The 114,508-nt window shown below is 60.1% G+C and carries 105 protein-coding genes, 1 tRNA gene and 1 pseudogene (2 of these 107 cut by a window edge); 61 read left to right on the top strand and 46 right to left on the bottom strand.

All coding sequences use genetic code 11. The features are described 5' to 3' along the window. Positions 1-534: the start of a fumarate hydratase gene (locus WHX55_RS25025; RefSeq protein ID WP_150754473.1), read on the bottom strand. The gene continues 990 nt to the left of window position 1, outside the view; the window shows 534 of its 1,524 coding nt (coding positions 1-534); its start codon is at positions 532-534; the stop codon falls past the left edge of the window. A 391-nt stretch (positions 535-925) separates the two neighbouring features. On the opposite strand from WHX55_RS25025, the gene WHX55_RS25020 reads away from it, so the two are divergent. From WHX55_RS25020 to WHX55_RS25010, 3 genes are read left to right on the top strand one after another with little or no spacing between them, the layout of a single operon-like run. Then, positions 926-2,032, top strand: a complete 1,107-nt coding sequence (locus tag WHX55_RS25020) for a GGDEF domain-containing protein (protein ID WP_353741520.1) — start codon at positions 926-928, stop codon at positions 2,030-2,032. Beyond that, positions 2,025-2,960: an iron-sulfur-binding ferredoxin reductase gene (locus tag WHX55_RS25015; protein ID WP_353741519.1), complete on the top strand. Its 936-nt coding sequence runs from the start codon at positions 2,025-2,027 to the stop codon at positions 2,958-2,960. Before WHX55_RS25020 ends, WHX55_RS25015 begins: the two co-directional genes overlap by 8 nt. 29 nt (positions 2,961-2,989) lie before the next feature. Then, positions 2,990-3,739: an enoyl-CoA hydratase-related protein gene (locus WHX55_RS25010; protein WP_353741518.1), complete on the top strand. Its 750-nt coding sequence runs from the start codon at positions 2,990-2,992 to the stop codon at positions 3,737-3,739. 209 nt (positions 3,740-3,948) lie between these two features. On the opposite strand, the gene pyk is transcribed toward WHX55_RS25010, so the two are convergent. Continuing rightward, positions 3,949-5,400 carry a pyruvate kinase gene (pyk, locus tag WHX55_RS25005; RefSeq protein ID WP_150726740.1) on the bottom strand — a complete coding sequence of 484 codons (1,452 nt, stop codon included), beginning with the start codon at positions 5,398-5,400 and terminating at the stop codon, positions 3,949-3,951. Positions 5,401-5,731: 331 nt separating this feature from the next. On the opposite strand from pyk, the gene WHX55_RS25000 reads away from it, so the two are divergent. Both WHX55_RS25000 and WHX55_RS24995 read left to right on the top strand, forming a co-directional pair. Further along, positions 5,732-6,115, top strand: coding sequence for a tetratricopeptide repeat protein (locus WHX55_RS25000; RefSeq protein WP_150757931.1), 384 nt, complete (start codon positions 5,732-5,734; stop codon positions 6,113-6,115). Positions 6,116-6,350: 235 nt separating this feature from the next. Continuing rightward, positions 6,351-6,710, top strand: a complete 360-nt coding sequence (locus WHX55_RS24995) for a PilZ domain-containing protein (protein WP_353741517.1) — start codon at positions 6,351-6,353, stop codon at positions 6,708-6,710. 37 nt (positions 6,711-6,747) lie between these two features. On the opposite strand, the gene WHX55_RS24990 is transcribed toward WHX55_RS24995, so the two are convergent. From WHX55_RS24990 to WHX55_RS24965, 6 genes are read right to left on the bottom strand one after another with little or no spacing between them, the layout of a single operon-like run. Continuing rightward, complete coding sequence (locus WHX55_RS24990; RefSeq protein ID WP_353741516.1) at positions 6,748-8,076, bottom strand: DUF58 domain-containing protein; 1,329 nt, start codon at positions 8,074-8,076, stop codon at positions 6,748-6,750. After that, positions 8,073-9,074, bottom strand: a complete 1,002-nt coding sequence (locus WHX55_RS24985) for a MoxR family ATPase (protein ID WP_151213907.1) — start codon at positions 9,072-9,074, stop codon at positions 8,073-8,075. The genes WHX55_RS24990 and WHX55_RS24985 overlap by 4 nt, the downstream gene beginning before the upstream one ends. Continuing rightward, a complete protein-coding gene (locus WHX55_RS24980; protein ID WP_151213908.1) occupies positions 9,071-10,234 on the bottom strand; it encodes a DUF4350 domain-containing protein in 1,164 nt (387 codons plus the stop codon). The genes WHX55_RS24985 and WHX55_RS24980 overlap by 4 nt, the downstream gene beginning before the upstream one ends. Then, complete coding sequence (locus tag WHX55_RS24975) at positions 10,231-11,775, bottom strand: DUF4129 domain-containing protein (protein WP_353741515.1); 1,545 nt, start codon at positions 11,773-11,775, stop codon at positions 10,231-10,233. Before WHX55_RS24975 ends, WHX55_RS24980 begins: the two co-directional genes overlap by 4 nt. Next, positions 11,762-12,739, bottom strand: a complete 978-nt coding sequence (locus WHX55_RS24970; RefSeq protein WP_223445912.1) for a stage II sporulation protein M — start codon at positions 12,737-12,739, stop codon at positions 11,762-11,764. The genes WHX55_RS24975 and WHX55_RS24970 overlap by 14 nt, the downstream gene beginning before the upstream one ends. Further along, positions 12,736-13,461, bottom strand: a complete 726-nt coding sequence (locus WHX55_RS24965; RefSeq protein WP_150757925.1) for an RDD family protein — start codon at positions 13,459-13,461, stop codon at positions 12,736-12,738. Before WHX55_RS24965 ends, WHX55_RS24970 begins: the two co-directional genes overlap by 4 nt. A gap of 200 nt (positions 13,462-13,661) precedes the next feature. On the opposite strand from WHX55_RS24965, the gene sbcB reads away from it, so the two are divergent. Then, positions 13,662-15,092 (top strand): exodeoxyribonuclease I, encoded by a 1,431-nt coding sequence (gene sbcB, locus WHX55_RS24960; protein ID WP_150726728.1) that lies wholly within the window; start codon positions 13,662-13,664, stop codon positions 15,090-15,092. 99 nt (positions 15,093-15,191) lie between these two features. Here the strand turns inward: sbcB and mvaT are convergent, their stop codons facing one another. Then, positions 15,192-15,569, bottom strand: coding sequence for a histone-like nucleoid-structuring protein MvaT (mvaT, locus tag WHX55_RS24955; protein ID WP_007933316.1), 378 nt, complete (start codon positions 15,567-15,569; stop codon positions 15,192-15,194). A 324-nt stretch (positions 15,570-15,893) separates the two neighbouring features. Between mvaT and purU the strand changes: the two genes are divergently transcribed. Further along, entirely contained in the window at positions 15,894-16,742 is an 849-nt protein-coding gene (gene purU, locus WHX55_RS24950) for a formyltetrahydrofolate deformylase (RefSeq protein WP_007993692.1), read from the top strand. A 242-nt stretch (positions 16,743-16,984) separates the two neighbouring features. Here the strand turns inward: purU and WHX55_RS24945 are convergent, their stop codons facing one another. The 3 genes from WHX55_RS24945 to WHX55_RS24935 form a co-directional block, all read right to left on the bottom strand. After that, the gene (locus WHX55_RS24945) at positions 16,985-17,761 is read right to left on the bottom strand and encodes a polysaccharide deacetylase family protein (RefSeq protein ID WP_151213912.1); all 777 of its coding nucleotides are present in this window, start codon (positions 17,759-17,761) and stop codon (positions 16,985-16,987) included. Next, on the bottom strand, positions 17,754-18,866 hold the full coding sequence (locus WHX55_RS24940) for a glycosyltransferase family 1 protein (protein ID WP_151213913.1): 1,113 nt from the start codon (positions 18,864-18,866) through the stop codon (positions 17,754-17,756). Before WHX55_RS24940 ends, WHX55_RS24945 begins: the two co-directional genes overlap by 8 nt. 225 nt (positions 18,867-19,091) lie before the next feature. Continuing rightward, complete coding sequence (locus WHX55_RS24935; protein ID WP_150754460.1) at positions 19,092-20,981, bottom strand: methyl-accepting chemotaxis protein; 1,890 nt, start codon at positions 20,979-20,981, stop codon at positions 19,092-19,094. Positions 20,982-21,169: 188 nt separating this feature from the next. Here WHX55_RS24935 and WHX55_RS24930 point away from each other — a divergent pair, with 188 nt between their 5' ends. Next, positions 21,170-22,648, top strand: coding sequence for a helicase HerA-like domain-containing protein (locus tag WHX55_RS24930; RefSeq protein WP_151213914.1), 1,479 nt, complete (start codon positions 21,170-21,172; stop codon positions 22,646-22,648). A gap of 117 nt (positions 22,649-22,765) precedes the next feature. Here the strand turns inward: WHX55_RS24930 and WHX55_RS24925 are convergent, their stop codons facing one another. Then, entirely contained in the window at positions 22,766-23,224 is a 459-nt protein-coding gene (locus WHX55_RS24925) for a DciA family protein (RefSeq protein ID WP_046042193.1), read from the bottom strand. Between the two features lie 307 nt (positions 23,225-23,531). Between WHX55_RS24925 and secA the strand changes: the two genes are divergently transcribed. From secA to WHX55_RS24905, 4 genes are all read left to right on the top strand, one after another. Continuing rightward, a complete protein-coding gene (gene secA / locus WHX55_RS24920; RefSeq protein WP_150726722.1) occupies positions 23,532-26,267 on the top strand; it encodes a preprotein translocase subunit SecA in 2,736 nt (911 codons plus the stop codon). Positions 26,268-26,386: 119 nt separating this feature from the next. Next, on the top strand, positions 26,387-27,604 hold the full coding sequence (gene argJ / locus WHX55_RS24915) for a bifunctional glutamate N-acetyltransferase/amino-acid acetyltransferase ArgJ (RefSeq protein WP_353741514.1): 1,218 nt from the start codon (positions 26,387-26,389) through the stop codon (positions 27,602-27,604). Between the two features lie 161 nt (positions 27,605-27,765). Beyond that, entirely contained in the window at positions 27,766-28,398 is a 633-nt protein-coding gene (locus WHX55_RS24910) for a glutathione S-transferase family protein (protein ID WP_353741513.1), read from the top strand. Continuing rightward, positions 28,395-29,342: a Nudix family hydrolase gene (locus tag WHX55_RS24905; RefSeq protein ID WP_353741512.1), complete on the top strand. Its 948-nt coding sequence runs from the start codon at positions 28,395-28,397 to the stop codon at positions 29,340-29,342. The genes WHX55_RS24910 and WHX55_RS24905 overlap by 4 nt, the downstream gene beginning before the upstream one ends. Positions 29,343-29,457: 115 nt before the next feature. On the opposite strand, the gene WHX55_RS24900 is transcribed toward WHX55_RS24905, so the two are convergent. Genes WHX55_RS24900 through WHX55_RS24890 form a run of 3 tightly spaced genes read right to left on the bottom strand, consistent with a single transcriptional unit; the run spans position 29,458 to position 33,041 of the window. Continuing rightward, complete coding sequence (locus tag WHX55_RS24900) at positions 29,458-30,039, bottom strand: cob(I)yrinic acid a,c-diamide adenosyltransferase (RefSeq protein ID WP_353741511.1); 582 nt, start codon at positions 30,037-30,039, stop codon at positions 29,458-29,460. Between the two features lie 2 nt (positions 30,040-30,041). Beyond that, on the bottom strand, positions 30,042-32,078 hold the full coding sequence (locus WHX55_RS24895; RefSeq protein ID WP_151214031.1) for a HAMP domain-containing sensor histidine kinase: 2,037 nt from the start codon (positions 32,076-32,078) through the stop codon (positions 30,042-30,044). Positions 32,079-32,123: 45 nt separating this feature from the next. After that, complete coding sequence (locus WHX55_RS24890) at positions 32,124-33,041, bottom strand: putative 2-dehydropantoate 2-reductase (RefSeq protein WP_150754454.1); 918 nt, start codon at positions 33,039-33,041, stop codon at positions 32,124-32,126. Positions 33,042-33,176: 135 nt separating this feature from the next. Between WHX55_RS24890 and WHX55_RS24885 the strand changes: the two genes are divergently transcribed. Together WHX55_RS24885 and WHX55_RS24880 are read left to right on the top strand one after the other, a co-directional pair. Next, positions 33,177-33,662, top strand: a complete 486-nt coding sequence (locus tag WHX55_RS24885) for a YajQ family cyclic di-GMP-binding protein (RefSeq protein ID WP_007977344.1) — start codon at positions 33,177-33,179, stop codon at positions 33,660-33,662. A gap of 136 nt (positions 33,663-33,798) precedes the next feature. Beyond that, complete coding sequence (locus WHX55_RS24880) at positions 33,799-34,641, top strand: mechanosensitive ion channel family protein (RefSeq protein ID WP_008052464.1); 843 nt, start codon at positions 33,799-33,801, stop codon at positions 34,639-34,641. Positions 34,642-34,782: 141 nt separating this feature from the next. Here WHX55_RS24880 and WHX55_RS24875 read toward each other — a convergent pair whose 3' ends face one another. Beyond that, positions 34,783-36,129, bottom strand: coding sequence for an OprD family porin (locus WHX55_RS24875; RefSeq protein WP_150726716.1), 1,347 nt, complete (start codon positions 36,127-36,129; stop codon positions 34,783-34,785). A 555-nt stretch (positions 36,130-36,684) separates the two neighbouring features. Between WHX55_RS24875 and WHX55_RS24870 the strand changes: the two genes are divergently transcribed. The 3 genes from WHX55_RS24870 (at position 36,685) to WHX55_RS24860 (ending at position 37,676) form a co-directional block, all read left to right on the top strand. Continuing rightward, positions 36,685-36,936 (top strand): hypothetical protein, encoded by a 252-nt coding sequence (locus WHX55_RS24870; RefSeq protein WP_150726715.1) that lies wholly within the window; start codon positions 36,685-36,687, stop codon positions 36,934-36,936. 104 nt (positions 36,937-37,040) lie between these two features. Beyond that, positions 37,041-37,466, top strand: a complete 426-nt coding sequence (locus WHX55_RS24865; protein ID WP_150757957.1) for an HIT domain-containing protein — start codon at positions 37,041-37,043, stop codon at positions 37,464-37,466. Between the two features lie 3 nt (positions 37,467-37,469). Then, a complete protein-coding gene (locus WHX55_RS24860) occupies positions 37,470-37,676 on the top strand; it encodes a SlyX family protein (RefSeq protein ID WP_008052459.1) in 207 nt (68 codons plus the stop codon). A 68-nt stretch (positions 37,677-37,744) separates the two neighbouring features. On the opposite strand, the gene WHX55_RS24855 is transcribed toward WHX55_RS24860, so the two are convergent. Continuing rightward, a complete protein-coding gene (locus WHX55_RS24855; protein ID WP_150726714.1) occupies positions 37,745-38,347 on the bottom strand; it encodes a cold-shock protein in 603 nt (200 codons plus the stop codon). Between the two features lie 529 nt (positions 38,348-38,876). Between WHX55_RS24855 and WHX55_RS24850 the strand changes: the two genes are divergently transcribed. The 18 genes from WHX55_RS24850 (at position 38,877) to nadA (ending at position 53,312) form a co-directional block, all read left to right on the top strand. Continuing rightward, positions 38,877-39,212: a ribbon-helix-helix domain-containing protein gene (locus WHX55_RS24850; RefSeq protein WP_150726713.1), complete on the top strand. Its 336-nt coding sequence runs from the start codon at positions 38,877-38,879 to the stop codon at positions 39,210-39,212. A gap of 136 nt (positions 39,213-39,348) precedes the next feature. After that, positions 39,349-39,570 carry a zinc ribbon domain-containing protein gene (locus WHX55_RS24845; RefSeq protein ID WP_032829812.1) on the top strand — a complete coding sequence of 74 codons (222 nt, stop codon included), beginning with the start codon at positions 39,349-39,351 and terminating at the stop codon, positions 39,568-39,570. A gap of 118 nt (positions 39,571-39,688) precedes the next feature. Next, on the top strand, positions 39,689-41,464 hold the full coding sequence (gene aspS, locus WHX55_RS24840) for an aspartate--tRNA ligase (RefSeq protein ID WP_007995642.1): 1,776 nt from the start codon (positions 39,689-39,691) through the stop codon (positions 41,462-41,464). A gap of 128 nt (positions 41,465-41,592) precedes the next feature. Continuing rightward, positions 41,593-42,339 (top strand): YebC/PmpR family DNA-binding transcriptional regulator, encoded by a 747-nt coding sequence (locus WHX55_RS24835; protein ID WP_151213917.1) that lies wholly within the window; start codon positions 41,593-41,595, stop codon positions 42,337-42,339. 158 nt (positions 42,340-42,497) lie between these two features. Then, positions 42,498-43,022, top strand: a complete 525-nt coding sequence (gene ruvC / locus WHX55_RS24830; protein WP_008015799.1) for a crossover junction endodeoxyribonuclease RuvC — start codon at positions 42,498-42,500, stop codon at positions 43,020-43,022. 114 nt (positions 43,023-43,136) lie between these two features. Then, the gene (gene ruvA / locus WHX55_RS24825) at positions 43,137-43,745 is read left to right on the top strand and encodes a Holliday junction branch migration protein RuvA (protein WP_008052450.1); all 609 of its coding nucleotides are present in this window, start codon (positions 43,137-43,139) and stop codon (positions 43,743-43,745) included. Then, positions 43,746-44,807, top strand: coding sequence for a Holliday junction branch migration DNA helicase RuvB (ruvB, locus tag WHX55_RS24820; RefSeq protein WP_046042209.1), 1,062 nt, complete (start codon positions 43,746-43,748; stop codon positions 44,805-44,807). A 127-nt stretch (positions 44,808-44,934) separates the two neighbouring features. Next, complete coding sequence (ybgC, locus tag WHX55_RS24815; RefSeq protein ID WP_057713518.1) at positions 44,935-45,402, top strand: tol-pal system-associated acyl-CoA thioesterase; 468 nt, start codon at positions 44,935-44,937, stop codon at positions 45,400-45,402. After that, positions 45,392-46,087 (top strand): protein TolQ, encoded by a 696-nt coding sequence (gene tolQ, locus WHX55_RS24810; RefSeq protein WP_150726712.1) that lies wholly within the window; start codon positions 45,392-45,394, stop codon positions 46,085-46,087. The genes ybgC and tolQ overlap by 11 nt, the downstream gene beginning before the upstream one ends. Positions 46,088-46,110: 23 nt before the next feature. Continuing rightward, positions 46,111-46,563 (top strand): protein TolR, encoded by a 453-nt coding sequence (gene tolR, locus WHX55_RS24805; RefSeq protein WP_162135951.1) that lies wholly within the window; start codon positions 46,111-46,113, stop codon positions 46,561-46,563. Then, on the top strand, positions 46,563-47,642 hold the full coding sequence (gene tolA, locus WHX55_RS24800; RefSeq protein ID WP_150726711.1) for a cell envelope integrity protein TolA: 1,080 nt from the start codon (positions 46,563-46,565) through the stop codon (positions 47,640-47,642). Before tolR ends, tolA begins: the two co-directional genes overlap by 1 nt. A gap of 17 nt (positions 47,643-47,659) precedes the next feature. Next, positions 47,660-48,940 carry a Tol-Pal system beta propeller repeat protein TolB gene (gene tolB / locus WHX55_RS24795; RefSeq protein WP_191624928.1) on the top strand — a complete coding sequence of 427 codons (1,281 nt, stop codon included), beginning with the start codon at positions 47,660-47,662 and terminating at the stop codon, positions 48,938-48,940. Positions 48,941-48,992: 52 nt separating this feature from the next. After that, the gene (gene pal, locus WHX55_RS24790; protein ID WP_003178634.1) at positions 48,993-49,490 is read left to right on the top strand and encodes a peptidoglycan-associated lipoprotein Pal; all 498 of its coding nucleotides are present in this window, start codon (positions 48,993-48,995) and stop codon (positions 49,488-49,490) included. A 6-nt stretch (positions 49,491-49,496) separates the two neighbouring features. Next, entirely contained in the window at positions 49,497-50,336 is an 840-nt protein-coding gene (ybgF, locus tag WHX55_RS24785; RefSeq protein ID WP_353741510.1) for a tol-pal system protein YbgF, read from the top strand. A gap of 166 nt (positions 50,337-50,502) precedes the next feature. Next, a complete protein-coding gene (gene queE / locus WHX55_RS24780) occupies positions 50,503-51,150 on the top strand; it encodes a 7-carboxy-7-deazaguanine synthase QueE (RefSeq protein WP_008047363.1) in 648 nt (215 codons plus the stop codon). Between the two features lies 1 nt (position 51,151). Then, positions 51,152-51,844 (top strand): 7-cyano-7-deazaguanine synthase QueC, encoded by a 693-nt coding sequence (gene queC, locus WHX55_RS24775; protein WP_150754450.1) that lies wholly within the window; start codon positions 51,152-51,154, stop codon positions 51,842-51,844. Between the two features lie 63 nt (positions 51,845-51,907). Next, a tRNA-Lys gene (locus WHX55_RS24770) sits at positions 51,908-51,983 on the top strand. A gap of 270 nt (positions 51,984-52,253) precedes the next feature. Then, a complete protein-coding gene (gene nadA, locus WHX55_RS24765) occupies positions 52,254-53,312 on the top strand; it encodes a quinolinate synthase NadA (RefSeq protein ID WP_095942772.1) in 1,059 nt (352 codons plus the stop codon). A gap of 135 nt (positions 53,313-53,447) precedes the next feature. Here the strand turns inward: nadA and WHX55_RS24760 are convergent, their stop codons facing one another. The 12 genes from WHX55_RS24760 to arcD (WHX55_RS24705) form a co-directional block, all read right to left on the bottom strand. Further along, on the bottom strand, positions 53,448-53,936 hold the full coding sequence (locus WHX55_RS24760; RefSeq protein ID WP_057713522.1) for an RDD family protein: 489 nt from the start codon (positions 53,934-53,936) through the stop codon (positions 53,448-53,450). Between the two features lie 95 nt (positions 53,937-54,031). After that, positions 54,032-54,244 carry a cold-shock protein gene (locus tag WHX55_RS24755; RefSeq protein WP_007977299.1) on the bottom strand — a complete coding sequence of 71 codons (213 nt, stop codon included), beginning with the start codon at positions 54,242-54,244 and terminating at the stop codon, positions 54,032-54,034. Positions 54,245-54,647: 403 nt separating this feature from the next. Continuing rightward, a complete protein-coding gene (gene gcvT, locus WHX55_RS24750; protein ID WP_151213918.1) occupies positions 54,648-55,772 on the bottom strand; it encodes a glycine cleavage system aminomethyltransferase GcvT in 1,125 nt (374 codons plus the stop codon). 36 nt (positions 55,773-55,808) lie between these two features. Further along, the gene (locus WHX55_RS24745; RefSeq protein ID WP_151213919.1) at positions 55,809-57,185 is read right to left on the bottom strand and encodes an L-serine ammonia-lyase; all 1,377 of its coding nucleotides are present in this window, start codon (positions 57,183-57,185) and stop codon (positions 55,809-55,811) included. Between the two features lie 203 nt (positions 57,186-57,388). After that, positions 57,389-60,241: an aminomethyl-transferring glycine dehydrogenase gene (gene gcvP / locus WHX55_RS24740; RefSeq protein WP_151213920.1), complete on the bottom strand. Its 2,853-nt coding sequence runs from the start codon at positions 60,239-60,241 to the stop codon at positions 57,389-57,391. 11 nt (positions 60,242-60,252) lie between these two features. Further along, complete coding sequence (gcvH, locus tag WHX55_RS24735) at positions 60,253-60,636, bottom strand: glycine cleavage system protein GcvH (protein ID WP_008047373.1); 384 nt, start codon at positions 60,634-60,636, stop codon at positions 60,253-60,255. A 430-nt stretch (positions 60,637-61,066) separates the two neighbouring features. Further along, on the bottom strand, positions 61,067-62,575 hold the full coding sequence (locus WHX55_RS24730) for a sigma-54-dependent transcriptional regulator (RefSeq protein WP_150754447.1): 1,509 nt from the start codon (positions 62,573-62,575) through the stop codon (positions 61,067-61,069). Between the two features lie 216 nt (positions 62,576-62,791). Beyond that, positions 62,792-63,154 carry a DUF5064 family protein gene (locus tag WHX55_RS24725; RefSeq protein ID WP_150757912.1) on the bottom strand — a complete coding sequence of 121 codons (363 nt, stop codon included), beginning with the start codon at positions 63,152-63,154 and terminating at the stop codon, positions 62,792-62,794. A gap of 63 nt (positions 63,155-63,217) precedes the next feature. Beyond that, positions 63,218-64,147: a carbamate kinase gene (gene arcC, locus WHX55_RS24720; RefSeq protein ID WP_150726702.1), complete on the bottom strand. Its 930-nt coding sequence runs from the start codon at positions 64,145-64,147 to the stop codon at positions 63,218-63,220. Between the two features lie 155 nt (positions 64,148-64,302). After that, positions 64,303-65,313, bottom strand: a complete 1,011-nt coding sequence (locus WHX55_RS24715) for an ornithine carbamoyltransferase (protein ID WP_046042231.1) — start codon at positions 65,311-65,313, stop codon at positions 64,303-64,305. 81 nt (positions 65,314-65,394) lie between these two features. Continuing rightward, the gene (gene arcA, locus WHX55_RS24710) at positions 65,395-66,651 is read right to left on the bottom strand and encodes an arginine deiminase (protein ID WP_150757911.1); all 1,257 of its coding nucleotides are present in this window, start codon (positions 66,649-66,651) and stop codon (positions 65,395-65,397) included. Positions 66,652-66,702: 51 nt separating this feature from the next. Continuing rightward, positions 66,703-68,130 carry an arginine-ornithine antiporter gene (arcD, locus tag WHX55_RS24705; protein WP_150754443.1) on the bottom strand — a complete coding sequence of 476 codons (1,428 nt, stop codon included), beginning with the start codon at positions 68,128-68,130 and terminating at the stop codon, positions 66,703-66,705. Positions 68,131-68,570: 440 nt separating this feature from the next. On the opposite strand from arcD (WHX55_RS24705), the gene arcD (WHX55_RS24700) reads away from it, so the two are divergent. After that, complete coding sequence (gene arcD, locus WHX55_RS24700) at positions 68,571-69,998, top strand: arginine-ornithine antiporter (RefSeq protein ID WP_150726699.1); 1,428 nt, start codon at positions 68,571-68,573, stop codon at positions 69,996-69,998. Beyond that, positions 69,995-70,858: a DNA-3-methyladenine glycosylase gene (locus WHX55_RS24695; RefSeq protein WP_150754441.1), complete on the top strand. Its 864-nt coding sequence runs from the start codon at positions 69,995-69,997 to the stop codon at positions 70,856-70,858. Before arcD (WHX55_RS24700) ends, WHX55_RS24695 begins: the two co-directional genes overlap by 4 nt. A gap of 130 nt (positions 70,859-70,988) precedes the next feature. Here WHX55_RS24695 and WHX55_RS24690 read toward each other — a convergent pair whose 3' ends face one another. The 9 genes from WHX55_RS24690 to gap all read right to left on the bottom strand — a co-directional run bounded on the left by WHX55_RS24690 (position 70,989) and on the right by gap (position 82,003). Further along, the gene (locus WHX55_RS24690) at positions 70,989-72,338 is read right to left on the bottom strand and encodes a CoA transferase (protein WP_353741509.1); all 1,350 of its coding nucleotides are present in this window, start codon (positions 72,336-72,338) and stop codon (positions 70,989-70,991) included. A 172-nt stretch (positions 72,339-72,510) separates the two neighbouring features. Next, the gene (locus WHX55_RS24685; protein ID WP_353741508.1) at positions 72,511-74,649 is read right to left on the bottom strand and encodes a methyl-accepting chemotaxis protein; all 2,139 of its coding nucleotides are present in this window, start codon (positions 74,647-74,649) and stop codon (positions 72,511-72,513) included. A 200-nt stretch (positions 74,650-74,849) separates the two neighbouring features. After that, complete coding sequence (locus WHX55_RS24680) at positions 74,850-75,239, bottom strand: YbaN family protein (protein WP_353741507.1); 390 nt, start codon at positions 75,237-75,239, stop codon at positions 74,850-74,852. Positions 75,240-75,400: 161 nt separating this feature from the next. Continuing rightward, positions 75,401-76,009 (bottom strand): biliverdin-producing heme oxygenase, encoded by a 609-nt coding sequence (locus tag WHX55_RS24675; RefSeq protein ID WP_353741506.1) that lies wholly within the window; start codon positions 76,007-76,009, stop codon positions 75,401-75,403. Between the two features lie 114 nt (positions 76,010-76,123). Next, positions 76,124-78,715 (bottom strand): TonB-dependent receptor, encoded by a 2,592-nt coding sequence (locus WHX55_RS24670; protein WP_353741505.1) that lies wholly within the window; start codon positions 78,713-78,715, stop codon positions 76,124-76,126. 122 nt (positions 78,716-78,837) lie between these two features. Next, a complete protein-coding gene (locus WHX55_RS24665; protein WP_150754434.1) occupies positions 78,838-79,803 on the bottom strand; it encodes a FecR domain-containing protein in 966 nt (321 codons plus the stop codon). A 120-nt stretch (positions 79,804-79,923) separates the two neighbouring features. Continuing rightward, the gene (locus WHX55_RS24660) at positions 79,924-80,442 is read right to left on the bottom strand and encodes a sigma-70 family RNA polymerase sigma factor (protein ID WP_150754433.1); all 519 of its coding nucleotides are present in this window, start codon (positions 80,440-80,442) and stop codon (positions 79,924-79,926) included. A gap of 77 nt (positions 80,443-80,519) precedes the next feature. Next, complete coding sequence (locus WHX55_RS24655; RefSeq protein ID WP_057713543.1) at positions 80,520-80,984, bottom strand: methylglyoxal synthase; 465 nt, start codon at positions 80,982-80,984, stop codon at positions 80,520-80,522. Between the two features lie 17 nt (positions 80,985-81,001). Beyond that, positions 81,002-82,003, bottom strand: coding sequence for a type I glyceraldehyde-3-phosphate dehydrogenase (gene gap, locus WHX55_RS24650; protein ID WP_150726688.1), 1,002 nt, complete (start codon positions 82,001-82,003; stop codon positions 81,002-81,004). Positions 82,004-82,223: 220 nt separating this feature from the next. On the opposite strand from gap, the gene edd reads away from it, so the two are divergent. The 12 genes and pseudogenes from edd to WHX55_RS24590 all read left to right on the top strand — a co-directional run bounded on the left by edd (position 82,224) and on the right by WHX55_RS24590 (position 95,899). Next, the gene (gene edd / locus WHX55_RS24645) at positions 82,224-84,050 is read left to right on the top strand and encodes a phosphogluconate dehydratase (RefSeq protein ID WP_150757904.1); all 1,827 of its coding nucleotides are present in this window, start codon (positions 82,224-82,226) and stop codon (positions 84,048-84,050) included. Continuing rightward, a complete protein-coding gene (locus WHX55_RS24640; protein ID WP_150754431.1) occupies positions 84,047-85,006 on the top strand; it encodes a glucokinase in 960 nt (319 codons plus the stop codon). Before edd ends, WHX55_RS24640 begins: the two co-directional genes overlap by 4 nt. A gap of 186 nt (positions 85,007-85,192) precedes the next feature. Continuing rightward, positions 85,193-85,924, top strand: a complete 732-nt coding sequence (locus WHX55_RS24635) for a response regulator transcription factor (RefSeq protein WP_353741504.1) — start codon at positions 85,193-85,195, stop codon at positions 85,922-85,924. Beyond that, entirely contained in the window at positions 85,914-87,383 is a 1,470-nt protein-coding gene (locus tag WHX55_RS24630; RefSeq protein ID WP_353741503.1) for an ATP-binding protein, read from the top strand. The genes WHX55_RS24635 and WHX55_RS24630 overlap by 11 nt, the downstream gene beginning before the upstream one ends. Before the next feature lie 228 nt (positions 87,384-87,611). Then, on the top strand, positions 87,612-88,871 hold the full coding sequence (locus WHX55_RS24625; RefSeq protein ID WP_353741502.1) for an AGE family epimerase/isomerase: 1,260 nt from the start codon (positions 87,612-87,614) through the stop codon (positions 88,869-88,871). A gap of 117 nt (positions 88,872-88,988) precedes the next feature. Continuing rightward, entirely contained in the window at positions 88,989-90,287 is a 1,299-nt protein-coding gene (locus WHX55_RS24620) for an ABC transporter substrate-binding protein (RefSeq protein ID WP_353741501.1), read from the top strand. Positions 90,288-90,480: 193 nt separating this feature from the next. Next, the gene (locus WHX55_RS24615) at positions 90,481-91,389 is read left to right on the top strand and encodes a sugar ABC transporter permease (RefSeq protein WP_008032969.1); all 909 of its coding nucleotides are present in this window, start codon (positions 90,481-90,483) and stop codon (positions 91,387-91,389) included. Further along, entirely contained in the window at positions 91,382-92,227 is an 846-nt protein-coding gene (locus WHX55_RS24610; RefSeq protein WP_007974434.1) for a carbohydrate ABC transporter permease, read from the top strand. The genes WHX55_RS24615 and WHX55_RS24610 overlap by 8 nt, the downstream gene beginning before the upstream one ends. Before the next feature lie 4 nt (positions 92,228-92,231). After that, positions 92,232-93,392 (top strand): ABC transporter ATP-binding protein, encoded by a 1,161-nt coding sequence (locus tag WHX55_RS24605; protein WP_151213932.1) that lies wholly within the window; start codon positions 92,232-92,234, stop codon positions 93,390-93,392. A gap of 12 nt (positions 93,393-93,404) precedes the next feature. Beyond that, positions 93,405-93,494, top strand: a pseudogene (locus WHX55_RS24600) (metal ABC transporter ATP-binding protein); the annotation flags it as partial. Positions 93,495-93,584: 90 nt separating this feature from the next. Beyond that, positions 93,585-94,931 carry a carbohydrate porin gene (locus WHX55_RS24595; RefSeq protein ID WP_150726680.1) on the top strand — a complete coding sequence of 449 codons (1,347 nt, stop codon included), beginning with the start codon at positions 93,585-93,587 and terminating at the stop codon, positions 94,929-94,931. Between the two features lie 113 nt (positions 94,932-95,044). Continuing rightward, a complete protein-coding gene (locus WHX55_RS24590) occupies positions 95,045-95,899 on the top strand; it encodes a D-hexose-6-phosphate mutarotase (protein WP_151213933.1) in 855 nt (284 codons plus the stop codon). Between the two features lie 149 nt (positions 95,900-96,048). Here the strand turns inward: WHX55_RS24590 and WHX55_RS24585 are convergent, their stop codons facing one another. Further along, positions 96,049-96,909: a MurR/RpiR family transcriptional regulator gene (locus WHX55_RS24585; protein ID WP_170948639.1), complete on the bottom strand. Its 861-nt coding sequence runs from the start codon at positions 96,907-96,909 to the stop codon at positions 96,049-96,051. 228 nt (positions 96,910-97,137) lie between these two features. Here WHX55_RS24585 and zwf point away from each other — a divergent pair, with 228 nt between their 5' ends. From zwf to WHX55_RS24565, 4 genes are all read left to right on the top strand, one after another. Then, complete coding sequence (gene zwf / locus WHX55_RS24580; protein WP_150726678.1) at positions 97,138-98,607, top strand: glucose-6-phosphate dehydrogenase; 1,470 nt, start codon at positions 97,138-97,140, stop codon at positions 98,605-98,607. Beyond that, the gene (gene pgl / locus WHX55_RS24575; protein WP_151213934.1) at positions 98,594-99,307 is read left to right on the top strand and encodes a 6-phosphogluconolactonase; all 714 of its coding nucleotides are present in this window, start codon (positions 98,594-98,596) and stop codon (positions 99,305-99,307) included. Before zwf ends, pgl begins: the two co-directional genes overlap by 14 nt. Positions 99,308-99,324: 17 nt before the next feature. Beyond that, entirely contained in the window at positions 99,325-99,990 is a 666-nt protein-coding gene (locus tag WHX55_RS24570; protein WP_353741500.1) for a bifunctional 4-hydroxy-2-oxoglutarate aldolase/2-dehydro-3-deoxy-phosphogluconate aldolase, read from the top strand. A gap of 294 nt (positions 99,991-100,284) precedes the next feature. Then, on the top strand, positions 100,285-101,010 hold the full coding sequence (locus WHX55_RS24565; RefSeq protein ID WP_353741499.1) for an intradiol ring-cleavage dioxygenase: 726 nt from the start codon (positions 100,285-100,287) through the stop codon (positions 101,008-101,010). Between the two features lie 2 nt (positions 101,011-101,012). On the opposite strand, the gene WHX55_RS24560 is transcribed toward WHX55_RS24565, so the two are convergent. Both WHX55_RS24560 and WHX55_RS24555 read right to left on the bottom strand, forming a co-directional pair. Further along, positions 101,013-102,194, bottom strand: a complete 1,182-nt coding sequence (locus WHX55_RS24560) for an aminotransferase class V-fold PLP-dependent enzyme (RefSeq protein WP_353741498.1) — start codon at positions 102,192-102,194, stop codon at positions 101,013-101,015. 19 nt (positions 102,195-102,213) lie between these two features. Beyond that, on the bottom strand, positions 102,214-102,450 hold the full coding sequence (locus WHX55_RS24555) for a DUF3820 family protein (protein WP_003227425.1): 237 nt from the start codon (positions 102,448-102,450) through the stop codon (positions 102,214-102,216). A gap of 203 nt (positions 102,451-102,653) precedes the next feature. On the opposite strand from WHX55_RS24555, the gene WHX55_RS24550 reads away from it, so the two are divergent. Beyond that, entirely contained in the window at positions 102,654-103,121 is a 468-nt protein-coding gene (locus WHX55_RS24550) for a PA2169 family four-helix-bundle protein (RefSeq protein ID WP_150726674.1), read from the top strand. Between the two features lie 128 nt (positions 103,122-103,249). Here WHX55_RS24550 and WHX55_RS24545 read toward each other — a convergent pair whose 3' ends face one another. Both WHX55_RS24545 and WHX55_RS24540 read right to left on the bottom strand, forming a co-directional pair. After that, positions 103,250-103,720, bottom strand: a complete 471-nt coding sequence (locus tag WHX55_RS24545; protein ID WP_007974451.1) for a MaoC family dehydratase — start codon at positions 103,718-103,720, stop codon at positions 103,250-103,252. A 42-nt stretch (positions 103,721-103,762) separates the two neighbouring features. Continuing rightward, a complete protein-coding gene (locus tag WHX55_RS24540; RefSeq protein ID WP_150756278.1) occupies positions 103,763-104,707 on the bottom strand; it encodes an alpha/beta hydrolase in 945 nt (314 codons plus the stop codon). 245 nt (positions 104,708-104,952) lie between these two features. Between WHX55_RS24540 and fadD2 the strand changes: the two genes are divergently transcribed. Beyond that, entirely contained in the window at positions 104,953-106,641 is a 1,689-nt protein-coding gene (gene fadD2 / locus WHX55_RS24535) for a long-chain-fatty-acid--CoA ligase FadD2 (RefSeq protein WP_150726672.1), read from the top strand. A 384-nt stretch (positions 106,642-107,025) separates the two neighbouring features. Beyond that, positions 107,026-108,726, top strand: a complete 1,701-nt coding sequence (gene fadD1 / locus WHX55_RS24530) for a long-chain-fatty-acid--CoA ligase FadD1 (RefSeq protein WP_353741497.1) — start codon at positions 107,026-107,028, stop codon at positions 108,724-108,726. 164 nt (positions 108,727-108,890) lie between these two features. Here the strand turns inward: fadD1 and WHX55_RS24525 are convergent, their stop codons facing one another. After that, positions 108,891-109,268, bottom strand: coding sequence for a hypothetical protein (locus WHX55_RS24525; protein WP_150757893.1), 378 nt, complete (start codon positions 109,266-109,268; stop codon positions 108,891-108,893). A gap of 354 nt (positions 109,269-109,622) precedes the next feature. On the opposite strand from WHX55_RS24525, the gene WHX55_RS24520 reads away from it, so the two are divergent. Beyond that, positions 109,623-110,579 carry a YihY/virulence factor BrkB family protein gene (locus WHX55_RS24520; RefSeq protein WP_150756280.1) on the top strand — a complete coding sequence of 319 codons (957 nt, stop codon included), beginning with the start codon at positions 109,623-109,625 and terminating at the stop codon, positions 110,577-110,579. 2 nt (positions 110,580-110,581) lie between these two features. After that, complete coding sequence (gene def, locus WHX55_RS24515; protein ID WP_353741496.1) at positions 110,582-111,121, top strand: peptide deformylase; 540 nt, start codon at positions 110,582-110,584, stop codon at positions 111,119-111,121. 126 nt (positions 111,122-111,247) lie between these two features. Here the strand turns inward: def and WHX55_RS24510 are convergent, their stop codons facing one another. Further along, positions 111,248-111,664 carry a GNAT family N-acetyltransferase gene (locus tag WHX55_RS24510; RefSeq protein WP_353741495.1) on the bottom strand — a complete coding sequence of 139 codons (417 nt, stop codon included), beginning with the start codon at positions 111,662-111,664 and terminating at the stop codon, positions 111,248-111,250. Between the two features lie 329 nt (positions 111,665-111,993). Here WHX55_RS24510 and WHX55_RS24505 point away from each other — a divergent pair, with 329 nt between their 5' ends. From WHX55_RS24505 to WHX55_RS24495, 3 genes are all read left to right on the top strand, one after another. Then, positions 111,994-112,935 carry a fatty acid desaturase gene (locus tag WHX55_RS24505; RefSeq protein ID WP_353741494.1) on the top strand — a complete coding sequence of 314 codons (942 nt, stop codon included), beginning with the start codon at positions 111,994-111,996 and terminating at the stop codon, positions 112,933-112,935. A gap of 140 nt (positions 112,936-113,075) precedes the next feature. After that, a complete protein-coding gene (locus tag WHX55_RS24500; protein ID WP_353743086.1) occupies positions 113,076-113,867 on the top strand; it encodes a PhnD/SsuA/transferrin family substrate-binding protein in 792 nt (263 codons plus the stop codon). A 139-nt stretch (positions 113,868-114,006) separates the two neighbouring features. After that, on the top strand, positions 114,007-114,508 hold the 5' portion of the coding sequence (locus WHX55_RS24495) for a sigma-70 family RNA polymerase sigma factor (protein ID WP_150726665.1). The gene runs 47 nt beyond the window's last position; 502 of the gene's 549 nt are visible here — the first part of the coding sequence; the start codon lies at positions 114,007-114,009; its stop codon lies off the right edge, out of view.

Below are 114,508 nucleotides of genomic sequence, written 5' to 3'. Positions count from 1 at the left end.
CGGGACGGTTTTCAGCACCCAGTCGACGATCGAGTCGGACGGGTTGAGCATCGCCATCTTCGACTTGTTCTCGGAACCGCCGCCCTTGGCCGCCACGTCCACTTCCACGGTGTTACCCGGAACGATGGAGTAGTGGATAACGGCCGGGGTGTTGTCCTTGGTGTTCTTGCGAGCGCCCGCCGGGTCGGCGAGGATCGAAGCACGCAGGACGTTTTCCGGCAGGTTGTAGGCGCGACGAACGCCCTCGTTGATCATGTCGTCCAGGCTCATGGTGGCGCCATCCCAACGCACGTCCATGCCCACGCGGACAAACACGGTCACGATGCCGGTGTCCTGGCAGATCGGACGGTGGCCGGTGGCGCACATGCGCGAGTTGATCAGGATCTGTGCCATCGAGTCGCGGGCCGCTGGCGATTCTTCGCGCAGGTAGGCTTCGTGCATCGCCTGGATGAAATCCACGGGGTGGTAGTAGGAAATGAACTGCAGGGCGTCGGCAACGCTCTGAATCAGGTCGTCTTGCTTGATCACGGTCATGAGTCGCGCTCCTCTAAAAGACGGGAACATTCAATAAGGTGCTTGCAGCTTGGGTGCATCGGTCGGTTGCAAGCACCTTTCAAGGCACGCCGGGCAAGCTGGCGCGACGCTAAAAAGGCGCGGCAGTATACCGCGCCTCGCGGACAGGCACACCCGCCGGCAGTCAATCGTTGGTCGCATAGATGCAGCTGCAGCGGCAAGTTTGAAGCTGCAAGTCAAAGCGCATGCCTTTTGTGGCGATCCGACAAGCCCCCTCGCCACAGGGTCGTGCAAGGCTCGGAAAGTCGATCCCGAAAATTGAATGGTCATTTATCGGTCTCGCCACTAAAGTGACATACGGTCTGTAGAGTAGGACGCTCTGTCAGTCTCCTTTCATTTGGTGAGTCAACGATTGACCCATAACGCCATCCAGCGCCTGTTGCTCAAACGTTTCGCCCTCGCGGCCGGTACCTATGCCCTGGCATTGCTGTTGCTGTGGCTGGCGTTTTTTACCGGTCACCATGATGCACCGCTTTCCAATATCGCCATCGGCAGCTCGTTGGTGGTGGTCAGCCAGGCCACCCTGTTCGCGGTGTTCTACAGCGGCTACAACCTGCGCTTCTCCGACCCCAGCCTGACCGAGGCGCAAGTGTTGCTGGGGCTGGGCTGGCAAACGTGGCTGATCGCCCATCTGGACGAAGCCCGGGGCGCGTTTCTGGTGTTTTACGTGCTGATCCTGCTGTTCGGCCTGTTCCATCTGTCACGCCGGTCTTTAGTACGATGCGCGCTGCTGGTGTTTTTCAGTTTCAGTGCGATCACGCTGTGGGAGGGCTACCACTTCCAGTTGCCTGACTCGGCCATGGCGGTGTTGCAGGTCTGCGTGCTGTTCATCGTGCTGGTGTGGCTGGTGCTGTATGCCCGCTATGTCCAGGCCTCGCGACAGCGTATGCGCCAGCGGCGTTTTGCCTTGCAGGCGCACCAGGACACGTTGCGCGGGATGATGCGCCAGCTCGAAGACCAGGTGGCCACTGACGAGCTCACGGGGCTGTTCAATCGCCGGCATTTTCTGCGCCTGGCATCACGCGAGTTGAACGCCATGGACGCCGGTGTCGTGCATGGCCTGGCACTGATCGACCTTGACCATTTCAAGCGCATCAACGACCTGCACGGTCATGCCGCTGGCGATCAGGTGCTGCAAGCCTTTGCCGGCGTTGCCAGCGCGTGCCTGCGCGACGGTGATGTTCTGGCCCGCTACGGCGGCGAAGAGTTCGTGGTGCTGCTGCCCGATTGCGATGCCGACAGCCTGACTTCGTGCTGCGAACGGCTGCGCATCGCGTTCACCGATGTCGAGCTGATTGGTCTGAATGTGCGCAACCTTAGTCTGTCCGCCGGCATGACCCTGCTGGAACGGGGCGACGACCTCGATGACGCCCTGCAACAGGCCGATCAGGCGCTTTATCGCGCCAAACGTGACGGCCGCAACCGCTGTGCGGCAGCGTGGGAGAACGTCAATGCCTGAGCTGCGGGTCGGCGAGCGCCACTGGTCGGTGGCGGCGGGCAGCAATCTGCTCGACGCGCTGAACCAGAACGGCGTGCCAGTGCCTTACAGTTGCCGCGCCGGCAGTTGCCATGCGTGCCTGGTGCAGTGTGTACGGGGCCTGCCGAGCGACAGCCGCCCCGATGCCCTGAGTGCACAGCAGCGTGAACAAGGCTGGCGCCTGGCGTGCCAGTGCCAGGTGGTCGAGGACTTGCAGGTGCACGCCTTCGACCCGCAAACCGATGGCCGACCGGCCGAAGTGGCTGCCGTCGATTGGTTGAGCGCCACGGTCCTGCGTCTACGCGTAATCCCCCAGCGACCGTTGCGCTATGGCGCCGGTCAGCACCTGGTGTTGTGGGCGGGCAGCGTGGCGCGGCCGTATTCTCTCGCCAGCCTGCCGCAAGAAGACCGTTTTCTGGAGTTTCATCTCGATTGCCGCAAGCCCGGGGAATTCAGCGATGCCGCCAGGCAATTGCGCATCGGCGATCCGATCCGTCTCGGTGAACTGCGCGGCGGTGCCTTGCATTACGACCCTGACTGGCACGCCCGGCCGTTGTGGTTGATGGCGGCCGGCACCGGGTTGGGGCCCTTGTTTGGTGTATTGCGCGAAGCGCTGCGCCAGGATCACCAGGGCGCCATCCGCGTCATTCACCTGGCCCATGATGCCGATGAGCACTATCTGGCCAAACCTTTGCAAGCCATGGCCGCCAGTCGCTCGAACCTGAGTGTCGAACTGTGGACCCCGGCCGAGTTGCCAGCGGCTTTGGCGCAACTGCGGCTTGTTTCGCGGCAAACCCTGGCCTTACTCTGCGGAGCCCCCGACAGCGTCGACGCCTTTGCCCGGCGCCTTTACCTGGCGGGATTGCCGCGCAATCAACTGCTGGCCGATGTGTTCCTGCCCCGTGGTTGAGCGCTGACTTTTCAGACGCGAGACCTGCCATGACCGATGCCATCCAAATTGAACGCGAACGCGGCCTGTTGACCCTGCGCCTGAATCGCCCGGACAAGAAAAACGCCCTGACCCGCGCCATGTACAGCGACCTGGCCGAGGCGTTGAAACAGGCCGACAGCGACCCCGGGATCAACGCCGTGCTAATCACCGGCTCTGCCGAATGCTTCACCGCCGGCAACGACATCGCCGATTTCATCCAGCAACCGCCGAGCGGCCTCGACAGCCCGGTGTTCCAGTTCATGCTCAACCTGCTCGAATGCCGCAAACCGGTGATCGCCGCCGTGGCCGGAGCGGCGGTGGGCATTGGCACGACGATGTTGCTGCATTGCGACCTGGTCTACGTCAGCCGTGACGCACGCCTGCGCATGCCGTTCGTCAACCTTGGTCTATGCCCGGAGTTCGGCTCCAGCCTGATCCTGCCGCGCTTGCTTGGGCAGGCCAAGGCGGCGGAGTTGTTGCTGCTCGGTGAGGGTTTCAATGGTGAACAGGCTGCAGCGTGGGGCATTGCGTCCGAAGCGCTGGGCAGTGGCGAAGAAGCCTTGGCCAAGGCGCGGGAGATGGCGCTGCGCTTCGAGTCGTTGCCGCCGGAAGCGGTGCGCATCAGCAAGCAATTGATGAAGACGCCGGACCGGGAGCTGGTGCGCAAGGTGATTGAAGAGGAGGGTGCGTTGTTCACTCAACGGCTGCGTTCGCCGGAGGCGCTGGCGGCGTTGACGGGGTTTATCAAACGACACTGAGTCTTCGCTGGCTGGGCCGGCCCCATCGCGAGCAGGCTCGCTCCCACAATGGCCGGCGTTTTCAGCAAATTATAGGATCACCACAAGTCCCCTGTGGGAGCGAGCCTGCTCGCGATGAGGCCGGCCTGGACAACACAACTATCGGATCAGAAAGTAAAAAGCCCCGCCATTCACATGGCGGGGCTTTTGTTTTTCGAACAACCGGTCACTCAGACCATCGGATCGCCAACGTGCAGGATCTTCATGCCGTTGGTGCCGCCGGTGGTGTGGTAGCTGTCGCCCTTGGTCAGGATGACCCAGTCGCCTTTCTGTACTACGCCGCGCTTGACCAGCTCGTCGATCGCCTTCTGGCTGACTTCGTTCGGCGCCAGCGAAGCCGGGTCGAACGGGATGGTGTACACGCCACGGAACATCGCCGCGCGAGCCTGGGCTTCGCGGTGTGGGGTGAACGCGTAGATCGGCACCGAGGAGCGGATGCGCGACATGATCAGCGGGGTGTAGCCACTTTCGGTCAGGGCAATGATCGCTTTCACGCCCGGGAAGTGGTTGGCGGTGTACATGGTCGCCAGGGCAATGCTCTCGTCGCAGCGCTCGAACTCTTTGCCGATACGGTGGCTGGAGGTCTTGCTGGTCGGGTGCTTTTCGGCACCGATGCAGATGCGCGCCATGGCCTGAACGGCTTCCAGCGGGTACAGGCCAGCGGCACTTTCGGCCGAAAGCATCACGGCGTCGGTGTAGTCGAGCACGGCGTTGGCCACGTCGGACACTTCAGCGCGGGTTGGCATCGGGTTCTGGATCATCGACTCCATCATCTGGGTCGCGACGATTACCGCCTTGTTGTGGCGGCGTGCGTGCAGAATGATCTTCTTCTGGATGCCCACCAGCTCGGCGTCGCCGATTTCCACACCCAGGTCACCACGGGCAACCATCACCGCGTCGGACGCCTTGATCAGGCCGTCGAGGGTTTCGTCGTCGGCCACGGCTTCGGCGCGTTCGATCTTCGCCACCAGCCAGGCAGTGCCGCCGGCCTCGTCGCGCAGTTGACGGGCGTATTCCATGTCGGCGGCGTCACGGGGAAAGGAGACCGCGAGGTAGTCGACTTCCATTTCCGCGGCGAGCTTGATGTCGGCCTTGTCTTTTTCAGTCAGGGCCGGAGCGGTCAGGCCGCCACCGCGACGGTTGATGCCTTTATGGTCGGACAGCGGGCCGCCGATGGTCACGGTGCAGTTCAGTTCGGTGGCGGTGGCGGTATCGACGCGCATCACCACGCGACCGTCGTCGAGCAGCAGCTCGTCGCCCACGCCACAGTCCTTGACCAGGTCCGGGTAGTCGATGCCGACCACTTGCTGGTTGCCTTCGGTCAGAGGATGGCTGGTGGAGAAGGTGAATTGATCACCGATCTTCAGCTCGATCTTCTTGTTGGCGAATTTGGCGATACGGATTTTCGGGCCTTGCAGGTCACCCAGCAGGGCGACGAAGCGACCGTGCTTGGCCGCGAGGTCACGCACCAGCTTCGCGCGAGCCTTGTGCTCGTCGGGAGTGCCGTGGGAGAAGTTCAGGCGGGCGACGTCCAGGCCAGCCAGAATCAGCTGTTCGAGAACTTCCGGCGAGTTACTGGCCGGGCCAAGGGTGGCGACGATTTTGGTACGACGGACGGACATGCAAAGACTCCTGAGTTCAAGCGCTGAGTGAGGCTACTATGCTCCGAAGGTGTAGTCATTGTTCGTTTGCACTACTTTTTCGTGAAGAGCTTGGTTTTAAGGAAGAACCAGATGTTGCCCTGGCCTCTGTAGGAGCGAGCCTGCTCGCGAAGAGCTCAAGGACGACGCGGTTACTCAGAAAGTACGCATAATCGTTGACGTCCATCGCGAGCAGGCTCGCTCCTACAACAACGGTCCGCAGTGCCTTGATTGAACCCGACAACTTTGCATCTCGCAGCCTGAAGATTTCCGACCACGGGTCGATACAGGGTTCAAGACAGGAGATCCCCCCATGCGATTCGTGCTCATTGCCGCCCTTGCCCTCAGCGCTCTCAGCGTCACGGGCTGCACCCGTTGGTCGATGAACCATCATTTGAACAATGCCTACAAAGCCTATGACCGGGGCAATTGCGAGCAAGTCATACTTGAACTGTCCAAGGTCGAGCGCGAAAGCCGGGCGCGGCCTTATGTGTGGCCGGAAGTGTCGATGATGCGCGGCCTGTGCCTGGAGCGACAGAAGATGTTTATCGACGCGGCCCAGACCTATCAGTTCATCATGGCGTCCTACCCACAGAGCGAATATGCCTACCGCGCCCGTGCCCGCATTGAAACCCTGCAGAGCCTGGGCCACTACCCGACGCGCCGTGCAGCGGCCGCTAAACCGACGCAGTTCTGATGTCGGTAACCCTCTGAGCGCTGGCTCCCCGGCGGTGCTGAGCTATAGTCCAATGAACCGGTTTTAGAGCGTTGCCTCTGATGAACCGGGGCAACACCTGTGACCGGCACAAGCAAGACTCTGCGCTACAAGGACTGGCGCACCGGAAGCGGGGAGAGCGGGCAAAGACTTATGCATACCCGTTCCGAAGCAGTAGTGCGGCTCTGCTTAAGAGCCTTGCATAGCGAAATTGCACATGTTCACCGACCGCCGAATCGAGCGGCATCAACTGCCGTACTTCCTGAAAGTGTTCAACGGCATCACCGGCAAACCCATCGGCTACCTGGGCAATGTCTCCGAAGACGGGCTGATGTTGATCAGCCAGCTACCGATGATGATCGGCGCGGACTTCAACCTGCGCCTGAAAATTCCCGCCAGCGAAGGTGGCCAGCGGATCATCGACCTGCAGGCCTGTTGCCTGTGGTGCCACGAAGACGCGACCCCCCAACATTATGACGCCGGTTTCAGCCTGCAACGGGCGCCGCCGGAGTATGGGCAACTGGTGGAGGCGCTGAGGCGGTATTTCAGTTTTCAGCCGTTGCCGGCTTCGGCTTGAGATCACTGGAAAACCGGCTGTGAGTGATTGCTCAGGCTCAGAGTCCAGTTCTTTTCCAGCCCAGGTACCGAGTCACCAACTCTGCCCCCAACTCACCGGGCCGCGCATCCATCACCAACACTCCATGAGCGTTCAAGCGCTCATGGAGTTCGGCGCGTGCATTGAGGTAGTCCACGGTTCCGCAATAGGCCAGCGCCTCGGGCAAGGTCTGTACCGGTGACTGACGCAAGGTGTCGAGCACGTCTTCGCGCAGGCTCGCGACCAGCACCTGATGCTGCTGGCTCAGGCGCTTGACCGCCGAGAGCAACTCATCGTCGTCCTCTTCGCGCAGATTGGTTACCAGCACCACCAGTGCCCGGCGTTTTTGCCGTGCCAGCAGTTGCGTTGCCGCGGTTTGATAGTCGGCGCTGCGTTGGCTGCTGTTCAAGTCATAAACGCTGTTGAGCAGTGTGTTGAGATGGCTGATGCCTTTTACCGGCGCAAGGTCGCGCGGTTGTTCGCTGGCAAAGGTACTCAGGCCTACCGCGTCGCCCTGACGTAGCGCGACGTAGCTGAGCAACAGACAGGCGTTGAGGGCGTGGTCGAAGTGTGACAGTTCATCATCCTGGCTGCGCATGTGCCGGCCGCAGTCGAGCATGAAGATGATCTGCTGATCGCGTTCATCCTGATACTCCCGGGCAATCGGGGTACGTTGGCGGGCGGTGGCTTTCCAGTCGATCTGGCGCAGACTGTCGCCCTCACGAAATTCGCGCAATTGATGGAATTCCAGGCCCAGGCCCCGTCGTTGTTTCTGGCGTACGCCAAGCTGGCTGAGCCAGTTGTCCACCGCCAGCAACTGCCCTCCATACAAACGGGCGAAATCTGGGTAGACGCGGGTGGTATCGGGCAGGTCGAGCAAGCGTCTGTCCGACCAGAGCCCCAAGGGGCTTGGCAGGTCGATTTCGCAGTGTTTGAAGCTGAAGTGGCCGCGCTTGAGCGGGCGTAGGCGATAACCGGCCAGGCTGTGCCGGCCGGGTTGCAGTTCGACCGTCAGTGGCAGGTTTTCGAAGCTCAGGCCTGGTGGTACGTGGTCGAAGACTTGTACGTTCAGTGGTTGGGCGAAGTCGTGTTCGACTGTCAGTTGCACCTCGCTCCATCGACCCAGCGCCAGGCTGCCGGGCAACTGGCGTTTCAGCCGGGGCGAAGGCAAGCGCTTGAGGCGAATGGCATCGAGGATGGCCAGAACCAGCAGCGCCAGGAGCAACCCCCAGTTGATCGCCATGAGATTCGCCGGAACCGCGAATTCCAATACCCGCAAAGTACCCGACACAATTCCGCAGGCCAGCAGGATCAGCAGCCAGGCGAGCATCAGGCGCGAGGGTTTCACAGGCGTGGCGCCGGCACTTGGTCGAGCATCTGCTGGAGTACCTGATCGACATCCAGGCCCTCGATGTCCAGCTCCGGCGCGATGCGCACACGATGGCGCAGCACGGCCAGGGCGCAACCCTTGATGTCATCCGGAATCACGAACTCACCACCACGCAACAGTGCGCGGGCCCGGGCACATCGCACCAGCGCGATGGACGCGCGTGGGCCGGCGCCGAGAATCAAGCCGGGCCAGCTGCGGGTGGAGCGGGCCAGGCGCACGGCGTAATCGAGCACCTGATCGTCCAGCGCCAGGTCGCTGGCAATGCGTTGCAGGGCCAGTACATCCCTGGCCTGCAACAACGTGCGCATCGGTTGAACGTCGAGCATGTCGGCCCGGGTCGAGCGGCTGACCTGACGCACCATGTTCAGCTCTTGCTCGGCGTCGGGGTAGTCCATGCGCACTTTGAGCATGAAGCGGTCCAGTTCAGCTTCCGGCAAGGGGTAAGTGCCTTCCTGTTCGATCGGGTTTTGCGTGGCGAGCACCATGAACGGTTGCACAATCGGCAATGGCTGGCCTTCGAGGGTGACTTGCCGTTCCTGCATGGCTTCGAGCAGTGCGGCCTGGGTTTTCGCCGGGGCACGGTTGATCTCATCGGCCAGTAGCAGGTTGGTGAACAACGGCCCCTTGCGCAGCTTGAACTGCTCGGTCTGCAAGTCATACACCGCATGCCCGGTGACGTCGCTAGGCATCAGGTCCGGGGTGAACTGGATTCGCGCGAACTCACCGCCGAAACAGCGGGCGAGGGCGCGCACCAACAGGGTCTTGCCCAAACCCGGTACGCCTTCGAGCAACACGTGGCCGCCAGCGATCAGCGCGGTCAGGACGTCGTCGATCACGCGGTCCTGGCCAATCACTGCTTTTTGCAGTTCTTTGCGTACGGCCTGGGCCAGATGGCCGGCACGCTGACGTTGTTGAGCGGTGTGGCTCGGTACGTCGGGCTCGATCGGTTGACTCATAGGGCGTTCCTCAAGGATTGCAGGTGGGCGACCTGACGGCTGAATTCAACGCTGGAAAGCCGTTGTTTCGACCGCGGGCTCATGGCCTGGCTGATGGCGCGTGTGGGTTGGCCGGTCAGACGCGCGAGCACCAGCCATTGTTCGGCAACGCCGAGTTGTTCAAAGCCGGGATGACGACGCCGCACGCGCCGCAGGATGTCTTGCTGCAAGGCTTGCAACAGGCCGGCCTGACCGTTGCGGCGCAACAGGAAGTCGGCACTGGCGCACAGGTGCTCCTGCAATTGCCGGCGCGCTTTCGGTGCCGGTTCCAGCAGCGGACCCTGACGCACGCCAAAGTGCCAGAAACCCAGGCCGATCAAGGCGAACAACGCGACCAGCGCCTGGGGGAAACATCGCAGCAGCAAAGTCGGCAGGCTGTCGTGATCGGTGTTGAAGATCAGGGTCACGCGGGTATCGGCGGTGAGGTACCAGAGCAACCAGGCGTTGTCGTACCGGTCGATGGCCGGGGTTTTCCACAAGTCGGCATCGGTGACCACGATGATCGAACCCTGCCCGTGCTTGAGCTGCATCATGTGCGTGGCCCTGGCGCTGTTGGCCCAGGCCAGGGCGAGGTTTTTCGGGTCTTCGAGATGGAACGCGGTATCGAAACCGGCGTAGGCCGGGGCGTCTTCGTTTTCCAGATAGAGCTTGGTCAGTTGCGGGTACGGATCTTCGCCGACATTCGGCGGCGGGTCCTTGAGGTCTTTGCTCAGGGATTGGTGCAGTTGCACCCGATCGAGCAGCAGGTCATTGCTTTGGCCGAGTTTTTCATTCCACAGCGACTCGGCGACGAACAGAAGCCGCCCGCCGGCCCGGGTCCAGTTCATCAGCTGGTCGATCTGCCGTGGGGTCATGTTGTAGCGGTCCCCGAGCAACAGCAGGCTGCGTTGGCGCGGGTCGAGGCTGGGCAGGATGTCGAGGCCATTGGCATGGTCGACGTTCTGGCCTTGTTTACGCAGGAAAAGCTCCGCCGCCAGATAAGGGTTGGCATTGGCTTCGGGGGAGGGACCGTGGTCGATTTCGGTCTGGTAGGGGGTAGCCTTTAGGTACAGATAAACGCTCAGCGCAGCCAGCAACACGGCAACCAATGCACCGGCTATTGAGCCCCAGCGCCGACTCAACGGACAGCCTCCGGGCCGAACAGAACGCGCCAGCCGTTACACAGTTCCTGCTGCACCTGAGCGGGCGGCAGGCGATGTCCGTAGGCCATGTTTTGCCAGTGCCCGGTCAGGTTTTGGCTGTAGGCCAGCAAGGCCGGTTGCTGTAATAGCTCGACACGCCGAAGCACCTGGCCTTCGGTGTCGGCGGCTTTGAGCGCGATGTTGAAGTCGTGCAGCAGGCGACTGAGCAGGGCGCGATAGAGCAAGCCGAGCGCTTCGCGCGGATGGGTCTGCCAGAGGCTTTCAGCGTGGGCGGCGATGTCGGCGGGCAGGGACTCGGGCTTGAGGTCCATGCCGAATGCCTGCTGCGGTAACGGTCGCGTGGCTTTGATATCGGGGATCGGTCGGCGGCTGACGAACGCCTGCAACCAGTCGCGATAATGCCAGATCAACAGGCCGACGGTGCCAATGACGATGCCCCACAGCCCGACTTCAATCAGCGTCGCCAATGCCCAGAAGCGTTGCCCCTCAAGCAGCTTCAACAGGGCCTTCAACCATTGTGGTGTCTTACCGTCGTCCGTAGCTTCGGCACTCGGTTGGTCTTCGCCAAAGCGGTAGCGCGTGACCGATTCCCGGTTCTTGAAGGGCGGCTGTTCGAGGATCGCCTTGATGCTGTCCCTGGAGGCCTGGCTGCTCAGGGGCTGGTCCAGGAGGCGTGGGCTGTCGGGTGAGAGGGCCGGTTCGGTGGCCCATGCGCTGTGGGTGGGCGGCATCAGCACAATCACGGCGATCAACAGGACAGCGCTTGCACTGACCAGACGCTGGCGCATTCGGCGGAACACCAGTTCGATATCCCAGGCCTCCAGCACGGTGCGCCGGTTCAGGTACAGACTGAAACCGCAGGCGACATAGATCGGTTCCCAGACCACCAGTACCAGTGCATAAAAGGCATTGGTCAGGTGTTCCAGCCAGCGCCAGTCCTGGTTGACCGCCGAGATCAGCGACTGCCAGCTCCAATCGAGCGCGACCTGTTGAGGCAGCAATAGATAGAACAACACCATCAAGCCGATCCACAACGCGCCTTCCAGGTGCGCGCCGATGATCGTCAGCCAGCGTGCGGCGCCAGCGTTTCGCTGCAACAGCACCTGTAGACGCTGTTGCCGTTGTTGCCCGTCCAGTCCTTCGAGTTGCACCACCGGCATCACGAAACTGCGGGGCAAACTCAGGCGTCGCCAGGTCAGGCTGGCCAGCAATTGCGGTTTGAGCAGGCGTGGCCATTGGCGCAGGGCCTGTTTGAGCGTGGGCGTTTCACCGAACATGGCCTGGGACAGGATGTATAAGGGCAGGCGTTCGAACGCCGGCTTCAGCCACCAGAAAATGAACACGGCGAGAGACGGCGAATCCCAGAATCCCCAGCTGAGCAGCGCGAAAACCGGCAAGGTGACCAAGGCCCAACTGGTCACCAACAGGCGTCGGTGGCGTTGGCTCAGGAGCACCCCGAGGTCCATGGCTTCCCAGGTCGAGCGCGGGCGAATCACCACCGTGGCGTCACTCAGGCGCATGGCGGCGACGTCCGGCAAACACGAGATAAACCACCACCAGCAACCAGAGCGCCGCGCCAACCAGGTACTTGGTCTGGTGCGACGGGCCGGTCATTGACGACCAATAGGCTTCGATAAACGCCGCGATCAACAGAAACAGCATGACCCCGCAGATCAGCAGCACGCTCTTGCGCGCCGCCAATCGCAAGGCCTCGGCGCGTGGCAGGCGCCCCGGGGCGACCAACGCCCATCCCAGCTTCAAGCCTGCGGCACCGGCCAGGGCGATGGCGCTGAGTTCGAAAGCACCATGGCCTATCACGAATGACCAGAAGGTTTGCCCGTAGCCGACGTAGGTCAGGTGCCCGGCCACTGCACCGATCATCAAGCCGTTGAAGATCAGGAAAAACACGCTGCCCAGGCCGAACAGAAAACCGCTGGCAAAGGTCTGAAAGGCAATGCCGATGTTGTGCATGATGTAGTAGCCGAACATCGCCCAGTCCTCACTGGCGGCCCGTTCCACCGTGCGCCCGAGGTGGCCGGCAACGGGGTCGTACATGCTTTGCATTTCACTGACCTGCTCGGCGGGGATCAGGTTGTAGACCAAGTCCGGGTACAGGTACACCAGCAGTGCGAAACCGGCCAGGCTGCCAAAGAACATCAGGCTGGCGGCGAGGACGAAACGCCACTGTTCGCGCACCAGTCGCGGAAAGTCGGCCAGGATGAACGCCAACACGTTGGCGCCCAAATGGCTGCGATGACGGTAAAGCTGTTGGTGTCCGCGCAGCACTTGTTGCTGCAGGGAGTCGATCAGGAAACTGCTGTAGCCACGCTCCCGGGCCAGTGCCAGGTGTTGGCAGAGGCGCCGGTAGTCCTTCGGGAAACTGCCGGCGTCGGTGGCCTTACCGCCCCGTTCCAACTGCTCGAGCAGGTGGGAGAAATGGTCCCATTCGGCCTTGTGCCGGCTTTCAAAAAGGCTTTGCTTCATGCCGGCCCCAACAAGCCGCGGGCGATGCCGTTGAGCTCGGTCACCGCCTGCGGGGGGTGGACTTGCAAGGGTTGGGCAAGAATCGAAGCCAGTTCATTGACCCGCGCTTCGGAGAGTTCACCCTGGCGCTCGGCAAACCCGAGGATGGCCCGTTGCTCGGTGAGTGTCAGGACAAAGGCCGGGCGACGCGGCTGGGCTTCGGGAAGCTGGGGACGGGTGTGCGATTGTTCGCGGTAGATCACCAGGGTCCCGGCGGCGATATCGCCGAGGCGCTTGAAGTGGGGATGTTGCAGGCAACTGACGGCCCCTAGGAAGTAACCGAACGGCAGCAGGTCGACAACGCGCAGCAGGTTGCGCAGCAGCGAAGCGGACCAGCCGACCGGGGTGCCATCGTCGTGCACCACCCGCAGTCCCATCCATTGCTTGCCCGGCGAGCGGCCGTGGTTAAGCACCTCGAACAACACCATGTACCACCAGCTCACCACGAACAGCAGGATCGAACCGAGTCCGGCCCCCAGTTTGCCGAGCATTGCCAGTGCAAGGAACAGCACGCCCAGGACCAGGCCGCGCAATCCAAGATCGATGGAGAATGCCAGCGCACGGACCATCAACCCGGCCGGGCGCAGTGGCAGGTCGACGCCCTCCGGCGTTTCGACCTGGTACCGCGTATCCAGCGGCGGTGACAGCGGCGCAGTCCCTGGCAGTGCTGTGGTCTCGAGCATGGGCAACCTGATGATGTGGCCTTATTCGGGATTGTGTATCCATTCGATGCTAGCAGCCTATTCGAGGGGCGGGGGCGGGGGGGAACGACATAACTATGTATTGCATGGTGAGCCGGGCAAGCTGCTTGAATGACAAGATTACTGGCCGGGGCGGGAGGTGAACGCCTAGACTTTGCCGATCTTCAGTTCAGGAATCGCCCGTGACCTCCATCTTCTGGTACGACTACGAAACCACTGGCATCAATCCCCGTTGCGACCGTCCATTGCAAATGGCCGGCCTGCGCACGGACTTCGATCTCAATGAAATCGACGAGCCGGTCAATCTTTACTGCCAGCCCAGTGATGACATCCTGCCGCATCCGGCTGCCTGCACGATCACCGGAATCACCCCCGGGCAACTGCAGGCGCAAGGCTTGAGCGAAGCCGACTTCATGACCCGGGTGCATGCCCAGCTCGCGGCGCCCGGTACCTGTGGCGCGGGGTATAACACCTTGCGTTTCGATGACGAGATGACCCGCTACAGTCTGTACCGAAACTTTTTCGACCCGTATGCGCGGGAGTGGCAGGGCGGCAACAGCCGCTGGGATCTGATCGATGTGGTGCGCGCCGCCTATGCCTTGCGCCCCGATGGCCTGGTCTGGCCGACCGATGACGAGGGGCGGGTCACGCTCAAGCTCGAACGCCTGACCGCTGCCAACGGCATCGATCATGGCAATGCCCACGAAGCGCTGTCAGACGTTCGCGCGACGATCGCCCTGGCGCGCCTGATACGGGAAAAACAGCCAAAGCTGTACGACTGGCTGTTTCAACTGCGCAGCAAGCAGAAAGTCATGGACCAGATACGCCTGCTGCAACCGCTGGTGCATGTTTCCGGACGTTTTTCGGCCGCGCGCAACTATGTGGGGGTGGTGTTGCCGCTGGCCTGGCACCCGCGCAACAAGAACGCCCTGATTGTCTGTGATCTGCACCTCGACCCCCAGGGCCTGCTTGACCTGGATGCCGAAAGTTTGCGCCAGCGCTTGTATACCCGCCGCGACGAACTGGCCGAAGGCGAGTTGCCGGTGCCGTTGAAGCTGATTCACATCAACAAGTGCCCGGTGGTGGCACCGTTGTCGGTACTTCGCAAAGAAGACCAGCAACGCCTGGGGCTGGATATGGCGCTATATCAGCAGCGGGTGTTGCGGCTAAATGACGCGCAGAAAGTTTGGCTGGATAAAATCCTGGCGATTTATGCCCGCGAAGATTTTTCCCCGAGCCAGGATCCGGAGCAACAGTTATATGATGGATTTATCGGTGATCGGGATCGGCGATTGTGTGAACAAGTCAGAACCGTTGACCCGATGCAATTGGCACAAGAGCAGTGGCCTTTCGATGACGAGCGTTTGCCTGAATTGCTGTTTCGATATCGCGCACGCAACTTTCCCGAGACGCTGAATTCCGAGGAGCAAGAACGCTGGCGAATATTCTGTCAGAAACGTTTGTCAGAACCCGAGTGGGGGGCGCCAAATACCCTTGAATGTTTTGTAGAAGCCGCGGCCCAATTGAGCGTTAGTGCTACTCCGTTTCAGCAGGGGGTGCTCAGTGAGTGGCAGGATTATGTCCAGGGATTGCGCCAGCGTTTGCATCTTTGAAATCGAACATGCCAGGGCTTAAACACCGCGCATAAAAAAACGCCAGCATTTGCTGGCGTTATTTTTTGTCACGGATCCGTCTGCGACAAGCTCTGAGGCTTAGCCCAGCAGGGTAGCCCAGCCTTCTACCACGTCACCGCCCCACTTGGCTTTCCACTCTTTCAGAGTCTTGTGGTTGCCACCTTTGGTTTCGATGACTTCACCGTTGTGCGGGTTTTTGTATTGTTTAACTTTGCGAGCACGCTTGGTGCCGGTAGTTTTCACAGCACCGCCGCGTGGTGCCTTGGTTTTGGATTCTGGATCCAACAACGCGATGATGTCACGCAGGGACTTGGAGTACTCACCCATCAGGGTGCGCAGTTTGCCTTCGAATTCCAGCTCGGTTTGCAGTTTGTCGTCTTGGGACAGGTTCTTCAAACGGGCTTGCAGCTCTTTGATAGCTTCTTCGGTGGCACGGTATTCGTTGATCAAGGACATGTGGACTACCTTATGTTGTGCGCTGGATGGCAGGTGACAGTGCGGCAATAATAGTCACGGTGTTTCATCAAGTAAACATTTAAGCCAACTTTATTTAATTTAGTTGCTGTGGTTTTGGCGCACATTGGTAATGCAGTTATTGTCTGTCGGATATACATAAATTAACAATTGACCTGCACCGCTAGAGCGTCCGGGCGAACAGGCACTGGTGCTGCCCGCCCTGCCGCACCGACCTTCCGGCAGGGCGAAACGTCAACAATACTGCAGTTTTGCTGCGCAATCGCTAGAATGGCGGCCTTTGCGAAGTTCTGGAGTTTCCCCCTCATGCGCACTTTTCGTCTGGTGATTTCTTGCCCGGACCGTGTTGGCATCGTTGCCAAAGTCAGTAACTTTCTGGCATCACACAACGGCTGGATCACTGAAGCGAGCCATCACTCGGACAATCTCAGTGGCTGGTTCTTCATGCGTCACGAAATCCGTGCCGACTCCCTGCCATTTGGTATCGAAGCGTTTCGTGAAGCCTTTGCCCCGATCGCCGAAGAGTTCTCGATGGACTGGCGCATCACCGATACCGAGCAAAAGAAACGCGTGGTCCTGATGGCCAGCCGCGAGTCGCACTGCCTGGCCGACTTGCTGCACCGCTGGCACAGCGATGAACTGGACTGCGAAATTTCCTGTGTGATTTCCAACCATGATGACTTGCGCAGCATGGTGGAGTGGCACGGTATCCCGTACTACCACGTCCCGGTCAATCCGCAGGACAAGCAGCCGGCCTTCGCCGAGGTTTCGCGCCTGGTCAAGCAGCACGACGCCGAAGTGGTGGTGCTGGCCCGCTACATGCAGATCCTGCCGCCCGAGTTGTGCAGCGAATACGCGCACAAGGTCATCAACATTCACCACAGCTTCCTGCCGTCGTTCGTCGGTGCCAAGCCGTACCACCAGGCCTCCCTGCGTGGCGTGAAGCTGATCGGCGCGACCTGCCACTATGTGACCGAAGAGCTGGATGCCGGCCCGATCATCGAGCAGGACGTGGTACGCGTCAGCCACAGCGACAGCATTGAAGACATGGTGCGTTTCGGCCGTGATGTCGAGAAGATGGTGCTGGCCCGTGGCCTGCGTTATCATCTGGAAGACCGCGTGCTGGTGCACGGAAACAAGACCGTCGTCTTCTGACGGACCTGCGGCACAGTTGAAATTCGAAGGGCCTGGGCGTTCAATCGCTTCAGGCCCTTCGCCGTTTCTGCACCGAGGACATGACCATGGCCGATCCACTGGACAAAGCTACATCCAAGGCTCCCGCCACGCTGGGCGAGGGTTGCCTGAGCCGCTACGATCCGGATGATATGGGGCCTGGAACCGGTACGGAGTTTCCTGATGCCGCGCAGTTGTGGGAGCAGTTGCAGCAAGAGCGCGACTCAGGCGGCCCGGTCCAGTCGGTCGTTTTGCCGCGCCAGCCAGTGGGCCTTGGTCATTGGCACCCGTCCGTTGTCGAGCAGACGTTCGAGGGTTTGTAGCCAGTATCGACGCGAGAACTCATGGCGCATGTCCACCGGGTGCAGGCCCAGGCGAATCACCGGGGCGTGCTGCCAGCGTTGTTCACGCCGGTCGCTGACGAGCTTCGATACACCCCGGCGCCAGGCACTGCGCGCACTCCAGACCAGCCCCGGTGCCTCGAACGCGATGAAATCCGGTAGCCGGTATAAATGTTGCGAGTCGCTGGTGTAACTCAGCGGCAATTGGCGCAATGCCTGGCGAGTGCCATGGCTCATCAGCCAGGCCGGGGCGATGAACCCTTCCAGCGGCCAGTCATGCCGGTGGAACATCTCGATGCCCGAACGCAGGCGGGCGAGGGCGGCTTCCTGCGACAAACGGTAAAACTCGCCTTCGTGGGTGTAGACCCGACGCATGAACCAGTCGCGAGGATTGCTGGTCATCGGTCCGTCGTCGCAATGGAAATAGCCATGCAGTGCCAGTTCGTCGCCCCGGGCAACCCTGGCACTGAGCTGGCGGCGAAATTGCGGATGGGCGTCCAGATTGTTGTGTTTGTGGAAATCCGGTACCACCAGCCAAGTGATCGGCACGCCACCCAAGGCGTCGACGGCTTTGACGAACGGTTGGTAATCGGCCCAGGTGGGTGGCGCCACGTCGTGCAGTACCAGCAGTAAAGCGGGACTGTTCATGGAATCAACCATTGGCTGTCAGCGGCCATTGGCTGCCGAGCACGGCGTGATAGTGCCGCAACAGGCTGTTGACCACCGTATCCCAGGCGTAATGCCGTTCGACATGCAATCGCGCTTGTCGGCCTAGCGCTACGCTGCCCGACCCGAACAGCTCTCGAACGGCGGTGGCCATCGCGGCGGGATTGTTCGGCGCACAGAGCCGGCCGCAGTCCTCGGTGACAATTTCCTCGAAGGCCCCGGCCGCCACGGCCACCACCGGAATACCGCTGGCCATGGCCTCCAGAATAACCAGGCCGAAAGTTTCCTGATCGCCGGCGTGGAGCAAGGCGTCGGAGCTGGCCATCAGGCGGGCCACCTGCGCTGCCGGGCAGAACTCGTCGATCACCGTCACGTTGGACGGCACGGCCGTGGGCATCGACGAGCCAACCAGCAGCAGGTGATAACGTCGGCCCAGGCGTTTCATGCAGTCGAGCAGCACCGGCAGGTTTTTTTCCTTGGAACCGCGCCCGGCGAAGATCAAGAGGCGGGTGTTTTCGTCCAGGCCCAGTTCGGCCCGCAGCCCGGGGTCTCTGGCATCGGGATTGAAGGTTTGCAGGTCAACACCGAGCGGCTGCACGAAGACATTCCTGACCCCAAGCCCGGTGAGCTTGTCGGCCATGACCCGGCTGGGCGCCAGAACCCGGTCGAAGTTGCCGTAGAGCTTGCTCACATAAGCCTCGACGTTGTTGGTCACCCAATGGCCCATGCGGTTGCTGACCAGCAGCGGCAGGTCCGAGTGATAAAAGCCGATGACCGGTACGTCGAGTTGCCGCCGCGCATCCAGCGCCGCCCATGCGGTGAGATAGGGGTCGCCGACTTCGATCAGATCGGGTTGCAAGTCTTGCAGGACATTGCGCCAGGGCGCGAGACGCAGAGGGAAGCGATAGCCCTTGCCGAAGGGCAGGGCAGGTGCCGGAACGGTGTAAATGCCATCCAGCTCGCCAAAAGAAGATCCGGGAATCAACAAACTGTGGCGAATGCCCGGTTTGATGCCCAGGCGACGGTGCTTGGCATCCAGATAAGTGCGCACGCCACCGCTGGCAGGGGCGTAGAACATGGTGATGTCAGCGATATGCACGATGAACGATCCTCCGGTCCTGGTACTCCTTTGGTTGACCTATATGAAGGATAGATGTTCGGTTGGGGGTTGTGCGGGTGTGGGCGTCAGCGGGGGGGCTGTAGTGTTTGGCAGGCCGCTATCGCGAGCAGGCTCGCTCCCACAGTAGATCTCCAGTGCGACAAAGATCCCTGTGGGAGCGAGCCGGCTCCGGGCGGCGTTCCGACGATGGGGCCAGTTCAGACGCTAGATACGGAAACTGCCTACCAACTGCTTCAACCGCGCCGCCTGCTGCTCAAGGTCCGAACACGCGCGCAAGGTCGATTGCAGGTTTTCCACACCTTCCTGGTTCAGCGTGTTGATCTCGGTGATGTCGACGTTGATCGACTCCACCACGGCGGTCTGTTCCTCGGTCGCGGTAGCCACCGACTGGTTCATGCCGTCGATTTCACCGATTCGCAGCGTCACGCTGTTTAGGCGTTCGCCCGCGAGGTTGGCGATTTCCACGCTGTCCTGGCTGTGGCGCTGGCTGTCGCTCATGGTGCTGACCGATTCCCGGGCGCCGACCTGCAGCTCCTCGATCATGGTTTGCACCTGTTGTGCCGATTCCTGCGTGCGGTGTGCCAGGTTGCGCACCTCGTCCGCCACCACGGCAAAACCGCGACCGGCTTCACCAGCGCGCGCGGCTTCAATGGCGGCGTTGAGTGCCAGCAAATTGGTTTGCTGGGAAATGCTGGTGATCACTTCGAGAATCTGCCCAATGTTCACCGTTTTGCTGTTCAGCGATTCGATATTGGAGCTCGATGCACTGAGCATGCTCGACAGTTGATTCATCGCCACGATGCTGCGGTCCACCACTTGCTGGCCGTCTTCGGCCAGGCTGCGGGCATCGCTGGCCTGGCTCGAAGCCTGAGCGGCGTTACGGGCAATTTCCTGGGCGGCGGCGCCGAGCTGGTTGATGGCGGCCGCCACGCTGCTGGTGCGCGAGGCTTGCTGGTCGGAGTTGAACATCGACGAGTTGGAAGCGGCCACTACGCGCAATGCCACTTCGTTGACTTGCCCGGTGGCCGAGGACACTTCGCGGATCGAGCCGTGAATGCGCTCGACGAAACGGTTGAACGCGGTGCCGAGGGTACCGAACTCGTCATTGTTCTGGATGGTCAGGCGCTTGGTCAGGTCGCCTTCGCCGTCGGCGATGTCGGCCATGGCGCGGGTCATGACGTGCAACGGCTGGATCAGGATGCGAATCAGCATGCCGAGCAGGGCGATGATGATGGCCACGGCAATGATGGTCGCGACAACCGCCGAGGTGCGGAATTCGCTGAGCATCGAGTAGGCTTTTTCCTTGTCGACCGACAGACCGATGTACCAGTTGACCGACGACAAGCCTTTGATCGGGGTGAAGGTCACGATGCGGGTTTTGCCGTCGACCTGGATTTCGCTGATTGCGCTGCTGATGGCCGGCGTGTCTTGCGGGTAGACATCCTTGAACGTCTTCATCGCCAGCGCTTTGTCGGGATGCACCAGGATCTTGCCGTCGGAACTGACCAGGAAGGCATAACCGATGCCGTTGAAATCCAGCGTGCCAAGGCTGTCGGCGATCACCTGCAAACTCAGGTCGCCACCGACCACGCCGATGTTCTGGCCGTCCTTGATAACGCTGTCGACAATGGAAATCACCAGTTGGCCGGAGGCCAGATCGATATAAGGCTCGGTCAATGCCGAACCGCTGCTGCCTTGCGCGCTCTTGTACCAGGGGCGTGCACGCGGGTCATAGCCATCGGGCATCTTGCTGTCCGGGCGAATGATGAAAGAGCCATCTTTGCTGCCGAGGTAGGCGCCCATGAAGGTCGAAGTCACGGCTTTTTGTACAAGCAGGCTGGAAACGTTGTCGGCGTCGGGGTTGAGCGCGACAGTTTGTGACAGGTTTTCAATCAGCAGGCTGCGTCCGTTCAACCAGGTCTGGATGTTGTTGGCGGTCACTGCACCCATTTGCTGCAGATAGTTTTTCAGGTCATCGCGGATGGCGTTGCGCTGCAAATAGTCGTTGTACAGGGTGAATGAGGCGAAGGCGGCAATCACAATGAGGGCGGCGGCAAGCAGGATTTTATGGCTGAAACGCAGATTTTTGTTCATGGCTTGGGGTTCCGCTAAGGTCTTAATGTCCAGCGCGTGCTTTTATAAAGGGGCGCACAACGGGCAAGGTTGAAAGCAAGTGAATTTTCCGACTCTCCTTAGGGAAATTTCCGACCAGATCGTGTCTGACTGCTTTGTCGTTATCTCTATCGGCCGTGTAGGACCAAAGATTAATCATGGGTGACCAAATGCCTGACTCATTGCAACTCGTTATCGGCGCCGATCTCGAAGGGCAGTCGATTGCCCAAGCCATGCGCCTGGCGAACCGCCACGGTTTGATCGCGGGCGCGACTGGCACCGGCAAGACCGTCACTTTGCAACGAATGGCCGAAGCCTTCAGCGATGCCGGCGTGGCGGTGTTCGCCGCCGACATCAAGGGTGACCTGTGCGGCCTTGGCGCCGCCGGCAACCCCCAGGGCAAGATCGCCGAGCGGATTGCCGGGATGCCCTGGCTTAATCACAAGCCTCAGGCTTATCCGGTGACGTTGTGGGACATACACGGTCAGTCCGGTCATCCTTTACGCACAACCTTGAGTGAAATGGGGCCGCTGCTGCTGGGCAGCCTGCTGGAACTGACAGACAGTCAGCAGTCGGCGCTGTACGCCGCGTTCAAGGTGGCGGATCGCGAAGGCCTGTTGCTGCTCGATCTCAAGGATCTGAAGGCGTTGCTCAATCACCTGCGGGACAACCCCCTGTTGTTGGGCGACGATGCGGCATTGATGACCACCGGCTCCAGCCAGGCGCTACTGCGACGACTGGCGACCCTGGAGCAACAGGGCGCCGAAGCCCTGTTCGGCGAGCCGGCGCTGCAACTCGAAGACATCCTCCAACCCACGGCGGATGGCCGTGGGCGCATTCATTTGCTCGATGCCAGTCGCTTGGTGCATGAAGCGCCGAAAGTCTACGCGACGTTCCTGCTGTGGCTGTTGGCTGAGCTGTTCGAACAGTTGCCGGAGCGTGGCGATGCCGACAAACCGTTGCTGGCGCTGTTCTTCGACGAGGCTCACTTGTTGTTCAACGGCACGCCCCAGGCATTGCGTGATCGTCTGGAGCAGGTCGTGAGGCTGATTCGTTCGAAAGGCGTGGGTGTGTATTTCGTTACCCAGTCGCCGGGTGACCTGCCGGACGATGTGCTGGCGCAGTTGGGCTTGCGCATCCAGCACGGTCTGCGTGCGTTCACCGCCAAGGAGCAGAAGTCCCTGCGCGCAGTGGCCGAAGGTTTCCGCCCGAATCCTGCGTTCGATGCGTTGTCGGTGTTGACCGAACTCGGGATCGGTGAGGCGCTGGTCGGCACCCTGCAGGAAAAAGGCACGCCGGCAATGGTCCAGCGGGTGCTGGTGGCACCGCCGCAATCGCGGATCGGGCCTTTGAGCGAAACCGAGCGCACGGCGTTGATTGCCGGATCGCCGTTGCAGGGGCGTTATGACAAGCCGATTGACCGTGACTCAGCCTATGAAGTGCTGATGGGACGCAAGGGACTGGCACCTGAGCCCGAAGCGGAGCAGGGCAAACAGGAACCGAGTTTCACCGAACAGGCCGGAGAGTTCCTCGGCACAGCGGCAGGGAAGGCGCTGAAATCGGCGATGCAGCAGGCGGCGAACCAGATTGGCCGACAGTTGGTGCGCGGCTTGATGGGCTCGTTGCTGGGCAGCAAAAAACGCCGGTAGCGAGTGGACACAATCTAACTGTGGGAGCGAGCCTGCTCGCGAATCGGTGTGTCAGGCAACATCATTGTTGAATGTTATGCCGCCTTCGCGAGCAGGCTCGCTCCCACAGGAGGGGGGCTATGAGGATTTGGTTTTGGCGTGCGCCGCCAACCGCTCCAGCGCTGCCCGCAAATTCGGGTCGCTGATGCCATCGGCCGTGGCCTGAATGGTCGCTGCCGCGTCGTTGGACAAATCCATGGTATGCCCGGCCGCACCTTGCTGAACGGTCGGCGGTTGAACTTTGAACAGGATCCGGGTCAGATTGGCAAACTCGTCGAACATTTGCAGTTGCCGTTGCAGGCGTTTCTGCTGGTAGCGCAGGCGGGTTGCCCAATGACCGTCGGTGACAATCAGCAACAAACTGCCTTCGCGCCAGGAAGCCACGTGGCAATGCTCGCGAGCGGCGGGTTGCAATTGGCTTTCGAGCAAACGTTGCAGATGACCCAGGCGTTGAGCGTGGCCGAGAATGGCCTTCAGCGGCTTGGCTTCGCGTAGTAGAACGGCAGGTACTTTGGCCGTAAGTGGGCGAAATGCCATGATCAGACACCTGAAGTAACAGAGGCGCCATGGTAGCAGAAAGCGCCGGATGCACCCGCCCATTGCTTTTGTGGGTGCTTTGCCCATTAAATCAACAACTAACTTCTGTCTTGAACGGCTTGAAGTTGAGCAAAACGCCCTTATTTTAAGTGAGCCCCGTCAAAGCGCTGTGCCAGCATCGTGGAATATCGCCACTTTCCTCTCCATCGTTTCCGGGTAGAATGCTCGTTCGCATGCGGCCATGAGGGCTGCACGGGCGACTCACGGGGCCGCCCTCCATCCCTTTAGTGTGGAAGATCCTGCCGATATGTTTGCGCCTTTGTTAAAGAAACTTTTTGGAAGCAAGAACGAGCGTGAAGTCAAACGCATGCTCAAGACGGTGCAACTCGTCAATGCCTTCGAAGAGCAAATGGTGGCCCTTTCGGACGATCAATTGCGTGCCAAGACAAGCGAGTTCAAGGCCCGCATCGCCAAAGGGGAATCCCTCGACAAACTGCTGCCCGAAGCCTTTGCGGTCGCCCGCGAAGCCGGTAAGCGTGTCATGGGCATGCGCCACTTCGATGTCCAGCTGATCGGCGGCATGACCTTGCATGAAGGCATGATCGCGGAAATGCGTACCGGTGAAGGCAAGACCCTGGTGGCAACACTGGGCGTTTACCTCAATGCGCTGTCCGGCAACGGTGTGCACGTTGTGACGGTGAACGACTACCTGGCCCGCCGTGACGCCAACTGGATGCGCCCGCTGTATGAATTCCTCGGCATGACGGTCGGCGTTGTCACGCCGTTCCAGCCGCCGGAAGAGAAGCGCGCTGCCTACGCCGCCGACATCACCTACGGTACCAACAACGAATTCGGTTTCGATTACCTGCGCGACAACATGGCGTTCAGCATGGAAGAAAAATTCCAGCGCGAACTCAACTTTGCCGTGATCGACGAAGTCGACTCCATCCTCATCGACGAAGCCCGTACGCCGCTGATCATTTCCGGTCAGGCCGAGGACAGCTCCAAGCTGTACATCGAAGTCAACAAACTGATCCCGACGCTTGAGTTGCACGTCGAAGAAGTGGAAGGCGAAGTCACCAAGGCCGGCCACTACACCATCGACGAGAAGTCCCGTCAGGTCGAACTCAACGAAGCCGGTCACCAGTACGTCGAAGAAACGCTGACCCGCATCGGCCTGCTGGCTGAGGGCGAGAGCCTGTACTCGGCACACAACCTGAGCCTGCTGACCCACGTTTACGCCGGCCTGCGCGCGCACAAGCTGTTCCATCGCAACGTCGAGTACATCGTGCAGGACGGTCAGGTCGTACTGGTCGATGAGCACACCGGCCGTACCATGCCGGGCCGCCGCTTGTCCGAAGGCCTGCACCAGGCCATCGAAGCCAAGGAAAACCTGAACATCCAGGCCGAAAGCCAGACGCTGGCATCGACCACCTTCCAGAACTACTTCCGTCTGTACAACAAGCTGTCCGGCATGACCGGTACGGCCGACACCGAAGCGTTCGAGTTCCACCAGATCTATGGCCTGCAGGTCATGGTGATCCCGCCGAACAAGCCGTTGGCCCGTAAGGACTACAACGACCTGGTGTTCCTGACCGCCGACGAGAAATACGCGGCAATCGTGGCCGACATCAAGGAAAGCATGGCCGCGGGCCGTCCGGTTCTGGTCGGTACTGCCACCATCGAAACCTCCGAGCACATGTCCAGCCTGCTCGTGAAGGAAGGCATCGAACACAAGGTCCTGAACGCCAAGTTCCACGAAAAGGAAGCCGAGATCATTGCCCAGGCCGGTCGCCCGGGCGCACTGACCATCGCCACCAACATGGCCGGTCGTGGTACCGACATCCTGTTGGGCGGTAACTGGGAAGTGGAAGTGGCTTCCCTGGAAAACCCGACCCCTGAGCAGATTGCCCAGATCAAGGCCGACTGGCAGAAGCGTCACCAGCAAGTGCTCGAATCGGGCGGTTTGCAGGTGATTGCCTCCGAGCGTCACGAATCGCGCCGTATCGACAACCAGCTGCGTGGTCGTGCCGGTCGTCAGGGCGACGCCGGTTCCAGCCGTTTCTACCTGTCGCTGGAAGACAGCCTGATGCGCATCTTCGCCTCTGACCGGGTGAAGAACTTCATGAAGGCCCTGGGCATGCAGCCTGGCGAAGCGATCGAGCACCGCATGGTGACCAACGCCATCGAAAAGGCTCAGCGCAAGGTTGAAGGCCGTAACTTCGACATTCGTAAACAACTGCTTGAGTTCGACGACGTCAACAACGAGCAGCGTAAAGTGATCTATCACATGCGTAACACGTTGCTGGCTGCCGACAACATCGGTGAGACCATCGCTGACTTCCGTCAGGACGTGCTCGACGCCACCGTCAGCGCACACATTCCTCCGCAATCGCTGCCTGAGCAGTGGGACGTGGCCGGTCTGGAAGCTGCATTGCAGAGCGATTTCGGTGTGACGCTGCCGATCCAGCAATGGCTCGACGAAGACGATCACCTGTACGAAGAAACCCTGCGCGAAAAGCTGATGCAGGAACTGATCGCCGCGTACAACGAAAAAGAAGACCAGGCGGGCGCCGAAGCGCTGCGCACCTTCGAGAAACAAATCGTTCTGCGCGTACTGGACGACCTGTGGAAAGACCACCTGTCGACGATGGATCACCTGCGTCACGGCATCCACTTGCGTGGTTATGCCCAGAAGAACCCGAAGCAGGAATACAAGCGCGAGTCGTTCACCCTGTTCTCCGAGTTGCTGGATTCGATCAAGCGCGATTCGATCCGTGTGTTGTCCCACGTTCAGGTTCGTCGCGAAGATCCGATCGAAGAAGAGCAGCGCCTGCGTCAGGAAGCCGAGGCATTGGCCGCTCGCATGCAGTTCCTGCATGAAGAGGCTCCAGGCCTTGAGCAGCCGGAAGTGTTGGGCGAAGAGGTCGATGTTGCCCTCGCTGCCGCGCCGGTTCGCAACGAGCAGAAGCTGGGTCGCAACGAGCTGTGCTACTGCGGTTCGGGCAAGAAGTTCAAGCATTGCCACGGGCAGATTCAGTAAACCCGTTTCAAACGCTGAAATACCCGCGCCGCGACCGGCTTCTGCCGTCGCGGCGTTTTACCATTCGAACCACCGTTCTGCTGAAACGGTGCTGACATCATCTATAAAGGAGCGCATTCATGGCTGTTGGTCTTGGTCCTTTGCCAACGTTGCACCCGGTTGCCGGTTTTGAACTCGGTATCGCCTCGGCCGGTATCAAGCGCCCGGGGCGCAAGGATGTTGTGGTCATGCGCTGTGTTGAAGGCTCCACGGTTGCCGGCGTGTTCACCCTGAACGCCTTTTGCGCCGCACCGGTGATCCTGGCCAAGCAACGCGTACAAGGCCCTGTGCGTTACCTGCTGACCAACACCGGCAATGCCAACGCCGGCACCGGCGAACCTGGCCTGGCCGCCGCCGAGCGCACTTGCGCGAAACTGGCCGAGTTGACCGGCGTCGATGCCAGCCAGGTGCTGCCGTACTCCACCGGTGTGATCGGCGAGCCGCTGCCGGTCGAGAAAATCGAAGGTGCGCTGCAAGCAGCCCTCGACGACCTGTCGATCCATAACTGGGAAGCTGCCGCCACCGGCATCATGACCACCGACACCCTGCCAAAAGGTGCCAGCCGTCAGTTCCAGCATGACGGTGTGACCATCACCGTTACCGGTATCAGCAAAGGCGCCGGCATGATTCGCCCGAACATGGCGACCATGCTCGGCTACATCGCCACCGACGCCAAAGTCTCCCGCGACGTGCTGCAAAACCTGATGCTGGACGGCGCCAACAAGTCGTTCAACCGCATCACCATCGATGGTGATACGTCGACCAACGACTGCTGCATGCTGATCGCAACCGGTCAGGCCTCGCTGCCGGAAATCACCCGCGCCGAAGGCGAGTTGTTCGCCAAATTGAAGCAGGCGGTGTTCGAAGTGTGCATGGACGTGGCCCAGGCCATCGTTCGCGACGGTGAAGGCGCGACCAAATTCGTCACCGTTGAAGTCAATGGCGGCGGCAATCACCAGGAGTGCCTGGACGTCGGTTACACCGTGGCTCACTCGCCGCTGATCAAGACCGCGTTGTTCGCTTCCGATCCGAACTGGGGCCGTATCCTGGCGGCTGTTGGCCGTGCCGGTGTGCCGAACCTGGACGTGAGCAAGATCGACGTATTCCTCGGTGCAGTGTGCATTGCCAGCCGTGGCGCGCGCGCGGCGACCTACACCGAAGCCCAGGGTGCGGCGGTGATGCAGCAGGAAGAAATCACCATCCGTATCGAGTTGGGTCGTGGCGATTGCAGCGAAACCATCTGGACCACCGACCTTTCCCACGAATACGTGAAGATCAACGCCGAGTACCGTACTTAAGATCGAGTCGGTCGAGCGCGACCCCGGCCTATCGCGAGCAGGCTCGCTCCCACATTGGATTTGTGTACACCTCGAACCACTGTGGGAGCGAGCCTGCTCGCGATGGCGATCTGTCAGTCGCTAGCTAGACTGGCCTGTCCCCTCATCAAAAGGTCCCGAACATGAGCCTGCACCTGATCATCGGCGACAAACTGCATTCCTCCTGGTCCCTGCGCGGCGCTCTGGCCCTCGATCTGGCTGGCGCTTCCTACACCGAAGAACTGATCAAGCTGAACCAGTCGGACACCCGCGAGCGTCTGCTCAAGCATTCGCCGACCGGCAAGGTCCCGCTGTTGAAGACCGAACACGGCACCATCGCCGACTCCCTGGCGATTGCCGAATACCTGGCAGAACGGTTCCCCGATGCGAACCTGTGGCCCAAAGACACCGCCGCCCGTGCCCAGGCGCGTTCGGCGTGCGCGCAAATGCACAGTGGGTTTTTCGCCATGCGTGGCAACATGCCGTTCGACCTGAGCCATGACGCAGCGCTGTCGCCGGTCCCGGCCGATGTCCAGGCGGACATCGAGCGCATGTCAGCGTTGTGGGCCGAGTGTCGTGCTGCTGCGACCGAGAGCGGTCCGTACCTGTTTGGCCGCATCACGTTGGCCGACGCGTTCTTTGCACCCATCGCCGTGCGCCTGCGCACCTATCGGGTGAAACTGTCCGCGGCTGATGAAGCCTATGTTGAAACCATCTACCAATGGCCGGCCTTCAAGGCCTGGCAGAAGGCTGGACTGGAGGAGTTGCAAAGGTGAAACGAGTCCATGTCGCCGCCGCCGTCATCCGCGATGGCAGTGGCCAAATCCTGATCGCCCGTCGTGCGGATTCACAGCACCAGGGTGGCCTGTGGGAGTTTCCAGGCGGCAAGGTCGAGGCCGACGAGTCGGTCGAAACCGCACTGGCCCGTGAACTCCTGGAAGAGCTGGGCATCGTGGTCGGCGCGGCGCGCCCGCTGATCAAGGTTCGCCACGATTACCCGGACAAGCAGGTGTTGCTGGATGTCTGGGAAGTCTCGGCGTTTACCGGCGAGCCCCACGGTGCCGAAGGCCAACCGCTGGCTTGGGTGTCGCCCCGGGATCTGTCGGGTTACGAGTTTCCGGTGGCCAATCAGCCGATCGTCGCGGCCGCGAAATTACCCGCTCAGTACCTGATTACCCCGGAAGATCTGGAAACACCGGCGTTGCTGCGCGGCATCCAGAAGGCCATTGCTGGCGGCATCAAGCTGATCCAGCTGCGCGCACCGAACGGTTACGATCCGAAGTATCGCGACCTGGCCGTGGATGCTGTGGGTCTGTGTGCCGGCAAGGCGCAATTGATGATCAAGGGGCCGTTCGAATGGCTGGGCGACTTCCCGTCCGCCGGTTGGCACATTACCTCGGCGCAACTGCGCAAATACGCAGCGGCTGGCCGACCGCTACCGGCATCGCGCTGGCTGGCGGCATCGTGCCATAACGCTGAAGAGCTGGCGCTGGCCGAACAGATGGGGGTGGATTTCGTGACCCTGTCGCCGGTGCAGCCGACCCTGACTCACCCTGGCGCGGAGCCGTTGGGTTGGGAGCAGGCATCGAGCTTGATCGAAGGGTTCAGCAAGCCGGTGTTCCTGCTGGGTGGGGTTGGCCCGGCTGAGGTCGAGAAGGCCTGGGCTGTGGGGGCGCAGGGTGTGGCGGGGATTCGGGCGTTTTGGCCTGATTCCCGGTGATGCAAATGACCTCATCGCGAGCAGGCTCGCTCCTACATGGATCGCATTTCTACTGTTGGAACTCGGTCAATTGTAGGAGCGAGCCTGCTCGCGATGGGGGCGCTAACGACACCGATTAAATTTCAGGTTTCCCCGCAGGCTGCCAAAGAATCTCCGCCACTCCCTGACGCTTGGCAATCAGCCGCGCCACCACAAACAACAAATCCGACAACCGATTGATGTACGCCAGGCCAACCCCGGCCAACGGCTCAATCGCATTGAGCTGCTGACACCGCCGCTCTGCGCTGCGTGCCAGGCTACGGCAGACATGAGCCTGGGCAATCAGCATAGAGCCGCCAGGCAAGATGAAGTTTTCCAGTGGCCCCAACTCTTCATTCCACACATCGATCGACGCTTCCAGGCGTTCGATTTCCGCTGCATTCAACGCCTGATACACCGGCATCGCCAGTTCGCCACCCAGATCAAATAACCGATGCTGACAGGGAGCCAATACCTCGATCACTTCGTTCAAGCCTGGAAACCGAGCAGTTTCTGCCGCCAGCCCGGCCAGAAGCACCCCAACCTGGCTGTTCAGCGTATCGACCTCGCCGATTGCTTCAATGCGCGGGTGATCTTTCGGTACGCGACGACCATCGCCCAGCCCGGTCTCGCCTTTGTCGCCAGTGCGGGTGTAAATCTTCGACAAACGAAAGCCCATGGTTACCTCGATAGCAGATTGAGTTCTTGCGGCACAGGCGGCGTGCTCGCGAGGGGCAGGCGCAAGGTGAAGCAAGTGCCTTGGCCCAGGGTCGATTGCACTTCCATCTGCCCCTTATGGTTATTGGTGACGATGAAGTACGACACCGACAGCCCAAGTCCGGTGCCCTGGCCGATTTCCTTGGTGGTGAAAAACGGCTCGAAGGTGCGTTTGCGCACGTTTTCGCTCATGCCAATGCCGTTGTCCTCGACCTGAATTTCTGCCCATGGCGGATTCAGCCTTGTGCGCAGAATGATCCGCCCCGGCTCGCTGTCGTCTTCGCGCTGATGGATGGCTTGTGCGGCGTTTTTCAACAGATTGAGCAGCACTTGCTCCAGTTCGTTGGCGGTGCCGGGGACCGGTCCCAGCGCCGGATCGAACTGACGAATGATGGCCTGGCCCTTGAAGTCGAAACCGATCGCCAGGTCGAAATCGTTACCGGCGATCTCCACCGCCTGGTCGATCAGGGCGGGCAGGTCGCACGGGGCCATCTGGCGGGTGCTGCGACGGCTGAAGCTGAGCATGTGGGTGACGATTTTCGCCGCCCGGGCACCGGCCTGCTGGATGCCGTCAAGCAACTGCGGCACTTCGCGGATTTGCAGGTACCGGTTGACCGTCGCCAGTTCGATGCCGGCCTGTTCGGCCACTTCAAGGTTCTTCGGTAGATCAGGGGACAGGCGTCGGCGAATGTTTTGCACGTTGTGCAGGATCGCGCCCAGCGGGTTGTTGATCTCGTGGGCCATGCCGGCGGCGAGACCACCCACCGAAAGCATTTTCTCCGACTGCACCATCATCTCTTCCAGGGACAGGCGCTGGGTGATGTCGTCGATCCGGATCACCACGCCACGCCCGGCACCGCCCATCAGCGGATAGAAAGTCAGGGCGTAGTGGCGGGGTTCGTCGTCCTTGAGCCAGGTGACTCGTTCGATCTTGGCCACCGTATGCTGCTCGACCGTTTCCTTGAGTTGCGGCAAAAACGGCTTGAGCGGTTCGAAGGCAAGGAAGATGGGCTGGTTCAGGGCTTCATCGAGGCGAGTGCCGGACAGGGCGCTGGCCTCCTGGTTCCATTGCGTCACGTAGAGCTGTTCGTCGAGGGCAATCAGCGCCGACGGCATGGAATCGATGATGCTGTTGAGGTAATTCTGGAAACCGGTGAGTTTTTTCTCGATCTTGCTGCGCACCTGCACTTCGAGCTCCAGTTTGCGGTTGGTATGGCGGGTTTCTTCCGCCAGACCCTGGGCCTGGTCGTAGGCTGCCTGGGAGTCGTCCCTGGCCCGCTTGAGTTGCTGCTCCCTGGCCTCGATCCGCGAGAGCATGGTGTTGAACGCCTCGGCGAGGCTGCCGATTTCATCGTGGTTTCCTCGCGAAGCGCGCAGTGCGTAGTTTTCTTCACGGGTGACCTGCCGGGACAACTCTTCGAGTTGGTGGATCGGCCGGGTAATCAGGCGCTTGATCTGGCGGGCAATGATCAGCCACAACAAGACGCTGAAGATCAGAATGCCCAGGCTGGCCGTCAGGGTCCCGGTGTAGAACGCCATTGGCAGTTCGCTCGAGGCCACCAACAGTAGGTGCCCTGGTGCCGCACCGGTGCGGGGCAGGGGGATGACTTGATTGGTGCGAAACTCGGTGATCTGCCAGTCTTCGATATGCCGGAAACGCTTCGGCAGCTCCAGATTGTCGCCATGCTGCAATTGCGCCAATCGCTCGCCCTTTGCGTCATACAGGGCCGCCGCGCGCAACGGCGAATAGCTGTTGAGTTCATTCAGCAGGCGCTCGGCGCTTTGCGGTGACGCCAGGGCTTCGGACGCCAGGCTCGGGTTGGATACCAGCCGGCCGATGGTCTGCAGAGCCTGGGGCGCCATGCTTTCCTGGGAAATGTAGTAGGCGGCGCTGATAAAGGTCAGGTTGGCAACCAGCAGGACGGTGACCATCAGTACCAGCAGGGCGGCCAGCAGTTTCTGGCCGACGGGCAGGTTTTCAAGGCGCTGGCGCAATGGCATCGGATTCATCGCAGACAAGGAACAAGTGGCCAGCGTAGCCGCTGCTCAGTCGCTGGGCAATCCAAGGCTTTGCAGGCGGGCGATCAACCTTGCCTCAAGCTGATTGAGGTGAGGCAGGTTCAGTTGATGGCGCCCGGCCACTTTGCAGGCGTAACCCAGCAAGTAGCCGATTTCTGTGCGGCGCTGGCTCGTGACGTCCTGATGCATCGAGGAGTAGTTGGCTGCGGTGGCGTGAATCACCCGTTCGACTTCCTGCTGCAGGTTTTCGGCCGCTGCCGGCTGACCACAACGCTCGAGCAACTCCACCAGTTCACCGCACAGGGTGGCGACCTCGCATTGATGTTGCTGCAAACCGCCGTTGCGGCAATCGTGCAGCACCGTCAGCGGATTGATCGCACAGTTGAGGGCGAGTTTGCGCCACAGCCTGGTCAGGATTTCGGTGCTCCACTCGTGGGGGATGCCGGCAGCGCTCAGGTCATCGAGCCAGATTGGCGCCACCGGATGGCTCGCATCCCCCAGCCAGGTGAAGCCATGCCCGGCAAACACCACGCGCCAATCGCCATCGCGGAAGGCGCCTTCGGTGCTCGACGCATAGATGCAGCGTGCCTGAGGCACCTGTGCGGCCACCGCGTCCTGACTGCCCAGGCCATTTTGCAGCAGGATCAGTTCGGCGCCTGGGGCCAGGCGTGGCGCCAGTCGGGCCACCGCACTTTCGGTATCGTAGGCTTTGCACGCCACCAGCAGGCGGTTGATCGGTTGGGGGCTGTCGGCTGTCTCGGCGGGCACGGCATAGTGTCGCGCCTCGCCGTGTTCAACCAGGGTCAATCCCCCGGCCGCCTCATAGGCCTGCAGTCTCGCGGTGTCCCGCAGGATCAGCCTGACCGGCACTCCAGCCCGTGCCAGACGTGTCGCCCATAAAGTGCCGAGGCTGCCGGCGCCCAGTACATGCCAGGTGGTGGACATCAGTTTTTTGCTCTGTTTAAGGCGTGCATCGGCAGCTCGCAGTGAATGATGGGAAAGACCCGTTATAATCAGCGCGGATTTTAACCGCAAGCCAGGCGTGCTCCATCAGTGCGCCTTTAAATTTGGAGAGATTACATGCCGTCGTTCGACGTGGTATCCGAACTGGACAAACACGAAGTCACCAACGCGGTCGAGAACGCCGTCAAGGAACTCGATCGTCGTTATGACCTGAAAGGCAAAGGCAGCTTCGAGTTCAAGGAAAAAGACCTGACCGTCAACCTGACCGCCGAAGCGGATTTCCAGCTCGAAGCGATGATTGAGATCCTCAAGCTGGCGCTGGTCAAGCGCAAAATCGACGTGCAGTGCCTTGAAGTCAAGGACGCGTTCGCGTCGGGCAAGCTGATGAAGCAGGAAGCCGTCCTCAAGGAAGGCATCGACAAGGAGCTGGCGAAGAAAATCGTCGCTCATGTCAAAGACGCCAAACTCAAGGTCCAGGCGGCCATTCAGGGCGAACAGGTTCGTATCACCGGCAAAAAGCGCGATGACCTGCAGGAAGCCATTGCAGTGCTGCGGGCCAAGGAATTCGGTATGCCGCTGCAGTTCAACAACTTCCGCGACTGATCTTGAAAGCGGGAACCTCTTGGCGTTTGCAACGTCGGAGCCCCAAGCAACGGCAGAAACGATTGAGCCCGTCGCGGTTCAATCTTTCTGCCGCTTTTTTACGCATGCCGGGTAGCCGGAAAACAGGAGAGAGCAGATGGACTTAAATGCTGAGGTAGACAACCTGGTCAAGGTATCCCAAACCTGGATCCCGATGATCATGGAATACGGCAGCCGTGTACTGCTGGCGGTCATCACCCTGGCCATCGGCTGGTGGCTGATCAACAAGGTCACGAAAAAGCTCGGCGGCCTGATTGCATTGCGTAATGCCGACCTGGCGCTGCAAGGCTTCATCAGCAGCCTGGCGAACATCATCCTCAAGATCCTGCTGGTCGTCAGCGTGGCCTCGATGATCGGTGTGGAAACCACTTCGTTTGTCGCGGCGATTGGTGCGGCAGGCCTGGCCATTGGCCTGGCCTTGCAGGGCAGCCTGGCGAACTTCGCCGGTGGCGTGCTGATTTTGCTGTTCCGTCCGTTTCGCATCGGTGACTGGATCGAGGCTCAGGGTATCGCCGGTACTGTCGACAGCATCCAGATTTTCCATACCGTGCTGCGTACTGGCGATAACAAAACCATCATCGTGCCTAACGGCAATCTGTCGAATGGCATCATCACCAACACAAACCGTCAGCCGACCCGCAAGGTCGTGTTTGATGTCGGTGTGGATTACGAAGCGGACCTGCAGAAAGCCCGTGAAGTTTTGCTGGAATTGGCCAAGGACCCGCGAGTATTGGCAGATCCGGAACCACAGGCAGTTGTTTCTACCCTGGGTGACAGTTCGATCACACTTTCGCTTCGTGTCTGGGTAAAGACTGCCGATTACTGGGACGTGATGTTCATGTTCAACGAACTATCCCGTGATCGCCTGAGAGAGGCCGGCATCGATATTCCATTTCCACAGCGGGTTATTCGTGTGGTTCAGGAATCTGCGGTGCAGTGACAGGTCACGCAATACATGTCTGACTTTCCGGTCAGGCATGTGTTGCGATTGTTCAATAATTGAGCAATATGCACAGCCAACAAAAAAGGCCCATCCGAAGATGGGCCTTTTGTTTTGTTACCGCAAACTAACTGGATGCGATTACAAAACCGACAGCGGGTAGTCGACGATGAAACGGAACTCTTTCACGTCGCCTTCACCTTCGTCAGCGTTAGCGAAGTGCCATGCTTGACGAATACGGAAGGAAAGATCTTTTGCCGGGCCAGTCTGAACAACGTACTTGGCTTCGAAGTTGGTTTCGTTGTGCTTGCCGTCTTCGCCATACAGGCCAGCGTAAGGGCTGCCTACAGGAGTTTTGGTGCCGTCGATATCCCAACCTTTAACGTAACGGGTCATGAAGCTCAGACCTGGAACGCCGTACTCAGCCATTTTCAGGTCGTAACGAACCTGGGCAGACTTCTCGCCAGGGGCGTTGAAGTCAGAGTACTGGATGGAGTTGGCGAGGAAGATCGAGTCGCCGCCGCGGTTGTTTTTGCCCACGCCGATGTAGTCGAACGGAGTGTCACCGTTAACCTTCTGGAAGGCGAGGGTGATGGTGTGTGCCTTCATGAACGAGAAAGCGGCTGCCAGGGAGTAAGCGGTGTTGCTGATCTCGCCCGCTTTGGCGTCACCGGTATCTTGGGTGTTGTAGATGTTACCGTCCAGGTTCAGCGACTCATCGCCACCAAACGGGATGGTGTAGTTCAGGTTGGCGTAGTACTGGTTCCAGATGTCTTCCAGCTTGGCGCCGTACAGCGATGCCGACAGGTTTTCGGTGATGCCGTATTTGCCACCGAAGTAGTCGATGGAGTTGGCTTCTACGCCAGCGTAGGTTGCAAACAGGCCGCCGTCACTAGCGTTTTTGTCCTGGCTGGACGCCGAGTAGAAGTGACCGGCTTCGAGGTCAAGGTCTTTGACTTCGCTGCTCTGCAGTTGGAAGCCAGTAGCAGTTTGAGGAAGGATACGGGAACCGCCAACAGCGAACACTGGCGCAGTGCTTGGCTGCATTTCGCCGAATTTCAGCTCGGTTTTGGAGATGCGGACTTTAACGGCGCCGCCGGCTTTACCCTGGCTGTCGTTAACGTCGCGAGAACCGTCGGCATTAACGGTGTCGCTACGGCTCATGTTGCCTGAGCCGGAAGTGCCGTCGCCGCCATCCAGTTTGACTGCCAGGTAACCGAATGCGTCAACGCCTACACCGATCAGGCCCTGGGTATAACCGGAGCTGAAATTGCCCCAGATACCTTGGGTCCAGTCTTTCTGGTCGCGAGCGCCATCTTTGTTATCACGGTTGAAGTAGTAGTTGCGAACCAGCAAGTTCAAGGAGCTGTCTTCAACAATACCTTTGGCTTCAGCCTGGTCACTTACGAAAGGGGCGGCCGTAGCCAATTGGGTACTGGCTGCTGCTGCAACTGCCAGTGCGATCATGCTCCACTTCATCACGCGCATCGTGATTTGCTCCTTTGGTTTTAGAAGAGTACTGCCGTCCCACCTGTTTTATTATCTGGGCGGCTCTTTCTTTTTGTGTCGGCGCAAACTTATATCACGCCGACAATGTTGGCGATACTTGCGTATCTAACCTTTCGCCTTCTTTACGACCCTGTCGCAAACAGCGTGGTAGATGTCGCAAATTTCCAGCTCCGACGCAACCGGGCTGACAACTTTTATGCTGTTTTCCGAGCCTTGGCGTCGGTAAAAAGAGTCCTGGTGAAACGTTTGAATCTCCATCGGGCTACCTTGCCACTGTTTTTTTTTGCCTGAGGGCCTCCGCTTCCAGCGGGTGCCACTCAGGCGATGTTGGGTATTAATGCAAAAAGCGTGCGCAAATTCGAGTTCTGCTGCGATTTTTTTTCATTGACCGCTAGGCGCTGTAAAAACCTCATAAAACCGGGGGTTCAAGCACCTTTAGTTTGGGGTTGACGCCTTGCCTGGCATCATGTTGTACCGTTCTGGTCGACTGAATGGCAACCAAAAATGTTACCGGTTCACCCCGCCAGTGAGTAGATGGCGGATGTTGAAGCGTTCAGCGTAGACCCACTGTGCGTTTTTGGTGCAAAAAATTTTTTGCCTTGTGCTGAATTCACCCAGGTCGAGCGCGTGTCTGAAGCGAACTCCTCGTTGTTAATCAGTCATTTCGGCGTTTTTTGCCGGTCAATCGGTTCTGTAATGGTGCGCCAAGGCGAAAAGTGTCTCATTCGGTGGCGTGCTGCCAGTTTTTCGCTGGCGCTCATGGCCGCTGTGCAAGGTTCGTCGTGAAGCGTGTGCCGTTCGCAGGTATGCTGCCGTCCGGTCGTTTGGCGCGCTGTCCCGTCAGGATGGGCGCTAAGCTGAAAAATGATGATCCGGCGGGAGTGCGCGCAGTGTTCGTTTTAGATCCACGACTTCAACAAGACACGTTACCGATCGGGGACTTTCCGCTCTGCCGGTTGCTGCTGTCCAACGATTCGAACTATCCCTGGTTCATCCTGGTACCTCGTCGCGAGGCTATCAGCGAGATGTTTCAATTGGATGTCGCAGACCAGCAACAGCTCTGGCAGGAAACAACTGCGCTGTCGCAAGTGCTCAAGGACTCGTTCGATGCGGACAAGTTGAATGTTGCGGCGCTGGGTAATGTCGTCAGTCAGTTGCACATGCACGTGATTGTGCGCAAGCGCGAAGATGCCGCCTGGCCCGCGCCGGTTTGGGGTAAACACCCGGCAAAACCCTACAAGTCGGAGCAGATCGTCGCCATTCGCGAACGTTTGCGTCTGATTTTGACCGATGATTTTACGTTTCTGGAGGGCTGAATCATGAGCCTGGAAGAACGCGTTACCGAGCTTGAAAGCCGTCTGGCGTTTCAGGATGACACCATCCAGGCATTGAATGATGTGCTGGTGGCGCAGCAGCGGGTGGTCGAGCGTCTGCAGTTGCAAATGGCCGCACTGCTCAAGCGGCAGGAGGAAATGGTCGGCCAGTTCGAGTCATTCGAAGAAGAAGCGCCGCCGCCCCACTATTAAATAAATCGCAGGCATGAAAAAACCGCGGACAGCTCGGCTGTGCGCGGTTTTTTTTTTTTAGCCTTGAATCAGCGGCGCGGCAGCGCGGCGATCACATCTTCGGCTTGCAGGCCCTTGTCACGATTCATGACGGAGAACTCCACGCGCTGGCCTTCGACCAGGACACGGTGGCCTTCACCGCGAATGGCCCGGAAGTGGACGAAGATATCGTCGCCGGAGTCGCGGGAGATGAAGCCGAAGCCTTTGGACGTGTTGAACCACTTGACGGTGCCGGTATCGCGGTTGCTCATGTCGTAGCTTGGCGAGGCGGCGGCTGGTGACGATTTGTAGAAGCTGATGCCCAGGTGCAGGGCAACGGCGATCAGGGCTGCGATCAGGCTGAACAGAACGGCGGGTTGACCGGCGATGACGGGCATCGGTGCGATCAGCGTCAGGGTTTGCAGAACCACGCTCAGAACCAGCAGGGCGCTGACCAGGTTTTGCAGTTGATGACGCGGGCCTTTGTTCCAGTAAGGGATGACAGGTGCAAGCGTGAGGTTGAGCAGGCCGAAAAAGGCCAGGTACAGCGCGTCGGGTTGTTGCAGGTAAGGTAAGGCTTCGGATTGCAGGCTAGGGATGAAGGACAGCAGCAAGGCCGCTGCGCCTATCAACAGATGGACGATTTTCAACATTTTGATTAACTCACGTTAAGACAGCTCACAAGGAAGAGCTGATGGCGCACGGTTCGCTTCAAGATAATAAAGAGGCGTTGGACACGTACCCGGTATCAGCCTATGCGCCGCGCCCGGAAAAAATAGGCACTGGCGACACACTGTCTATTTAACAGCAAAGCCGCAGGCTACTCAAATCAGGGCGTCCGGCGGCTCTTTGGGGATGATTTGCCGCAGGTTGCCTGCGGGGTTGCGGTATTGCGGTACCTACGGCTGGGCAGTAACGCTCGCGTGCGCGGATGACGCCTTGACGTATTGTTCGCACTCTTTTTTCCTACGGCATTCCATGCAGTGCTTCTGAAGGGGGCATCACTTTGCTGTGTGGGAAATTGTCCGGAGTAGGACGTTCTCCAGGGTCTGCCAACAGTTGTTGGCTTATCCTACGTCGAAGGTCATAAAGTCAGCTGGATATACCTTTGCACCTGCGTTTTTATAAGTCGACACACAGTTGCTCATAAAGAAACCAGGATGGCAAAGGAGTGTCAGCGTAATGGTTTATGAACGGCAAAAAGAGGGGCGATACGGTTCGCACAAGGATGTAAGGGTCGATCCGTTTGTTCGCGAGTTCGATATGGGGCTGGCCCAGCCCTTGTCCCGCTCCGTACGATTGAATGGCTTCGCCACCTGTTTGCGGCTTGAACAGGTTTATTGGGATATTTTGGGGGAGATGGCCCGGGTCAATGGCTGTTCGGTCAGTAGCCTGTTATCTCACGTGGATCGCGAAGTTCACTTGCGTCACGGCGGGGTAAGGAACTTCAGTGGATTGGTGCGGGTTGTCTGTGTCGTGCACAGTCTCAAGGAAGGGGGTTGCGCCGTCACGGCCTAGCCCGGGCGGCGAAAGCAGCAGAGTGTCGGTCTGTGCAGTCTTACGGCTGCACAGGCCGCATTTAATGGATATAATCCCGCTCTTTGCCGCAAAACCCTGCGTTTGCGGTAGCAATCTGATCGCCGAGACAACCTCCATGCCGATGTACGATTATCAATGTGCTTCCTGTGGTCATCAGTTGGAAGCCATTCAAAAGATCAGCGATGCACCGCTGGTCGACTGCCCTGCCTGTCAGGCGCCAGAGCTTAAAAAGTTGCTGTCCATGCCGGGCTTCCGCCTCAGCGGCACGGGTTGGTACGAAACCGATTTCAAGACCGGTTCCAAGAAGAATCTGGCCGGCGGCGACAAAGCTGACTAAGGTCTGGAACCTGAGTTGAACGACACGCGTGCTCTTGCATCACCCGGCGACTTTTTAAAGGCGGGGCTGCTGTAGGATCTCCACCGAATTTCGAATTACGAGAAGTGAAACCACGACCATGATGCGCAGCCATTATTGCGGCCAACTGAACGAAAGCCTGGACGGCCAGGAAATTACCCTTTGCGGATGGGTCCATCGTCGCCGTGACCACGGTGGGGTGATTTTCCTCGATATCCGTGATCGTGATGGTCTGGCCCAGGTCGTGTTCGATCCGGACCGCGCTGAAACCTTCGCTGCTGCCGATCGCGTGCGCAGCGAGTACGTCGTGAAGATCACCGGCAAGGTTCGCCTGCGTCCGGCCGGTGCGACCAACGCCAACATGGCGTCGGGCATGATCGAAGTCCTGGGTTACGAGCTGGAAGTGCTGAACGAATCGGAAACCCCGCCGTTCCCGTTGAACGAGTTCTCCGACGTCGGCGAAGAAACCCGCCTGCGCTATCGTTTCCTCGACCTGCGTCGCCCGGAAATGGCCGAGAAGCTGCGTCTGCGTTCGCGCATGACCACCAGCATCCGCCGCTTCCTGGACGAGAACGGCTTCCTCGACGTCGAGACGCCGATCCTGACCCGTGCTACCCCGGAAGGCGCGCGCGACTACCTGGTGCCGAGCCGTACTCATGCCGGTTCGTTCTTCGCCTTGCCGCAATCGCCGCAGCTGTTCAAGCAACTGCTGATGGTGGCCGGCTTCGACCGTTACTATCAGATCGCCAAGTGCTTCCGTGACGAAGACCTGCGTGCCGACCGTCAGCCGGAATTCACCCAGATCGACATCGAGACCAGCTTCCTCGATGAAAAAGAGATCATGGGCCTGACCGAGCAAATGATCCGCAACCTGTTCAAGGAAGTACTGGGCCTGGAATTCGGCGAGTTCCCGCACATGACCTTCGAAGAAGCCATGCGCCGCTACGGTTCCGACAAGCCAGACCTGCGTAACCCGCTGGAACTGGTGGACGTGGCCGACCAGCTCAAGGAAGTCGACTTCAAGGTGTTCAGCGGCCCGGCCAACGACCCGAAATGCCGTATCGCCGCCTTGCGCGTTCCTGGCGGGGCGAGCATGCCGCGCAAGCAGATCGACGATTACACCAAGTTCGTCGGCATCTACGGTGCCAAGGGCCTGGCGTACATCAAGGTCAACGAGCGCGCCAAGGGTGTTGAAGGCCTGCAGTCGCCAATCGTGAAGAACATCCCCGAAGACAACCTCAACGTGATCCTCGATCGCGTCGGTGCGGTCGATGGCGATATCGTGTTCTTCGGCGCCGACAAGGCGAAGATCGTCAGCGAAGCCCTGGGCGCGCTGCGGATCAAGCTGGGCCACGACCTGGACCTGCTGACCTGCAAGTGGGCGCCAATGTGGGTCGTCGACTTCCCGATGTTCGAAGAAAACGACGACGGTAGCTTCACCGCCTTGCACCACCCGTTCACCGCACCGAAGTGCACCCCGCAAGAGCTGGAAGCCAACCCGGCTGGCGCTCTGTCCCGTGCCTACGACATGGTATTGAACGGTACCGAGCTGGGTGGCGGTTCGATCCGTATCCACCGTAAAGAAATGCAGCAGTCGGTATTCCGTCTGTTGGGTATCAACGAAGCGGAACAGGAAGAGAAATTCGGCTTCCTGCTCGACGCCCTGAAGTACGGCGCACCGCCGCACGGTGGTCTGGCCTTCGGTCTGGACCGTCTGGTGATGCTGATGACTGGCGCCCAGTCGATCCGTGAAGTGATCGCCTTCCCGAAAACCCAGAGCGCGGCAGATGTCATGACTCAGGCACCGGGCCAGGTGGATGCCAAGGCATTGCGCGAGTTGCACATTCGTCTGCGCGAAACGCCTAAGGCCGAGTAAGGCTGACCTGAAGGGCGCATCTGTGGATGCGCCTTTTCTTTTTAGGCAGAGCAGTTCAAGATTTTTATTTGCCGGCCGGCGCAATGCAGCGCAGCGGGCAATGTTTCAAAGAGAATTCGGAGCGAGTTATGGCAGGTCATTCCAAGTGGGCGAACATCAAGCACCGCAAAGAACGTCAGGATGCCAAGAAGGGCAAGATTTTCACCAAGTGGATTCGTGAGCTGACTGTCGCTGCCCGTCAGGGCGGCGGTGATCCAGGCTCCAACCCGCGTCTGCGTCTGGCATTGGACAAGGCCCTTGGCGCGAACATGAGTCGCGACATCATTGATCGGGCAGTTGCCCGTGGTGCTGGCGCCGCCGATACCGACGACATGGTCGAGCTGACCTACGAAGGTTACGGCCCGGGCGGCGTGGCGGTGATGGTCGAATGCATGACCGACAACCGTAATCGCACCGCAGCCGCTGTTCGCCATGCGTTCAGCAAATGCGGCGGCAACCTGGGGACTGACGGTTCGGTGGCCTACCTGTTCGAGCGCAAGGGGCAGATCTCCTTCGCTGCCGGCGTTGACGAAGACGCGCTGATGGAAGCCGCCATGGAAGCCGACGCCGATGACGTGGTGACCAACGAAGACGGTTCGATCGACGTTTTCACCTCGTTTGCCGGGTTCTATTCTGTGCGTAACGCACTGGAAGCGGCGGGCTTCAAAGGTGACGATGCGGAAATCGTCATGTTGCCGACCACCAGCGCCGAGCTCGATCTGGACGGCGCCGAGAAAGTCCTCAAGCTGATCGACATGCTCGAAGACCTGGATGACGTGCAGAACGTTTATTCCAACGCCGAGATTCCGGAGTCGGTGGCCGCACAGCTCGGCTAAAGGGCAACAGTGTCCCATGTGGGAGCGGGCTTGCTCGCGAACGCGGATTTGCAGGCAACGTTGTTGCTGAATATGAAACCGCTTTCGCGAGCAAGCCCGCTCCCACATTTGTTATTCGTTGTATTGAATATCGTGCTTTTACTTAACCCGCAGGCGTTATGACTTTAATTCTTGGTATCGACCCCGGTTCGCGTATCACCGGTTACGGTGTGGTTCGTGATACCGGCCGTGGCTGTGAGTACGTCGCCTCCGGTTGTATCCGCACCGGTGCCGGCGAGCTGCATGAGCGGCTGCAGATTGTCTATCGCGGGGTGCGGGAGATCATTCAGACGTACCACCCGGTGACCATGGGCATCGAAAAGGTGTTCATGGCCCGTAACGCCGATTCCGCCCTGAAGCTGGGGCAGGCCCGTGGCGCCGCGATCGTGGCCGGCGCCGAGGAAAGCCTGGAAATTGCCGAATACACCGCAACCCAGGTTAAGCAGGCGGTCGTCGGCACCGGTGCGGCCAACAAGGAACAGGTGCAAATGATGGTCATGCACATGCTCAAGCTCACCAGCAAACCGCAGATCGATGCCTCGGACGCCCTGGCCATTGCCATCTGCCATGCTCATACCCGTTCCAGCCTGCTGCCCCATGGGCTGGGAGCTGCACGCAGTCGTGGCGGGCGCCTGCGTCTCTGATAGCATCAGCAATCATTTTCATGGGGTGAGGGCGTTCCGCCTGTGTTGTCGGCGGTAATCCCTCGCTCTATCAGTCGCTGGCCAAGAGCTGGCCAACGCTCAAGGATTTGTAACGTGATTGGACGTTTGCGCGGCACCCTGGCTGAGAAGCAGCCTCCCCATCTGATTCTGGATGTAAATGGCCTGGGCTATGAACTTGAAGTGCCCATGACGACCCTTTACCGCTTGCCGTCGGTCGGTGAGCCGCTAACCTTGCATACCCATTTGGTCGTGCGCGAAGACGCACAGTTACTCTATGGTTTTGTCGGCAAGCGTGAGCGTGACTTTTTTCGCGAATTGATCCGCCTCAACGGCGTCGGGCCGAAACTGGCCCTGGCCTTGATGTCGAGCCTGGAAGTCGACGAACTGGTTCGTTGCGTACAGTCCCAGGACACTTCGGCGCTGACCAAGGTCCCGGGCGTCGGCAAGAAAACCGCCGAGCGCTTGCTGGTGGAACTCAAGGATCGCTTCAAGGCCTGGGAAACCGTGCCGGCCATGTTTGCCCTGGTGCCGAACCAGCCGGATGGGCCGGCCCCGGTGAACACTGCCGAGACTGACGCCGTCAGCGCCTTGATTTCCCTGGGCTACAAGCCCCAGGAAGCGAGCAAGGCGGTGTCTGCGATCAAGGAGAAAGATTTGAGCAGTGAAGACATGATCCGCCGCGCCTTGAAGGGAATGATCTAAGTGATTGAAGCTGATCGTCTGATCGCTGCCACGCACAGTCCGCGTGAGCGCGAAGAAGTCCAGGACCGCGCGATTCGCCCGGTCAGCCTGGCTGAATACATTGGCCAGCCGACCGTTCGCGAGCAGATGGAATTGTTCATTCAGGCCGCTCGCGGTCGTAACGAGTCCCTGGATCACACGCTGATCTTCGGGCCGCCGGGGCTGGGCAAGACCACCCTCGCCAACATCATCGCCCAGGAAATGGGCGTGTCGATCAAGAGCACCTCGGGGCCGGTGCTGGAGCGCCCCGGTGACCTGGCGGCGCTGTTGACCAACCTTGAGCCTCACGATGTGCTGTTTATCGACGAAATCCATCGCCTGTCGCCCATCGTTGAAGAAGTGCTGTACCCGGCCATGGAGGATTTCCAGCTCGACATCATGATCGGTGAGGGGCCGGCCGCGCGTTCGATCAAGCTGGACCTGCCGCCGTTCACCCTGGTGGGCGCAACAACGCGGGCGGGGATGCTCACCAATCCGTTGCGTGACCGTTTCGGCATCGTCCAGCGTCTTGAGTTCTACAATACCGCCGACCTGTCGACGATTGTCAGTCGTTCGGCCAGCATCCTCGGTTTGCCGCTGGACCCGGAAGGCGCCTTCGAAATCGCCCGCCGTGCCCGTGGCACTCCACGGATCGCCAACCGCTTGCTGCGTCGGGTGCGCGACTTCGCCGAGGTCCGCGCCAAGGGGCATATCACCAAGCCGATTGCCGACCTGGCGCTGAACCTGCTGGACGTCGACGAGCGTGGCTTCGATCACCAGGACCGGCGTCTGTTGCTGACCATGATCGAGAAATTCGACGGCGGGCCGGTCGGTGTCGACAGCCTGGCCGCTGCCATCAGCGAAGAGCGTCACACCATTGAAGACGTGCTGGAGCCTTATCTGATCCAGCAGGGTTACATCATGCGCACGCCTCGGGGCCGGGTGGTGACGCGGCATGCCTACCTGCATTTCGGTTTAAACATTCCGTCACGATTGGGCGAAATGCCCGTGGTAGACGAGTTCCTCGATGCTGCTGACGATTAATTAACGTTGCGTGCTGATTTTTTCGGGCAATGTAGGGTCCCAGGACCGTACTTTCACGAGAAAGCCGCAGAACAATGAAAAACAGTTGCCATGCCGGATTGGCAACCTGAGGAGTAAGCACTAGAGTATGCGCGCGCAAAACGGGCTTGAGCCTTTCGCACATCGTTGTCGCGTTTATTACGAGGACACCGATGCGGGCGGCATCGTGTATTACGTTAATTACCTCAAGTTTATGGAACGGGCTCGAACCGAGCGGCTACGAGATCTGGGCTTTGCCCAATCGCAGCTTGCCGGGGAGGACCTGTTGTTCGTCGTGCATTCCAGCGAAGCGCGCTACCACGCGCCGGCGCGGCTGGACGACGAGCTGCTGGTAAGCGCTGAAGTAATCGAATTGAACCGTGCCAGCCTGCGCTTCAAGCAGCAGGTAAGGCGGGCTACGGATAATGCGCTGCTCTGTGAAGGGCAGTTTCTGGTGGCCTGTGTGCGCACTGAAAGTTTAAAACCCCGGGCCATTCCCGAAGCTCTACGAGCGGCCTTTGCCGACGTGAGCGGCGCGGGTACACACTCAAAGCAGGAGATAAAGCGTGGAAGCTAACGTCGTCGACCATTCCTCCATGTGGAGCCTGATCAGCAATGCCAGTATCGTGGTGCAACTGGTAATGCTGATCCTGGTAGCCGCATCGGTGACCTCATGGATCATGATCTTTCAGCGCAGCAACCTGCTGCGCGCCGGTCGACGCGCCCTGGAGAGCTTTGAAGAGCGCTTCTGGTCGGGCATCGACCTGTCCAAGCTCTACCGTCAGGCCGGCAGCAACCCGGACCCGGATTCGGGTGTCGAGCAAATCTTCCGCGCCGGCTTCAAGGAGTTCTCCCGTCTGCGTCAGCAGTCAGGCGTTGATCCTGAAGCGGTCATGGAAGGCGTGGCGCGTGCCATGCGCGTTGCCATTTCCCGCGAAGAAGAAAAGCTTGAGCAAAGCCTGCCATTCCTGGCCACCGTCGGTTCCGTGAGCCCGTACATCGGCCTGTTCGGTACGGTCTGGGGCATCATGAACTCCTTCCGCGGTCTGGCGAGTGCCCAGCAAGCGACCCTGGCCACTGTTGCCCCAGGCATCGCTGAGGCACTGATTGCCACCGCGATCGGTCTGTTCGCTGCCATTCCAGCCGTTATCGCTTACAACCGTTTTGCTGCTCGCAGCGAAACCCTGCTGGGCCGTTACTACACCTTCGCCGACGAGTTCCAGGCGATCCTGCACCGCAAAGTGCACACCAGCGAAGAATAAGCAGGTAATTTCCAATGGCTTTAATCGCTCGAGCTCGCAAAAAGCGCAAGCCGGTCGCCGAGATGAACGTGGTGCCATACATCGACGTGATGTTGGTGCTGCTGGTCATCTTCATGGTGACCGCGCCAATGCTCAATCAGGGCGTGAAAGTTGATCTGCCCAAGGTTTCCAGCGAAGCCTTGCCGCAGGACAACAACACCCAGGTCCTGACCATTTCCATCAAATCCGACAAGACCTACTACTGGAACCTTGGTAGCGAAGTCGACACCGAAAAGCAGCAGGATCGGGCCATGACCCTGCCGCAGATGACTGACGCGGTGACCAAGATCATTCGCGTCGGCAACGAAGGCGGCAAGCGTACCCAGGTCTTCATTCGCGGCGACAAGAGTGTCGATTACGGCTCCGTCATGGGCGCCATGGGCGGGTTGCAGAAAGCCGGGGTCGGTAATGTTGGCTTGATTACCGAGGCGCCCTGATGCAGCAACAGCGAGAGCCGTCCGCCTCGGAAAGCTACTTCTGGCCTAGTGTCTGGGCGATTGGCTTGCACGTGCTGGTGTTCGGCATGTTGTTCGTCAGTTTTGCCTTTACCCCGGAACTGCCGCCGGCCAAGCCGATTGTCCAGGCGACCTTGTACCAGCTGAAATCGAAAAGTCGGGCGACCACCCAGACCAATCAGAAGATTGCCGGTGAGGCGCAGAAATCTGCTGCGCGTCAGACCGAAGTCGAGCAGATGGAACAGAAAAAGGTCGAGCAGGAAGCCGTGAAGGCTGCGGAACAAAAGAAAGAAGAGGCGGCTCAAAAGGCCGAAGAAGCCAAGAAGGCCGACGAGGCGAAGAAAGCGGACGAGGCGAAAAAGGCTGATGAAGCCAAGAAAGCCGACGATGCGAAAAAAACCGCGGAAGCCAAGAAGGCAGAAGAGAAACAATTGGCTGATATAGCCAAGAAGAAAGCTGAAGAAGAAGCCAAGAAAGCCGCGGAAGAAGAGGCCAAGAAAGCGGCCGCTGAAGAAGCCAAGAAAAAGATCGTCGAAGACGCGAAGAAGAAAGCCGCGGAAGACGCCAAGAAGAAAGCTGAAGCTGAAGAGGCGAAGAAGAAAGTCGCCGAGGAAGCGAAGAAGAAAGCTGCCGCCGATGCTGCGAAGAAGAAATCGCAGGACGCGGCGCGTAAATCCGCCGAAGACAAAAAGGCCCAGGCCCTGGCAGATTTGCTTTCCGACACGCCGCAGCGTCAGCAGGCCTTGGCCGATGAGCAGGGCGACGAAGTCGCCGGCAGTTTCGATGACCTGATTCGTGCGCGTGCAGCGGAAGGCTGGGCTCGTCCACCTTCGGCACGCAAAGGCATGACGGTCGTATTGCAGATCGGCATGTTGCCGGACGGTACGGTGACTTCGGTCAACGTGTCCAAGTCCAGTGGCGACGGTCCGTTTGACGCCTCGGCTGTTGCAGCGGTGAAGAATATTGGACGTTTGACAGAAATGCAGGGAATGAAGCCGAGTGATTTCGCTCCGTATCGTTCATTCAAGATGACATTCACACCTGAGGATCTAGCCTTGTGAGAAACCTTCTTCGAGGAATGCTGGTCGTTATCTGCTGCATGGCAGGGATGGCGATGGCAGATGAGAAAAACATTCTGGTTACCAGTGGCAGCGATCGGGCGACCCCGATCGCCGTAGTACCGTTCGGCTTCCAGGGCGGTAGCGTGCTGCCGGACGATATGGCGGAAATCATCGGTAACGACCTGCGCAACTCGGGTTACTACTCGCCGCTTCCAAAGCAGAACATGATCAGCCAGCCGAGCCAGGCCAGCGAAATCATCTTCCGTGACTTCAAGGCGCTGGGTGCCCAGTACGTCATGGTCGGCAGCATTGTTCCGGCGGGCGGTCGCCTGCAGGTGCAATACGCACTGTTCAACGTCGCCACCGAGCAGCAAGTGCTGACCGGCAGCGTGTCCGGCGGCGTCGATCAGTTGCGCGACATGGCGCACTACATCTCCGACCAGTCGTTCGAAAAACTCACGGGTATCAAGGGTGCCTTCTCGACTCGCCTGCTGTATGTAACGGCCGAGCGTTTCTCCGAGAACAACACTCGCTACACCCTGCAGCGTTCGGACTATGACGGTGCTCGCGCCGTGACCCTGCTGCAGTCGCGCGAGCCGATCCTGTCGCCGCGTTTCGCACCGGATGGCAAGCGCATCGCTTATGTTTCCTTCGAACAGAAGCGTCCACGCATCTTCATGCAGAACATCGACACCGGTCGCCGTGAGCAGATCACTAACTTCGAAGGCCTGAACGGTGCACCAGCCTGGTCGCCGGATGGCAATCGCCTGGCGTTCGTGCTGTCCAAAGACGGCAACCCGGACATCTATGTGATGAACCTGGGCTCGCGTCAGATCAGCCGCGTCACCAACGGTCCTGGCATCAACACCGAACCGTTCTGGGGCAAGGATGGCTCGACCATCTACTTCACGTCCGACCGTGGCGGCAAACCGCAGATCTACAAGACCAGTGCCGGTGGTGGCGGTGCCGAACGTGTGACTTTCGTCGGTAACTACAACGCCAACCCTAAACTGTCGGCTGATGAAAAGACGCTTGTCATGATTCACCGTCAGGATGGCTTCACCAATTTCAAGGTGGCGGCCCAGGATTTGCAACGCGGTAGTGTAAAAATCCTCACTGATAGCACTCTGGACGAGTCGCCTACTGTCGCGCCCAACGGCACCATGGTAATCTACGCCACCCGCCAGCAGGGCCGGGGAGTCTTGATGCTCGTGTCCATCAATGGACGCGTAAGGCTCCCGCTTCCTACCGCACAAGGCGAAGTCAGAGAACCTTCCTGGTCCCCTTTCCTGAACTGACGCGGCGCTATACGTTGTACTTAACACACTGGGGTTCATTAGGAGTTTCACGATGGAAATGCTGAAGTTTGGTAAATTTGCTGCGCTGGCACTGGCCATGGCTGTAGCTGTAGGTTGCTCGTCCAAAGGCGGCGACAATGCCGGTGAAGGCGCGGTAGATCCAAACGCTGGTTACGGCGCAAACACTGGCGCAGTTGACGGCTCCCTGAGCGAAGAAGCTGCACTGCGCGCTATCACTACTTTCTACTTCGAATACGACAGTTCGGACCTGAAGCCAGAAGCCATGCGCGCTCTGGACGTTCACGCCAAAGACCTGAAAGCAAACGGCGCTCGCGTTGTTCTGGAAGGCAACACCGACGAACGTGGTACTCGTGAGTACAACATGGCACTGGGCGAGCGTCGTGCGAAAGCCGTTCAGCGCTACCTGGTACTGCAAGGCGTATCCCCAGCTCAGCTGGAACTGGTTTCCTACGGCGAAGAGCGTCCAGTTGCTACCGGCAACGACGAGCAGTCCTGGGCTCAAAACCGTCGCGTCGAACTGCGTAAGTAATTCGTCATGCGAACGTGCCGTCGTGCTGTAACTGTTCTGGCTCTCAGCCTCGCGCCGCTGGCGGTGTGGGCTGCGGTTCCTGTGGTCGATAATGACTCCGGCTATAACAATAGCGGGAGCAGTTATCCGCCTGCAGGTTACGGTACGAACGGCGCCTATGCCGGGGGAGGGGTTTCGGCCCCTGTCTCGGCACAGGGCGAGCTGTTCAACCAACTGCAATCAATGCAGCAACAGATCGAGCGCCAGCAAGGTGCGATTGAAGTTCTGCAAAATGATGTAGCGCGCATGAAGCAGGAAAACCTGGAGCGATACCAGGATCTTGATCGGCGCATAGGAACCGGCGTTGCACCAGCCGCGACTCCTGAAAGTTCTTCTACCGGTGGTGATTTGAATGCCGCTGGTGCAGCCGCAGGTGCGGCAGCTGGCGCAGCCGCCGCTCAAGCACCTGCCGCGGGTAGCGAGCCGGCAGATCCGGCGAAGGAAAAGCTCTATTACGATGCTGCCTTCGACCTGATCAAGGCCAAGGATTTCGACAAGGCCAGTCAGGCTTTTGCCGCTTTCCTACGCAAATACCCGAACAGCCAGTATGCGGGCAATGCCCAGTACTGGTTGGGCGAAGTGAACCTGGCCAAAGGCGATCTGCAAGGTGCAGGTCAGGCATTTGCCAAGGTTTCGCAGCTGTATCCCAAGCACGCAAAAGTACCGGACTCGCTGTACAAGCTCGCTGATGTAGAGCGTCGCTTGGGTCATACCGACCGGGTCAAAGGCATTCTGCAGCAGGTGGTGTCCCAATATCCGGGCACTTCCGCTGCTCAGTTGGCCCAGCGCGATCTGCAAAAAATGTAAGCCTGCTTGACCCGTTTTGAAGAAACCCGCGCTTGTCGCGGGTTTTTTCGTTAGAATTCACACCCTTTTTCTGAAACACGCTTTTTGGGATCTGCGCATTGCCGGGGTTCCTTCAAGTGCCTGACGGAGGCGGACAGCCTGTTTAGCTGTTACGCCCGTGGCGACTATGCAAGACACATTGAGAATCACCGAAGTTTTCTACTCGTTGCAGGGAGAAACGCGGACTGCTGGCCTGCCCACTGTTTTTGTGCGCCTGACCGGTTGCCCTCTGCGTTGCCAATACTGCGACAGCGCCTACGCGTTCACCGGCGGAACCATCCGCACCCTCGATGACATCCTCGAGCAAGTTGCCGGTTTTCGCCCACGTTATGTCTGCGTCACGGGCGGCGAGCCCCTGGCACAGCCCAACGCCATTCCCTTGCTCAAGCGCTTGTGTGACGCCGGTTACGAAGTGTCACTGGAAACCAGTGGCTCTATCGATATCTCGGCAGTAGATTCCCGGGTCAGTCGCGTTGTCGACCTGAAAACCCCGGGTTCGAAGGAAGCACATCGCAATCGCTACGAAAACATTGAGCTGCTCACGCCCAACGATCAGGTGAAGTTTGTCATCTGCTCGCGGGAGGACTATGACTGGTCCGTTTCCAAGCTGATCCAGTACGGTCTTGACCTGCGTGCCGGTGAAGTCCTGTTCTCGCCAAGTCACCATGATCTCAATGCCCGGGATCTGGCGGACTGGGTGGTGGCGGACAACCTGCCAGTGCGTTTGCAATTGCAGCTGCATAAATATCTATGGAATGACGAGCCGGGGCGCTGAAATGACTGAACAACTGAACACTCCTGAAAAACGTGCGGTCATCCTGTTGTCCGGTGGCCTGGACTCGGCGACCGTCGTGGCCATGGCGCGCGCCGAAGGCTACAGCTGCTACACCATGAGCTTTGATTACGGTCAGCGCTCTCACGCCGAACTGTACGCCGCCGAGCGTGTGGCACGGGACCTTGGAGTGGTCGAGCACAAGGTGATCGGTCTGAACCTGAACGGCATGGGTGGCTCGGCGCTGACTGACCGCAGCATCGATATTCCGGAAGAGTTGGGTGAGGGCATTCCGGTGACGTACGTGCCTGCGCGTAACACGGTGTTCCTGTCCCTGGCCCTGGGCTGGGCTGAAGTGCTCGGCGCACGGGACATCTTCATCGGCGTCAATGCGGTGGATTACTCCGGTTACCCGGACTGCCGTCCCGAGTTCATCGAGTCGTTCGAGCGCATGGCCAACCTGGCAACCAAAGCCGGCGTGGAAGGCAATGGCTTCCGCATCCAGGCACCGCTGCAAAACCTCAGCAAGGCGCAGATCGTCCAGGCCGGCGTGAAACTTGGCGTGGATTATGGTCTGACCGTTTCCTGCTATCAGGCCGACGATGAAGGCCGTGCTTGCGGCAAGTGCGACAGCTGCCGACTGCGTGCAGAAGGCTTTGCGGCGGCCGGAATCAGCGATCCAACCCCTTATTTTTGAATTATTTCAAAATAGGTGTTGAATAGTCCTTAAAAATCAGTATTATACGCGCCACCACACAGCGGGTCGTTAGCTCAGTTGGTAGAGCAGTTGGCTTTTAACCAATTGGTCGTAGGTTCGAATCCCACACGACCCACCATTTTTGGCGGTTTAGAAAATCCGGAAGGCCCACGCAAGTGAGGATTTCCGGGTTTTTTTTTGCCCGCGATTCAAGTCCGCATCGCTGCGGGCTGCTGCGTATGACGCAGGTCAGAATCACCTTTTGCATCCGTCGGATATTCTGTAGCCTTGCGCAGCTTCAACGCTGTCCGTGCCTGATCAATACTCACTTTCCCGGCGGTACCCCGATGGGTCCGGAGCCGGGTGTATACTCGACTTTCGCGCGAATGCGCCTGCAGGTCTTGCGAACATGACGCAAATTTCCGAACGCCTTCTGGTTCAAGCCCACCTCGACGCCAAACAGCCCAAGCCGCTGACCGCCGATGAAGAGGCTTACTACCGTGCTGCCATCGCTGCCGAGCTCAAGGCTCAGGACGCGGTGCTGGTGGCCCACTTCTATTGTGACCCTGTCATTCAGGCGCTGGCCGAAGAGACGGGCGGCTGTGTCTCCGACTCGCTGGAAATGGCCCGTTTCGGCAACGCCCATCCGGCCAAGACCGTGGTCGTCGCCGGCGTGAAGTTCATGGGTGAGACCGCCAAGATCCTCAACCCGGAAAAACGCGTGCTGATGCCGACGCTCGAAGCGACCTGTTCGCTCGACCTGGGTTGCCCTGTGGACGAATTTTCCGCGTTCTGCGATCAACACCCGGAGCGCACGGTGGTGGTGTACGCCAACACGTCGGCTGCGGTAAAAGCCCGGGCGGATTGGGTGGTGACTTCAAGCTGCGCGCTGGAAATCGTCGAAAGCCTGATGGACAACGGCGAGACCATTATCTGGGGCCCGGACAAACACCTGGGGACCTACATCCAGCGCCAGACCGGTGCCGACATGCTGCTGTGGGACGGTGCCTGCATCGTTCACGAAGAGTTCAAGTCCAAGCAGCTTGAAGACATGAAGGCGCTGTACCCGGATGCGGCGATTCTGGTGCACCCGGAGTCGCCGACCTCGGTGATCGAACTGGCGGACGCCGTGGGCTCCACCAGTCAGTTGATCGCGGCGGCACAGAGCCTGCCGAACAAGACGCTGATCGTTGCGACTGATCGCGGTATTTTCTACAAGATGCAGCAGCTCTGCCCGGACAAGGTCTTCATCGAGGCCCCTACGGCGGGTAACGGCGCGGCGTGCCGCAGTTGTGCGCATTGCCCGTGGATGGCCATGAACACCCTTGAGCGCACGCTCAAGGCGTTGAAGGAAGGGTCGAACGAGATCTTTGTCGACCCGGCGCTGATTCCGCAGGCGATTCGCCCGCTCAAACGCATGCTTGATTTCACCCAGGCTGCGCGGATGAAGCTGGCCGGTAACGCCTGAGATCTGTCAGTTACGCCGCAAAAACTGTGGGAGCGAGCCTGCTCGCGATGAGGTCGTGTCAGTCAACATCACTGTTGAATGTCATGCCGCTATCGCGAGCAGGCTCGCTCCCACAGTGGTTTTTGCTGGGTCCAATTACTTGGTTTTCTTCGGAATCCGCACCAGTTCGGTATTGGAGTAGATGTCATGCCAGCTGCGTTTCTGCTTGTCGAACAGCGACCAGAAGAATCCCAAGCCAACACAAAGCAGCGAAGCAATCGACACCACAAAGCGCAGCAGCGCCTGCCACAGGCTGATGGACGAGCCGTCGGCATTCTGCACGCGGATGCACCAGACCTGCATGCCCAGCGTCTGACCGGACCAGGTCCAGAATTTGGCGAAGAAACCGAACAGTACGAACAGCAGCACTGTGGAGAGCAGAGGATCGCCGTCCAGGGCGCCGGCTTCGGTCAGGGTACGCATCCTTTCTTCGCCGATGATCGCCATCTGGATCATCTTGTAGATGCCGCTGGTGACGATCAGCAGGGCGGTGCACAGCAGGAAATCATAGAACATGGCTGCCAGGCGACGACCCAGGCCAGCGGCAGGAAAGTCGCCCTGGGGAGTAAGCAGGTGTTTCGACATGGCAGGCTCTCGGCGAAAAAAGAAGCCATTTTACGGATTTACGCGCACAAAAAAGCCCCTGATGTCAGCATCAGGGGCTTTTTCGTTACAGAAGATTAGGCTTCTGCTTGTACTTCGTCAGCCTGCATGCCTTTCTGGCCCTGCACGGCGATGAAGGTCACTTTCTGGCCTTCTTTCAGGCTCTTGAAGCCGTTGCCCTGGATGGCGCGGAAATGCACGAACAGATCCGGACCGCTTTCAGGAGTGATAAAACCAAAACCTTTCTCGTCGTTAAACCACTTGACGGTACCGCTCTGACGTTGGGACATTTCTTATTTCCTTTGACGCAAAAAATTAATGACAGTCTCCTTCTCATGAAAGAGTACTGGGGCTGGTTGCAGGAGAGTAAGAAGACGTCGAACGGGATGTAGCTAACTTGTAGGCTACTGCCCAGGTCACGATTCCAAGCGACCCATGCAAACACAGTGAACAAACTCTACGCCAACTACGGGAGAAAAAACAAGCCCCGTGAAGGCCCCGTATTTCCTCAGCTTGATGGCAAAGTAAGTCCACTAGTGGGGCCTTATTCACTAACCTTGTTCAATTGTTTTCGATCGTTATAAGCAAAGTTCATAATCGAAGCTTACAGCCAAACAATGCACTATTTTATGGCGGTTGCGTTACACATTAGTGCGCCGTTAACGCAACCGCGTTACTTATAGGAACATTCAATCAGCCGCGATAGTAGCGTTGTGGAACAAATGGCATTTTGCTTACAAGCAAAGGCACCTTTTTCCCACGAACGATCGCCCAAACCGGTGTGTCCAGTGCAATGTAACCGCTGTCGACGTAACCCATGGCCAGCGGACCGCCCAGGGTTGGCCCGAAACCGCCGCTGCAGACGCTACCGATGATGTCGCCGGCTTCGTTGACGATCTCGGCACCTTCACGCACGGGTGTACGTTCCAGCGGTAGCAAACCTACACGTTTGCGGTCCACGCCTGCCTGTTGCTGGGCGAATACGGTTTCGGCGCCAGGGAAACCGCCTGCCCGTGCGCCATCAGCGCGACGTGGCTTGGAGATCGCCCACAACAGGCTTGCTTCGATCGGGGTGGTGTCAGTGTTCATGTCGTGGCCGTACAGGCACAAACCCGCTTCCAGGCGCAGGGAGTCGCGGGCGCCAAGACCGATGGCGGCCACTTCGGCTTCAGCCAGCAGCGCGCGAGCCAGGGCTTCGGCGTTGGCGGCGGGTACGGAAATTTCGAAACCGTCTTCACCGGTGTAACCCGAACGGCTGGCAAAACAGTCCACGCCCAGCAGCTTCACGCGGGCGAACTGCATGAAGGTCATCTTCGCAACTTCCGGGGCCAGGCGTGCCAGCACGGTTACGGCAGCCGGGCCTTGCAGGGCAAGCAGGGCACGTTCTTCAAACAGCGGCTCGATCGTGCACTGGTCGCCAATGTGTTTGCGCAGGTGCGCCAGGTCCTGATCCTTGCAGGCGGCGTTGACCACCAGGAACAGTTCGTCATTACCCAGGTTGGCGACCATCAGGTCGTCAAGGATGCCACCCGTCGCATTGGTGAACATCGCGTAACGCTGCATGCCTACCGGCAGGTCGATGATGTCCACCGGCACCAGGGTTTCCAGGGCCTTGGCGGCATTGGCGCCGGCCAGGCGGATCTGGCCCATGTGCGAGACATCGAACAGCCCGGCCTGGTCGCGGGTGTGCTGGTGTTCTTTCATCACGCCCAGTGGGTACTGCACGGGCATGTCGTAGCCGGCGAACGGCACCATGCGCGCGCCGAGTTCGATGTGCAGTGCGTGCAACGGGGTTTTCAACAGTTGTTCGGTGGACATATTCAGCTCCTGAAGAAGGGTGCAGATGAGCGCGCATCAGCACTCGATAATGTTGACCGCCAAACCGCCACGGGCGGTTTCCTTGTATTTGCTTTTCATGTCGGCGCCGGTCTGGCGCATGGTGCGGATGACCTTGTCGAGGGAGACGAAGTGTTGCCCGTCGCCGCGCAGGGCCATGCGCACGGCATTGATGGCCTTGACTGAGCCCATGGCGTTGCGCTCGATGCAAGGCACTTGGACCAGCCCGCCAATCGGGTCGCAGGTCAGTCCGAGGTTGTGTTCCATGCCGATTTCCGCGGCGTTCTCCACTTGTTGCACAGTGCCGCCAAGCACTTCGCACAAGGCACCGGCGGCCATCGAGCAGGCGACGCCGACTTCGCCCTGGCAGCCGACTTCGGCGCCGGAGATGGAGGCGTTTTCCTTGTACAGAATGCCGATGGCCGCGGCAGTCAGCAGGAATCGCACCACGCCGTCGTCATTGGAGCCCGGGATAAAACGCATGTAGTAGTGCAACACCGCTGGAATGATCCCCGCCGCCCCATTGGTGGGCGCCGTCACGACGCGCCCGCCGTTGGCGTTCTCCTCGTTGACCGCCAGCGCGTAGAGGTTGACCCAGTCGAGCACCGACAGCGGGTCGCGCAACGACGATTCCGGGTTCTTGCACAATTGTCGATGCAGCGCGGCGGCCCGGCGCTTGACCTTCAGCCCGCCGGGCAGGATGCCTTCGTTACGGCATCCGGCGGCGACGCAGTCCTGCATCACTTGCCAGATTTTCAGCAGGCCGGCGCGGGTTTCCGCTTCCGGGCGCCAGGCGCTTTCGTTGGTCAGCATCACCTGGCTGATCGACAGCCCGTATTTGACGCAATGACCGAGAAGATCCTTGGCACTCTTGAACGGAAAGGTCAGGGGGGTGGCGTCTTCGACGATGCGGTCGGCGCCGGCGGCGTCCTCATCGACGACAAAACCGCCGCCGACCGAGTAGTACTCGCGGCTGCGGATCTGCAGGCCCGCTGCGTCGAAGGCGCGAAAAATCATGCCGTTGGGGTGATAGGGCAAGGGTTTGCGAATCATCGCCAGGTGTTCTTTCTCGTTGAACGCAATGCTGTGTGCGCCGAGCAGGTTCAAGCGGCCGTTGCTGCGAATCTCTTGCAGGCGTGCAGCGACGGTTTCCGTATCCACGGTGTCCGGGTGTTCACCTTCCAGGCCCAGCAATACAGCCTTGTCACTGCCGTGGCCTTTGCCGGTGGCGCCCAGCGAGCCGTACAGCTCGACCTTGACGCAGGTGGTGGCCGTCAGCAGCCCTTCACGGCGCAGGCCTTCGACGAAACGCGCAGCGGCGCGCATCGGGCCGACGGTGTGGGAGCTGGAGGGGCCGATGCCAATCTTGAACAGGTCGAACACGCTTAACGACATGGTGGTTCTCCGGTTTCTTGTTATAGGTATGGCGGGATCTGAGGCTTGGCACAGTTCCCTGTGGGAGCGAGCCTGCTCGCGATAGCGGTCGTTCAGTCGACATCGATGGTGGCTGTCAGTCCGTCATCGCGAGCAGGCTCGCTCCCACAGGGGGCGGTGGTGTTCTGGAAATTGGGGGCGGATCAATCCGCCCCCTCATTCGTTTAAGCGTAGCTTTCGATCGACGGGCAGGCGCAGACCAGGTTGCGGTCACCGAACACGTTGTCGACGCGACCGACCGGCGGCCAGTACTTGCCTTCGATCAGCGACGCAACCGGGTACACCGCTTGCTCACGGCTGTACGGGTGCGACCACTCGCCCACCAGCTCCTTGGCGGTGTGCGGGGCGTTTTTCAGCGGGTTGTCGTCCTTGTCCAGGGTGCCGTTTTCCACTGCGCGGATTTCTTCGCGGATGCGGATCATGGCGTCGCAGAAGCGGTCCAGTTCTTCCTTGGATTCGCTTTCGGTCGGCTCGATCATCAGCGTGCCGGCCACCGGGAACGACATGGTCGGCGCATGGAAACCGAAGTCGATCAGGCGCTTGGCGACGTCATCGACGCTGATACCGCTGCTGTCTTTCAGAGGACGCAGGTCGAGGATGCACTCATGCGCCACCAGGCCGTTGCTGCCGGTGTACAGCACTGGATAGTGCTCTTCGAGGCGACGGGAAATGTAGTTGGCATTGAGGATCGCCAGCTGCGAAGCACGCTTGAGACCCGCGCCACCCATCATACGAATGTACATCCAGGTGATCGGCAGAATGCTCGCGCTGCCGAACGGTGCCGCGCAAACGGCGCCTTCCTTGCGCTCCATCTGTGCGTGGCCCGGCAGGAATGGCGCCAGGTGCGATTTCACACCGATCGGGCCGACGCCCGGGCCGCCACCGCCGTGGGGGATGCAGAAGGTCTTGTGCAGGTTCAGGTGCGAAACGTCGCCGCCGAACTTGCCCGGGGCGCAGAGGCCGACCATGGCGTTCATGTTGGCGCCGTCGATGTACACCTGGCCGCCGTTGTCATGAACGATGCCACAGATTTCGCGGATGCCTTCTTCGAACACGCCGTGGGTCGACGGGTAGGTGATCATCAACGCGGCGAGGTGTTCGCGGTGCTCGATCGCTTTGGCGCGCAGGTCTTCGATGTCGACGTTGCCACGGGCATCGCACGCGGTGACGACGACACGCATGCCGGCCATTTGTGCGGTGGCCGGGTTGGTGCCGTGGGCCGACGACGGGATCAGGCAGATGTCGCGACGATCTTCGCCACGGCTCTGGTGGTAGGCACGGATCGCCAGCAGACCTGCGTATTCACCCTGGGAGCCGGCGTTCGGCTGCAAGGATACCGAGTCGTAGCCGGTGGCAGCGCAAAGCATTGCTTCCAGTTCGTCGGTCAGTTGCTGGTAGCCAGCGCTTTGTTCGGCCGGGGCGAACGGGTGCAGGGCGCCGAACTCGGCCCAGGTCACCGGGATCATTTCGCTGGCGGCGTTGAGTTTCATGGTGCACGAACCCAGCGGGATCATGGTGCGGTCCAGCGCCAGGTCCTTGTCTGCCAGTTTGCGCAGGTAGCGCATCAGCTCGGTTTCCGAGTGATAGCGGTTGAACACCGGGTGGCTGAGGATCGGCGACTGACGCACCAGCGTGGCCGGGATGGCGCTCTGCACCGAGGCAGCGAGGGCGGCGAAGTCCGGCAGGGCCTTGCCGTCGGACAGCAGGCTCCACAGGGTTTCCACGTCGGCCTGGGTGGTGGTTTCGTCCAGGGACAGGCCCAGGCGCTCGCCATCGACCATGCGCAGGTTGATGCGCTGGGCGTGTGCCTTGTCGTGCAGGGCGGCGGTTTGCGCGCCGGTCTTCACGGTCAGGGTGTCGAAGAAGCTCGCTTGCTCGACGCTCAGGCCCAATGCGCTCAAGCCTTTGGCCAGGATCGCAGTCAGGTGGTGCACGCGATTGGCGATCTGCGTCAGGCCTTTCGGACCGTGGTACACGGCGTACATGCTGGCGATGTTGGCCAGCAGTACTTGCGCGGTGCAGATGTTGCTGGTGGCTTTCTCGCGACGGATGTGTTGCTCGCGGGTCTGCATGGCCAGGCGCAGGGCCGGATTGCCGAAACGGTCCACGGAAACACCGACCAGACGGCCCGGCATGTCACGCTTGAACGCGTCCTTGGTGGAGAAGTAAGCCGCGTGCGGGCCACCGAAGCCCAGCGGCACGCCGAAGCGCTGTGCGCTGCCGATGGCCACGTCGGCGCCGAATTCGCCTGGCGCGGTCAGCACGGTCAGTGCCAGCAGGTCGGCAGCCACGGCAACAAGGGCGTTGGCGGCATGGAAGCGTTCGGTCAGCTCGCGGTAATCGAACACATCACCGTTGCTCGCCGGGTATTGCAGCAGCGCGCCGAAGAATGGCGTCACGTCAGTCAGCTCGCGCTCGTCGCCAACCACCACGTCGATGCCCAGAGGCTCGGCACGGGTGCGCAGCACGTCGAGGGTCTGTGGGTGGCAATGCACGGAGGCGAAGAAGGCGTGGCTGCCCTTGTTCTTGCTCAGGCGTTTGCAGAAGGTCATGGCTTCGGCAGCGGCGGTGGCTTCGTCCAGCAGCGAGGCGTTGGCGATCGGCAGGCCGGTGAGGTCGCTGATCAGGGTCTGGAAGTTCAGCAGCGCTTCGAGACGACCCTGGGAAATTTCTGGCTGGTACGGGGTGTAGGCGGTGTACCAGGCCGGGTTTTCCAGCAGGTTGCGCAGGATCGGCGACGGCGTGTGGGTGCCGTAGTAACCCTGGCCGATGAAGGTCTTGAACAGCTGGTTTTTAGTCGCGATGGACTTGATCAAGGCCAGGGCATCGGCTTCGCTCAGGCCGTCTTCCAGGCCGAGGACGCTGGTGCCCTTGATGCTGTCGGGAATCACGCTGGCGCTCAGGGCTTCCAGGGAGTCGAAACCGAGGCTGTTGAGCATCGCTTGCTCGTCGCCGGCGCGCGGGCCGATGTGACGGGCGATGAATTCGTTGGCGGTGGTCAGATTAATCTGGGTCATGTCAGTGCTCCTCAGGCTTCGGCTTGGGCTTTGATCAGGCGGTCGTAGGCGTCCTGATCCAGCAGTTGGGCGACAGCCGAGGCGTCGCTTGGCTGGAAGCGGAAGAACCAGCCTTCGCCCAGCGGATCTTCGTTGACCAGTTCCGGGCTGCTGTCCAGCGCCGGGTTCACTTCCAGCACTTCGCCGTCCAGCGGCATGTACACGCCGCTGGCAGCCTTGACCGATTCCACGGTGGCGGCTTCGGCGCCTTTGTCGTAGGACTGCAGCTCAGGCAGTTGAACGAAAACCACGTCGCCCAGGGCGTTCTGTGCGAAAGCGGTAATGCCGACCGTGACGCTGCCGTCAGCTTCGGTGCGCAGCCATTCGTGATCTTCAGTAAAACGCAACTCGCTCATGGAAACTCCTAAGGGGCCAGACTCGTCTGGTGGACGCGATTGAATGCTTGGGCGATGCCCGGGTTATGAGGAGTACATAGCAAGAACGCGGCCAATGTTGTTTTTCTTGTTATTGGTCAATGATTTAGGTGGTTTCGACAAACGCTGAAAATCAATCGTTGTAGCGAAATCGATACGGCATATGTCAATGATAAAAGCCGAGGTGGATCAAAGCCTTGCACAGCCGTGATCGGAGAGGGGTGTAGCGATATCGTTCCGCTGTAGCGCTTTCAGTACAGGTGGAGGTCGTTTTTGGCGCGGTTTTTCGGATGACGGAGGAATCTGTAGGAGCGAGCCTGCTCGCGATAGCGGTTGTTCAGTCGACATCGATGGTGGCTGTCAGTCCGTCATCGCGAGCAGGCTCGCTCCCACAGTTGTTCGGTGTCAGGCCTCAGGCCTTGTTGGGTATGCCGTACTTGCGCAACCGATGGGCAATCGCCGTGTGGGAGGTTTGCAGGCGGGTCGCGAGTTGCCGGGTCGAGGGATAGCTGGCGTAGAGTTTTTCCAGCAGGGTTTTTTCGAATTCGTCCATGGCCTGTTCCAGGCTGTCGACGTCATGGTCGCCCTGGCGGGCCACCGAAGTGCCGGCGATGTCGAGGTCGCCGATGTCCACCAGGCTGCTTTCGCAAATCGCCGCGGCACGGAAGATCACGTTCTGCAATTGCCGCACGTTGCCCGGCCAGCGGTTGCCCAGCAGCGCCGGGTAAGTGCCCGGCGCCAGGCGACAGATCGGGCGCTGGATCTGCGCACAGGCCTGCTGCATGAAATAGCGGGCCAGCAGCAGGATGTCCTGGCCGCGTTCGCGCAGGGGCGGCACTTCGACGTTGAGGACGTTGAGGCGATAGAACAGGTCTTCGCGGAACAGGCCTTCGCTGACCATTTTTTCCAGGTCGCGGTGGGTGGCGCTGAGGATCCGAACGTTGACCTTGACCTCCCGGTCGCCGCCGACCCGGCGAAAACTGCCGTCGTTGAGGAATCGCAGCAATTTGGCCTGCAAATACGGCGACATCTCGCCGATTTCATCGAGAAACACCGTGCCCTGGTTGGCCAGTTCCATCAGCCCCGGCTTACCGCCTCGTTGCGCGCCGGTGAAAGCGCCGGGAGCGTAGCCGAACAGCTCACTTTCGGCGAGGTTCTCCGGCAATGCCGCGCAGTTCAACGCCAGAAAGGGTGAACTGTACCGGGCGCTGATGGCGTGGCAGGCGCGGGCCACCAGCTCCTTGCCGGTGCCGGTTTCGCCCTGGATCAGCAGCGGTGCATCGAGGGCCGCCACCCGCTGGGCGCGCGCCTTGAGGGTGCGGATCACCGGGGACTCGCCGAGCAGGGCATCGAAACCTTCGGCGTGGTCATGGTGCAGCGCGGAAAGGCGTTCGCCGATGCGGTTCGGTTGATACAGGGTCAGCAGGGCGCCGGCGTCGGTGATCGGTGTGGCGTCGAGCAACAGGGTCTGGCCGTTGACGGTGATTTCCCGCAGCGGCAGGCGAAAGCCGTGTTCGAGCAGGGCGTCGAGCAAGGCCGGGTCGGCAAACAGCTCGGCCACGCTTTCACCGTCCGGTTCGCGGCCGTACAGGGCGATCAGGGCCGGGTTGGCCAGCAGCACCTTGCCATCGCTGTCCAGTGCCAGCACCGGGTCGGTCATGGCCGCCAGCAGCGCGTCGAGCTGCAAGTGCCGGCGCTGGCCGGGCAGGATGTCGACCACCGTCACCGCTTGCACGCCACGCACGCTGAACAGGGCATCGCGCAGTTCCTCGAGGACTTGCGGGCTCAGGGTCGGGGCGTCGATATAGACATTGGGCGGGACCATTTCCACCGCATCCAGGTTCAGATTGCGCCCACCGAGCAGGGCCAGGACTTCCTGGGTGATACCGACGCGGTCGATGAAGCTGACGTGGATACGCATGGGGCGGTCTTGGGGTCTGCAGTGCGGAGGGTGGCAAGTATGCCTTGGGGCGGGCTAATGGTGAAATTTTGCGCGGACTTCAATGCGCTGATGATCCCCTTGTGGGAGCGAGCCTGCTCGCGAAGGCGTCGTGTCAGGCAACATTGAAAGTGACTGATACACCGCTTTCGCGAGCAGGCTCGCTCCCACAGATAAAGCTTCCACTTGGAGACCGGGTTATTCCAGGTGCTCGGGTTTGACCGGGTCGCCCGATTTCATGTTCAACTGCACCCGCACATCTTCGAACATCGCGTCGTAATGCTTGTGGACCGAACCGATGTTGCTATGGGTTTTCGGGATGCCATGCTTCTCGGCAATCTTGGTGACGTTGCTGGCGAAGTTATAGGCCATGTCCTTGGGCAGGAAGAACGACTCGCTCATGTCCTTGTTCTGAATGCTGCCGTGCATCTTGAACAGCATCCCTTTGCCTTCCTTGGGATCCTGGCTGACTTCATAGTCGAGGTAGATGTTGTAGCTGACGTCATCCTTGTTCAGCGCGTGTCGCTCGATGTGCAGGTGACCCGGCTCGAACGTTGCCATTGTTGACTCTCCTTCAAAAGATCTTGAATCAGGACAGGCCTCAGGCCTGCCCCGCAGTTTCGGTTACTGATAGCTGATGCCCGGTGTCGCCGTACTGATGCGCGTGCCGGCCTTGCCCTGGACGATCGCTTCGATGTCCGCGAGCGAACCGATCACTGCGACTTTTCCAGTATGGCGTGCGAATTCGCAGGCTGCCTGCACCTTCGGTCCCATGGAGCCGGCGGCGAAACCGAGTTTTTCCATTTCGTCGGGGTGCGCCTGGGCGATGGCTTTCTGCGTGGGTTTGCCAAAGTCGATGAAGGCGGCGTTGACGTCGGTGGCGATCACCAGCAGATCGGCTTCAAGCTGTTCGGCCAGCAGCGCCGAACACAGGTCCTTGTCGATGACCGCTTCGACGCCCTCGAGTTTGCCGGGCGAGGTATACATGGTCGGAATGCCGCCACCGCCGGCGCAGATCACGATGCTGCTTTTTTCCAGCAGCCATTTGATCGGACGGATTTCGAAGATGCGTTTGGGTTTCGGGCTGGCGACCACGCGGCGGTATTTGTCGCCGTCCGGGGCAATGGCCCAGCCTTTCTCGGCGGCGAGTTGTTCCGCCTCGGCCTTGCTGTAGACCGGGCCGATGGGTTTGGTCGGGTTCTTGAAGGCCGGGTCATTGGCATCGACTTCGACCTGGGTCAGCAGGGTCGCGAAGGGCACTTCGAAGTCCAGCAGGTTGCCCAGTTCCTGTTCGATGATGTAGCCGATCATGCCTTCGGTCTCGGCACCGAGCACGTCCAGCGGGTAAGGGGAGACAGAGGTGTAGGCCGCCGCTTGCAATGACAGCAGGCCGACCTGAGGGCCATTGCCGTGGGCGATGACCAGTTGGTTGCCGGGATGGATCTTGGCGATCTGTTCGGTGGCGATCCGGATGTTGGCGCGCTGGTTGTCAGCGGTCATGGGTTCGCCCCGGCGGAGCAGGGCATTACCGCCCAGAGCAACGACGATACGCATGGTGCAGTCCTTCTGAGCAAAGAGGTAAGCGGGAGACTCGATCCCTTTGTGGGAGCGAGCCTGCTCGCGAAGGCGATGTGTCAGTCGACATCAATGTTGAATGTCTAACCGCAATCGCGAGCAGGCTCGCTCCCACATTGACCGGGCTCCGTTCTTTAGAGATCCGCCAGCGTCGACACCAGAATCGCCTTGATGGTGTGCATGCGGTTTTCCGCTTGCTCGAAGGCGATGCAGGCAGGCGACTCGAACACGTCATCGGTCACTTCGATGCCGTTCTTCAGGTGCGGGTACTGCTCGGCAATCTGCTTGCCGATCTTGGTGTCGCTGTTGTGGAACGCCGGCAGGCAGTGCATGAACTTGGTGCGCGGGTTGCCGGTGGCTTTCATCAGTTCGGCGTTGACCTGATACGGCAGCAGTTGCTGGATGCGCTCGGCCCAGGCTTCGACTGGCTCGCCCATCGACACCCACACATCGGTATGGATGAAGTCCACACCTTTGACGGCGGCTTTCGGGTCTTCGGTGAGGGTGATGCGCGCGCCGCTTTCTTCTGCGTACTGTTTGCAGCGGGCCACCAGGTCGTCCGCCGGCCACAGGGCTTTGGGCGCGCAGATGCGCACGTCCATGCCGAGCTTGGCGCCAATCAGCAACAGGGAATTACCCATGTTGTTGCGCGCGTCGCCCAGGTAGGCGTAGCTGATCTCGTGGATCGGCTTGTCGGCGTGTTCACGCATGGTCAGCACGTCGGCGATCATTTGTGTCGGGTGATACTCGTCAGTGAGGCCGTTGAACACCGGCACGCCGGCGAATTTGGCCAGTTCCTCGACGATTTCCTGCTTGAAGCCACGGTACTCGATGGCGTCGTACATGCGCCCGAGCACGCGGGCGGTGTCCTTCATGCTTTCCTTGTGGCCGATCTGCGAAGAGTTCGGGTCGATGTAGGTGACGTTGGCGCCCTGGTCATAGGCGGCGACTTCGAACGCGCAGCGGGTGCGGGTCGAGGTTTTTTCGAAGATCAGCGCGATGTTGTTGCCCTTGAGATGCTGCTGTTCGGTGCCGGTGTACTTGGCACGCTTGAGGTCGCGGGACAGGTCGAGCAGGTAGCGCAATTCGCGAGGGGTGTGGTGTTCCAGGCTCAGCAGATTGCGGTTATGGATATTGAACGCCATTTTGGATCTCCTAAGGTGTCGGTTGTCCCCTTGGCCTGGGCATGCCCTTGGGTAGGGGGCAGCGCGAGCCAAGGCAATAGGTTAGTAGTCAATTGGGTCGCGGATGATCGGGCAGGTCATGCAATGGCCGCCGCCCCGTCCCCGGCCGAGTTCGCCGGCGCTGATGGTGATCACTTCCACGCCGGCCTTGCGCAGCAGGGTGTTGGTGTAGGTATTGCGGTCGTAGCCGATGACCACGCCCGGTTCCACGGCCACCACGTTGTTGCCGTCGTCCCATTGCTCGCGTTCGGCGGCGAAGCTGTTGCCGCCGGTTTCCACCACGCGCAACGCTTTGAGGTTCAGGGCCTGGGCGACGGTGTCGAGGAAGTTGGTTTCTTCGCGGCGGATGTCGATGCCACCCGCCTTGCTTTCATCGGGACGCAGGGTGAAGGCGACAATCTGGTTCACCACTTCCGGGAAGATCGTGACGAGGTCGCGATCGCAGAAGCTGAACACGGTGTCCAGGTGCATCGCCGCGCGGGATTTCGGCAGGCCGGCGACGATCACTTTCTCGACCGCCTTGTTTTTGAACAGGTTCACCGCCAGTTGGGCAATGGCCTGGCGCGACGAGCGTTCGCCCATGCCGATCAACACCACGCCGTTGCCGATCGGCATCACATCACCGCCCTCAAGGGTGGAGTTGCCATGTTCTTTGTCCGGGTCGCCGTACCAGATCTGGAAGTCGGCGTTGGTGAACTCGGGGTGGAACTTGTAGATGGCGGTGGTCAGCAGGGTTTCCTGACGGCGCGCCGGCCAGTACATCGGGTTGAGGGTGACGCCACCGTAGATCCAGCAGGTGGTATCGCGGGTGAACTGGGTGTTGGGCAGCGGCGGCAGGATGAAGCTGGAGTTGCCGAGGAAGTCGCGGAACATCTCGATGGCCTTGCCACCGAAACTGGTGGGCAAATCATCGCCCGATACGCCGCCGATCAGGAACTCGGCGATCTTGCGCGGCTCCAGGCTGCGCAGCCACGAGGCCGTTTCGTTGATCAGGCCCAGGCCCACCGAATTGGCGGTGATCTTGCGTTCCAGAATCCAGTCCAGGGCTTCGGGAATGGCGACGATGTCGGTCAGCAGGTTGTGCATTTCCAGCACATCGATGTTGCGTTCGCGCATCTTGGTGACGAAGTCGAAGTGGTCACGTTTGGCCTGGGCCACCCACAGCACATCATCGAACAGCAGTTCATCGCAGTTGTTCGGGGTCAGCCGCTGATGGGCCAGGCCTGGGGAGCAAACCATGACTTTGCGCAGTTTGCCGGCTTCGGAATGGACGCCGAACTTAACTTTTTCCTTGGTCATTACAGTGATCCTCCAGATGACAAAACAGGGTAGTGCTCCTGGAAACAGGAGCTAAAGGGTCAGGAAACCGTCGTAGAGACCGTAGGCCGCCACCACGGCGCCGACGACCACCGCAGCGAAGAGCAGCTTCTCGACGTTGGTGAAAACCGGTTTGTTGATTTCCAGCTTGGCCTTGGCGAACAGGATCACGCCGGGGGCGTAGAGCAGGGCGGACAGCAGCAGGTACTTGATGCCGCCGGCGTACAGCAGCCAGATCGCGTAGATCAGGGCCACCGCACCGATGATCAGATCCTTGCGCCGCTCGCCCGCCGCGCCTTCGTAGCTTTCGCCACGCACCGCCAACAGCAAGGCGTAGGCCGCCGACCACAGGTAAGGCACCAGGATCATCGAGGTGGCGAGGTAGATCAGCGACAGGTAAGTGCTGGCCGAGAACAGCGTGATGATCAAGAAAACCTGGACCATGGCGTTGGTCAGCCACAGGGCGTTGACCGGTACATGGTTGGCGTTTTCCTTGCGCAAAAACGCCGGCATGGTGTGGTCCTTGGCGGCGGCGAACATGATCTCCGCGCACAGCAGCACCCACGACAGCAACGCCCCCAGCAACGAGATGATCAAACCGACGCTGATCAGTACCGCACCCCAGTGACCGACCACGTGCTCCAGCACGGCGGCCATCGACGGGTTCTGCAACTTGGCCAGTTCCGGCTGGGTCATGATCCCCAGCGACAGCACGTTGACCAGGACCAAAAACAGCAGCACGGTGACAAAGCCGATCACGGTGGCCTTGCCCACGTCGCTGCGTTTTTCCGCCCGGGCCGAAAAGATGCTCGCGCCTTCGATGCCGATGAACACCCACACGGTGACCAGCATCATCTTGCGCACCTGATCCATCACGCTGCCCAGGTCCGGGTTCTTCAGGCCCCAGATGTCGGCGGTAAAGATGTCCAGCTTGAAGGCGAACAACGCGATCAACATGAACAGCAGCAGCGGCACGATCTTGGCGACGGTGGTCACCAGGTTGATGAACGCAGCTTCCTTTATTCCTCGCAGTACGAGGAAATGTACGGCCCAGAGCAGCACCGAGGCACCGATCACGGCGGCAGGGGTATTCCCCTCCCCAAATAGCGGAAAGAAGTAGCCGAGCGTGCTGAACAGCAAGACGAAGTAACCGACGTTGCCCAGCCAGGCACTGATCCAGTAGCCCCAGGCGGACGAGAAACCCATGTAGTCGCCGAAACCGGCCTTGGCGTAGGCGTAAACCCCGCCATCCAGATCGGGTTTGCGGTTGGCCAGGGTCTGGAACACGAACGCCAGGGTGAGCATGCCGACGGCGGTGATCGCCCAACCGATCAGAATGGCGCCGACATCCGCGCTGGCCGCCATGTTTTGTGGCAGGGAAAATATTCCGCCACCAATCATCGAACCCACGACTAACGCAACGAGCGCGCCGAGTTTCAGTTTTCCGGGAGCTTCAGACATTGCATGACTCCAATGCAGGAGAAGAGAGGCAACAGACTAATTCCGTTGACTGCTCAATCAGCTGACTTAGATCACTAAATGAGAGCGTTCCCAGTTTGTTGGCGGAGTGCCATCATTTACAGTGTTGCTGCCTGTAATGCCTGTTCTAGAGCCTTTTGCAGTTTGTTTTAGCACTTTTGGTATTTGTTTCGAATTATTACGCTAGTTGGGTTTTCAGAATCTGCAAGTTTTATTCATGCGTTTTTTGTACAGAATTGATGTATTAAAAACCCGTATAAAACAAATGATTATATCGGTGTCAAAATAGCCATTTTGTGCAAGTAAAAAAGAGGCTTGTTGGCGTTATCCAATAAACGTTATTACTCTTCATCAGTTTAGTTGACGCCCGTTATGTGACGACTTCGCGGCAGTTGCCGCCCCCAAAAAATGGAGATGGAGCGATGTCGCAATCACCGAGCAAGCTTCGCCTGAGCGCATTGATCGCGTTGGTGGTGGGTTCGATGATCGGCGGCGGGATTTTTTCCCTGCCGCAGAACATGGCGGCCAGGGCCGATGCCGGGGCGATCCTGATCGGTTGGGCAATCACTGCCGTCGGCATGCTCACCCTGGCGTTCGTGTTCCAGACCCTGGCCAATCGCAAGCCGGAGCTGGACTCCGGGGTGTACGCCTATGCCAAGGCCGGGTTCGGCGACTACATGGGGTTTTCTTCGGCCTGGGGCTACTGGATCAGCGCCTGGCTGGGTAACGTCGGCTACTTCGTGCTGCTGTTCAGCACCCTCGGTTATTTCGTTCCGGTCTTTGGTGAAGGCAACACGCCGATCGCCATCGTCTGCGCTTCGGTGCTGCTCTGGACCGTGCATTTTGTGGTGCTGCGCGGGATCAAGGAGGCGGCGTTCATCAACCAGGTGACCACCGTGGCCAAGATCGTGCCGCTGATCATGTTCATCGTGATCGCCGCCGTGGCGTTCAAGGCGGACATCTTTACCCTCGATATCTGGGGGCGCAATAACCCGGAGTTCGGCAGCGTGATGGATCAGGTCCGGCACATGATGCTGGTCACCGTGTTCGTGTTCATCGGTATCGAGGGCGCCAGTGTCTATTCGGCCCGGGCAGAGAAACGCTCCGACGTGGGCCGCGCGACGGTGATCGGGTTCATTGGGGTATTGGCGCTGCTGGTGCTGGTGAACGTGCTGTCGCTGGGGATCATGACCCAGCCGCAACTGGCGAAACTGCAGAACCCCTCGCTGGCGGCGGTGCTTGAACATATCGTCGGCCCCTGGGGGGCGTTGCTGATCAGTGTCGGCCTGGCGGTCTCGCTGCTGGGGGCCTTGTTGTCCTGGGCGTTGCTGTGCGCCGAAATCCTGTTCGCCACGGCGAAAGACAAGACTATGCCGGCATTCCTGACCAAGGAAAACGCCAACCGCGTGCCGGTCAATGCGATGTGGCTGACCAACTCGATGATTCAGTTGTTCTTGCTGATCACGCTGTTTTCCGCCGGCACCTACACCAGCCTGATTTATCTGGCGTCCTCGATGATTCTGGTGCCGTACCTGTGGTCGGCGGCCTATGCGGTGTTGTTGTGCGCACGGGGTGAAACCTATCAACAGGCACCCGCCGAGCGGATCAAGGACCTGCTGATCGGTGGCATCGCCCTGGGCTACGCGGTGTGGTTGCTGTATGCCGGCGGCCTGAAGTATTTGCTGCTGTCGGCGTTGCTGTATGCGCCGGGTGTGATCCTGTTTGCCAAGGCACGTAATGAGCAGGGCAAACCACTGTTCACGGTGGTCGAGAAAGGCATTTTCACCTGTGTCATCGGTGGTGCGGGGCTGGCGGCTTATGGGTTGTACAGCGGCTTGCTCAGTCTGTGAAGGCGTTGCTGGCGTATCAACCACCCTATGACTGGCCGGCGATGCTGGGGTTCTTGTCGGCGCGAGCGATTGCTGGCCTGGAAACGGTGGTCGAGGGTGTCTACTCGCGCAGCATCGACTTGCATGGTGTTCACGGTACGTTTTCGATCCAGCCTGCTGCATCCGATGCACTGGAGCTGAATCTGGACTTTCCGGATGCTGCTGCCGTGCCCGAGATCGTTGCGCGAGTGCGGCGGATGTTCGACCTGGATGCCGACCTGTCCACGATTCACCGGCACCTGGCGGTTGATCCGCTGATGGCGCGGTTGATTGCCGAGCGCCCCGGGTTGCGTGTACCGGGGGCGTGGGATGGGCTGGAACTGGCGATCCGTGCGGTATTGGGGCAGCAGATTACGGTGGTGGCGGCGATCCGGTTGGCGGGCAAACTGGTTGCGCAGTACGGCACGCCGTTAAGTTCAGCACTGCCGGGATTGACCCATGTTTTTCCCCAGGTCAGCGTTTTGGCAGACGCAGATCTGGCAGCGCTGGGCATGCCGAAGAGCCGAGGCCGGACCTTGTCGGGGGTGGCTCAGGCACTGCTCGATGATCCGCGATTGTTTGAGGCCGGTCGGGAGGGGGGCGTAGTGCGGTTGCTGGCCTTGCACGGGATTGGTGACTGGACGGCGCAATACATTGCCTTGCGTCAGTTGCGGGAGATGGATGGGTTTCCCAATGGCGACGTGGGGTTGATCAACGCGTTGGCGGCGCTGGAAGGTGGGCCGGTGACAGCCAGGCAGCTTTTGGCGCGAGCTGAAAGCTGGCGGCCTTATCGAGGGTATGCAGCGCAGGTGCTGTGGACTTCGTTGAGTCGGGCGGACTGAGCGGGAGCGAGTTTAGTGTTGTCTCCACTGGCGCCATCGCGAGCAGGCTCGCTCCCACATTTGATCGCGGTTGGCCGGGAAAACCCGGTCACCTGTGGGAGCGAGCCTGCTCGCGATGGCTATCTGAAAGTCACCACCACTGCGCGGGATGTGAACCCAGTTCAGTCGCGGGCAATGCCCACTGTAGCGGCGTCTCGATGATCTTCAATGGAGCGTGCAACCGATGCGCCGGCCCCCACGGAGTCTGCTCCACCATCAACCCCTGATCCTGCTCATCCTCCGTGCGTAAAGCCTCATCCGTCCCCGGCCCATGCTCGATCAACAACCTCGCCGTACGCGCCAACGACAATCGCGCCGAGCCCCCCGTACCGTCGTTCAACCGCTGCGCCAACAACCTGATCGCACTGGCCGCCATCAAATACCCGGTGGCGTGATCGAGGGCCTGTACCGGCAATGGCGTCGGCTTGTCCGCCTGCTTCCAGCGCATGCCCGCTTCGGCAATGCCACTGCTCATCTGCACCAGGCTGTCGAAGCCCCGTCGGTTTTGCCAAGGGCCGCTCCAGCCATAAGCGTTGAGGCAAACATCGATCAGGCCGGGGTTCAGTTGCCGGCGCTCATCCATGCCCAGGCCAAGTTGCTCCAGTGCATCGGCGCGATAGCCGTGGAGCAGGATGTCGGCGTCCTTGAGCAGGCATTCGAATACCGCGCGGTCGGACCTGTCGTTCAAATCAAGACGCGCGCAGCGTTTTCCCAACGTGACTTCCGGCACCACCCCCGGCTCGTTCCAGGTCGGCGGATCGATGCGCAGGACATCGGCGCCCAGGCCTGCCAGAAAGCGACTGGCGATGGGGCCTGCCAGTACTCGGGTCAAGTCCAGCACTTTGATGCCGGCCAGTGGTCGAGCCACTGAACCTGTCCACGGTTTGCGGTTCTGGCTTGGGTGGTTGGCGAACAGAATCAAGGGTTCGGCATTCACTGCCTGGCCTTGAGGATGGACCTGCCATTGTTCCCAGGTGCGCATTTCGGCGGCGCAACCACCGGCATCGACCACCGCCTGCTCCAGCTCGCTTTTCGCCCATCGGGCCACTTGGCCGGCCATCGCTGCGCGGTCGGCACAGGCACCCAGCACGCTTTCGGCAGCGGCGCGGTGATGGGGCGCGTTGGTGTGCAGGCGAATCCAGCCATCGCGGGTGGCGTAGTCACCGGCTACCGGGTCCCACAACGGCGGAACGCTCCAGCCAAGCGGGCGAATTGAGGTTGCGAACCAGAATGATGCGAGGCGTCGGTCGACCTCAAGACCGGGCAGGTGCCCGGTTTGCTGGTGCAGCAGTTCGCTGGCGGCCTGGCCGGCGGCAGCGATGCTGGCGCAGGCCAGGTCCGTGACGGCAAACGCCGAGGGCAGGGCGCCGCTGGACGTGAATGGAATCGGGGTGTGAGGCAAACCGAGTGCGGCTTGAATGGACGTGAGCAGATCAGTCATCGAAGGGCCCTCCGGAGCGAGAGCCAGATCTTAGTCCAAAACATGGCCGGATCATGTGAAACCTTGTGGGAGCGAGCCTGCTCGCGAAGGCGGTGTGTCAGCCGCATTGATGTTGCATGGGCTGCCGTCTTCGCGAGCAGGCTCGCTCCCACAGGGGGGATGTGGCGATTTTTTAAACGCGGAACTGATCCATCAACTTCATTTGCTGGGTGGTCAGGGAATTGAGCTGGCTGCTGATCTGCGCTGATTCGGTGGCCTGGCCGGTCAGGGTTTCGGTGACGGTGCGGATCGCCGAGACGTTGCGGTTGACCTCTTCGGCGACGGCGCTTTGCTGCTCGGCGGCGCTGGCGATTTGCAGGTTCATATCGCTGATCACGGTGACTGCGCCACTGATCTTGCTCAAGGCCTGGACCGCCTGCTGGATCTGCCCGGCGTTGCTGTGGGCCTGGGTCTGGCTTGAGTGCATGGTGGCGACCACGCCGCGGGTGCCGCTCTGGATGCGTTCGATCACCAGGCGAATTTCTTCCACCGAATCCTGGGTGCGCTTGGCCAGGTTGCGCACTTCATCGGCGACCACCGCAAAGCCACGACCACTTTCACCGGCACGGGCGGCTTCGATGGCCGCGTTGAGCGCCAGCAGGTTGGTTTGTTCGGCGATGCTGCGAATCACCTCCAGCACCGAACCGATCTGCTCGCTGTTGACCGCGAGGGCTTCGACTTCGGTCACGGCCTTGCTGACTTCTTCGGCCAGTTGATTGATGTCGCGGGTACTGCGCTCGATGATCGACATGCCGTCGCGGGCTGACTGGTCGGCGCCCTTGGCGGCGTTGGCCGCGCTCGAGGCGCTGTTGGCGACATCGTGGGCGGTGGCGCTCATTTCGTTGGACGCGGTGGCGACCTGGTCGATTTCGCGGAACTGCACCTGCATGCCTTCACTGGTCTGGCGGGCGATTTCCGAAGACTGGTCGGCCGTGCCACGGGCATCGGTGATGCTTTGCTTGATCTGCGCGATGGTCGGTTGCAGCTTGTCGAGGAAGCGGTTGAACCAGCTCACCAGTTCGCCCAACTCGTCCTGCTTGCTGTAGTGCAGGCGCTGGGTCAGGTCGCCGTCGCCACTGGCAATCGCCTTGAGCATGTCGGCCACGCTGTTGATCGGGCGGGTCACGCCAGACGCGGTGAGCCACATCAGCAACAGCCCGAGCAGACCGGCAATCACCGCCACCGACAGTGCCTTGAGCGTGCCGCTTTGCTGAGCATCGTCGAGTACCGCTTGCAGCTTCACCGAGTCGGCCAGCAGCACTTGTTTGGGCAGGTCGATCACCACGGCCCAGGCCTTGGCATCGGCAATCGGGCTGACCGGGTACACCGCACGGATCAGGTCGCCTTGCTGGAGAATCTTCGGTGCACCGCTACCGAGCAATTGCAGGATGTCCTTGCCATCGGCGCCCAGGGTGTCGCCGATGTTCTTGCCGACTTTACCGGCATCGACACTGTAGGCGGCCAGCACGCCAGTGCCGGAAACGATCAGCATGTGCCCGGCACTGTTGAACAGGTCGCGCTGGGAGTCGACCGCCGCCGCTTGCAGGGCGTCGAGGGCGATGTCGATGCCGACCACACCGATGGACTTGCCATCCACCAGCAGCGGTACGGAAATGGTGGTCATCAACACTTCCTTGCCGCCGACAGTATCGGCGTAGGGGTCGAGCAGGCAGGTGCGCTTGCTGTCCCGCGGGCAGGTGTACCAGACGTTGTACGGATTGCCGCTGAGGTTCAGGGTGGTTTTGGTCATGTCCTCTTCGACCATGATGGTGTTCAGCGACTCACCGCCGGCGCGGCTCCAGTACGTGGCGAAACGGCCGATCTCGTTGGACTGGCGGGCCGCGTCGTTGGCGAATTCGCTGTCCTTGCCGTCCAGGCCGTTGGGTTCGAACGCCAGCCAGATGCCCAGCACTTTGCTGTTGCGCTCAAAGGCGGTTTTCAGGTTCTGGTTCAACTCTTCACGCAAGGCGCCGGGCTCGAGCGAGCGCTTGGCGGCCAGGGTGCGCATGTCCTTGATCTGATCCGCCAGCGCGGTCACCACCGTCAGGGTTTCACCGAACGTCTTCTGCACCCGCACCGCTTGCTCGGCGGCCTTGGCCTGGAGCAGGTCCTGCACACTGGCGGTGAGCATTGTGCTGCTGGAATCGCTGACCAGGTCATCGTTCTGATTGGTCTGGTAGATGTTCATGCCCACTATCGAGGCGACGACGCCCAGCAGGCACAGACCGGACAGCAGGACGATTTTCAGGCGGATGGACAGTGAGTCGAACATAGGGCGAACTCGCGAATGGATGAAGTGTGGGCTGTGGGCCGTTGCGGCTCACTCGCTAAATCCATTTAGCGCCGATCAATGCACATCGGCGTGGCGTTGAGGTTACATGAGGGGCAACCCGACGAACGGTAATGGTTGAACGTTTGCGCGGGAAAATGTGCCGAAAAGCGCTTTAAAACGAAGAAAAGTCGCGGAGTTGTTCAGATGGGTTCCGGCAGTGATTCCGGCCGCGACCAGATCCACAGATTGCCCAGCCCCATCCCGGTTATCGCCAGGTAAATCGGCCAGCCGTGATCGAGCATCACCAACATGAGACCGGCACATAACAGCATGCTGACCGTGGCGCTGATTTTTGCCCGGCGCGCGATGATCTTGCCGTTGCGCCAGTTTTGGAGGATGGGGCCGAACAGCCGGTGGTTTTCCAGCCAGGCACTCAGGCGCGGTGAACTTCGGGTCGCGGCCCAGGCGGCCAGCAGGATGAACTCGGTGGTTGGCAGGCCGGGTATGACGATGGCGATAAGGCCGATGCCCAGGCTGACATAGGCCAGCAGGCCGAAGAGGAGGCGGGAGAGTTTTGAAGAGGCAGGCATGGGCTCTGGGGTGGCGTGTGACGCTGAATGGAGATCTTACAGATTCACCCGGCCCTTTGTAGGAGCGAGCCTGCTCGCGATAGCGGAGTATCAGTCGACGATAATGCTGTCTGGAATACCGTCATCGCGAGCAGGCTCGCTCCCACAGGGTCGGTGTTGTGTCAGGCGGCTTCCGGGGCGCTGGCGTAAGCCTGCTCCAGCAACACGGTAAACCGATTGAACGCGTCGATGGCGCCTTTTTCCATGTCGGCTTCTTCCTGTGTGCTGAATGCCAGGCCGTCCAGGATCTGGACGAAGCTCTTCCAGCCTTCAGCGCGGCCACCGGCCGGTTCGCCGAGGTGGCGGGCGCCGAAGGTTTCGCTCAGGCCAAGGCCCACGGCACGCTTGATCAGGAACGCCGCGCCGAGCTTCGAACCTTCGGAGACGAAGATCCAGCCCAGGGCTTCGGCCTTGGTCGGGCTCCTCAGTGCACCGGCGACAGGTGCTGGCACGTCGGTGTCCAGGTCCGCGAGGTCGGCCCTGGCTGCATCGGCACGGCAGCGGGTCGGCAGGTCCGGGACGATGGCGGTCAGTTCGGCATCGTTGTACAGCGACACCAGTTCCGACTGGAACAGGTACTGCGCCACCACGAAGCGGGCGAAATTGGCCGGGGTTTCAAACGGAGCATGGGCCTTGACCAGGGCATCGAGCTTGCTGTGCGGCTCGTTGGTGATCTGGTTCAAACGTTGCGAACGCAGGTTGGGGCGTTGTTCGGTGGCCTGGGTAGTCATGGCAATTCCTTGGAGAAAGAAGAGGCGCTTGGTAACGAGACGAACAGCAAGGCGCCTGACAGTAAAAAATCCTCACCGGGCGGCTTGATGTAACCGCCCGGTGAGATGGGCGGATCAGATATCCCAGATCAGGTTGACCGCAAAGTTGCGACCCGGCTGGGTCAGGCGATCGAGGTTGGCCGGTTGGGTCACCGAGGCTTCGCCGACGCTGTCGTAGCCGCGCACGTCATCCCACAGCCAGTATTTCTTGTCGGTGAGGTTGTAGACGCCGCCGCTGACGGTCACGTCGTCGGTCACTTTGTAGAACGCACTCAGGTCCAGAATGCCGAAACCGGGGGTCTTGAACTGGGTGCTGGTGCCGTCCGGGGTTTTGAAACTGGTGCTGTCGACGCGGTCCTTCTTCTTCACCAGCGTCCAGCTGAGCAAGCCGCCGTAGGTGTCCTGGTCGTAGCCGAGGCCGAATACGCCGGTCAGCGGGTTGACGCTGTTGAGCGGCTCGCCGTTGTCGTCGTTGCGCCCATAGGCATAGGCCACCGAGCCCTGGGTGTAGAGGCCTTGCGGCGCGCCGAAGGCGTCGAGGTTCAGACGGCCCTTGACCTCGGCACCCTTGATGGTGGCGTGCTTGATGTTGTTGCTCTGGAACGTCAGCTCGTCGTAACCCGGGGTAACGGCGTCTTCGTTAATGAAGTCGCGGTACTTGTTGTAGAACACAGCCACGTCAAACGAGCCCTGCTCGAAGTTGCCGCGCAAACCCGTCTCGTAGCTTTTGCTTTTTTCCGGCTCCAGGTTCGGGTTCGGCTCCACGCGGTAGCCGGTGGTAGTGTTTTCGAAACGGCCGTATAACGCCTTGGCGGTCGGGGTACGGAACCCTTCGGCGTATTGGCCGTACCAGGTGTAGTTGTCGGTCAGGGCGTAGGTCAGGCCGAACTTGGGCGAGACTTTATGCCAGGTCTTGTTGTCTTCGCTGACGATGCCGCGACCGTCGGCGGCCACGGTGTTGAGGAACTCCTGGGTGACGTGTGGTTTGAGCTCGGTGTAGTCGTAGCGCAGACCGGGCAGGAAAGTCCATTTGTTCCAGCTGATCTCGTCCTGGGCAAACAGGCTGTAGGTGTTGATGGTCGGGTCCGGGAAGTCCGTGGCCTTCTTCAACACGTCGCTCGGGCTTACCGCGCCGATGGCGGTGCAACCACGACCGACTTGCAGGCAGGTGCCGTTGCCGCTACGCGAGCCGGTGACTTTCTGCTGCTTGATGGTGGTGCCGTAGGTCAACAGGTGCTCGGTGTCGGCAATGCTGAAGCTTTTATCCAGTTGGGCGTCAAAGACCCACTGCTTTTCTTCGTAGATCGTGTCCCGGGTGCGCAGCACTTTGCGGGTGACCGGGAAGTAGACCTCTTCGGTACTCTGATCGGTCTTGGCGATTTGGTGGTTCAGGCTCCACTTGACGTTGTCCACCAGCAGGCTGTCGAGGGCGAAGCTGTGTTCCAGGCCGAAGCGCTCACGGGTGATGGTGTCGTTACCAGTACGCGACTGGTACATGCCGCCGGGCAGCACATTGGCGGGAATGGTCGGCTGGCCAGCGAAGAACGGGCCACCGTAGGCGCTTTTCTGGTCGGTGTCGCGGTCGTCCTTGTACTTCTCGTAAACCAGGCCCAGACGCGCATCGTCTTTATAGTCCCAGCCGAGTTTGGCCAGCACGTTGGTGGCGCGCACGTCTTCCGGATTGGCCGCAGTGCGGGCCAGGCCGGTGCCATTGTTGTTGCCGTAGGATTCGGTTTCGTGGCCGTCGCGCTGGCTGAAGTGCAGCAAGCCGTCGAACTGTCCGGCGCGGCCGGCGACAGTGGCGGACTTGAGCCAGCTCTCATCGGCCGAGCTGTAGCCGGTCTTCAGGCGTGCGCCGAAGTCCTGGCCTGGCTTGATGATGTCGTCAGGGTCGAGGGTGAAATAGCTGACCGCGCCGCCGATGGCGTTGCTGCCATACAGCACTGAGGCCGGACCGCGGAGGATTTCCACGCGTTTGACGATTTCCGGGTCGACGTAGTTGCGTTGGGTCTTGGCGTAGGGGCCGTTGAAGAAACCATCCGGGATTTCCACCCCATCGACCTGGGTCAGAATCCGGTCGCCGTCGATGCCACGGATGTTGTAGCCACTGATCCCGCCACGGGTGCCGGTGCCACCCACCGAAACACCCGGCTCGTAACGCACCAGATCCTTGATGGTATTGACGTTGTTGCGGTCCAGTTCCTCACGAGTGTGTACGGTGACAGTGGCTGGCACGCTGTCCACGGACTGTTCCTGCCGCGTGGCGCTGATGGTCACCTGTTGCAGGTTGAGCGTGCTGCTACCACTGCGCTTTTCCAGCACGATGCTGTTGTTGCCCATTTTGCGATAGCCCAGGTTGGTCCCCACCAACAGGCGCTCCAGGGCTTTCTCCGGTGACAGCGAACCGCGTACTCCCGGCGAGGCCACACCTTGTGCCAGCTCCGACGACACGCCGACCTGCCAGCCCGTCACGGCGGTAAAGGCATTGAGTGCCGACACCAGTGATTGCTGGGGAATGGCGAACGAGTAGTCGCCCATTTTGCGGGTCGACTGCTCGGTGGCGGTGGCGGCCATGAGCGGTGCGGTACCGGCCATCAGGATGGCAGCGGTCAGCAGCGACAGCACGCGGGAGGGTGAAGGGGCTTGGCGGGTAAGGCGAGGGGACATCGATAGCGCTCCGTGTCGCACGAATCTTTATAGGTGCTGATCGGCATGGTGAGATGCGAATCAATTGCATTGGCTATAACGAGACGTACGGGGTTTGGCTATCGAGTAAAAATAATTCTCATTCAGTTCAAGATGACCAGCGCCGGGAATTCCTGGAGCCGGGCCGAGGTGATGTGTGCCAGGGAGCGAACCACGTCCAGCGGCTGATCGAGGCGGTAGTTGCCCGTTACGGTGATATCGGCCAACTGTTCATTGTTGTTGATGATCCAGCCCGGGTAGTAGCGGCGAAGTTCTGCCAGCACCTGGTTCAACGGGCAGTTTTCGAACACCAGGCGTCCCTGGACCCACGCCAGGTCGGTGGCGGCATCCAGCTTGGCCGGCCGGTCGAAGCCGTTGGGACCGATGCGAATGCTTTCCCCGGCGGACAAGCGCACCCGCGCATCATCCCGGGTGGCGCGCAAGTCGACATCGCCGCGTTGCACCCGCACCTGCGCCACACCGTCGAGGTAGCGCACGGCAAACGCGGTATCGCGAACGCTGGCCGTGACGGGGCCGGCGTCGATTTCCAGTGGTTGGCCGCGATTGGCCTGCACTTCGAAAAACGCTTCGCCCTGATACAGGCGGGCAACACGTTGCTGGTCGTTGATGGTGCTTGAGAACGCCGAATTGGTATTGAGCAAAACCCTGGAACCGTCCTCCAGTTGCAGGCGCTGACGCTCGCCGACCACGGTCAGGTGATCGGCCTGCAGGCGCATTGGCAAACTGCTGAAACTGAACAGCCCGAGCAGCAGCACGGCGGCGGTGGCCAGTGGTTTCCAGTGCGGACGCAGACGGGCGAGGACAGTGACTTTCGCCGGACGGGCGGCCAGGCTTTGCGCGCATTGCGCCACTTGCGGGCCGTCCCAGATCGCCTGGGCCTTGGCGAACGCCTGGGCATTCAACGGATCGGCGTCGAGCCATGCATGGAATTGGCGGCTCTGCTCCTCGTCGGGACTGCCAAGCACGATCAGCCAGTCCAGGGCCTGGTCCATCGCGCTTGCGGGGTCCTGCGCCGATGAAGGCTCAGGGGAGCGGTGGTTGTCCGTCACGGTGTTTCCTCGGCAGTGTCTGTGCACAGCTGTTTTTTTAGTGAAGCGTAAAAGTGGGCCAAGGGTAGCAAAGCCCGATGATCAGCGCAGTCGGTCCAGATAAGCGCAGGGCCTTGGCGCTCAGTTGGCGTTCAAGCGATCGGCAACCCCGATGCAGATCGACATGATCAATTTGAGTTCTTTCTGCACGGTGCTGAGGGACACGTTCAGCTCGTCGGCGATTTCCTGGTAGCTGTGCCCGTGCAGGCGGCTGAGGATGAAAATTCGCTGTTGGCGGGCGCTGAGTTCACTGAGGCTCACGTTCAGGCGCTCCAGCAATTGTTCGGCGTGGGCGGCGTCTTCGGCGCTGCTGGTGGGGGCGGCGACGCTGTGCATCACCTCCTGCGGCACGTCCTCGACCATGGTGCGCGAATGGATGCGCCGCGCGCGCAAATGGTCCAGCGCCAGGTTGCGCGCCGTCTGGAAGACAAAGGGTTCAAGATGATCGATGGCCCGTTCGCTCAATGCACGGGTCACCCGCAGGTAGGTTTCCTGTAGGAGGTCTTCAGCAGTGCTGTGATTGTTGACCATCCGTTCCAGCGTGCGCAGCAGGGAGGTGCGCTGGGCGAGGAAAACGTGGTTGAAGCGCGACTGACTCACGGGAGAACCTGATCCATTTCGAGTAGATGATAATGCTTATCATCTACTCGAGTGGTCAAGTACTGATTTGTGAAGCTTTATGCGCGACCCTGCAAATAGGTGGCGTAATCGGGAATCCGATGGAGGTGCGCCTGATCCATCAGCGGGCTGCTGAGCAGATAGTCGGCGCTGCATTCGTTGCACGCCACCGGGATGTTCCACACCGCCGCGACCCGCAGCAATGCCTTGATATCCGGGTCGTGGGGCTGGGGTTCGAACGGGTCCCAGAAAAACACCAGCATGTCGACCCGCTGCTCGGCGATTTGCGCACCGAGCTGTTGGTCGCCGCCCAGTGGCCCGCTGATCATGCTTTGCACCGGCAGGTCGAGGCGTTGTTGCAACAACAACCCCGTGGTGCCGGTGGCGACCAGATCATGCTGGGCCAGTCTGTCTTTTTGCCGTTCGGCCCAGTCCAGCAAGAACACCTTGCAGTGGTCATGGGCGACCAGGGCGATACGCTTGCGCGCCGCCATGGTCTTTTGCGTAAAGCTGATGCCGATCATCGATGGTTGCTCCGGGCTTATTCAGCGTTGCACAGCGCCAGGCAGTTATCGAGCATGCGGTTGGAGAAGCCCCATTCGTTGTCGTACCACGCCAGTACCTTGAGCAGCTTGCCGGTGGATTTGGTGTGGTTGGCGTCGAAGATCGACGATAGCGGGTTGTGGTTGAAGTCGCTGGAGACCAGCGGCAGGGTGTTGTACCCAAGGATCTTCGAGTGCTGGCTGGCTTCTTTCATCAGCGCATTGACTTCCTCTGCGCTGGCTTCTTTTTTCAGATGCACCGTCAGGTCCACCAGCGACACATTGATCACCGGGACGCGCACCGACATGCCGGTCAATTTGCCCGCCAGTTCCGGCAGCACCAGGCCCACCGCTTCAGCAGCACCGGTCTTGCTCGGGATCATGTTCTGGGTGGCCGAACGGGCGCGGTACGGATCGACGTGATAGACGTCGGTCAGGTGCTGATCGTTGGTGTAGGCGTGGATGGTGGTCATCAGGCCGCTTTCGATTCCCAGCTCGCGATGCAGCACCTGGGCCACCGGGGCCAGGCAGTTGGTGGTGCACGACGCGTTGGAAATGATCTGGTGCGATTGGCGCAGAATGTCGTGGTTCACCCCGTAAACGACGGTGGCGTCGGCGCCTTTGGCCGGGGCCGAGATGATCACTTTGCGCGCGCCGGCCGTAATATGCGCGGCGGCCTTGGCCCGGTCGGTGAACAGACCGGTGCATTCGAACACCACATCAATCTTTTCCGCGGCCCAGGGCAGGTCGGCCGGGTTGCGGATGGCGCTGACCGAAATGCGGTCGCCGTTGACCGTCAGGCTCTCCTGATCGTGCTGGACATCGGCATCGAACGTGCCGTGAACGGTGTCGTACTTGAGCAGATGAGCATTGATCGCGCTGTCGCCCAGGTCGTTGATGGCGACGATCTGCAGATCCTGACGGTAGCCCTGGGTATAGAGTGCGCGCAGGACATTACGGCCGATGCGGCCAAAACCATTGATTGCGATTCGAAGAGTCATAGTGCGGCGCTACCGTCGTTTTGTTGTTGGAATTACAAGATTATTCGTAAAAAAATAGAAAACAAGCCTTTTTGATGGCAATATTTTGTTCGATCTACAACGAGTGACCTGAATCAACTGGTCCGAATGGTCAAATAAACCGTCTGTCATCCCATCGACACCGGCCTTTGATCAGCATAGACAATCAGGTCGCCACATCCGTTAGCCTGGAGTTCTACACATGCATCCCCGCGTCCTTGAGGTCACTGAACGGCTTATCGCCCGCAGCCGCGCCACGCGTGAGGCCTACCTTGCATTGATCCGCGGTGCGGCCAGCGACGGTCCGATGCGCGGCAAGCTGCAATGCGCCAACTTCGCCCATGGCGTGGCCGGTTGCGGCAGCGACGACAAGCACAGCCTGCGGATGATGAACTCCGCGAACATCGCGATAGTTTCGTCATATAACGACATGCTCTCGGCGCACCAGCCGTACGAAGTCTTTCCCGAACTGATCAAGAAAGCCTTGCGCGAGATCGGCTCCGTCGGCCAGTTCGCCGGTGGCACCCCGGCCATGTGCGATGGCGTGACCCAGGGCGAGCCGGGCATGGAGCTGAGCCTGCCGAGCCGCGAAGTGATCGCGTTGTCCACGGCCGTGGCGCTGTCCCACAACATGTTCGACGGCGCGCTGCTGCTCGGCATCTGCGACAAGATCGTGCCGGGCCTGATGATGGGCGCGTTGCGCTTCGGCCATCTGCCGATGATCTTCGTGCCGGGCGGGCCGATGGTCTCGGGTATTTCCAACAAGCAGAAAGCCGATGTGCGCCAGAAGTACGCCGAAGGCAAGGCGACCCGCGAAGAGCTGCTGGAATCGGAGATGAAGTCCTACCACAGCCCTGGCACCTGCACCTTCTACGGCACCGCCAACACCAACCAGTTGCTGATGGAAGTCATGGGCCTGCACCTGCCGGGCGCGTCCTTCGTCAACCCGAACACGCCATTGCGCGACGCCTTGACCCGCGAAGCGGCACACCAGGTCACGCGCCTGACCAAGCAGAATGGCGACTACATCCCGATCGGCGAAATCGTCGACGAGCGTTCGCTGGTCAACTCGATTGTCGCGCTGCACGCCACCGGCGGCTCGACCAACCACACCCTGCACATGCCGGCCATCGCCATGGCGGCGGGCATTCAGTTGACCTGGCAGGACATGGCCGACCTCTCCGAAGTCGTGCCGACCCTGAGCCACGTCTACCCGAACGGCAAAGCCGACATCAACCACTTCCAGGCAGCGGGCGGCATGTCGTTCCTGATTCGCGAACTGCTGGAAGCCGGGTTGCTCCACGAAAACGTCAACACCGTGATGGGCCACGGCTTGAGCCGCTACACCCAGGAGCCGTTCCTCGACAATGGCCAGCTGGTCTGGCGTGAAGGCGTGACCGACAGCCTCGATGAAAGCATCCTGCGCCCAGTCGCCCGCGCGTTCTCGGCAGAGGGTGGCCTGCGGGTGATGGAAGGCAACCTCGGTCGTGGCGTGATGAAAGTCTCCGCCGTAGCCGTGGAAAACCAGATCGTCGAAGCCCCGGCCATGGTGTTCCAGGATCAGCAGGACCTGGCCGATGCATTCAAGGCCGGTTTGCTGGAAAAGGATTTTGTCGCGGTGATGCGCTTCCAGGGCCCGCGCTCCAATGGCATGCCGGAGTTGCACAAGATGACGCCGTTCCTCGGCGTGTTGCAGGATCGCGGCTTTAAAGTCGCGCTGGTGACCGACGGGCGCATGTCCGGCGCATCAGGGAAAATCCCGGCGGCCATTCATGTCAGCCCCGAAGCTTACGTAGGCGGCGCTTTGGCGCGGGTGCAAGAGGGCGATATCATCCGCGTCGATGGCGTCAAAGGCACCCTGGAGCTTAAGGTGGACGCCGAAGAATTTGCAGCGCGCACACCGGCCAAGGGCCTGTTGGGTAACAACATCGGCACCGGTCGCGAGCTGTTCGGTTTCATGCGCATGGCCTTCAGCTCGGCGGAGCAGGGCGCCAGCGCCTTTACTTCTGCCCTGGAGACGCTTAATTGAAACTGGCTTTGGTCGGTGACATCGGTGGGACCAACGCACGTTTCGCGTTGTGGAAAAACCAGCAACTGGAATCGGTCCAGGTGCTGGCGACAGCAGATTTCCCCAGCCCGGAGGAGGCAATCAGCCTCTACCTCAATGGCCTGGGGCTGGCGCCGGGTTCGATCGGTTCGGTGTGCCTGTCGGTGGCGGGCCCCGTGAGTGGTGATGAATTCAAGTTCACCAACAATCACTGGCGCCTGAGCCGCAAGGGCTTTTGCCAGACCTTGCAGGTGGATCAGCTGTTGCTGGTCAATGACTTCTCGGCCATGGCCCTGGGCATGACCCGTTTGCAGCCCGGCGAATTCCGCGTGGTCTGCGAAGGTACGCCGGAGCCATTGCGCCCGGCGGTGGTGATTGGCCCGGGTACGGGTTTGGGCGTCGGCACCTTGCTCGATCTGGGCGAGGGTCGTTTTGCCGCGTTGCCAGGGGAGGGCGGTCACGTCGATCTGCCATTGAGCAGTCCGCGTGAAACCCAACTCTGGCAGCACATCTTCAACGAAATTGGCCATGTCAGTGCAGAGACAGCCCTGAGCGGTGGCGGCTTGCCTCGCGTCTACCGGGCGATCTGTGCTGTGGATGGGCACACACCGGTGCTCGACACGCCGGAAGCGATTACTGCTGCCGGGCTGGCGGGCGACCCGATTGCCGTGGAAGTGCTTGAGCAGTTCTGCTGCTGGCTCGGTCGCGTGGCCGGCAACAACGTGCTGACCACCGGTGGGCGCGGTGGCGTGTACATCGTTGGCGGGGTGATTCCTCGGTTTGCCGATTTCTTCCTCGAAAGCGGCTTCGCCCGGTGCTTCGCCGACAAGGGTTGCATGAGCGATTACTTCAAGGGGATTCCGGTGTGGCTGGTGACGGCGCCGTACTCGGGATTGATGGGTGCGGGTGTGGCGCTGGAGCAATCAATCCCCGCTTGAAACCCGATTACCTGTAGGAGCGAGCCTGCTCGCGATGGACGTCAACGATAACGCGTGCTTTCTGAATGCACGCGGTGCCTTCAAGTCCATCGCGAGCAGGCTCGCTCCTACAGTAGTTTTGTGGTGTTTGTAGAGTCAGCGCATAAGGCATAATCCGCCCAATTCAAACAACAAGGACGCCGCCCCGTGAGCTCAGTCAACAAGTCGATTTTGTTGGTCGATGACGATCAAGAGATACGCGAGTTGCTGGATACCTACCTGACCCGTGCCGGTTTCCAGGTGCGTACCACGCCCGACGGTGCCGGCTTTCGCCAGGCGCTGAACGAGGCGCCGAGTGATCTGGTGATCCTTGATGTGATGTTGCCCGACGAGGACGGCTTCAGCCTGTGCCGCTGGATTCGCCAGCATCCGCGTCAGGCGCAGGTGCCGATCATCATGCTCACTGCCAGTTCCGACGAAGCCGACCGTGTCATCGGCCTGGAACTGGGTGCCGACGATTACCTCGGCAAACCGTTCAGCCCACGGGAATTGCAGGCGCGGATCAAGGCGTTGCTGCGTCGCGCGCAGTTCGGTCAGGAGCGTAGTGGCGGCGAGGTGCTGGCCTTCGATGACTGGCGGCTGGACATGGTCAGCCATCGGCTGTTCCACATCGACGGTGAAGAGGTGATTCTCTCGGGGGCCGACTTTGCGCTGCTGAAGCTGTTCCTCGATCACCCGCAGGAAATCCTCGACCGCGACACCATTGGCAACGCCACCCGAGGGCGGGACCTGATGCCGCTCGACCGCATTGTCGACATGGCGGTCAGTCGTTTGCGCCAGCGTCTGCGCGACACGGAAAAACCGCCACGGCTGATTCGTACCGTGCGCGGCAGCGGCTACCAACTGGCAGCCAACGTGGTTGCCGGCAATGGTCACTGAGTCTTTGCGCAATCTCGCCGCCAGGGTGCCAATGCCGCGTTCGCTGCTCGGGCGGATGTTGCTGTTGACCTTGCTGGCCGTGCTTTTCGCCCAGGCGTTGTCGAGCGTGATCTGGGTGTCGCAACTGCGTGCCACGCAGCTTGAAGGCCTGGTCACCAGTGCCCGCAGCCTGGCTCATTCGATGACGGCCAGCGTCAGTTATTTCCGTTCGTTGCCAGTGGCGTATCGCCCCTTGGTGCTCGATCAGTTGCGCAGCATGGGCGGCACCCGGTTCGTGGTGACGCTCAACGACAAACCCCTGGGCATGGAAGTGCTACCCATCACCCCGCGCAAAGAGGCGGTGCTCAAAGCGGTGGACGAAGTGCTGCGCCAGTCACTCGGCCAGGACACGGTCATCTCGGTCACCTTCGTCAGCCCGGAAGACCTGCGCATCTTCAATGGCGGCCTGAAGCTCGATGAGTTGCCACGCTCCTGGGCGCACTACGCGTTGACCCTGGAGCCGGTGAATCCGCCGGTGCTGGTCACGCAGATCCAGATGGCGCCGGGCGAATGGCTGTACATCGCTTCGTTGTTGCCCGAGCCCTACACCAGTCTTGAAGAGCAGGGCCTGCCGGCGCAGCAGGTGTGGTTCATCGTCCTGACCAGCAGCTTTTTGCTGTTGTTCATCGGCCTGCTGGTGCACTGGCAGAGTCGGCCGCTCAAGCGCCTGGCGCGGGCGGCGCGGGACCTGTCGTTGGGGGCCGACGTGGAACCGGTGGCGGAGGGCGGCGGCAGCGAAGTGGTCGAGGTCGGGCGCGCCTTCAACACCATGCGCGAGCGCATCAGCCGTTACCTGACCGAGCGCAGCCAGTTGTTCAGCGCCATTTCCCACGACTTGCGCACGCCGATCACCCGCCTGCGCCTGCGGGTTGAATTGCTCGAAGACGAAACACTGCAAGCCAAGTTCGGGCGTGATCTGGACGAGCTCGAGTTGCTGGTCAAGGGCGCGCTGCAATGCGTGAAAGACACCGACATCCACGAGAACATCGAGCCGGTGGACCTCAACCATGTGCTCGATTGTTTGGTGGAGCCGTACCTTGCCCCCAATGGCAACGGCCGCGTGACCCAGCAAGGGCGGGCACTGGCGGCGTACCCGGGCAAACCGCTGGCGCTCAAGCGCTGCATCGGCAACCTGATCGACAATGCGTTGAAGTACGGGCAGAACGCGCACTTGCACATCGATGACGATGAAAGCGCGTTCATCCTGCATGTCGATGATGAAGGGCCGGGCGTGCCGGAGCAGCGCCTGGAGCAGGTGTTCGAACCGCACTTCCGCCTGGCCGGGCAACAGCAGGGTTATGGCTTGGGGCTGGGGATTGCCCGCAACATTGCCCATAGCCATGGCGGTGAGGTGAGTTTGCAGAATTTGCGTGAGGGCGGATTGCGGGTGACCCTGCAGTTGCCTCGCAGCGTTGACTAGTCAGACCGCGTTATCGTTCTTCGCGAGCAGGCTCGCTCCCACATTGGATTTGTGTACGACGCAGACCTCCTGTGGGAGCGAGCCTGCTCGCGAAGGCGTCAGATCATTCAACACATCCCTCAAGGTAAATGTCACAGCCCGGTGACATAACCCACCCCCTTCGTTACATGCCTGCCTTCCCCCGTTGTTTATGCTGCCCCACAGTCATAACAACAAAAAAGGTACGCCATGGACACCTTCCAACCGGCCTTCAGCAGTTGGCTGAACGCACCTGCCCATCAGCAATGGCTCGCCACCGAGGGCTTGCGCCTGCTGGCCTTCGCCAAGGCTTCGAAACTGCCTGAAGGCTTCGGCAACCTCGATGAAAAAGGCCGCCTCGCGGCTGATGCGCAAGCCCAGACCATGAACACCGCGCGCATGACCCACAGCTTCGCCATGGCCCATATTCAGGGCTTGCCGGGTTTTGCCGAACTGGTCGATCACGGGGTTGCCGCCCTGCGCGGACCATTGCGTGATGCACTGCATGGTGGCTGGTTCGCGGCTGCCGAACATCGCGACGGTAATACCGGCAAGAATGCCTACCTGCACGCTTTCGTCGCGCTGGCCGCCAGTTCTGCGGTGGTCGCGCAGCGTCCCGGTGCACAAGCCTTGCTCGATGATGCGATCGATATCATCGACACTTATTTCTGGAGCGAAGAAGACGGTGCGATGCGCGAATCCTTCAACCGCGACTGGAGCGAAGAGGAGGCGTACCGGGGCGCCAACAGCAACATGCACGCCACCGAAGCCTTCCTTGCCCTGGCCGATGTCACCGATGACAACCGTTGGCTGAGCCGTGCCCAACGGATTGTCGAGCGGGTGATCCATGGTCACGCCGCTGCCAACGATTACCTGGTGATCGAGCATTTCGATCGCGACTGGCAGCCGCTGCGGGACTACAACCACGACAATCCGGCCGACGGCTTCCGCCCCTACGGCACCACCCCGGGCCATGGTTTCGAGTGGGCGCGGCTGTTGCTGCACCTCGAGGCGTCGCGGGTGAAGGCCGGGATGCTCACGCCGGGCTGGCTTGTCACCGACGCGCAAAAACTGTTCGAGCACAATTGCCTCCACGGCTGGGATGTCGATGGCGCGCCGGGCATCGTCTACACCCTCGACTGGGACAACAAAGCGGTGGTCCGCCATCGCCTGCACTGGACCCATTGCGAAGCCAGCGCCGCCGCCAGTGCCTTGCTCAAACGCACCGGGGATGAACAATACGAACACTGGTACCGATTGTTCTGGGAGTTCTGTGACAGTCATTTCATCGACCGCGGCGATGGCAGCTGGCATCACGAACTCGACCCTCTGAACCGCCCGAGTGCCGATATCTGGCCCGGCAAACCCGACCTTTACCACGCCTGGCAAGCCGTGCTGATTCCGCGCCTGGCGCTGGCACCGAGCATGGCCACGGCGCTGGCGCAGCTGTCCCAGAGCGGTTCTATGTAACCATGCGGTGACACTCGCGCATCCCTTCGTTACCTGCGAGGGGATATCCCCTGTTTAGAATCTTATGCAGCGCAAGCAACAGACTTGCATGCATAACAACAAGAAAGGTGCTCCTAGATGAATGCGATTTCTCGCCTCGCTACTGTCATTTCTCTCGCTTCCCTGTCTGCACTCCCTCTCAGTGTCCTGGCCGCCGAATCCAAAGGTTCCGTTGAAGTCGTTCACTGGTGGACTTCCGGTGGTGAAAAAGCAGCGGTCGATGTCCTGAAAGCTCAAGTCGAAAAAGACGGCTTCACCTGGAAGGACGGCGCAGTCGCCGGTGGTGGCGGTTCCACGGCCATGACCGTACTCAAAAGTCGCGCCGTAGCCGGCAACCCGCCGGGCGTTGCACAGATCAAGGGACCGGACATCCAGGAGTGGGGCAGCACCGGCCTGCTCAGCACCGACGCGTTGAAAGAAGTATCCAAGTCCGAAAACTGGGATGGCCTGCTGTCGAAGAAAGTCTCCGACACCGTGAAGTACGAAGGTGACTACGTCGCCGTGCCGGTGAACATCCACCGCGTCAACTGGCTGTGGATCAACCCGCAAGTGTTCAAGAAAGCCGGGATCGAAAAAGCCCCGACCACCCTCGAAGAATTCTATGCCGCCGGCGACAAGCTCAAGGCCGCCGGTTTCATCGCGCTCGCCCACGGCGGTCAGCCTTGGCAGGACAGCACCGTGTTCGAAGACGTGGTGCTCTCGGTCATGGGTGCTGACGGCTACAAGAAAGCCCTGGTCGACCTGGACCAGAAAACCCTGTCCGGCCCGGAGATGACCAAGTCCTTCACCGAGCTGAAAAAGATCACCACCTACATGGACCCGAACCGTGCCGGTCGTGACTGGAACATCGCCGCCGCCGAAGTCATCAACGGCAAGGCCGGCATGCAGATGATGGGCGACTGGGCAAAAAGCGAATGGACTGCGGCGAAGAAAGTCGCGGGCAAGGACTACCAGTGCATAGCGTTCCCGGGCACTGAAAAAGCCTTCACCTACAACATTGACTCCCTGGCGGTGTTCAAGCTCAAAGCCGATCGCAAGGGCGACATCGCTGCCCAGCAAGACCTGGCCAAGGTCGCATTGGGTACCGACTTCCAGAAAGTCTTCAGCATGAACAAGGGTTCGATCCCGGTGCGTAACGACATGCTGAACGAAATGGACAAGCTCGGCTTCGACGAGTGCGCGCAGAAGTCGGCCAAGGACTTCATCGCGGACGACAAGACCGGCGGCCTGCAACCGAGCATGGCGCACAACATGGCCACCTCCCTGGCGGTGCAAGGCGCGATTTTCGATGTGGTCACCAACTTCATGAACGACAAGGATGCTGACCCGGCCAAGGCCAGCGCCCAACTGGCCTCGGCTGTCAAAGCTGCCCAGTAATTCGTGATCGGCCGCAGGCAGGTCCTGCGGCAAACCCCAGAGAGAGCTCCGTCCCATTGTGGGAGCGAGCTTGCTCGCGATAGCGGTGTAACAGGCGACATTTGTGTTGAATGTCAGTCAGCTATCGCGAGCAAGCTCGCTCCCACAGGGTGGAACTCTGTCCGGATTTCACTTCTTCACCTGGATTATCCCGATGAGCTCTGTGGCGGTTTTCAGCAAAGCCTCACCGTTCGATGCGCTGCAACGCTGGCTACCCAAGTTGGTACTGGCGCCGAGCATGCTGATCGTGTTGGTTGGTTTCTACGGTTACATCATCTGGACGTTCATTCTGTCCTTCACCAACTCCAGCTTCATGCCGAGCTACAAGTGGGTCGGCCTGCAGCAATACATGCGCCTGATGGACAACGACCGCTGGTGGGTCGCGAGCAAGAACCTCGCGCTGTTCGGTGGCATGTTCATCGGCATCAGCCTGGTGCTGGGTGTGTTCCTCGCGGTGCTGCTGGACCAGCGCATTCGCAAGGAAGGCTTCATCCGCACCGTCTACCTGTACCCGATGGCGCTGTCGATGATCGTCACCGGTACCGCGTGGAAATGGCTGCTCAACCCAGGCCTGGGCCTGGACAAGATGCTGCGTGACTGGGGCTGGGAGGGCTTTCGTCTCGACTGGTTGGTGGATCAGGATCGCGTCGTCTACTGCCTGGTGATCGCTGCCGTGTGGCAAGCCTCCGGGTTTGTCATGGCGATGTTCCTCGCCGGTCTGCGCGGTGTCGATCAATCGATCATCCGTGCCGCGCAAGTCGACGGGGCGAGCCTGCCGACCATCTACCTGAAGATCGTCCTGCCGAGCCTGCGCCCGGTGTTCTTCAGTGCCTTCATGATCCTCGCGCACATCGCGATCAAGAGCTTCGACCTGGTCGCGGCGATGACCGCGGGCGGTCCGGGTTACTCCTCCGACCTACCGGCGATGTTCATGTATTCCTTCACCTTCAGCCGTGGCCAGATGGGCATCGGTTCGGCCAGCGCCATGCTGATGCTCGGCGCCGTGCTGACCATCCTCGTGCCGTACCTGTACTCCGAGCTGCGAGGCAAACGCCATGACTAATCAACTCGGAAAATCGGGTATCAGTTTCAGCCGCATCGCGATCTACGCCACCTTGCTGTTGGCAGCGGCGGTGTACCTGATCCCGCTGGTGGTGATGCTGCTGACCAGTTTCAAATCCCCGGAAGACATCCGTACCGGCAACCTGTTGAGCTGGCCGACCGTGATTGACGGCATCGGCTGGATCAAGGCCTGGGACGTGGTCGGCGGCTACTTCTGGAACTCGGTGAAGATCACCGTGCCGGCGGTGCTGATTTCCACGTTCATTGGTGCGATGAACGGCTACGTGCTGTCGATGTGGCGCTTCCGTGGTTCGCAACTGTTCTTCGGGCTGCTGCTGTTCGGCTGCTTCCTGCCGTTCCAGACCGTGCTGTTGCCGGCCTCGTTCACCCTCGGCAAGTTCGGCCTGGCCAACACCACCACCGGCCTGGTGCTGGTGCACGTGGTCTACGGCCTGGCGTTCACCACGCTGTTCTTCCGCAACTACTACGTGAGCATTCCGGATGCGCTGGTCAAGGCCGCAAGGCTCGATGGCGCGGGCTTCTTCACGATCTTCCTGAAGATCCTGCTGCCGATGTCGATCCCGATCGTGATGGTCTGCCTGATCTGGCAGTTCACCCAGATCTGGAACGACTTCCTGTTCGGCGTGGTGTTCGCCAGTGGCGACGCACAGCCAATTACCGTGGCCCTGAACAACCTGGTCAACACCAGCACCGGGGCCAAGGAATACAACGTTGATATGGCCGCCGCGATGATCGCCGGGCTGCCGACACTGCTGGTCTACATATTCGCTGGCAAGTATTTCCTGCGTGGGCTGACGTCCGGCGCGGTCAAGGGGTAGAAACATGGCAACTCTCGAATTACGCAACGTCAACAAGACCTACGGCCCCGGCTTGCCGGACACCCTGAAAAACATCGAACTGAAAATCGATGACGGTGAGTTCCTGATCCTGGTCGGCCCGTCGGGCTGCGGCAAGTCGACCTTGATGAACTGCATCGCCGGCCTGGAAACCATCAGCGGCGGCGCGATCCTGGTGGATGACGCCGACATCAGCGGCATGAGCCCCAAGGATCGCGACATCGCCATGGTGTTCCAGTCCTACGCGCTGTACCCGACCATGAGCGTGCGCGACAACATCGCGTTCGGCCTGAAGATCCGCAAAATGCCGACCGCGGAAATCGACGAAGAAGTCGCTCGGGTTTCCAAGCTGTTGCAGATCGAACACCTGCTCAGCCGCAAGCCCGGCCAGCTTTCCGGCGGCCAGCAACAGCGCGTGGCGATGGGTCGCGCCTTGGCACGGCGGCCGAAGATTTACCTGTTCGACGAACCGCTGTCCAACCTCGACGCCAAGCTGCGGGTCGAGATGCGCACCGAAATGAAACTGATGCACCAACGCCTGAAAACCACCACGGTCTACGTGACCCACGACCAGATCGAAGCCATGACCCTGGGCGACAAAGTGGCGGTGATGAAGGACGGGATCATCCAGCAGTTCGGCACACCGAAAGACATCTACAACAACCCGGCCAACCTGTTCGTGGCGAGCTTCATCGGTTCGCCGCCGATGAACTTCATCCCGCTGCGCCTGCAGCGCAAGGACGGTCGTCTGCTGGCGCTGCTCGACAGCGGCCAGGCCCGTTGCGAACTGCCACTGGGCATGCAGGACGCCGGTCTCGAAGACCGCGAAGTGATCCTCGGCATGCGCCCTGAGCAGATCATCCTGGCCAACGGCGAAGCCAATGGTTTGCCGACCATTCGTGCCGAAGTCCAGGTCACTGAACCGACCGGTCCCGACACCCTGGTCTTCGTCAACCTCAACGACACCAAGGTCTGCTGCCGCCTGGCGCCGGACGTGGCGCCGGCGGTGGGCGAGACCCTGACCCTGCAATTCGATCCGGCGAAAGTGCTGCTGTTTGATGCGAAAACGGGTGAGCGACTGGGGGTCGCTGGCGTAGCGAAAACCGAAACACACGCTGACAACGTCGCACAATTCAAAGGCCGCTGAAGATCAAGAAATGTGGGAGCGGGCTTGCTCGCGAAAGCGGTGGATCAGTCGACATCTGCATTGAATGGCACACCGCATTCGCGAGCAAGCCCGCTCCCACAGGGGGATATGCGTCGGGTGGAGACATCCGTCGCAACTGATGTAACCGCGTTGGAAAAGAAAAGTTAATAACAATAAAACGAGGAAGTAGGGATGAAGATGAAGAACAAGGCCCGGTTGATCTGCCAGGTTTCAGCAGCGGCAGCACTGGTTCTGGCCGGCAATGCGATGGCCGATGAAGCGTTCAGCTCCGACTCCAAGTGGATGACGGGCGACTGGGGGGGCGAGCGTACCAAGCTGATCGAGCAAGGCATCGACATCAAGATGGACTACGTCGGTGAAGTCGGTGGCAACCTCAACGGCGGCTTCAACGATGACAAGACCGCGCGCTACGCCGACCAGTTTGGCCTGGGCGCGGCGCTGGACCTGGAGAAACTGTTCGGCTGGGATAACACCCAGGCCAAGATCCAGCTCACCAACCGTAACGGTGAGAACATCTCCAACGACCGTATCGGCGATCCGCGTGCCGGCACTTTGAGTTCCTCCCAGGAAGTCTATGGTCGCGGCCACATGGTCCGTCTGACACAGTTGTGGATTCAGCATCAGTTTTTCGACAACAAACTGGACGTAAAAGCCGGTTACTTCGGTGAAGGTGAAGACTTCAACACCTTCCCGTGCGAATTCCAGAACCTGGCGTTCTGCGGATCCCAGGTGGGTAACTGGGCGACCAATATCTGGTACAACTGGCCGGTCAGCCAGGCGGCGATCCGCGTGAAGTACAACATCAATGACGAGCTCTACGCACAGATCGGCGCGTACAACCAGAACACGTCGCAACTGGAGCACGGTAACGGCTTCAAGCTCAGCGGCAGTGGCACCAATGGCACCGTCCTGCCGGTCGAGTTGGTCTGGTCGCCGAAGGTCAACAACCTGCCGGGTGAATACCGTGTCGGTTACTACAAAAGTACCTCTGATGCCGACGACGTTCTCGAGGACGACAACGGCCAGAACGCCGCGACCACCGGCAACCCTTATCGCGTCCACGATAGCAAGCACGGCTACTGGTTCGTCGCGCAGCAGCAACTCACAAGCCACAATGGCGATGCTTCCCGTGGTCTGAACATCGCGGCCAATGCCACGTTCCACGACAAGGACACCAACTTCATCGACAACTACCAGTCGCTGATGTTCGTGTACAAGGGCCCGTTCGACGCGCGTCCGAAGGATGACGTGGGCATCGGTTTCGCCCGTATCCATGTCAACGATGACGTGAAGAAAAACGCCGAACTGACCAACGTCGCCAACGGTGTTTCGGAATACGACAATCCGTTGTTCTCGCCCATTCGTGAAACTGAATACAACTACGAGATCAACTACGGCTTCCACGTGACCAACTGGCTGACCGTACGTCCCAACCTGCAATACGTCACGCACCCGGGTGGTGTGGATGAAGTCGACAACGCGCTGGTGGCTGGCCTGAAAATTCAGTCGGTGTTCTAACGCGTCTGCGATAAGCTTCTCTCCATGTGCGCATATTTGCGGACAGCCATGGCTGTCCGCTTTTTTTTGCGGGCCGCGCACCCCGGTGACAGTTGATTTCAGGACCGTGGCACATGCTTGAGCATCCGCTACAACGCTTCTTCAAATCCTTGCGCGAGCGTCCGGTGTTCGCCTGGGAGCGCTATCAGACGCGCGATGTGCTGGTGATCGATCATCCGCTGTGTCAGGCGGTGTTCAGCCGTCAGGGCGCGCAGCTGTTGCACTTCCAGCCCAAGGGCCAGAAACCCTGGCTGTGGTGCGCGGCGAAGTGGCCGCAGGTCGGCGCCATTCGTGGCGGCGTGCCGGTGTGTTGGCCGTGGTATGGCCGGCATCCGAGCGAAAACGCCTGGCCTTCCCATGGCTGGGCACGGTTGCTCGACTGGAAGCTGCTCGACAGCACCAGTGACGACGATGGCGTGCGATTGCACTGGCAACTGAAGCTGTGCGACTGGCAGGTGGACCTGCACGCGCACCTGGGTGAGCGCATGGAACTGCGCCTGAGCACTGAGCATCAGGACGACATGCCGTGCCAGTTGAGCCAGGCTTTGCATGCTTACTGGCGTATTGGCGATGTCAGTGAGATAGCGCTGTCTGGGCTCGAGGGGGCGCAGGGTTACGACCAGTTGAGCCGGCAGGTTTGTCAGCAGGAAGGCGAGTTACGCGTGGACGGCGGATGCCAGCGGGTGTTCCAGCATGACGGCGAATTGCAGCTCAACGACCACGCCTGGCAGCGGGCGTTGTGCATTGATACCGGGGATACGGCCGACACGGTGGTGTGGCATCCCGGCTCGCGGCCATTGCTCGGCGTGACCTGGAACGAGATATCCGAATTTGTCTGTGTGGAAGCGGCGAGTGGAGGCACCGACAGCCTGTGCCTTGCACCTGGGGAGCGGGCGCATTTGAGTTTGCAGGCGCGGGTGGGGGTTTAGTTCAAGGGCGGTTGTGTCTGGACTGCCGTCATCGCGAGCAAGCTCGCTCCCACAGGTTCAATGGCGGTCGCAGGTATTGTGCTCGACGCGGACATTGTGGGAGCGGGCTTGCCCGCGATGAGGCCGGACCGGTCAACGGAGATTTCGGATCAGTTGAACTCATCCCCAACCGGATACCGGCTGGCATTCAAGCTCTCCTTGATCTTGCGCAAATGCGGCTGGAAATCCACGCCCCGGCGCAAGGTCATGCCGGTGGCGAGCACGTCCAGCACGGTCAGCTGGATGATCCGCGACGTCATCGGCATGTAGATGTCAGTGTCCTCCGGCAGCGGGATGTTCAGGCTCAGGGTGCTGGCCTTGGCCAGTGGCGAGTTCTCGGCGGTCAGGCCAAGCACCGAGGCGCCATTTTCCCGGGCGATGCGCGCCACTTCCACCAGTTCGCGGGTGCGGCCGGTGTAGGAAATGATCACGAACAGCTCGCCGGTATGGGCCACCGAGGCAATCATGCGCTGCATCAGCACATCCGCATGGGCCGTGACGGCGAGGTTGAAACGGAAGAACTTGTGCTGCGCATCCAGTGCCACCGGTGCCGAGGCGCCGAGGCCGAAGAAGTGGATCTGCCGGGCCTGGATCAGCAGGTCGACGGCGCGGCTGATCAGGTTCGGATCCAGTGCCTGGCAAGCGCTGTCCAGCGAGGCAATGGCGCTGCCGAAGATCTTCTGGGTATAGGCCTCCGGATTGTCATCGGCCTCCACCGCACGGCTGACATAGGCGGCGCCACTGGCCAGGCTCTGGGCCAGTTGCAGTTTGAGCTCGGGGTAGCCGCTGACGCCGAACGAACGGCAGAAACGGTTGACCGTCGGTTCGCTGACCGAAGCGGCCTGGGCGAGGGCGGCGATGCTGAAGCGGGTGGCCTGCTGCGGGTTGAGCAGGATCACCTCGGCGACTTTGCGTTCGGCCTTGTTCAGCTCTTCAAGGCGATTCTGGATTTGCTCCAGTAAATTTCGCACGCGGTCCATATAAGTTTCCTTGATTCACCGGCACCGATAAGCGCGCGGCTAATGCAAAAAGGGCCTTTGGTGAGGCCCGTAACGGTGGCCTATCCTACTGATGGCTCCGACCGACCACCACTCGGAATCTGTATTTTGCGAAAATGTTGTGGTTATTACTACATTTTCCCTTGAGTGATGCCTTGAAAAAAGGTATTTGTAGCTTAACTTGATAAAAGAACAAACATCATGCTCTCGATTACGGTTGAACCGTGCACCTTTACCTTGTTCGGCGCCCTTGGCGATCTGGCCTTGCGCAAGCTGTTTCCTGCCCTTTATCAACTCGACGGCGCCGGCCTGTTGCACGAGGACACGCGAATCATCGCGCTGGCCCGTGAGCCGGGCAGCGAGCAGGAACACCTGGCGTTCATCACCTCCGAGCTGCGCCGCTATGTCGGTGCCAAAGAGCTGGACGAAGCCGTGGTCGAGCGCTTTCTGGCGCGCCTGAGCTACCTGCACGTCGACTTCCTCAACCCCGATGATTATGTGGCCCTGGCCGAATCCGCCGGCAGTTCGCAGCGGGTCATCGCCTACTTTGCGACCCCGGCCGCCGTGTATGGCGCGATTTGCGAGAACCTGGCCAAAGTCGGCCTGGCGCAAAACACCCGTGTGGTGCTGGAAAAGCCCATCGGTTCGGACCTGGAATCCTCGCGCAAGGTCAACGACTCCGTAGCGCAGTTCTTCCCGGAGAACCGCACCTACCGCATCGACCACTATCTGGGTAAAGAGACCGTCCAGAACCTGATCGCCCTGCGTTTCGCCAACAGCCTGTTCGAAACCCAGTGGAACCAGAACTACATTTCCCACGTGGAAATCACCGTGGCCGAGAAGGTCGGTATCGAAGGCCGCTGGGGTTACTTCGACAAGGCCGGCCAGCTGCGGGACATGATCCAGAATCACCTGCTGCAGTTGCTCTGCCTGATCGCCATGGACCCGCCGGCCGACCTGTCCGCCGACAGCATCCGCGACGAGAAGGTCAAAGTGCTCAAGGCCCTGGCGCCGATCAGCCCGGAAGGCCTGACCACTCAAGTGGTGCGCGGCCAGTACATCGCCGGCTACAGCGAAGGCAAAGCGGTACCGGGGTACCTGGAAGAACCCAACTCCAACACCCAGAGCGACACCGAAACCTTTGTCGCCCTGCGTGCCGACATCCGCAACTGGCGCTGGGCCGGCGTGCCGTTTTACCTGCGTACCGGCAAGCGCATGCCGCAGAAGCTGTCGCAGATCGTCATCCACTTCAAGGAACCGTCGCACTACATCTTCGCTCCCGAGCAGCGCCTGCAAATCAGCAACAAGCTGATTATCCGCCTGCAACCGGACGAAGGCATTTCCTTGCGTGTCATGACCAAAGACCAAGGCCTGGACAAGGGCATGCAGCTGCGCAGCGGTCCGTTGCAGCTGAATTTTTCCGACACCTGGAGCAGCGCACGGATTCCCGATGCCTACGAGCGGTTGTTGCTGGAAGTGATGCGCGGCAATCAGAACCTGTTTGTCCGTAAAGATGAAATCGAAGCCGCGTGGAAATGGTGTGACCAGTTGATCGCCGGGTGGAAAAAATCCGGTGATGCGCCCAAGCCGTACGCGGCCGGGTCCTGGGGGCCGATGAGCTCCATTGCACTGATTACGCGGGACGGGAGGTCGTGGTATGGCGATATCTGATTTGAAACTGCCGCAGGGCGTCAGCGCCCATGCATACAAGAGCCCGGTGCTGCTGGCTGAAAGCCTGGCACTGAACGTGGCGAAACAACTGAGCGACGCGATCGACGCCCAGGGCACTGCGACCCTGGTGGTTTCCGGTGGCCGCAGCCCGGTGGCGTTTTTCCAGCACCTGGCCAAGCAGACGCTGGACTGGTCGAGCGTGGTGGTCAGCTTGGCCGATGAGCGCTGGGTGCCGGTGGAGCATGCCGACAGCAACGCGGGTCTGATCAAGCGATATCTGTTGCAAGGTCCCGCGGCCAAGGCTCAATTCCTGAGCCTGTACAGCGCCAGTGCCAACCTTGAACAGGCGGCCGAGCAGGCTGACCGGTTGCTGTCCGAGCTGCCGGTGATCGATGTGCTGATTCTCGGCATGGGTGATGACGGCCACACCGCGTCGCTGTTCCCCAACAGCCCGAACCTTGCCGAGGCATTGCAGTCCGATGGCGTCCGTCGTTGCTGGCCGATGCTGGCGCCGACCGTGCCGCATCAGCGCCTGACCATGAGCCGCGCGCTGCTGGCCTCGGCCAAGCATAAGGTTCTATCGATTTCCGGTCAGTCCAAGCTGACCACCCTGAGTTTCGCGCTGGCCGGTGACGATGTCGCCGAAATGCCGGTGCGCGCATTTCTGCAACCCACGTTAGAGATTTACTGGTGCCCATGAGCCAAGGAACAGCCGCTATGACAAACCCATCCCCGACCGTTTCCATGGCGGACAAAGTTGCTCTGATCGACAGCATCTGCGCGAAAGCGCGGATTCTGCCGGTGATCACCATCGCCCGCGAGCAAGACGTTCTGCCGCTGGCTGACGCCCTCGCGGCCGGTGGACTGACGGCCCTGGAAGTGACCCTGCGCTCGCAATTCGGCCTCAAGGCCATCCAGATTCTGCGCGAGCAGCGTCCGGAGCTGGTGACCGGTGCCGGCACCGTGCTGGATCGCCACATGCTGGCGGCGGCGGAAGCGGCCGGCTCGCAATTCATCGTCACGCCGGGTATCACCCGTGATCTGCTGGACGCCAGCGTCGCCAGCCCGATTCCACTGTTGCCGGGCATCAGCAATGCCTCGGGCATCATGGAAGGCTATGGTCTGGGGTATCGCCGCTTCAAGCTGTTCCCGGCCGAAGTCAGCGGCGGCGTTGCAGCCATCAAGGCTTTGGGCGGCCCGTTCGGCGAAGTGAAATTCTGCCCGACCGGCGGCGTGGGACCTGCCAACATCAAGAGCTACATGGCGTTGAAAAACGTCATGTGCGTGGGCGGTAGCTGGATGCTTGATCCGGAGTGGATCAAGAACGGCGACTGGGCCCGCATTCAGGAATGCACCGCCGAGGCTTTGGCGCTGCTGGACTGATCGCTTCACCCTACACCTCGTTGTGTGTTCTACGGCTTTACGGTGCGCTTGGTCGGTGCACCGTTTTTTTTTGCCTGAAAGAAAGAGTCGTGCCCAGTTTGCCGGCTCGGCGCTTATCCCCTGTGGGAGCGAGCCTGCTCGCGAAGAGGGAGTGTCAGTCGATACTAATGTTGCCTGACACGCCGCCTTCGCGAGCAGGCTCGCTCCCACAGGGACACCATGCGATACATAGTTACCGCATGCCTGAAATCGGCCAGTGCTAGCCTGCGTCCATCTTATGGAAGAGAGAACGTCATGGACGCTACCACCTCAGATGCACCCGCTGCACCGGTTTACCTGCTGTCCCCCGAACAGATTGCCGGCCCGTACTTCCGCAACCCCAAACTGATCCGCAGAAACATCAGCGAAGGCGCCGAAGGCGTTCCGTTGGTGTTGCGGCTGACCATTGTCGATGCCATGACCGGTGAGCCGGTCCCCGATGCGCTGGTGGATATCTGGCACTGCAATGCCCGCGGTGCCTATTCGGGCTGGAGCAAGATCAACCCGGACGTCGAGGTCGATACCGGTGACATCGGCGCCGTCCCGCGCACCGATGACGATACCTACCTGCGCGGCGGGCAGTTCACCGACAAGTCGGGCATCGTGCGCTTTACCACGATCTATCCGGGTTTTTACGCCGGCCGCGCCTTGCACATTCACGTCGCCGTGCGCATCACGGCCGGTAACAACTATCTGCAAGAACGGCATGTCGCCTGGGTCGGACAGCTTTACCTGCCTGAGGTGACCTCGCGCTCGGTACTCGGCAGTCGACCGTACAGCGGCCGAGCCGTGCCGGTACTGACCAACGATCAGGACTTTTTCTATACAACCATGGGCGGTGAAGAATCGACCTTGAGCGTGCACACCCTGGGGCGGGATTCGGCCGAAGACGGATACTTCGGGCAGATGACGATCGGCATCGACACGTTCGCCGTGTCGACACAGATCAGGCCCGAGGACTTTGACAAATACACCGTCTGACGTCAGCCCAGTTCAGTCAGTGCCCTGGCCAACAAATCCATGTCGGCCGCCGTGGTGGTAAGCCCCGGTGTAATGCGGATGCACGGACCGCATGCCGCGCCACTGCGGGTCACGGTGAACAGGTTGTATTCATTGAGCAGGCGCTGAACCATGGTTTGCTGGTCGGTATGCCGGGTAAAACGCATCGAAGTGATGCCGCAATACAGGCGCGGGTCATCCGGAGTCAGGACTTCGACGCCCGGCAACCGCCGCGCCGCACCGACCCAGCGGTTGCGCAGATAATTGAGCCGCGCATCCTTGGCCGCAGCACCACCCATCGCCCAATGTTCTTCAAGCACCAGCGGCAGGGTCAGCAGCGCCGGGATGTTGGGGGTGCTGTACGAGGTACGGGCACGAATGTCAGTGGGCGGAAAATGCATCTCGCCCATGTCCGGGTCGATGTCGACCAGGCGTTCGGGAGCGATGTAGATAAAGCCGAGCGTCAGTGGTGCGCCGATCCACTTGTGCAGGTTGTAGCCGGCGAAGGCGATACCCAGTTCGGTCAGGTCGAATTCGAGTTGGCCGAGAGCATGGGCCCCGTCGAGGATGACATCGATGCCATGCTCCTTCGCAGCGGCTGCAATCGCCTGCACCGGCATCACCAGCCCCGTGCGATGGGTGACGTGGGTCAGGGCCATCAGCTTCAGCCGCGGATGCCGTGCGAAGGCTTCCCGATAGGTATTGAGCAGGCTGTCGAAGGTGGCCGGGTGTGCGTGTTCGATCTCGATCACTTCAACGCCGCGATTACGCGCCAGCCAGCGCATGGCGCCTTTGACCGTGTCGTATTCCAGATCGCAAACCAGTACCTGATCGCCGGGCTGCAGCCGGTTGTAGTTGCGGATCAGCGACTGCAAACCTTCCGAGGCGTTGCGGGTCAGGGCGATGCTGTCGGCGGGTACGCCAATCAGCCTGGCCAGTTGCGCGCGGATCTTCAGGCTGTCGCCCTGTTCGTAACGCTGGCGCACGTACACCGAATTGCTGCGGTTGATCAGCTCGATGTTGCGCTGGTATTCCTCGACCACCGTGCGCGACATGCGTGCGAAGTAACCGTTCTCCAGGTTGAGCGGGCCAGGTTCGACATCGTAGCGGTCGGCAAAGGTTTGCCAGACGGCTTCATCACGGGCGCGGCGGGTGTTGTCGGGCATGGGGTACTCGGTAGGTGATTCAGTGGCGCGGGGCAGGTTTGCCGTGTTTGGCGCGCAGCGGTTCGAGCAAGTCCGACAAACCGTTGTGATCGATTTCCTGCATCAGGGCCAGCAGGCCGCCCAACTCGCCGTGAGGGAAACCCTCCCGGGCGAACCAGTTCAGGTAAGGGCCGGGCAGGTCGGCAATGATTCGACCCTTGTACTTGCCGAAGGGCATTTCGCGGGTGATCAGCAGTTCGAGCTTTTCAGGGTTCATCAATCGGTCGTCTTGATTCAGTCAGTCTGGAAAATACAGGCATTCTGCATGCAGGCCAAATGACAGATCATGCAAATAAAACGGATACAGATTGTCTGATAATTTATAACTATTTGAAAAATAAGGAATAAGTTAGCAGTTCCGGGCTGGCATGCAGGGTGCACTACTCATTGCATCTTTCATCAACCGCGAGGAACTGAAAAATGACCGACATGAATAAAGAAGCGATTTCTGTACTCAACGACCTGATTGAAACCAGCAAGGACGGTCAGGCCGGGTTCAAGACTTGCGCTGAAGACATCAAGCATCCTGAACTCAAAACCTTGTTCATCAAGCGTTCGACCGATTGTGGGACGGCCGCAGCGGAATTGCAGTCTGCCGTGCGCTCGATGGGGGGTGATCCGCAAACCTCCACCAGTGTCAGCGGCGACCTGCACCGGCGTTGGGTCGACGTGAAGTCGATGTTCACCGGCAAGGGCGAGGAGGCTGTACTCAATGAAGCCGAGCGCGGTGAAGACCATGCGTTGAAGGCTTACCGCGACGCCATGGAGAAAATCAACAAGCACAATCTGGTGGGCATTCGCGACCTGGTTGAGCGTCAGTACCACGGTGTGCAACGTAACCACGATCAGGTAAAAGCCCTGCGTAACCAGGCGCGTGCACGTTCGTAAGCCAGGCTGAAGTAACTGTGGGAGCGAGCTTGCTCGCGATGAGGGCCTGACATTCAACAGTGATGTTGACTGATCTGACGCTATCGCGAGCAAGCTCGCTCCCACATTGTTTGTTTTTGACCCGTCAATCAGCCGATGCTGATTGCCGGCAGCTCCGTCAACGTCACGCTCTGTTGCTTGCGTGGTGCGAGGATTTCCGCCTCGCCATCCACCACCAGTTCATCGCGCTGGTTGAACACGCGAGTAGCGATGCGCACGCGAAACTTTGGCAGTTTTTCCAGGATTTCCAGGCGCACGGTCAGGGTGTCGCCGATCTTCACCGGTTTCTGAAAGCTCATTTGCTGGCCGATGTAGATGGTCCCCGGTCCAGGCAATTCGCAGGCGACCGCCGCGCTGATCAACGCGCCGCTGAACATGCCGTGGGCGATGCGTTCCTTGAACATGGTGCTGGCGGCGTATTCGGCATCCAGGTGCACCGGGTTGTGATCGCCGGACATCGCAGCGAACAACTGGATGTCGCGCTCTTCGACTGTCTTGCTGAAACTGGCGGTCTGGCCGACTTCGAGGGCTTCGTAAGGGGTGTTGGTAACCTGGGTCATCTGTCTCAATTCCTGTGACGAATTAAAAAATTCACAAAAAAACTATTCGGATCGGTGCGGCCGAGGAGCGCTCAAGGCCTGTGCGATCCAGTTCAGTACATCGGCGATGATTTCATCGCGGTTGCTCTCGTTGAACAGTTCGTGCCGCGCCTGCGGGTAAACGGTCAGTTGCAGGTGCTGGCTGCCGGCCGCCCGCAATGCGTCGGCCAGATCCTTGAGACGTTTGCCTTCGCTCACCGGATCACATTCGCCGCCAATCACCAGCAACGGCAGGCCCGGGTCGATCTGGGCGAGATTGGACGCTTTGCTGATTTGCTGCAAGCCGCCGAGCAAGTCGATCCACAGTTGATTGGTGCAACGGAAACCGCAGAGCGGGTCGTTGACGTACAGATCGACCTGCGCCGGATCACGGCTGAGCCAGTCGAATGGCGTGCGTGCCGGTTTGAATTTGTTGTTGAACGAGCCGAACGACAGCCATTCGATCAATGCGCTGCGTCCCTTGCAGCCCTGGCGCAGGCGTTCGAGACGGGCGATTTGCCGCGCCGCGCGATAAAGCGCCACGGGCTGGAAGTTCGAGCCGCTGAGGATTGCCCCGTGCAGGCTGGCACTGTGGTGCAGCAGATAGGCCTGGGCGATGTAACTGCCCATGCTGTGACCGAGCAGCACGATCGCAACGCCAGGGTGCTGCTGGCCGATGTGCTGGTTGAGGCAGGCCAGGTCGCTCACGACCTTGCACCAGCCATCGTCATCGGCGAAATGCCCGAGGGTCCCGTTTTCGGCAGTTTTGCCATGTCCACGCAGGTCCGGCGCGCACACGCCATAGCCCTGTTCACAGAGTTTTTCCGCCAGGGGACCATAGCGACCGCTGTGTTCGGCCATGCCGTGGGCCAGCAGAATCATTGCCTTGAGGCTGCCGTCGGGAAGCCACTGGTTGACGAAGAGGCGGCTGTGGTCGCTGGTGGTCAGCCAGAAAGTGTCATGGATCATGGCGGTTCCTTTGCATGAGGCTGCTTGGTCTGAAACAGCTCGTTGCAGTTTATAGCGCATCCTTGGCTGGGCGTCTGATCAGCCTACGCCACGGCGAGTAGATTCATACGGTCAATGACGGCCGTGGGCATATTTGCCTGCTACGTCATAACTGCTAGTGTCCGTGAAGCTCCGCTTTTTGCATTTTTTTTGAAAAGTGACAGAAAAGTGGCCCCGGATAGATTCAGGTAAAGAGGACAACAACAATGCAACCTGATTTCTGGAATGACAAACGCCCGGCCGGCGTACCCCTGGACATCGATCTGGGAACCTACAAGTCGGTGATCGAGGTGTTCGAGCGTTCCTGCAAGAAGTTTGCTGACCGCCCTGCGTTCAGCAACATGGGCGTGACCCTGACCTACGCCGAACTGGAGCGCCAGAGCGCCGCCTTCGCCGGCTACCTGCAAGCCCACACCGACCTGGTGCCTGGGGACCGCATTGCGGTGCAGATGCCCAATGTCCTGCATTACCCGATTGCCGTGTTCGGCGCCTTGCGCGCCGGGTTGATCGTGGTCAACACCAACCCGCTGTACACCGCGCGGGAAATGCGTCATCAGTTCAAGGACTCCGGTGCCCGGGCGCTGGTGTACCTGAACATGTTCGGCCAGAAAGTCCAGGAAGTGCTGCCCGACACCGATATCCAGTACCTGATCGAAGCGAAGATGGGCGACCTGATGCCCACCGCCAAGGGGTGGCTGGTCAACACTGTGGTGAGCAAGGTCAAGAAGATGGTCCCGGACTATTCCTTGCCCCAGGCCGTTTCCTTCAAGAGTGCGCTGCGCAAGGGCCGGGGCCTGGGTATCAAGCCGCTGAAGGTCGGCCTCGACGACATCGCCGTGCTGCAATACACCGGCGGCACCACGGGCCTGGCCAAGGGCGCGATGCTGACTCACGGCAACCTGGTGGCGAACATGCAACAGGCACGGGCCTGCCTCAGCCAGTCGGCCAGCGACGGTCAACCGCTGCTGCGCGAAGGCCAGGAGGTGATGATCGCGCCGCTGCCGCTGTACCACATCTATGCCTTCACGGCGAACTGCATGTGCATGATGGTGACCGGCAACCACAACGTGCTGATCACCAATCCGCGGGACATCGGCGGCTTCATCAAGGAACTGAAGAACTGGCGGTTTTCGGCGTTGTTGGGGCTCAACACGCTGTTCGTCGCGCTGATGGATCACCCGGACTTCAAGACCCTGGACTTCTCCAGCCTCAAGCTCACCAATTCCGGCGGTACTGCGCTGGTCAAGGCCACCGCCGAGCGGTGGGAACAACTGACCGGTTGCCGCATCACCGAAGGTTACGGCCTCACCGAAACTTCGCCGGTGGCCTGCACCAACCCCTACGGCAGCCAATCGCGGATCGGCACGGTCGGCATGCCGGTGCCGGGCACCACGCTGAAAGTCATCAGCGATGACGGCGTCGAACAACCGCTGGGTGAGCGTGGCGAACTGTGTATCAAAGGCCCGCAGATCATGAAGGGTTACTGGCAGAAACCTGATGCCACGGCCGAAGTGCTGGATGCCGAGGGCTGGTTCAAGTCCGGTGACATTGCGGTGATCGACCCGGACGGTTTCGTGCGCATCGTTGACCGCAAGAAGGACATGATCATTGTCTCGGGTTTCAACGTATACCCGAACGAAATCGAAGACGTCGTGATGGCTCACCCGAACGTTGCCAACTGTGCGGTCATCGGTGTGCCCGACGAGCGGTCGGGGGAGGCGGTGAAGTTGTTCGTGGTGGCCCGTGAGGCAGGGGTCAGCCTTGAAGAGCTGAAGGCTTACTGCAAGGAGAACTTCACGGCGTACAAAGTACCGAAGCACATCGTGCTGCGTGAGTCGTTGCCGATGACGCCGGTGGGCAAGATTTTGCGGCGGGAGTTGCGTGATATCGCCTGATAGGTGAATGGCCGCGCTTCGCGCGGATCGCGGGCAAGCCCGCTCCCACAAGGTTCAGTGTCGTACACAATGGATGTGAACGACGCGAACCCTATGGGAGCGGGCTTGCCCGCGATGCTTTTCGGCGGACGCTAAAGCCCCGGTTTTCGTGGGCTACAGGGCTTTATAGGTTTTTTGCTCTAAAATGACCGCTTGAAAGTCTTGAGTCACAATTGTGACCGTAGAGGCCTCTTTTGGCTCTAGTCGACCCTTGGCAAAGCTGCTACTCTCGGCGCGCTTTGTGACTTCTCGGCCTTCTATCAGCCAGATTTACCAATGACCAAACACCAATAATAATCGCATCAAATGCGGTGCTGAATTCGCGTTGCTGAGGAGTGGGCTTCCATGATCGAAGACTTTTGGAAGGATAAGTACCCAGCTGGGATTGCTGTCGACATCAATCCAGACGAGTATCCGAATATTCAGGCAGTGTTGAAGCAATCCTGCCAACGCTTCGCCAACAAGCCGGCATTCAGCAACCTGGGCAAGACACTCACCTACGGTGAACTGTACGAATTGTCCGGTGCGTTTGCCGCTTACCTGCAACAGCATACCGATTTGCAGCCTGGCGATCGAATCGCCGTGCAACTGCCCAACGTGTTGCAGTACCCGGTAGCCGTCTTCGGTGCAATCCGCGCCGGGCTGATCGTGGTCAACACCAACCCGCTCTACACCGCGCGGGAAATGGAACACCAATTCAACGACTCCGGTGCCAAAGCCCTGGTCTGCCTGGCCAACATGGCGCACCTGGCGGAAACCGTGGTGCCGAAAACCGGCGTCAAGCACGTGATCGTCACCGAAGTCGCTGACCTGCTGCCGCCGCTCAAGCGTCTGCTGATCAACAGCGTCATCAAGTACGTGAAGAAGATGGTGCCGGCCTATCACTTGCCCAAGGCCGTCAAGTTCAACGACGTGCTGAGCAAAGGCCTGGGCCAGCCAGTGGCGGAAGCCAACCCGGCCAGCGGTGATGTCGCGGTGCTGCAATACACTGGCGGCACCACCGGCGTGGCCAAGGGCGCGATGCTGACCCACCGCAACCTGGTGGCGAACATGCTGCAGTGCAAGGCGCTGATGGGTTCCAACCTCAATGAAGGTTGCGAGATCCTGATCACGCCGCTGCCGCTGTACCACATCTATGCGTTCACCTTTCATTGCATGGCGATGATGCTGATCGGCAACCACAACATCCTGATCAGCAACCCGCGCGACCTGCCGGCGATGGTCAAGGAACTGTCGAAGTGGAAGTTCAGCGGCTTCGTCGGCCTGAACACGCTGTTCGTGGCCCTGTGCAACAACGAAGGCTTCCGCAAGCTGGATTTCTCCGCGCTGAAAGTTACCTTGTCGGGCGGTATGGCCCTGCAACTGGCCGCGGCCGAACGCTGGAAAGCGGTGACCGGTTGCGCCATTTGCGAAGGCTACGGGATGACCGAAACCAGCCCGGTGGCGACGGTGAACCCGATCCAGCACATCCAGGTCGGCACCATCGGCATTCCGGTGCCGTCGACCCTGTGCAAAATCATCAACGATGCCGGTGTCGAGCAGCCTCTGGGCGAAATCGGCGAACTGTGCGTGAAGGGTCCGCAAGTCATGAAGGGTTACTGGCAGCGCCAGGAAGCCACGGATGAAATCCTCGACAGCGAAGGCTGGTTGAAGACCGGTGACATCGCGCTGATCCAGCCCGATGGCTACATGCGCATTGTCGATCGCAAGAAAGACATGATCCTGGTGTCCGGTTTCAACGTGTACCCGAACGAACTTGAAGACGTGCTGGCCACCCTGCCGGGCGTGCTGCAATGCGCGGCCATCGGTATACCGGACGAGAAGTCGGGCGAGGCGATCAAGATTTTCATCGTCGCCAAGCCGGGCGTGAACCTGACCAAGGAACAGGTGATGGAGCACATGCGCGCCAACGTCACCGGCTACAAGGTCCCGCGCTCCGTGGAGTTCCGCGATGCGCTGCCGACCACCAACGTCGGCAAGATCCTGCGTCGTGAATTGCGCGATGAAGAGTTGAAGAAGATCAACGCGAAGAAAGCCACCGCGTAATCAGCAAAAAGCCCCGCAGATGCGGGGCTTTTTGTTGGATGCCTGATAAGTCAGCGCCTGTCAGACCGCTATCGCGAGCAGGCTCGCTCCCACATGTGACCGCATTCCTTCTGCCGGAACTCGGTTGAATGTGGGAGCGAGCCTGCTCGCGAAGCTTTTGCTTTTTATTGGCGAAACGGCGCAAAGTTGACGTTGGTGCCCGCCGGGCGCATGTCCTGCAGGAAGGAGTCCTTGTCGGCGCTCAGTTCCAGGCTCAATGCTGCCTTGCGCTTGCCTTCATTGCGCACCACCAGGCCTTCGAGCTTCTCGCGCAGGAACACCGTCGGCACTTTCAGGTGCAGCAACTCGTCGGTGTCCGGCGTGTGCATCAGCAGGTGAATCCACTCGTACTGACCGATTGCAAGGCGCGTCACCGGGAGGTCGAACCACCAGATGTTGCGGTTACGGTTCAGTTCGGCGAAGTGGCAGTTGTTGACGCCAAGCACAGCACCGCCGAGTTCCTGGTTTCTGCGGGCAATGGCCTGCTTTTTATCGAGTTTCATAACGTTCCTACGGGATTGGATCTTCAGCGCCAAGGCCTGAATGTGTTGCGCATTCTCAGGGGTTGGCCCGTAAACATAAAGCCCAACCTGCACTGAACGATGAAATGTCATGGTGAAATAAATGAAACTCCCTGCAAAAGCCCCCGGTCAACCTTGTGTAACGACTTTCCAGCATTGAAATGTCTTTAATGAAAAGAAGACGCGGCCATCTTCAGATGGCCGTTTTTGTGTCAGCCTGAACTTGCACGCTGAATTTGTTTCAAAGTCGCCAACTGGGCTACCTTGATGAAAGAAAACAGCCCCTGAGTCGCCACGACTTCACCCCAAATCCGTATGCGGCGAATGGAGACGCGAATGATTTTCCCGGACATGAGAGGCTTGCCCCTGCACCGTGTGATGATGCGCACGGTTACCGAGTTCATCGCCGACGAGATGTCGACCTATGCCTCGGCGCTGGCCTATCAAATGCTGTTTTCGCTGTTTCCGTTCATCCTGTTCCTGATTGCCCTGATCGGCTTCCTGCATCTGCCCGACTTCTTCTCCTGGCTGCGCCTGCAATCGGAACTCGTATTGCCACCCCAGGCGCTGGAGCAGGTCAACCCGGTGATCGACCAGCTTCAGCAGTCCAAGGGGGGGCTGCTGTCAGTGGGCATCGTGATTGCGCTGTATACCGCCTCCGCCGGCGTGCGGCTGATGATGAGCGCGATGAACGCTGCCTACGACGTGGTTGAAGGGCGCCCGCTGTGGAAACGTTTTCCGTTGTCGATCATCTACACCGTCGGCATTGCCGGCATGCTGCTGATCGCCGCGGCGCTGATGGTGCTCGGGCCGCAGGTGATGAGCTGGATCGCTGCGCAGGTCGGCCTTGAGTACTTCATCGTTACACTCTGGACCATCGCGCGATGGCCGGTGATCGTGATTCTGCTGATGGTCGCGGTGGCGTTGATCTACTACGTCATGCCCGACGTCAAACAGGAGTTTCGCTTCATCACCCCTGGCTCGGTGCTGGCGGTGGTGGTGTGGATCATCGCCTCCCTGGGCTTCGGTTTGTACGTCAAGGAGTTCGCCAACTACAACGCCATGTATGGCAGTATCGGTGCGATCATCGTGCTGTTGCTGTACTTCTACATTTCCGCCGCGGTGCTGCTGCTGGGCGCGGAGATGAACGCGGTGATCGAGCACATGTCGCGAGAGGGCAAGGACCCTGGCGAAAAAGTGGCTGGCGAGCATGGTCCCGTCCATGAGGAAAAACATCACGTGTCGGGCCTGGGCCGCGATCACTCACACAAACCGACCATTGATGAAATCTGATCATGATTCGTGAAATTCTGAAAATGGGCGATGAGCGCCTGCTGCGCATTGCCCCGCCAGTGCCGGCCGAGATGTTCGACAGCCCCGAGCTGTGGCAACTGATCGATGACATGTTCCAGACCATGGAAAGTGTGAGGGGCGTTGGCCTGGCCGCTCCGCAGATCGGTGTCGACCTGCAACTGGTGATCTTCGGCTTCGAGCACAGCGAGCGTTATCCGGATGCCGAGGCCGTGCCGCAGACGATCCTGATCAACCCGTTGATCACACCGCTGAGCCCGACCCTGGAAGAGGGCTTCGAAGGCTGTTTGTCCGTGCCTGGCCTGCGTGGCGCGGTGCAGCGTTACCAGCAGATTCGCTACGAAGGCGTCGACCCCAAGGGTGAGCCCATCGTACGCGTCGCTTCGGGGTTTCATGCGCGGGTGGTGCAGCATGAGTGCGATCACCTGATCGGCCGCCTGTACCCGTCGCGCATTACCGACTTCAGCAAGTTTGGCTTCACCGAGGTGATGTTCCCGGACCTGGATCCCAACGCGGACGATTAAATCGCCGCAAAACCCTGTGGGAGCGAGCCTGCTCGCGAAAGCGGTCTAACCGTCAGCATTAATAGTGACTGACACGCCGCCTTCGCGAGCAGGCTCGCTCCCACAGTTGATCTCCATAGGCTTGAGTTAAACGCCTGGCGCCAACCCCATCGCAATCATCGGCTTGCTGCGCGCATAACGGCTTAACCGTTCAACCATCGCGTAAGGCATCGGCGGATCGAACGTAAACCCGCGTCGCTCATAAAACCCTCGCAAATCCGGATGACAGAACAACCACACCGGCAGCTCGCACTCCTTCACCGCAGCCGCAATCAACCCGGCGGCAAGCCCTTGTTCGCGACACGCCGGATCGACCAGCAAGCCGGTCAGCCAATGCCCGCCGGACACCGGACGCAAACACAGCACGGCAACAATCTGCTCACGCCGGGCCACCCACAGCTTTGCGTCGCGCACGGCTTTCATCGACGATTGGTGAGCGCGGTAGAACTTGTTCATCAATGGCCATAACGGCTCGTCGAGCAGGGTGAATTGGGTATCGGGCATGGTCTCGGACTGTCGGTGTGCAAAGCGGGCGATTATAAAAGAACGCGCGCGCCGGGATAGGTGTATACCTGATCTCACATCCCCATGAGTGGAGTACGCATCATGTCCAAAGGTATGGATTCAAAGAAAGCGGCGAAAAAGAAACCAGCGAAAACCGCCATTGAAAAGCGCGCGGACAAGAAGGCCAAGAAGGTCGGCGTGTTCGGTCACTGATCCCTCGTTGCTTGATCGCTCCCATGCAACATGGGAGCGATCCTCCTGAAAATAATCTGCAAGATTTCCCAAGGCCAATGCACAGAAGGGGACTGGTCCCCGATCTGAGCTACGCCATGCCCCATTACTTTGATAGCGCCCACCAAGAAGAAATCGAAACCCTGCGCCGACGCTTCACCGCGCGCACCGAATGGCCGACCTGGTTGCTGTTGATCGGTGTGTATGGCGGCTGGTTTGGCATCGTATTGAACAGCCATCGTTTGGGTTTGTGGTGGAGCACGCTGTTGCTGATTCCATTGCTGGTGCTGTGGTTATCCGTGCAACACGAGCTGCTGCACGGCCATCCCACGCGCTGGCCAACCCTGAACAAAATCCTTGGCTACGCGCCGTTTGCCGTCTGGTATCCGTACACCTTGTACCGCGATAGCCATTTGCTGCATCACCGCGACGAAGACCTGACGATCCCCGGTCGCGATCCGGAAAGCCGTTATCTGAGTGCCGGGCAGTGGCAGGGCAGTTCACTGTTGGTGCGCAGCCTGCACTGGCTGAACAAAACCGTGCTCGGCCGCTTTGCCCTGGGTGCACCGCTGGCCTTGCTGGCGTTGGCCCGTGAAGAGCTGCAACGCCTGAGAGCGGGCGAGCGCCAGGCCTGGCTGATGTGGTTGAGTCACGGTTTGATGGCCGGGTTGATGCTGCTGTTCATCGCGAACGTCAGCCTGTTGCCGGTTTGGCATTATCTGTTTTTGATCAGTGTGCCGGCGCTGTCGATCGCCATGATTCGTTCCTACTATGAACATCGACCTCATGCAGCGCCGGAGCAACGCACGGTGCTCAATGAAGCGGCGTGGCCGTGGCGCTGGCTGTTCCTGAACCTCAATTTTCATCTGGTGCATCACGAGTTGCCGGGGTTGCCCTGGTACGACTTGCCCCGTGCTTACAGGGCTCGCCGCGAGCAATGGCTGGCGCGCAGTGGCGGGTTTCTGGTGCGGGGATACGGGCAGTTGTGGCGTGAGCATGGAGTGAAGGCCATCGACAGCCCGAGGCATCCGTTTTACTGAAACATGGATCACCTCCAATCCCTGTGGGAGCGAGCCTGCTCGCGATAGCGGTATGACAGATTACATTGATGTCGACTGACACGACGCCATCGCGAGCAGGCTCGCTCCCACAGGGAACTTCGTTGTATGGAGATACGATGATGACCCAACACATCGCCGAACTGCTGATGTACACCGCCCCCGAACCCATCCACCAGGCCAGCGAACGCTGGCTGGCGCGAATCCTCGAGCATCTGGGCGACACCCGTCGTGACGCCGAAGGCCTGTCCCTGATGCAGATGTGGTTGTCGCCGCACTTGCTGCTGACACAAACCTGCGGCTATCCGCTGATGACGGCATTGCGCGGCAAGGTCCGGGTGCTGGGGCGGCCTCGTTATGAGCTGCCGGACAGCAGCGGCGGCAATCATTGCAGCCTGATTCTGGGACGCCTTGATGATGCACGGCCAACCCTGGCGGATTTTCGTGGCAGCCGAGGCGTGATCAATGGCCTGGACTCCAACAGCGGCATGAACCTGCTGCGCCACCGGTTGGCGCCGTTGCAGCGTGACGGGCGGTTTTTTGCCCGGGTCGGCATCAGCGGCAGTCATCGTGAAAGCCTGCGCTGGCTGCGCGAAGACCTTGCCGATCTGGCGGCCATCGACAGCGTGACCTTTGCCTATCTGGCGCGCCATGCCGCAGAGGAAGTGACCGGCTTGCGGGTGATTGCCCGCAGTGCGCTCAGTCCTGCCTTACCGTTCATTACCGCCGCGACAGTCAGCGATGAGCAGGCTGAAGAGCTTCTGCGGGTGATGAACCTGGCGTTGCGCGAGTTGCCGCAGGTTGCCGAAACCCTCGGCTTACCAGAGGTACTGCCCGCCAACGAAAGCGACTATCAGGTTGTGCTCGACTATCAGCGTGAGGCCGAGGTGCTGGGGTACGGGGATTTGCGGTAGAGGTCTGTCAGGTGTTCTTTTTGATTCCATAAATGAATATAAAAATAAGTTTTAAGTATTATTAATGAATAAGGCTCCTTGCTAGGATTCGCCTCACCGGACCACCGGACATTCAGCGACCCCTAACCCAGGAGCCCCTATGTCCGGCGCCGATATTCTTCATCGCAAACACGTGGACGGCCTGTTCCGCGCTCACTACCACTGGCTCTGCACACGCCTGCGTCAGTCCCTGAACGATGCCGCCGCTGTCGAAGACATTGCCTGCGAAACCTTCGTGCAACTGCTGCAGGCCCCTGGCCTGACGGCAATCCGCGAACCCCGTGCCTTGCTCACAACCATCGCCCAGCGCCTGCTCTATCAGCGTTGGCGTCGAGGTGACCTGGAGCGCCAGTACCTTCAGCAACTGCAACAGGCCGAGCCGATCCACGCCGAATCGCCGGAGGAACTGGCTCAGTTGTCCCAGACCCTGACCCGTGTGGATCGCAGTCTTCAGCGGCTGCCCGGCAAAGTCCGCTCGACCTTCCTGCTGTCGCGGATCGACGGCCTGACCTATCCGCAAATCGCCGCTGTGCTGGGCATCTCGCTGCGCTCAGTCAGCGACTACATGACCCGTTCCCAAGCCCTGTGCGACCGGCACAGCG

The organism is Pseudomonas fluorescens (genome assembly GCF_040448305.1).
In the GTDB taxonomy this organism is placed as follows: Bacteria; Pseudomonadota; Gammaproteobacteria; order Pseudomonadales; family Pseudomonadaceae; genus Aquipseudomonas; species Aquipseudomonas fluorescens_BH.
This window is presented reverse-complemented; position numbering and strand designations above follow the sequence as displayed.

What these genes read in the sequence shown, in the direction of transcription:
- WHX55_RS25015 (WP_353741519.1), top strand. Translation starts at nt 2,025, where the DNA reads ATGCCTGAGCTGCGGGTCGGCGAGCGCCACTGGTCGGTGGCGGCGGGC.
- WHX55_RS25010 (WP_353741518.1), top strand. Translation starts at nt 2,990, where the DNA reads ATGACCGATGCCATCCAAATTGAACGCGAACGCGGCCTGTTGACCCTG.
- pyk (WP_150726740.1), bottom strand. Translation starts at nt 5,400, where the DNA reads ATGTCCGTCCGTCGTACCAAAATCGTCGCCACCCTTGGCCCGGCCAGT.
- WHX55_RS25000 (WP_150757931.1), top strand. Translation starts at nt 5,732, where the DNA reads ATGCGATTCGTGCTCATTGCCGCCCTTGCCCTCAGCGCTCTCAGCGTC.
- WHX55_RS24995 (WP_353741517.1), top strand. Translation starts at nt 6,351, where the DNA reads ATGTTCACCGACCGCCGAATCGAGCGGCATCAACTGCCGTACTTCCTG.
- WHX55_RS24985 (WP_151213907.1), bottom strand. Translation starts at nt 9,074, where the DNA reads ATGAGTCAACCGATCGAGCCCGACGTACCGAGCCACACCGCTCAACAA.
- WHX55_RS24975 (WP_353741515.1), bottom strand. Translation starts at nt 11,775, where the DNA reads ATGCGCCTGAGTGACGCCACGGTGGTGATTCGCCCGCGCTCGACCTGG.
- WHX55_RS24970 (WP_223445912.1), bottom strand. Translation starts at nt 12,739, where the DNA reads ATGAAGCAAAGCCTTTTTGAAAGCCGGCACAAGGCCGAATGGGACCAT.
- WHX55_RS24965 (WP_150757925.1), bottom strand. Translation starts at nt 13,461, where the DNA reads ATGCTCGAGACCACAGCACTGCCAGGGACTGCGCCGCTGTCACCGCCG.
- mvaT (WP_007933316.1), bottom strand. Translation starts at nt 15,569, where the DNA reads ATGTCCTTGATCAACGAATACCGTGCCACCGAAGAAGCTATCAAAGAG.
- purU (WP_007993692.1), top strand. Translation starts at nt 15,894, where the DNA reads ATGCGCACTTTTCGTCTGGTGATTTCTTGCCCGGACCGTGTTGGCATC.
- WHX55_RS24945 (WP_151213912.1), bottom strand. Translation starts at nt 17,761, where the DNA reads ATGGTTGATTCCATGAACAGTCCCGCTTTACTGCTGGTACTGCACGAC.
- WHX55_RS24935 (WP_150754460.1), bottom strand. Translation starts at nt 20,981, where the DNA reads ATGAACAAAAATCTGCGTTTCAGCCATAAAATCCTGCTTGCCGCCGCC.
- WHX55_RS24930 (WP_151213914.1), top strand. Translation starts at nt 21,170, where the DNA reads ATGCCTGACTCATTGCAACTCGTTATCGGCGCCGATCTCGAAGGGCAG.
- WHX55_RS24925 (WP_046042193.1), bottom strand. Translation starts at nt 23,224, where the DNA reads ATGGCATTTCGCCCACTTACGGCCAAAGTACCTGCCGTTCTACTACGC.
- secA (WP_150726722.1), top strand. Translation starts at nt 23,532, where the DNA reads ATGTTTGCGCCTTTGTTAAAGAAACTTTTTGGAAGCAAGAACGAGCGT.
- argJ (WP_353741514.1), top strand. Translation starts at nt 26,387, where the DNA reads ATGGCTGTTGGTCTTGGTCCTTTGCCAACGTTGCACCCGGTTGCCGGT.
- WHX55_RS24910 (WP_353741513.1), top strand. Translation starts at nt 27,766, where the DNA reads ATGAGCCTGCACCTGATCATCGGCGACAAACTGCATTCCTCCTGGTCC.
- WHX55_RS24900 (WP_353741511.1), bottom strand. Translation starts at nt 30,039, where the DNA reads ATGGGCTTTCGTTTGTCGAAGATTTACACCCGCACTGGCGACAAAGGC.
- WHX55_RS24895 (WP_151214031.1), bottom strand. Translation starts at nt 32,078, where the DNA reads ATGCCATTGCGCCAGCGCCTTGAAAACCTGCCCGTCGGCCAGAAACTG.
- WHX55_RS24890 (WP_150754454.1), bottom strand. Translation starts at nt 33,041, where the DNA reads ATGTCCACCACCTGGCATGTACTGGGCGCCGGCAGCCTCGGCACTTTA.
- WHX55_RS24885 (WP_007977344.1), top strand. Translation starts at nt 33,177, where the DNA reads ATGCCGTCGTTCGACGTGGTATCCGAACTGGACAAACACGAAGTCACC.
- WHX55_RS24880 (WP_008052464.1), top strand. Translation starts at nt 33,799, where the DNA reads ATGGACTTAAATGCTGAGGTAGACAACCTGGTCAAGGTATCCCAAACC.
- WHX55_RS24875 (WP_150726716.1), bottom strand. Translation starts at nt 36,129, where the DNA reads ATGCGCGTGATGAAGTGGAGCATGATCGCACTGGCAGTTGCAGCAGCA.
- WHX55_RS24870 (WP_150726715.1), top strand. Translation starts at nt 36,685, where the DNA reads ATGGCGGATGTTGAAGCGTTCAGCGTAGACCCACTGTGCGTTTTTGGT.
- WHX55_RS24860 (WP_008052459.1), top strand. Translation starts at nt 37,470, where the DNA reads ATGAGCCTGGAAGAACGCGTTACCGAGCTTGAAAGCCGTCTGGCGTTT.
- WHX55_RS24855 (WP_150726714.1), bottom strand. Translation starts at nt 38,347, where the DNA reads ATGTTGAAAATCGTCCATCTGTTGATAGGCGCAGCGGCCTTGCTGCTG.
- WHX55_RS24850 (WP_150726713.1), top strand. Translation starts at nt 38,877, where the DNA reads ATGGTTTATGAACGGCAAAAAGAGGGGCGATACGGTTCGCACAAGGAT.
- WHX55_RS24845 (WP_032829812.1), top strand. Translation starts at nt 39,349, where the DNA reads ATGCCGATGTACGATTATCAATGTGCTTCCTGTGGTCATCAGTTGGAA.
- aspS (WP_007995642.1), top strand. Translation starts at nt 39,689, where the DNA reads ATGATGCGCAGCCATTATTGCGGCCAACTGAACGAAAGCCTGGACGGC.
- WHX55_RS24835 (WP_151213917.1), top strand. Translation starts at nt 41,593, where the DNA reads ATGGCAGGTCATTCCAAGTGGGCGAACATCAAGCACCGCAAAGAACGT.
- ruvC (WP_008015799.1), top strand. Translation starts at nt 42,498, where the DNA reads ATGACTTTAATTCTTGGTATCGACCCCGGTTCGCGTATCACCGGTTAC.
- ybgC (WP_057713518.1), top strand. Translation starts at nt 44,935, where the DNA reads ATGCGCGCGCAAAACGGGCTTGAGCCTTTCGCACATCGTTGTCGCGTT.
- tolA (WP_150726711.1), top strand. Translation starts at nt 46,563, where the DNA reads ATGCAGCAACAGCGAGAGCCGTCCGCCTCGGAAAGCTACTTCTGGCCT.
- tolB (WP_191624928.1), top strand. Translation starts at nt 47,660, where the DNA reads ATGCTGGTCGTTATCTGCTGCATGGCAGGGATGGCGATGGCAGATGAG.
- pal (WP_003178634.1), top strand. Translation starts at nt 48,993, where the DNA reads ATGGAAATGCTGAAGTTTGGTAAATTTGCTGCGCTGGCACTGGCCATG.
- ybgF (WP_353741510.1), top strand. Translation starts at nt 49,497, where the DNA reads ATGCGAACGTGCCGTCGTGCTGTAACTGTTCTGGCTCTCAGCCTCGCG.
- queE (WP_008047363.1), top strand. Translation starts at nt 50,503, where the DNA reads ATGCAAGACACATTGAGAATCACCGAAGTTTTCTACTCGTTGCAGGGA.
- queC (WP_150754450.1), top strand. Translation starts at nt 51,152, where the DNA reads ATGACTGAACAACTGAACACTCCTGAAAAACGTGCGGTCATCCTGTTG.
- nadA (WP_095942772.1), top strand. Translation starts at nt 52,254, where the DNA reads ATGACGCAAATTTCCGAACGCCTTCTGGTTCAAGCCCACCTCGACGCC.
- WHX55_RS24760 (WP_057713522.1), bottom strand. Translation starts at nt 53,936, where the DNA reads ATGTCGAAACACCTGCTTACTCCCCAGGGCGACTTTCCTGCCGCTGGC.
- WHX55_RS24755 (WP_007977299.1), bottom strand. Translation starts at nt 54,244, where the DNA reads ATGTCCCAACGTCAGAGCGGTACCGTCAAGTGGTTTAACGACGAGAAA.
- gcvT (WP_151213918.1), bottom strand. Translation starts at nt 55,772, where the DNA reads ATGTCCACCGAACAACTGTTGAAAACCCCGTTGCACGCACTGCACATC.
- WHX55_RS24745 (WP_151213919.1), bottom strand. Translation starts at nt 57,185, where the DNA reads ATGTCGTTAAGCGTGTTCGACCTGTTCAAGATTGGCATCGGCCCCTCC.
- gcvP (WP_151213920.1), bottom strand. Translation starts at nt 60,241, where the DNA reads ATGACCCAGATTAATCTGACCACCGCCAACGAATTCATCGCCCGTCAC.
- gcvH (WP_008047373.1), bottom strand. Translation starts at nt 60,636, where the DNA reads ATGAGCGAGTTGCGTTTTACTGAAGATCACGAATGGCTGCGCACCGAA.
- WHX55_RS24730 (WP_150754447.1), bottom strand. Translation starts at nt 62,575, where the DNA reads ATGCGTATCCACGTCAGCTTCATCGACCGCGTCGGTATCACCCAGGAA.
- WHX55_RS24725 (WP_150757912.1), bottom strand. Translation starts at nt 63,154, where the DNA reads ATGGCAACGTTCGAGCCGGGTCACCTGCACATCGAGCGACACGCGCTG.
- arcC (WP_150726702.1), bottom strand. Translation starts at nt 64,147, where the DNA reads ATGCGTATCGTCGTTGCTCTGGGCGGTAATGCCCTGCTCCGCCGGGGC.
- WHX55_RS24715 (WP_046042231.1), bottom strand. Translation starts at nt 65,313, where the DNA reads ATGGCGTTCAATATCCATAACCGCAATCTGCTGAGCCTGGAACACCAC.
- arcA (WP_150757911.1), bottom strand. Translation starts at nt 66,651, where the DNA reads ATGACCAAGGAAAAAGTTAAGTTCGGCGTCCATTCCGAAGCCGGCAAA.
- arcD (WP_150754443.1), bottom strand. Translation starts at nt 68,130, where the DNA reads ATGTCTGAAGCTCCCGGAAAACTGAAACTCGGCGCGCTCGTTGCGTTA.
- arcD (WP_150726699.1), top strand. Translation starts at nt 68,571, where the DNA reads ATGTCGCAATCACCGAGCAAGCTTCGCCTGAGCGCATTGATCGCGTTG.
- WHX55_RS24690 (WP_353741509.1), bottom strand. Translation starts at nt 72,338, where the DNA reads ATGACTGATCTGCTCACGTCCATTCAAGCCGCACTCGGTTTGCCTCAC.
- WHX55_RS24685 (WP_353741508.1), bottom strand. Translation starts at nt 74,649, where the DNA reads ATGTTCGACTCACTGTCCATCCGCCTGAAAATCGTCCTGCTGTCCGGT.
- WHX55_RS24680 (WP_353741507.1), bottom strand. Translation starts at nt 75,239, where the DNA reads ATGCCTGCCTCTTCAAAACTCTCCCGCCTCCTCTTCGGCCTGCTGGCC.
- WHX55_RS24675 (WP_353741506.1), bottom strand. Translation starts at nt 76,009, where the DNA reads ATGACTACCCAGGCCACCGAACAACGCCCCAACCTGCGTTCGCAACGT.
- WHX55_RS24670 (WP_353741505.1), bottom strand. Translation starts at nt 78,715, where the DNA reads ATGTCCCCTCGCCTTACCCGCCAAGCCCCTTCACCCTCCCGCGTGCTG.
- WHX55_RS24655 (WP_057713543.1), bottom strand. Translation starts at nt 80,984, where the DNA reads ATGATCGGCATCAGCTTTACGCAAAAGACCATGGCGGCGCGCAAGCGT.
- gap (WP_150726688.1), bottom strand. Translation starts at nt 82,003, where the DNA reads ATGACTCTTCGAATCGCAATCAATGGTTTTGGCCGCATCGGCCGTAAT.
- edd (WP_150757904.1), top strand. Translation starts at nt 82,224, where the DNA reads ATGCATCCCCGCGTCCTTGAGGTCACTGAACGGCTTATCGCCCGCAGC.
- WHX55_RS24630 (WP_353741503.1), top strand. Translation starts at nt 85,914, where the DNA reads ATGGTCACTGAGTCTTTGCGCAATCTCGCCGCCAGGGTGCCAATGCCG.
- WHX55_RS24625 (WP_353741502.1), top strand. Translation starts at nt 87,612, where the DNA reads ATGGACACCTTCCAACCGGCCTTCAGCAGTTGGCTGAACGCACCTGCC.
- WHX55_RS24620 (WP_353741501.1), top strand. Translation starts at nt 88,989, where the DNA reads ATGAATGCGATTTCTCGCCTCGCTACTGTCATTTCTCTCGCTTCCCTG.
- WHX55_RS24615 (WP_008032969.1), top strand. Translation starts at nt 90,481, where the DNA reads ATGAGCTCTGTGGCGGTTTTCAGCAAAGCCTCACCGTTCGATGCGCTG.
- WHX55_RS24610 (WP_007974434.1), top strand. Translation starts at nt 91,382, where the DNA reads ATGACTAATCAACTCGGAAAATCGGGTATCAGTTTCAGCCGCATCGCG.
- WHX55_RS24605 (WP_151213932.1), top strand. Translation starts at nt 92,232, where the DNA reads ATGGCAACTCTCGAATTACGCAACGTCAACAAGACCTACGGCCCCGGC.
- WHX55_RS24595 (WP_150726680.1), top strand. Translation starts at nt 93,585, where the DNA reads ATGAAGATGAAGAACAAGGCCCGGTTGATCTGCCAGGTTTCAGCAGCG.
- WHX55_RS24590 (WP_151213933.1), top strand. Translation starts at nt 95,045, where the DNA reads ATGCTTGAGCATCCGCTACAACGCTTCTTCAAATCCTTGCGCGAGCGT.
- zwf (WP_150726678.1), top strand. Translation starts at nt 97,138, where the DNA reads ATGCTCTCGATTACGGTTGAACCGTGCACCTTTACCTTGTTCGGCGCC.
- pgl (WP_151213934.1), top strand. Translation starts at nt 98,594, where the DNA reads ATGGCGATATCTGATTTGAAACTGCCGCAGGGCGTCAGCGCCCATGCA.
- WHX55_RS24570 (WP_353741500.1), top strand. Translation starts at nt 99,325, where the DNA reads ATGACAAACCCATCCCCGACCGTTTCCATGGCGGACAAAGTTGCTCTG.
- WHX55_RS24565 (WP_353741499.1), top strand. Translation starts at nt 100,285, where the DNA reads ATGGACGCTACCACCTCAGATGCACCCGCTGCACCGGTTTACCTGCTG.
- WHX55_RS24560 (WP_353741498.1), bottom strand. Translation starts at nt 102,194, where the DNA reads ATGCCCGACAACACCCGCCGCGCCCGTGATGAAGCCGTCTGGCAAACC.
- WHX55_RS24555 (WP_003227425.1), bottom strand. Translation starts at nt 102,450, where the DNA reads ATGAACCCTGAAAAGCTCGAACTGCTGATCACCCGCGAAATGCCCTTC.
- WHX55_RS24550 (WP_150726674.1), top strand. Translation starts at nt 102,654, where the DNA reads ATGACCGACATGAATAAAGAAGCGATTTCTGTACTCAACGACCTGATT.
- WHX55_RS24545 (WP_007974451.1), bottom strand. Translation starts at nt 103,720, where the DNA reads ATGACCCAGGTTACCAACACCCCTTACGAAGCCCTCGAAGTCGGCCAG.
- WHX55_RS24540 (WP_150756278.1), bottom strand. Translation starts at nt 104,707, where the DNA reads ATGATCCATGACACTTTCTGGCTGACCACCAGCGACCACAGCCGCCTC.
- fadD2 (WP_150726672.1), top strand. Translation starts at nt 104,953, where the DNA reads ATGCAACCTGATTTCTGGAATGACAAACGCCCGGCCGGCGTACCCCTG.
- fadD1 (WP_353741497.1), top strand. Translation starts at nt 107,026, where the DNA reads ATGATCGAAGACTTTTGGAAGGATAAGTACCCAGCTGGGATTGCTGTC.
- WHX55_RS24525 (WP_150757893.1), bottom strand. Translation starts at nt 109,268, where the DNA reads ATGAAACTCGATAAAAAGCAGGCCATTGCCCGCAGAAACCAGGAACTC.
- WHX55_RS24520 (WP_150756280.1), top strand. Translation starts at nt 109,623, where the DNA reads ATGATTTTCCCGGACATGAGAGGCTTGCCCCTGCACCGTGTGATGATG.
- def (WP_353741496.1), top strand. Translation starts at nt 110,582, where the DNA reads ATGATTCGTGAAATTCTGAAAATGGGCGATGAGCGCCTGCTGCGCATT.
- WHX55_RS24510 (WP_353741495.1), bottom strand. Translation starts at nt 111,664, where the DNA reads ATGCCCGATACCCAATTCACCCTGCTCGACGAGCCGTTATGGCCATTG.
- WHX55_RS24505 (WP_353741494.1), top strand. Translation starts at nt 111,994, where the DNA reads ATGCCCCATTACTTTGATAGCGCCCACCAAGAAGAAATCGAAACCCTG.
- WHX55_RS24500 (WP_353743086.1), top strand. Translation starts at nt 113,076, where the DNA reads ATGACCCAACACATCGCCGAACTGCTGATGTACACCGCCCCCGAACCC.